84 protein-coding genes and 4 tRNA genes (1 of these 88 cut by a window edge) are annotated in these 81,747 nt (G+C 66.9%); 60 read left to right on the forward strand and 28 right to left on the reverse strand.

The window, feature by feature from the left end; all coding sequences use genetic code 11:
* The 20 genes from DVT68_RS15760 to DVT68_RS15855 all read left to right on the forward strand — a co-directional run.
* A protein-coding gene (locus tag DVT68_RS15760; RefSeq protein ID WP_147281750.1) for a flagellar hook-length control protein FliK crosses the window boundary here: on the forward strand, positions 1–277 show its end. 944 nt of this gene lie to the left of the window's left edge; the window shows 277 of its 1,221 coding nt (coding positions 945–1,221); its start codon lies beyond the left edge, outside the window; it ends in the stop codon at positions 275–277.
* Between the two features lie 450 nt (positions 278–727).
* Positions 728–1,231 (forward strand): flagellar basal body-associated FliL family protein, encoded by a 504-nt coding sequence (locus DVT68_RS15765; RefSeq protein WP_114826053.1) that lies wholly within the window; start codon positions 728–730, stop codon positions 1,229–1,231.
* 13 nt (positions 1,232–1,244) lie between these two features.
* Positions 1,245–2,261: a flagellar motor switch protein FliM gene (gene fliM / locus DVT68_RS15770; protein WP_114826054.1), complete on the forward strand. Its 1,017-nt coding sequence runs from the start codon at positions 1,245–1,247 to the stop codon at positions 2,259–2,261.
* Positions 2,258–2,596, forward strand: a complete 339-nt coding sequence (fliN, locus tag DVT68_RS15775) for a flagellar motor switch protein FliN (protein ID WP_114826055.1) — start codon at positions 2,258–2,260, stop codon at positions 2,594–2,596. Before fliM ends, fliN begins: the two co-directional genes overlap by 4 nt.
* A gap of 5 nt (positions 2,597–2,601) precedes the next feature.
* Complete coding sequence (gene fliO / locus DVT68_RS15780) at positions 2,602–2,970, forward strand: flagellar biosynthetic protein FliO (RefSeq protein WP_233523512.1); 369 nt, start codon at positions 2,602–2,604, stop codon at positions 2,968–2,970.
* On the forward strand, positions 2,967–3,752 hold the full coding sequence (gene fliP / locus DVT68_RS15785; protein ID WP_114826056.1) for a flagellar type III secretion system pore protein FliP: 786 nt from the start codon (positions 2,967–2,969) through the stop codon (positions 3,750–3,752). Before fliO ends, fliP begins: the two co-directional genes overlap by 4 nt.
* Before the next feature lie 255 nt (positions 3,753–4,007).
* Entirely contained in the window at positions 4,008–4,277 is a 270-nt protein-coding gene (fliQ, locus tag DVT68_RS15790; RefSeq protein WP_114826057.1) for a flagellar biosynthesis protein FliQ, read from the forward strand.
* Complete coding sequence (gene fliR / locus DVT68_RS15795; protein WP_114826058.1) at positions 4,274–5,044, forward strand: flagellar biosynthetic protein FliR; 771 nt, start codon at positions 4,274–4,276, stop codon at positions 5,042–5,044. Before fliQ ends, fliR begins: the two co-directional genes overlap by 4 nt.
* Before the next feature lie 12 nt (positions 5,045–5,056).
* On the forward strand, positions 5,057–6,193 hold the full coding sequence (gene flhB / locus DVT68_RS15800; protein ID WP_114826059.1) for a flagellar biosynthesis protein FlhB: 1,137 nt from the start codon (positions 5,057–5,059) through the stop codon (positions 6,191–6,193).
* Positions 6,194–6,205: 12 nt separating this feature from the next.
* Positions 6,206–8,296: a flagellar biosynthesis protein FlhA gene (gene flhA, locus DVT68_RS15805; protein WP_114826060.1), complete on the forward strand. Its 2,091-nt coding sequence runs from the start codon at positions 6,206–6,208 to the stop codon at positions 8,294–8,296.
* Between the two features lie 120 nt (positions 8,297–8,416).
* Positions 8,417–9,847, forward strand: a complete 1,431-nt coding sequence (gene flhF, locus DVT68_RS15810) for a flagellar biosynthesis GTPase FlhF (RefSeq protein ID WP_114826061.1) — start codon at positions 8,417–8,419, stop codon at positions 9,845–9,847.
* Positions 9,844–10,788 (forward strand): MinD/ParA family protein, encoded by a 945-nt coding sequence (locus DVT68_RS15815; protein ID WP_425477517.1) that lies wholly within the window; start codon positions 9,844–9,846, stop codon positions 10,786–10,788. Before flhF ends, DVT68_RS15815 begins: the two co-directional genes overlap by 4 nt.
* A gap of 1 nt (position 10,789) precedes the next feature.
* On the forward strand, positions 10,790–11,575 hold the full coding sequence (locus tag DVT68_RS15820) for an RNA polymerase sigma factor FliA (protein ID WP_114826062.1): 786 nt from the start codon (positions 10,790–10,792) through the stop codon (positions 11,573–11,575).
* A gap of 135 nt (positions 11,576–11,710) precedes the next feature.
* On the forward strand, positions 11,711–12,118 hold the full coding sequence (cheY, locus tag DVT68_RS15825; RefSeq protein WP_114826063.1) for a chemotaxis response regulator CheY: 408 nt from the start codon (positions 11,711–11,713) through the stop codon (positions 12,116–12,118).
* Positions 12,115–12,756 carry a protein phosphatase CheZ gene (locus DVT68_RS15830; RefSeq protein WP_114826064.1) on the forward strand — a complete coding sequence of 214 codons (642 nt, stop codon included), beginning with the start codon at positions 12,115–12,117 and terminating at the stop codon, positions 12,754–12,756. The genes cheY and DVT68_RS15830 overlap by 4 nt, the downstream gene beginning before the upstream one ends.
* A 13-nt stretch (positions 12,757–12,769) precedes the next feature.
* Complete coding sequence (locus DVT68_RS15835) at positions 12,770–14,719, forward strand: chemotaxis protein CheA (protein ID WP_114826065.1); 1,950 nt, start codon at positions 12,770–12,772, stop codon at positions 14,717–14,719.
* 1 nt (position 14,720) lies between these two features.
* Positions 14,721–15,461 carry a flagellar motor protein gene (locus DVT68_RS15840; protein WP_114826066.1) on the forward strand — a complete coding sequence of 247 codons (741 nt, stop codon included), beginning with the start codon at positions 14,721–14,723 and terminating at the stop codon, positions 15,459–15,461.
* Positions 15,458–16,507 carry a flagellar motor protein MotD gene (motD, locus tag DVT68_RS15845; protein WP_114826067.1) on the forward strand — a complete coding sequence of 350 codons (1,050 nt, stop codon included), beginning with the start codon at positions 15,458–15,460 and terminating at the stop codon, positions 16,505–16,507. The genes DVT68_RS15840 and motD overlap by 4 nt, the downstream gene beginning before the upstream one ends.
* A gap of 54 nt (positions 16,508–16,561) precedes the next feature.
* Positions 16,562–17,032, forward strand: coding sequence for a chemotaxis protein CheW (locus DVT68_RS15850; protein WP_114826068.1), 471 nt, complete (start codon positions 16,562–16,564; stop codon positions 17,030–17,032).
* Positions 17,033–17,325: 293 nt separating this feature from the next.
* A complete protein-coding gene (locus DVT68_RS15855) occupies positions 17,326–19,245 on the forward strand; it encodes an AI-2E family transporter (RefSeq protein WP_114826069.1) in 1,920 nt (639 codons plus the stop codon).
* Positions 19,246–19,261: 16 nt separating this feature from the next.
* Here the strand turns inward: DVT68_RS15855 and DVT68_RS15860 are convergent, their stop codons facing one another.
* Both DVT68_RS15860 and DVT68_RS15865 read right to left on the reverse strand, forming a co-directional pair.
* Positions 19,262–20,743, reverse strand: coding sequence for a DUF1254 domain-containing protein (locus DVT68_RS15860; RefSeq protein ID WP_114826070.1), 1,482 nt, complete (start codon positions 20,741–20,743; stop codon positions 19,262–19,264).
* Between the two features lie 66 nt (positions 20,744–20,809).
* Positions 20,810–21,601 (reverse strand): hypothetical protein, encoded by a 792-nt coding sequence (locus DVT68_RS15865; protein ID WP_199536083.1) that lies wholly within the window; start codon positions 21,599–21,601, stop codon positions 20,810–20,812.
* Between the two features lie 311 nt (positions 21,602–21,912).
* Between DVT68_RS15865 and DVT68_RS15870 the strand changes: the two genes are divergently transcribed.
* On the forward strand, positions 21,913–22,863 hold the full coding sequence (locus DVT68_RS15870) for a SphA family protein (RefSeq protein ID WP_114826071.1): 951 nt from the start codon (positions 21,913–21,915) through the stop codon (positions 22,861–22,863).
* A gap of 25 nt (positions 22,864–22,888) precedes the next feature.
* Here the strand turns inward: DVT68_RS15870 and DVT68_RS15875 are convergent, their stop codons facing one another.
* From DVT68_RS15875 to fliK, 3 genes are all read right to left on the reverse strand, one after another.
* The gene (locus DVT68_RS15875; RefSeq protein WP_114826072.1) at positions 22,889–23,431 is read right to left on the reverse strand and encodes a lipocalin family protein; all 543 of its coding nucleotides are present in this window, start codon (positions 23,429–23,431) and stop codon (positions 22,889–22,891) included.
* Between the two features lie 228 nt (positions 23,432–23,659).
* Positions 23,660–23,932: an EscU/YscU/HrcU family type III secretion system export apparatus switch protein gene (locus DVT68_RS15880; protein WP_114826073.1), complete on the reverse strand. Its 273-nt coding sequence runs from the start codon at positions 23,930–23,932 to the stop codon at positions 23,660–23,662.
* Positions 23,929–25,068, reverse strand: a complete 1,140-nt coding sequence (gene fliK, locus DVT68_RS15885) for a flagellar hook-length control protein FliK (RefSeq protein WP_114826148.1) — start codon at positions 25,066–25,068, stop codon at positions 23,929–23,931. The genes DVT68_RS15880 and fliK overlap by 4 nt, the downstream gene beginning before the upstream one ends.
* Before the next feature lie 193 nt (positions 25,069–25,261).
* Between fliK and DVT68_RS15890 the strand changes: the two genes are divergently transcribed.
* The 12 genes from DVT68_RS15890 (at position 25,262) to DVT68_RS20480 (ending at position 37,639) form a co-directional block, all read left to right on the forward strand.
* Positions 25,262–25,573 (forward strand): STAS domain-containing protein, encoded by a 312-nt coding sequence (locus DVT68_RS15890; protein WP_114826074.1) that lies wholly within the window; start codon positions 25,262–25,264, stop codon positions 25,571–25,573.
* A gap of 14 nt (positions 25,574–25,587) precedes the next feature.
* A complete protein-coding gene (locus DVT68_RS15895; RefSeq protein ID WP_114826075.1) occupies positions 25,588–25,950 on the forward strand; it encodes a response regulator in 363 nt (120 codons plus the stop codon).
* 189 nt (positions 25,951–26,139) lie between these two features.
* Positions 26,140–28,134, forward strand: coding sequence for a chemotaxis protein CheA (locus DVT68_RS15900; RefSeq protein ID WP_114826076.1), 1,995 nt, complete (start codon positions 26,140–26,142; stop codon positions 28,132–28,134).
* A 268-nt stretch (positions 28,135–28,402) separates the two neighbouring features.
* Entirely contained in the window at positions 28,403–30,076 is a 1,674-nt protein-coding gene (locus DVT68_RS15905; protein ID WP_114826077.1) for a methyl-accepting chemotaxis protein, read from the forward strand.
* Positions 30,077–30,193: 117 nt separating this feature from the next.
* The gene (locus DVT68_RS15910) at positions 30,194–30,700 is read left to right on the forward strand and encodes a chemotaxis protein CheW (RefSeq protein ID WP_114826078.1); all 507 of its coding nucleotides are present in this window, start codon (positions 30,194–30,196) and stop codon (positions 30,698–30,700) included.
* A gap of 26 nt (positions 30,701–30,726) precedes the next feature.
* Positions 30,727–32,439 (forward strand): methyl-accepting chemotaxis protein, encoded by a 1,713-nt coding sequence (locus DVT68_RS15915; protein WP_114826079.1) that lies wholly within the window; start codon positions 30,727–30,729, stop codon positions 32,437–32,439.
* An 8-nt stretch (positions 32,440–32,447) separates the two neighbouring features.
* Complete coding sequence (locus DVT68_RS15920) at positions 32,448–33,320, forward strand: CheR family methyltransferase (RefSeq protein WP_114826149.1); 873 nt, start codon at positions 32,448–32,450, stop codon at positions 33,318–33,320.
* On the forward strand, positions 33,317–33,976 hold the full coding sequence (gene cheD / locus DVT68_RS15925) for a chemoreceptor glutamine deamidase CheD (RefSeq protein WP_114826080.1): 660 nt from the start codon (positions 33,317–33,319) through the stop codon (positions 33,974–33,976). Before DVT68_RS15920 ends, cheD begins: the two co-directional genes overlap by 4 nt.
* Positions 33,977–34,086: 110 nt before the next feature.
* Complete coding sequence (locus DVT68_RS15930; protein WP_114826081.1) at positions 34,087–35,184, forward strand: protein-glutamate methylesterase/protein-glutamine glutaminase; 1,098 nt, start codon at positions 34,087–34,089, stop codon at positions 35,182–35,184.
* A 15-nt stretch (positions 35,185–35,199) separates the two neighbouring features.
* Complete coding sequence (locus tag DVT68_RS15935) at positions 35,200–36,384, forward strand: methyl-accepting chemotaxis protein (RefSeq protein ID WP_114826082.1); 1,185 nt, start codon at positions 35,200–35,202, stop codon at positions 36,382–36,384.
* A gap of 149 nt (positions 36,385–36,533) precedes the next feature.
* Positions 36,534–36,836: an STAS domain-containing protein gene (locus DVT68_RS15940; protein ID WP_199536084.1), complete on the forward strand. Its 303-nt coding sequence runs from the start codon at positions 36,534–36,536 to the stop codon at positions 36,834–36,836.
* A gap of 425 nt (positions 36,837–37,261) precedes the next feature.
* Complete coding sequence (locus DVT68_RS20480; RefSeq protein ID WP_158543521.1) at positions 37,262–37,639, forward strand: cupin domain-containing protein; 378 nt, start codon at positions 37,262–37,264, stop codon at positions 37,637–37,639.
* Positions 37,640–37,717: 78 nt separating this feature from the next.
* On the opposite strand, the gene DVT68_RS15950 is transcribed toward DVT68_RS20480, so the two are convergent.
* The 4 genes from DVT68_RS15950 to DVT68_RS15965 form a co-directional block, all read right to left on the reverse strand.
* Positions 37,718–38,914, reverse strand: coding sequence for a GGDEF domain-containing protein (locus tag DVT68_RS15950; RefSeq protein ID WP_158543522.1), 1,197 nt, complete (start codon positions 38,912–38,914; stop codon positions 37,718–37,720).
* Between the two features lie 222 nt (positions 38,915–39,136).
* Positions 39,137–39,496 carry a hypothetical protein gene (locus DVT68_RS15955; protein WP_114826085.1) on the reverse strand — a complete coding sequence of 120 codons (360 nt, stop codon included), beginning with the start codon at positions 39,494–39,496 and terminating at the stop codon, positions 39,137–39,139.
* A gap of 98 nt (positions 39,497–39,594) precedes the next feature.
* Positions 39,595–40,170: an NUDIX hydrolase gene (locus DVT68_RS15960; RefSeq protein WP_114826086.1), complete on the reverse strand. Its 576-nt coding sequence runs from the start codon at positions 40,168–40,170 to the stop codon at positions 39,595–39,597.
* Between the two features lie 85 nt (positions 40,171–40,255).
* Positions 40,256–41,221: a DMT family transporter gene (locus tag DVT68_RS15965; RefSeq protein ID WP_114826087.1), complete on the reverse strand. Its 966-nt coding sequence runs from the start codon at positions 41,219–41,221 to the stop codon at positions 40,256–40,258.
* Positions 41,222–41,428: 207 nt separating this feature from the next.
* Between DVT68_RS15965 and DVT68_RS15970 the strand changes: the two genes are divergently transcribed.
* The gene (locus DVT68_RS15970; RefSeq protein WP_114826151.1) at positions 41,429–42,037 is read left to right on the forward strand and encodes an OmpH family outer membrane protein; all 609 of its coding nucleotides are present in this window, start codon (positions 41,429–41,431) and stop codon (positions 42,035–42,037) included.
* Between the two features lie 59 nt (positions 42,038–42,096).
* Here the strand turns inward: DVT68_RS15970 and DVT68_RS15975 are convergent, their stop codons facing one another.
* From DVT68_RS15975 to cdd, 3 genes are all read right to left on the reverse strand, one after another.
* On the reverse strand, positions 42,097–42,993 hold the full coding sequence (locus DVT68_RS15975; protein WP_114826088.1) for a 5'-3' exonuclease: 897 nt from the start codon (positions 42,991–42,993) through the stop codon (positions 42,097–42,099).
* Positions 42,990–43,559, reverse strand: coding sequence for a nitroreductase family protein (locus DVT68_RS15980; RefSeq protein ID WP_114826089.1), 570 nt, complete (start codon positions 43,557–43,559; stop codon positions 42,990–42,992). Before DVT68_RS15980 ends, DVT68_RS15975 begins: the two co-directional genes overlap by 4 nt.
* Positions 43,560–43,640: 81 nt before the next feature.
* Positions 43,641–44,048 carry a cytidine deaminase gene (cdd, locus tag DVT68_RS15985; RefSeq protein WP_114826090.1) on the reverse strand — a complete coding sequence of 136 codons (408 nt, stop codon included), beginning with the start codon at positions 44,046–44,048 and terminating at the stop codon, positions 43,641–43,643.
* Between the two features lie 312 nt (positions 44,049–44,360).
* On the opposite strand from cdd, the gene DVT68_RS15990 reads away from it, so the two are divergent.
* Positions 44,361–45,461, forward strand: a complete 1,101-nt coding sequence (locus DVT68_RS15990; protein WP_114826091.1) for an NAD(P) transhydrogenase subunit alpha — start codon at positions 44,361–44,363, stop codon at positions 45,459–45,461.
* A gap of 201 nt (positions 45,462–45,662) precedes the next feature.
* Here DVT68_RS15990 and DVT68_RS15995 read toward each other — a convergent pair whose 3' ends face one another.
* Genes DVT68_RS15995 through DVT68_RS16005 form a run of 3 tightly spaced genes read right to left on the reverse strand, consistent with a single transcriptional unit; the run spans position 45,663 to position 47,226 of the window.
* On the reverse strand, positions 45,663–46,211 hold the full coding sequence (locus DVT68_RS15995) for a DUF3106 domain-containing protein (RefSeq protein WP_233523513.1): 549 nt from the start codon (positions 46,209–46,211) through the stop codon (positions 45,663–45,665).
* Positions 46,211–46,600, reverse strand: a complete 390-nt coding sequence (locus DVT68_RS16000) for a hypothetical protein (RefSeq protein WP_114826092.1) — start codon at positions 46,598–46,600, stop codon at positions 46,211–46,213. Before DVT68_RS16000 ends, DVT68_RS15995 begins: the two co-directional genes overlap by 1 nt.
* Positions 46,597–47,226 (reverse strand): RNA polymerase sigma factor, encoded by a 630-nt coding sequence (locus DVT68_RS16005; RefSeq protein ID WP_425477518.1) that lies wholly within the window; start codon positions 47,224–47,226, stop codon positions 46,597–46,599. Before DVT68_RS16005 ends, DVT68_RS16000 begins: the two co-directional genes overlap by 4 nt.
* Before the next feature lie 93 nt (positions 47,227–47,319).
* On the opposite strand from DVT68_RS16005, the gene DVT68_RS16010 reads away from it, so the two are divergent.
* Both DVT68_RS16010 and DVT68_RS16015 read left to right on the forward strand, forming a co-directional pair.
* The gene (locus DVT68_RS16010; RefSeq protein WP_114826093.1) at positions 47,320–47,625 is read left to right on the forward strand and encodes an NAD(P) transhydrogenase subunit alpha part 2; all 306 of its coding nucleotides are present in this window, start codon (positions 47,320–47,322) and stop codon (positions 47,623–47,625) included.
* On the forward strand, positions 47,625–49,058 hold the full coding sequence (locus DVT68_RS16015; protein ID WP_114826094.1) for an NAD(P)(+) transhydrogenase (Re/Si-specific) subunit beta: 1,434 nt from the start codon (positions 47,625–47,627) through the stop codon (positions 49,056–49,058). The genes DVT68_RS16010 and DVT68_RS16015 overlap by 1 nt, the downstream gene beginning before the upstream one ends.
* Positions 49,059–49,065: 7 nt before the next feature.
* Here DVT68_RS16015 and DVT68_RS16020 read toward each other — a convergent pair whose 3' ends face one another.
* Entirely contained in the window at positions 49,066–49,506 is a 441-nt protein-coding gene (locus DVT68_RS16020) for a hypothetical protein (protein ID WP_114826095.1), read from the reverse strand.
* A gap of 218 nt (positions 49,507–49,724) precedes the next feature.
* Between DVT68_RS16020 and sufT the strand changes: the two genes are divergently transcribed.
* The 3 genes from sufT (at position 49,725) to ppk2 (DVT68_RS16035) (ending at position 51,912) form a co-directional block, all read left to right on the forward strand.
* Positions 49,725–50,282 carry a putative Fe-S cluster assembly protein SufT gene (gene sufT, locus DVT68_RS16025; RefSeq protein ID WP_114826096.1) on the forward strand — a complete coding sequence of 186 codons (558 nt, stop codon included), beginning with the start codon at positions 49,725–49,727 and terminating at the stop codon, positions 50,280–50,282.
* A 190-nt stretch (positions 50,283–50,472) separates the two neighbouring features.
* On the forward strand, positions 50,473–50,691 hold the full coding sequence (locus DVT68_RS16030; protein WP_114826097.1) for an HP1242/YdcH family protein: 219 nt from the start codon (positions 50,473–50,475) through the stop codon (positions 50,689–50,691).
* Between the two features lie 81 nt (positions 50,692–50,772).
* A complete protein-coding gene (gene ppk2, locus DVT68_RS16035; protein WP_199536086.1) occupies positions 50,773–51,912 on the forward strand; it encodes a polyphosphate kinase 2 in 1,140 nt (379 codons plus the stop codon).
* Positions 51,913–52,019: 107 nt separating this feature from the next.
* On the opposite strand, the gene DVT68_RS16040 is transcribed toward ppk2 (DVT68_RS16035), so the two are convergent.
* The 4 genes from DVT68_RS16040 to DVT68_RS16055 form a co-directional block, all read right to left on the reverse strand.
* Positions 52,020–52,511 carry an asparaginase domain-containing protein gene (locus DVT68_RS16040; protein WP_114826098.1) on the reverse strand — a complete coding sequence of 164 codons (492 nt, stop codon included), beginning with the start codon at positions 52,509–52,511 and terminating at the stop codon, positions 52,020–52,022.
* Positions 52,512–52,568: 57 nt separating this feature from the next.
* Complete coding sequence (locus DVT68_RS16045; protein ID WP_114826099.1) at positions 52,569–54,215, reverse strand: acyl-CoA dehydrogenase family protein; 1,647 nt, start codon at positions 54,213–54,215, stop codon at positions 52,569–52,571.
* Between the two features lie 230 nt (positions 54,216–54,445).
* The gene (locus tag DVT68_RS16050; protein ID WP_114826100.1) at positions 54,446–55,201 is read right to left on the reverse strand and encodes a class I SAM-dependent methyltransferase; all 756 of its coding nucleotides are present in this window, start codon (positions 55,199–55,201) and stop codon (positions 54,446–54,448) included.
* Positions 55,202–55,241: 40 nt separating this feature from the next.
* Positions 55,242–56,249: a transporter family protein gene (locus DVT68_RS16055; protein WP_199536087.1), complete on the reverse strand. Its 1,008-nt coding sequence runs from the start codon at positions 56,247–56,249 to the stop codon at positions 55,242–55,244.
* An 83-nt stretch (positions 56,250–56,332) separates the two neighbouring features.
* On the opposite strand from DVT68_RS16055, the gene pdxR reads away from it, so the two are divergent.
* A complete protein-coding gene (pdxR, locus tag DVT68_RS16060) occupies positions 56,333–57,808 on the forward strand; it encodes a MocR-like pyridoxine biosynthesis transcription factor PdxR (protein WP_114826101.1) in 1,476 nt (491 codons plus the stop codon).
* 60 nt (positions 57,809–57,868) lie between these two features.
* Here the strand turns inward: pdxR and DVT68_RS16065 are convergent, their stop codons facing one another.
* The 3 genes from DVT68_RS16065 to wrbA all read right to left on the reverse strand — a co-directional run bounded on the left by DVT68_RS16065 (position 57,869) and on the right by wrbA (position 61,426).
* On the reverse strand, positions 57,869–60,367 hold the full coding sequence (locus DVT68_RS16065) for a S9 family peptidase (protein ID WP_114826102.1): 2,499 nt from the start codon (positions 60,365–60,367) through the stop codon (positions 57,869–57,871).
* Positions 60,368–60,479: 112 nt separating this feature from the next.
* Positions 60,480–60,827, reverse strand: a complete 348-nt coding sequence (locus DVT68_RS16070; protein ID WP_114826103.1) for a DUF2069 domain-containing protein — start codon at positions 60,825–60,827, stop codon at positions 60,480–60,482.
* The gene (gene wrbA, locus DVT68_RS16075) at positions 60,824–61,426 is read right to left on the reverse strand and encodes an NAD(P)H:quinone oxidoreductase (RefSeq protein ID WP_114826104.1); all 603 of its coding nucleotides are present in this window, start codon (positions 61,424–61,426) and stop codon (positions 60,824–60,826) included. Before wrbA ends, DVT68_RS16070 begins: the two co-directional genes overlap by 4 nt.
* A 136-nt stretch (positions 61,427–61,562) precedes the next feature.
* Here wrbA and DVT68_RS16080 point away from each other — a divergent pair, with 136 nt between their 5' ends.
* The 4 genes from DVT68_RS16080 to DVT68_RS16095 all read left to right on the forward strand — a co-directional run bounded on the left by DVT68_RS16080 (position 61,563) and on the right by DVT68_RS16095 (position 64,255).
* Positions 61,563–62,837, forward strand: a complete 1,275-nt coding sequence (locus DVT68_RS16080) for a YihY family inner membrane protein (RefSeq protein WP_114826105.1) — start codon at positions 61,563–61,565, stop codon at positions 62,835–62,837.
* Positions 62,834–63,319, forward strand: a complete 486-nt coding sequence (locus tag DVT68_RS16085; RefSeq protein WP_114826106.1) for a TlpA family protein disulfide reductase — start codon at positions 62,834–62,836, stop codon at positions 63,317–63,319. The genes DVT68_RS16080 and DVT68_RS16085 overlap by 4 nt, the downstream gene beginning before the upstream one ends.
* Complete coding sequence (locus tag DVT68_RS16090; protein ID WP_114826107.1) at positions 63,316–63,582, forward strand: acylphosphatase; 267 nt, start codon at positions 63,316–63,318, stop codon at positions 63,580–63,582. Before DVT68_RS16085 ends, DVT68_RS16090 begins: the two co-directional genes overlap by 4 nt.
* 172 nt (positions 63,583–63,754) lie before the next feature.
* Positions 63,755–64,255, forward strand: coding sequence for a VOC family protein (locus DVT68_RS16095; RefSeq protein WP_114826108.1), 501 nt, complete (start codon positions 63,755–63,757; stop codon positions 64,253–64,255).
* A gap of 46 nt (positions 64,256–64,301) precedes the next feature.
* Here DVT68_RS16095 and ppk2 (DVT68_RS16100) read toward each other — a convergent pair whose 3' ends face one another.
* From ppk2 (DVT68_RS16100) to hemA, 4 genes are all read right to left on the reverse strand, one after another.
* Positions 64,302–65,081 (reverse strand): polyphosphate kinase 2, encoded by a 780-nt coding sequence (gene ppk2 / locus DVT68_RS16100; RefSeq protein WP_114826109.1) that lies wholly within the window; start codon positions 65,079–65,081, stop codon positions 64,302–64,304.
* 104 nt (positions 65,082–65,185) lie between these two features.
* A complete protein-coding gene (locus DVT68_RS16105; protein WP_114826110.1) occupies positions 65,186–67,294 on the reverse strand; it encodes an O-linked N-acetylglucosamine transferase, SPINDLY family protein in 2,109 nt (702 codons plus the stop codon).
* Between the two features lie 139 nt (positions 67,295–67,433).
* Positions 67,434–68,513, reverse strand: coding sequence for a peptide chain release factor 1 (gene prfA / locus DVT68_RS16110; RefSeq protein ID WP_114826111.1), 1,080 nt, complete (start codon positions 68,511–68,513; stop codon positions 67,434–67,436).
* Positions 68,514–68,589: 76 nt separating this feature from the next.
* Complete coding sequence (gene hemA, locus DVT68_RS16115; RefSeq protein WP_114826112.1) at positions 68,590–69,864, reverse strand: glutamyl-tRNA reductase; 1,275 nt, start codon at positions 69,862–69,864, stop codon at positions 68,590–68,592.
* Positions 69,865–70,026: 162 nt separating this feature from the next.
* Here hemA and DVT68_RS16120 point away from each other — a divergent pair, with 162 nt between their 5' ends.
* The 8 genes from DVT68_RS16120 (at position 70,027) to ychF (ending at position 77,565) form a co-directional block, all read left to right on the forward strand.
* Positions 70,027–71,712 (forward strand): tetratricopeptide repeat protein, encoded by a 1,686-nt coding sequence (locus tag DVT68_RS16120; protein WP_425477519.1) that lies wholly within the window; start codon positions 70,027–70,029, stop codon positions 71,710–71,712.
* Complete coding sequence (gene lolB, locus DVT68_RS16125) at positions 71,709–72,338, forward strand: lipoprotein insertase outer membrane protein LolB (protein WP_114826114.1); 630 nt, start codon at positions 71,709–71,711, stop codon at positions 72,336–72,338. The genes DVT68_RS16120 and lolB overlap by 4 nt, the downstream gene beginning before the upstream one ends.
* 208 nt (positions 72,339–72,546) lie before the next feature.
* Positions 72,547–73,941 (forward strand): 4-(cytidine 5'-diphospho)-2-C-methyl-D-erythritol kinase, encoded by a 1,395-nt coding sequence (ispE, locus tag DVT68_RS16130; protein WP_114826115.1) that lies wholly within the window; start codon positions 72,547–72,549, stop codon positions 73,939–73,941.
* A gap of 17 nt (positions 73,942–73,958) precedes the next feature.
* Positions 73,959–74,035, forward strand: a tRNA-Gln gene (locus DVT68_RS16135).
* Positions 74,036–74,090: 55 nt separating this feature from the next.
* Positions 74,091–75,029, forward strand: a complete 939-nt coding sequence (locus DVT68_RS16140) for a ribose-phosphate diphosphokinase (RefSeq protein WP_114826116.1) — start codon at positions 74,091–74,093, stop codon at positions 75,027–75,029.
* A 105-nt stretch (positions 75,030–75,134) separates the two neighbouring features.
* A complete protein-coding gene (locus DVT68_RS16145; RefSeq protein WP_114826117.1) occupies positions 75,135–75,782 on the forward strand; it encodes a 50S ribosomal protein L25/general stress protein Ctc in 648 nt (215 codons plus the stop codon).
* 45 nt (positions 75,783–75,827) lie between these two features.
* A complete protein-coding gene (pth, locus tag DVT68_RS16150; RefSeq protein ID WP_114826118.1) occupies positions 75,828–76,421 on the forward strand; it encodes an aminoacyl-tRNA hydrolase in 594 nt (197 codons plus the stop codon).
* 52 nt (positions 76,422–76,473) lie between these two features.
* Positions 76,474–77,565 carry a redox-regulated ATPase YchF gene (gene ychF / locus DVT68_RS16155; protein WP_114826119.1) on the forward strand — a complete coding sequence of 364 codons (1,092 nt, stop codon included), beginning with the start codon at positions 76,474–76,476 and terminating at the stop codon, positions 77,563–77,565.
* A gap of 159 nt (positions 77,566–77,724) precedes the next feature.
* Here the strand turns inward: ychF and DVT68_RS16160 are convergent, their stop codons facing one another.
* Positions 77,725–78,171 (reverse strand): MarR family winged helix-turn-helix transcriptional regulator, encoded by a 447-nt coding sequence (locus tag DVT68_RS16160; protein ID WP_114826120.1) that lies wholly within the window; start codon positions 78,169–78,171, stop codon positions 77,725–77,727.
* Between the two features lie 137 nt (positions 78,172–78,308).
* Here DVT68_RS16160 and DVT68_RS16165 point away from each other — a divergent pair, with 137 nt between their 5' ends.
* From DVT68_RS16165 to DVT68_RS16195, 7 genes are all read left to right on the forward strand, one after another.
* A complete protein-coding gene (locus DVT68_RS16165; protein WP_114826121.1) occupies positions 78,309–79,838 on the forward strand; it encodes a DHA2 family efflux MFS transporter permease subunit in 1,530 nt (509 codons plus the stop codon).
* Positions 79,839–79,888: 50 nt separating this feature from the next.
* Positions 79,889–80,368, forward strand: coding sequence for a GNAT family N-acetyltransferase (locus DVT68_RS16170; protein ID WP_114826122.1), 480 nt, complete (start codon positions 79,889–79,891; stop codon positions 80,366–80,368).
* A gap of 73 nt (positions 80,369–80,441) precedes the next feature.
* The gene (locus DVT68_RS16175) at positions 80,442–80,930 is read left to right on the forward strand and encodes an acyl-CoA thioesterase (RefSeq protein ID WP_114826123.1); all 489 of its coding nucleotides are present in this window, start codon (positions 80,442–80,444) and stop codon (positions 80,928–80,930) included.
* A gap of 104 nt (positions 80,931–81,034) precedes the next feature.
* A tRNA-Tyr gene (locus DVT68_RS16180) sits at positions 81,035–81,120 on the forward strand.
* Positions 81,121–81,150: 30 nt separating this feature from the next.
* Positions 81,151–81,224, forward strand: a tRNA-Gly gene (locus DVT68_RS16185).
* Positions 81,225–81,249: 25 nt separating this feature from the next.
* Positions 81,250–81,325: transfer RNA gene (locus DVT68_RS16190), tRNA-Thr, on the forward strand.
* Positions 81,326–81,391: 66 nt separating this feature from the next.
* Positions 81,392–81,747 (forward strand): GTP-binding protein (locus DVT68_RS16195; protein ID WP_199536089.1); only part of this gene is annotated, 356 nt, incomplete at its 3' end.

The raw sequence follows: 81,747 nt of genomic DNA on the forward strand, positions 1-81,747 counted from the left end.
GCACGGCAGCGTGGACGTGAGCTTTGTTGCCCAGCATCCGCAGGCGGTGCACGCGGTGCAACAGACGCTGGGCCAGCTCGACAGCATGCTTGCCCACCACGGTCTTACGCTCGGTCAGGCGCAGGTCGGGCAGGGCGGGCGCGGCGGCGAGCAGGGTCAGGGCACGAATGCGAGCGGCGCCGCCGGGGCTGACACTGGCAATGGTGAAGGCAGTGAGCTGGCTGCGATCGCAGCTCCCGTCGTGAAAGCGGTGGGGTTGCTCGACATGTTTGCCTGAGGTCGTCTCAGTCCGCGCACTGCGCTCGCGGCGCGTCGAAAGACCGTCCGCTTTGCCCGTCATTCCCGCGCAGGCGGGAATCCAGTGACTTTCACGGCGCGCTTTAAAGCAAAGATGCGGGATTACTCGCTGCGCTCTCTCCTTCGAAGGGCGCCCCAAGGGACTTCTTCGCGCCTCGCGCCTCGCGCCTGTGCCGCATTCGTGGGGATGAGAAGTCGCGGGTCGCGCCTTCCTTCGTGGCGAGCACGTTTGCCGACGACCTTTCGACTGCCGCCATCGCAGCGTCGCGACTGATCCCTGTCGCGCGTCAAGAAAGCGGCGCCGCATCCTGCGATTTCCCGCAAATCAAGCTGCCATAACGGTTTTCAGCGCTGGCATGGCACTTGCTATCGATGGCCATGGGCGATCCGTGTCGGATCGCCGCGGCATACGTGAGAGATAGGGATCGGCATGGCTCAGAACGAGCAGACGGCGGAAGGCGCCGGCGCTGGCGGCAACAAGGGTTCTTCCAAGGCAGTGATGATGATGGCGGTGGCCATGCTGGCCATGGCTGGCGTCAGCACCTATGTGCTGCTTGGCGCGCGCAACGCTCATCAGGACGGCGCCCAGGAAGAGGCCAAGGTGGCGCTGTCCAAGCAGGAGCAGTACCTGGCCATGGATCCGCCGTTCGTGGTGAATTTCAAGGATGACCAGTCCATGCGATTCCTGCAGGTCGGCGTCAGCCTGATGTCGCACGACGGCGCCGCGTTGGCCGCCGCCAAGGATGCCGAACCGGTCATCCGCAATGCGTTGGTGATGCTGTTCAGCAGCCAGGACTACGGCATCCTCAGCGACGCCGCCGGCAAGCAGAAGCTGCAGGCGCAGGCGCTGGAGGCGGTTCGCAAGATCGTCGAGAAGCGTCTGGGCCGGCCCGGCGTTGAAGCTCTGTACTTCACCAGCTTTGTGATGCAGTGACGGAGCCGGGTCGATGAGCGATCTGCTTTCCCAGGAAGAGATCGACGCCCTCCTCGACGGCGTGGAGGGTGGTGCGGTCGAGACCGGCAACGACGAGCCGCTGCCGCGTGACGCGGTCATCGCCTACGACTTCACCCAGCAGGACCGCATCGTGCGCGGCCGCCTGCCCACGCTGGAGATGGTGAACGACCGCTTCGCCCGCTTCTTCCGCAGCGCCGTGTTCGGTGTGCTGCGCAAGGCCTGCGAGGTGTCGGTGCTCGGCGTGAAGATGATCAAGTTCGCCGAGTACGTGCATGCGCTGGCCGTGCCGAGCAACCTCAACCTGGTGCGCATCAAGCCGCTGCGCGGCACCGCGCTGGTGGTGATGGAGCCGCGCCTGGTGTTCACCGTGATCGACAATTTCTTTGGCGGCGACGGGCGCTTCCATGCGCGCATCGAGGGTCGTGATTTCACGCCCACCGAGAATCGCGTCATCCAGATCATGCTCACCGAACTGTTCGCCTCGATGACCGAGGCATGGGCGCCGGTGATGCCGCTGAACTTCGAGTACCTCAACTCGGAGATCAACCCGCAGTTCGCCAACATCGTCAGCCCTACTGAAACGGTGGTGGTCTCGAAATTCCACGTTGAACTCGATGGCGGCGGCGGCGAAGTGCACCTCACCCTGCCGTACGCGATGATCGAGCCGATCCGCACCTTGCTCGACGCGGGCGTGCAGAGCGATCGCGTCGATCGCGACGATCGCTGGGCCGAGACGCTGCAAGACGAGGTGCTCGACGCCGAGGTGGAGCTCAGCGCGCTCCTGCTGGAGATGCGCGTGAGCATCGGCGAGTTCCTGCGCCTGCGCCCGGGTGATGTTCTTCCCATCCAGTTGCCAGAGCTGTGCACCGTCTTCGCCGAGGACGTGCCGGTATTTCGTGGTCGCTATGGCCAGTCCAGCGGCCGCACCGCCATTCGCTTCAACACGCCGACGGGTCGCCGCGAAATGCGCCTGTCGACGGAACCAGTCACGGAGAAGAGCCTCGCATGACCCCGACCAACGACGCAGCCGGCGCCCATCGCGTCGAATTCGACCCGCTCACTTCGCCGCCGGCCGAGGGCGCCGACGTCAATCTGGACATGATCCTGGATGTGCCGGTGACGCTGGCCATGGAAGTGGGCCGTACCCGCATCAGCATCCGCAATTTGCTGCAGCTCAATCAGGGCTCGGTGGTGGAGCTTGACCGTTCGGCCGGTGAGCCGCTGGACGTGTTCGTCAACGGCACCCTGGTGGCGCACGGCGAAGTGGTGGTGATCAACGAGCGCTTCGGTATCCGTCTGACCGACGTGATCAGCCCCGCTGAACGCGTGCGCAAGCTGCGGTGAACTGCATGATGCTTGCCCTGGCCCTGCCGGTTGCGGCCGCTCCCGACATCAACGTGGGTGGCGAACTGGTGCGCGTATTGTTGAGCCTGTTCGGGATCGTTGCGCTGATCTTCGCCGCTGGTTGGTTGAGTCGCCGGTTGCAGGCGCGCACCATGCCCGGCGGACGCCGCCTGCGCTGCGTCGAGACCATGGCCGTGGGCGCGCGCGATCGCCTGCTGCTGATCGACGCCGACGGCAAGCGCCTGTTGGTGGGCGTGGGGCAGGGTGGCATGCGTACGCTGCACGTGTACGACGGCGCAGCGCCCGAGCCGGGCCCGATGCCACCCGTGCAAGGGTTCGGTGACGTGCTGGCTCGCTGGAAGCGCACGCCATGAAGAAATACCGTCGCTGGATCCTTCTGCTGACCCTGCTGATGGTTCCGCTGTTCGCTTGGGCGGCGCCCGCGATGCCGACGATGCCGACGATGCCGGCGTCGCCCGCAGGGATCCCCGTATTGACCGTGCAGAATGCGCCGGGCGGCGCGCAGAACTGGACGCTGTCGCTGCAGGTGTTGGCGCTGATGACGGTGCTCACGCTGCTGCCGGCCGTGCTGCTGATGATGACCTCGTTCACGCGCATCATCATCGTGCTGGGCTTCTTGCGTCAGGCGCTGGGCACGCAGTCCACCCCGTCCAACCAGATCCTTCTTGGCCTGTCGCTGTTCCTCACCCTGTTCGTGATGTCGCCGGTGCTCAACCGCGCCTACACCGACGGCGTGAAGCCATACATGGACGGCCAGATCGGCGCCGAGCAGGCCGTGCCCGCGGCCGCGGCGCCGTTCAAGCGCTTCATGCTCGACCAGACGCGCGAGGCCGACCTGCAGCTGTTCACCCGCCTGGCCAATGAGCAGCCCTATGCCAGCAAGGACGACGTACCGTTCCGCGTGGCGATGCCGGCCTTCGTCACCAGCGAGCTCAAGACGGCGTTCCAGATGGGCTTCCTGCTGTTCATCCCGTTCCTGATCATCGATCTGGTGGTGGCCAGCGTGCTGATGTCGATGGGCATGATGATGGTGTCGCCGACGATCATCTCGTTGCCCTTCAAGATCATGCTGTTCGTGCTGGTCGATGGATGGACGCTGCTGCTGGGGACGCTGGCGGGGAGTTTTTACACGTGATCCGTGCGCCGCGTATTTCTCCCTCTCCCCTCCGGGGAGAGGGTTGGGGTGAGGGGTGGGTGCTTGCGGAAGCGCACAGTCTCCTCACCGTCATTCCGGCGCAGGCCGGAATCCAGGGGCGATCACGCGGCACCGAGCCTCACGGCTGCTGGATCCCGGCCTACGCCGGGATGACGAGAATGAAGGGTTTTCGCGAGCACCCACCCCTCACCCCAACCCTCTCCCCAGAGGGGAGAGGGAGCAAGGCGGTGCGCCATGACGCCTGAGTCCGTCATCGAGTTCGGCCAGCACGCCCTCTACGTGGCGATGATGGTCGCCGCGCCGCTGCTGCTCACCGCGCTGCTGGTGGGCCTGGTGATCGGCGTGGTGCAGGCGGCCACGCAGATCAACGAAATGACCCTTAGTTTCATCCCCAAGGTGATCGCCATGGCCACGGTCGGGCTGATCGCCGGGCCGTGGATGTTGCGAACGCTGGTCCAGTTCACCCGCCAACTGATCGAGAGTCTGCCGGGGGCGGTGAAATGACCAGCGTCGACCTGGCCGACATCCAGCGCCTGCTTGGTTCGCTGCTGTGGGCCATGGGGCGGGTCGGTGGGTTATGTCTGATCGCGCCGGTGTTCGGTGACTCGGTGTTGCCCCAGCGCATCCGCCTGGGGCTGATGCTGGTGCTCGCCTTCGTGCTGGCGCCGCTGGCGCCGACCAGCATCGACCTGATGTCAGCCGATGGCGTCGCCACCATGGTGAGCCAGGTGCTGATCGGCGCTGCGGTCGGCTTCGTGCTGAAGCTGGCGTTCGAGGCGGTCTCGCTCGGCGGGCAGCTGGTGGGGCAGAGCATGAGCCTGGGTTTTGCCGAAACGGTGGACCCGCGTGGTGGCGGCAGTTCGCCGGTGCTCAGCCAGTTCTACCTGCTGATGGTGACGCTGTTGTTCCTCGCGATGGACGGCCATCTGCGCCTGATCGCGTTGCTGGCGGACAGTTTCCGCAGCCTGCCGCCCGGCCAGTCGGCCATCGATGGCAACGGCTTGCATGCGGTGGTGGCGTTCGCCGCGCACCTGTTCGGTGGCGCGGTGCGCGTGGCCTTGCCGGCGATGACCTCGCTGCTCATGGTCAATATCGGCTTTGCCGCGATCAGCCGTGCGGCGCCGTCGATGAACCTTTTCGCGGTGGGTTTTCCGATCACCGTGACCCTGGGTTTCGTGGCGCTGTGGCTGTCGATGCGCAGTGTGCCCGGCGCATTCGAGTCGCTGCAGACGAACGCCTGGGCGCTGATGCACGAACTGGTGGGCGGTTGAGGAGGCCACGCCATGTCGGAGCATGACGATCAGGAACGCACCGAACAACCTTCAGAAAAGCGGCTGCGCGAAGCGCGGGAGAAGGGCGATGTCCCCCGCTCGCGCGACCTTTCCGGCGCCGTGGTGGTGCTGGCGGGCGTGGCCGCGCTGATCAGTGGTGGCGAGCGCTCGATGGATCACGTGCGGCGCATCTACGGCCTCGGCCTGAGCTACGGCCGCGACGCCCTGTTCAGCGACGCGCTGCCCGGCCGCGTGTTCGTCCAGGCCATGCACGAGGCGATGGCGCTGTTCGCGCCGGTGGCGCTGGCCACGGTGCTGGCCGCGCTGGCCGCGCCGGTGTTGCTGGGCGGTCTCAATTTCAGCGCCGAGGCGCTGCAGCCGAAGTTCGAGCGGCTCAACCCGGTCGAGGGGCTGGGGCGGATTTTTGCGCTGCGTGGGCTGGTGGAACTGGCCAAGTCGCTGCTCAAGCTGCTGCTGATCGGCGCCGTGTTGCTGATGGTGTTGCGCAACTGGCAGGCCGACCTGATGGCGACCGGGCAGGGCGAGGTAGGCGCCGGCACGCTCCGGGCGATGGGCTTGTTGGGTCACGGCGCGCTGCTGTTCGGTTCGGTGCTGGCCCTGATTGGCGGCGCCGATGCGCTGTACCAGAAGTTCGACCACACCAAGCGCCTGCGCATGACGCGCCAGGAGCTGAAGGACGAGGCGAAGGAAAGCGACGGTAACCCCGAGCTTAAGGGTCGCATCCGCCAGATGCAGTTCCAGATGGCGCGCAAGCGCATGATGCAGGAGCTGCCCAAGGCCGACGTGGTGATCACCAACCCCACGCATTTCGCAGTGGCGCTGCGCTACGACGAAGGGCGCATGGGCGCGCCTCGTGTGATCGCCAAGGGCCTCGATGAACTGGCCCTGCAGATCCGCATGGTGGCTGGCAGCCACCGCATTCCCACGGTGGAAGCGCCACCGCTGGCGCGCGCGCTGTATGCCACCACCCAGCTCGATCGCGAGATTCCCGCGTCGCTCTACGTGGCTGTCGCCCAGGTGCTCGCCTATGTGTTCCAGCTCAAGCAGGCGGTGGCGCGCGGCGACGATCCGCCGAAGGCGCCCAAGCCCGATGTCGACCCGGACCTGATGGGTCCTTACCAGTTCTGACGGAAATAGCGCATGGCCTCTGCTACCGCCATCGATAGCCTCAAGTCACTTGGTCGCCGCGGCGTCGGCGCGCCGGTGATCATGCTCGCCATGCTGGCGATGATGATGTTGCCGCTGCCGCCGTTTGTGCTGGACATGCTGTTCAGTTTCAACATCGCGCTGTCGCTGGTGATCCTGCTGGCGGTGATCTACGTAATGCGGCCGCTGGAGTTCGCCGCGTTCCCCACGGTGGTGCTGATGGCGACCCTGCTGCGCCTGGCGCTCAACATTGCCTCCACCCGCGTGGTGCTGCTGCACGGCCATAACGGTCCTGGAGCGGCCGGAAAAGTGATCGAGGCTTTCGGCGAATTCGTCATCGGCGGCAACTTCGCGGTGGGCCTGGTGGTGTTCGCCATCCTCACCATCATCAACTTCGTGGTGGTGACCAAGGGCGCCACGCGCGTGTCCGAAGTGACCGCGCGCTTCACCCTGGATGCGATGCCCGGCAAGCAGATGGCGATCGACGCTGACCTCAACGCCGGCCTGCTCAACCAGGAACAGGCGCGCGAGCGTCGCCAGGAAGTTCGCGAGGAAGCCGACTTCTACGGTTCGATGGACGGCGCCTCGAAGTTCGTACGCGGCGACGCCACCGCCGGCATCCTGATCCTGGTCATCAACATCGTCGGCGGCTTCTTCGTCGGCGTGATGCAGCACGGCCTGTCCGCGGCCGAGGCCGCCAAGACCTACACCTTGCTCACTATCGGCGATGGCCTGGTGGCGCAGGTGCCCGCGCTGATGCTGTCCATCGCCACCGCAGTGATCGTCACGCGCGTGTCGAAGGCGCAGGACATGGGCAAGCAGGTGATCGGCCAGTTGTTCGGCCAGCCTCGTGCGCTGGCGGTGGCCGGCACGGTGCTGGGCGTGATGGGACTCATCCCGGGCATGCCCAACATCGCGTTCCTGCTGTTGGGTGGTACCTGCGGCGGCGCAGCGTGGCTGATGGTCAAGCGCGAACGCGAGGCCAAGGAGCGCGTGGCCAGACTGGCTGCAGAAACGCCGCCCCCCGCCGCAGCGCCGGAGCGCATCGAACTGGGTTGGGAAGACGTGGCCAGCGTGGATCCGCTTGGCCTGGAAGTGGGTTATCGCCTGATTCCGCTGGTGGACACACACCAGGGCGGCGAGCTGATGGGGCGCATCAAGTCGGTGCGACGCAAGCTGTCGCAGGAGCAGGGCTTCCTGGTGCCGCCGGTGCATATCCGCGACAACCTCGACCTCGGCCCCAACACCTATCGCATCACCCTGATGGGCGTGCCGATGGGCGAGGCCGAGGTGCACAACGACCGCCTGCTGGCGATCAACCCCGGCCGTGTGCAGGAAGGCCTGCACGGCATTCCTACGCGCGACCCGGCATTCGGCCTGGAGGCGATGTGGATCGAGCCTGGCCACCGCGAGCTGGCTCAGAGCCTTGGCTATACCGTGGTCGATCCGGCGACGGTGATCGCCACGCATCTCTCGCACATCCTGCAGGGCCACGCGCACGAACTGCTCGGCCACCAGGACGTGCAGCAGCTGCTCGACCGCCTCGCGCAGACCGCGCCGAAGCTGGTGGAGGACCTGGTGCCCAAGCGCCTGTCGCTGGGCGTGGTGGTGAAGGTGATGCAAAACCTGCTGGCCGAACGGGTGCCGATCCGCAACATGCGCTCGATCGTCGAATCCTTGGCGGAGCACGCAGGCCAGAGTCAGGATCCCGGCGCGCTCACCGCCGCGGTGCGTGTCGCGCTCGGTCGGCAGATCGTGCAGGAGATCACCGGGCTCGGCACCGAGATCCCGGTCATCACGCTGGCGCCGGAGCTGGAGCAGATCCTGCTCGGATCGCTTGCAAACGGCGGCGTGGCGGGCGCTGCGGTGGAACCGGGCCTCGCCGATCGCTTGCAACAGGGTGTCGCCGAGGCTGCGCGCAAGCAGGAAATGAGCGGCGAGCCGGCCGTGCTGCTGGTCGCGCCGCAGCTGCGTCCGTGGCTCGCACGCTTCACTCGCCACGTGGCACAGAACCTGCACGTACTGGCCTACAACGAAGTGCCGGACAACCGCAGGGTGCGGTTGGTGCAGGCACTGGGACGCTAAGACGCGGGAGAGGGGAATGGAACGTCGGGCAGGGCAGATCGCAACGCCACGTAGAGCCGCATGGCGGCCATGCCGACATGCCACGTCTCCGCGGCGCGCGTTCCGTCAGTGGAGCAAGGCATGAAGATCAAGCGTTTCGTGGCCGCCGACATGCGGCAGGCCATGCGTGAGGTGCGTGAGGATCAGGGTCCTGATGCAGTGATCCTTTCCACGCGTCGCCTGGAGGAAGGCATCGAGATCATCGCCGCCGTGGATTTCGATGAGGCTCTGGTACGCGAGGCGGCCCGTCACGGGGCGCCGTTGCCGGTCGAATCGCGCACGGCGCCGCCGACTGCAGAGGATGCTCCCACGCCGATTCGTCGCGCCGACGCGCTGCCGCCACCGTTGCCGCCTGGCCATCGTCACGAGGACGACGGAGTTACCGTCACCCTGTCGCGCCGGGCGCCGTTGCCGCCGCGCATCGAGGTCACGCCCGCTGCGGCGGCGCGTGCAGAGTCTCCGCAGCCGCCGACGGCCAATCGGTTCGAGGCGACGCAGCCCGTTGCGGCCGCCGCGACAGGGCCCACGCCTGCGGCTCCTGCGGCGGACGTCGAAGCGCCGATCCATCCGCTACTCGAGCGCGCCTTGCAGGACACCGCGCGCGTGCGCGCCGAACTTGGCAGCTTGCGCGACCTGCTGGAGACCCAGCTCTCCAGCCTGATCTGGAACGACATGGAGCGCCGCCACCCAATGCGTGCACGCGTGCTGCGCGAGATGACCCGGCTGGGCATCGAGCCTGATGTGGCGCGACGCCTGGCGGACGAATTGCCACCCAACATCAACGCCGAGCAGGCACGTTACCTGCCGCTGGGCATGCTCAGCCGCAGTCTTTCCATCGGCCGACGCGAAGAGTCCGATCGCCAGGGCGTGGTCGCGCTGGTCGGTCCCACCGGCGTAGGCAAGACCACCACGCTCGCCAAGCTCGCCGCGCGCGCGGTGATGCGCCATGGCGCCTCCCAGGTTGCGCTGGTCAGCACGGATCACTACCGCATCGGCGCCGCCGCGCAGCTGGAACACTACGGCCGCCTGCTTGGCGTGCGCGTGTATCCAGCCTACGACGCCGACAGCCTGCGCCAGGTGCTCACGCTGCTGCGCGGTTGCCACACCGTGCTGGTGGATACCGCCGGCCTCGCCGGCAACGATCCGCGCCTCGCCGAGCAACTGAAGGTGCTCGGCGACGGTGGCGACCTGCGCGCCTGCCTGGTGCTGGCGGCCAACGCCCATGCCTCGTCGCTGGACGAAGCCGTGCGCGCCTACCTGCCGGTGCGGCCGCACGCCTGCATCCTCACCAAGCTCGACGAGGCGCCCAACCTCGGCGGTGCGCTATCCGTGCTGATCCGCCACCGCCTTGCGCTCGACTACATCACCGACGGCCAGCGCGTGCCCGAGGACATCGCCACTGCGGACGCGCGCGTGCTGGTGTGCCGTGCCGCACAGGTGCTCAAGGGCAACCATCCCGCGGATGACGATGCGATGGCGGAACGGTTCGGACTGGCGGTGGCGAACGCATGAGCGGGGTTTTCGCGATGAATCAGGCCATGGGTCTGGAAAGCATGTTGCGCGCGTTGGCCGATCGGCATGGCGCCACGACGAAACCGGCGCATGACCAGGCCTTCGGGCTGGCCAGCCCGGCGCCGCAGAAGCGTTGCCGCGCCATTGCGGTGGCGGGTGGCAAGGGCGGGGTGGGCAAGACCACGGTATCGGTGAACCTCGGCATGTCACTCGCCATGGCGGGGCACGAGGTGATCCTGCTCGATGCCGACATGGGCCTGGCCAACATCGATGTGCTGCTGGGCCTGACGCCCACGCGGCACATCGGCCATCTGCTCGACGGCAGCTGCGGCATCGAGGATCTGCTGCTCACCGGTCCCCACGGACTGAAGGTGGTGCCGGCTGGCTCGGGCACGCGCCGCCTGGCCCAATTGGGCAACGGCGAGCACGCCGCGGTGATCCGCGCCTTCGACGACCTGATGATGCCGCCGGACTACCTGCTGGTGGATACCGCCGCGGGCGTGTCCGACAACGTGGCGATGTTCGCGGCTGCGGCCGATGACGTGGTGCTCGTGGTGTGCGACGAGCCGGCCTCGCTCACCGACGCCTACGCCTTGCTCAAGGTGCTAAGCCGCGACTTCGGCGTCCGTCGCTTTCGCATGGTGGCCAACATGGTGCGCAACATCGGCGAGGCCCGCGTGCTGCACCAGAAGCTGGCGCGGGTATGCGACCGCTTTCTCGACGTGGCGCTGGAATTCATGGGCCACGTGCCCCAGGACGAGCGCCTGCGCCAGGCCATTCGCCGGCAGAGCGCGGTGGTCGATCTGTGGCCATCGAGCCGCTCGGGACAGGCATTCAAGCAATTGGCGGGTGCGGTCGATACATGGGGTGAACCCGAGCGACTGGGGCTGGACCGCATTGCGTTCTTCAGCAGGCACGCCGCAGCGGCGACGGGGTGGTGAGATGAGCGTGGCTTCCGAATACCTGCAACTGCAACGGCAGAGCGCCGATGAACTGGTTCGCCAGCACGCGCCGCTGGTGCGACGGATCGCCTATCACCTGATGGGCCGACTGCCGCCGAGCGTGGACGTGAGCGACCTGATCCAGGCGGGCATGATCGGGTTGCTGGAAGCGGCGCGCAATTTCACCACCGGCCGCAACGCGAGCTTCGAGACGTTTGCAGGCATCCGCATCCGCGGCGCCATGCTCGACGAATTGAGGCGCACCGACTGGACCCCCCGATCGGTGCACCGCAAGGTCCGCGAGATGGCTGAAGTGGTGCGCCAGATCGAGATCGAGACCGGCGCCGATGCCGAGGACGCCGAAGTGATGCGGCGACTCGGCATGGGGGCGGAGGAGTACCACGCGGCGCTGGCCGATGCGGCGAGCGCGCGCTTGCTCAGCCTGTCGGCGCCTGACGACGCCGAGGGTGGCGCAGCGTTCGACGTGGCCGACGGCGAGAGCCTGGGGCCGCAGGACAGCGTGGAGCACGAAGGCATGCGCCGGGCGCTCGTCGACGCCATTGGCAGCCTGCCCGAGCGCGAGCAGTTGGTGATGTCGCTGTATTACGAAGAGGAGTTGAACCTCAAGGAGATCGGCGCGGTGCTTGGCGTCACCGAATCGCGGGTCTGCCAGATCCACGGCCAGGCGATCGTGCGCTTGCGGGCGCGCATGACGGGCTGGACCGAGCAGGTGGAAGCAGGAAATCGGGCGAGGGCAACAGGGAAGAGCAGGGCGCGCGGATCGTAGGACGGTTACCGATTCCACCCTCCCGAATCGCAGGGAAGCCTGGAACACACCGCCATCCCGGCGGCGCCCCTTTGGGGTTCACCGGGACGGCGAGCAAAGAACAAGAGCATCCCCGAAAAGAACGCGGAGAGTCGTTTGGACAAGAACATGAAAATCCTCGTGGTGGACGACTTCTCCACCATGCGGCGCATCGTACGCAACCTGCTGGTGGAGCTGGGTTTCAGCAACCCGCTGATCCAGGAGGCCGACGACGGCGAGAGCGCGTTGGCGATGCTGCGAACCAACGCCTTCGACATGGTCGTCACCGACTGGAACATGCCCAACATGACGGGCATCGACCTGCTGCGTGCGATTCGAGCCGAGCCGGCCCTCAAGGGCCTGCCGGTGCTGATGGTCACCGCCGAGAACAACCGCGACCAGATCATCGCCGCCGCCCAGGCCGGCGTGAACGGCTACATCGTCAAGCCGTTCACCGCAGCCACCCTGCAGGAAAAACTCACCAAGATCTTCGAGCGCCTCGCCGCCAGTGGAGCCACTGCATGAACGCCCAGGTATCCCTGATGGCCGGCGAGTCGATGCCGCAGGAACTGCATGACCTGCTCAACAGCGCTGATGGCGTCGCCTTCGAGCAGGCGCTCGACGTGTTGGTGCGCCAGCGTGAGCAGCGCATGTTCCGTGCCTTGGGCCTGCTGGCCCGCGACCTGCACGACGCCGTGCGTCGCCTTGGCGGCGACCTCGCGCAGGAAGGCGTGCCGGGCAGCGTGGCCGACGCGCGCCAGCACCTGCAGGACGTGCTGGAGATGAGCTCGCAGGCGGCCCACCGCACGCTGGATTTCGCCGAGCGCATGCGCCCGCAGGCCGAGGCGCTGTCCGAGAACGCCGTCGCCGTGATCGACGGCACGCCCGAGGGCGACGTGGCCCATGTGCTGGCCAGGCAGGCGCAGTCGTTCGCCAACGAGTGCCGCGACGGGCTCGCCGACTTCGTGGTCGCGCAGTCCTGGCAGGACCTCTCCGGCCAGCGCATCAAGAAGGTGGTCAATTTCATCGGCAGCGTGGAGAACTCGCTGCTGGAGCTGGTCAGCCTCACCGGCGCGCTGGCCAACGGCGAGGCCGCGGCCGCGCAGGTCAAGGTCACCAGCCAGGACGAGGCCGATCGCCTGCTGAGCGAATTCGGTTTCTGAGGACGGACTCCTGATGGACCCCATGTTCGACAGCGAGCTGCGCGATGCCTTCCTGGCGGAAGCCGGGGACCTCGTGCAGCGCCTGGGCGACCAGCTCATCGGGCTGGAAGCGTCGCCGCGCGACAGCGAACTGCTGAACGCGGTGTTCCGCGCGTTCCACACGGTGAAGGGCGGCGCCGGATTCCTCGCGGTCGAACCGATGGTGCAGCTGTGCCACCACGCCGAGGATCTGCTGAATGTGGCGCGCATCGGCCAGCTGCTGATCGACGCCGAGCGCATGGATGCATTGCTGGAAGCTTTGGACCTGCTGAACGACATGCTGGCGGCGCTGGCCGGTGGCCAGTCGATGGCGATGCCTCCGCAAGGCCTGCTTGACCGGCTGTCGCCTGCCGGGCGCGGCGGGCAGGCGCCGAAGCCGATCGCCATGCCCGTGATGCCGCCGCCCGGTGACGGCCCGATCGACGACGCCGAATTCGAGGCCTTGCTGGACAGCCTGTACGGCGGCGGAGCGCCGGGCGCCCCGGCAGCCTCGCCGGCGCCAGGTGGCAGCATCAGCGACGATGAATTCGAGTCGTTGCTGGACAACCTCCACGGCAAGGGCAGCGCGCCGGGCGCCTCCGAACCGCCGAAGTCGCCTTCCTCGCCGCACGCGATCAGCGATGACGAATTCGAGGCGCTGCTGGACAACCTGCATGGCAAGGGCGCGGCGCCGGGCGCGGTGCATGCCGCGCCCTCACCAACATCATCTCCAGCGCCGGCGGCGCCTGCATCGCGCCAGGCTGCCCCGCCGGAGAACACCGTACGCGTGGATACCGCGCGTCTCGATGCACTGGTGCATCGCGCCGGCGAACTGGTGCTGGTGCGCAATCGCCTGATCAGCCTGGCGGCGCGACATGGCGACGAGACGCTGGCGCTGGCCGCCGCCGAACTCGACCGCGTCGCAGATGCGCTGCAGACCGCCGTACTCGGCATGCGCATGCAACCTGTCGGGCGTCTGTTCCAACGCTTCCCGCGCATCGTGCGCGACCTCTCGCGCCAGCTCGGCAAGGAAGTGGAACTGGTGCAGGAAGGCGAGGGCACCGACCTCGACCGCAGCCTGGTCGAGGCGCTGGCCGACCCGATGGTGCACCTGATCCGCAACGCGCTCGACCACGGCCTGGAAATGCCGGAGGAACGCGAGCGCGCGGGCAAGTCGCGCAAGGGCAAGGTAACGCTCTCGGCTAGCCAGCGCGGCGAACGCATCGTGATCACCGTGGCCGACGACGGTCGCGGCATGAACCCCGAGGTCCTGCGCCGCAAGGCGGTGGAGAAGGGCGTGATCGACGACGCGCAGGCCGCGCGCCTCAACGAAAACGAATGTTATGAACTGATCTTCCGTCCCGGCTTCAGCACGGCCGCCACCGTCTCGGACATCTCCGGCCGCGGTGTCGGCATGGACGTGGTGAAGACGCGCGTGGCCGAACTCGGCGGCACGTTGCAGGTGCGCTCGCAGCTGGGGCGGGGCAGCACGCTGGAGCTGGCGGTGCCGCTCACCATGGCGATCCAGCGCGTGCTGATGGTGCGCGTGGGCGCCCGCTTGCTGGCGCTGCCGCTCAGCAACGTCGAGGAAGTGTTCGAACTGGCGCCTGGCCAGCGCCAATGGCTGGATGGCCGCGTGGTGGCGGCGCATCGCGGCCGTGCGCTCGCCCTGGCCGATCTTGGTGGCTGGGTTGGCGTCGATGGCGCGCCCGGCAGCCACGTGGTCGTGCTGCATATCGGCCACCTGCGACTGGGCTGCCTGGTGCACGCCGTGCTCGGTCGCGAGGACGTGATGGTCAAGCCTTTGGGCCCGCTGTTCGAGGGCGTCCCTGCCGTGGCCGGCGCCACGGTCACCGGCGATGGCCGCCTGGCATTGGTGATGGACCTGGCGGGACTCTCGGCCAGCGATGGCCAACTCCTTCCCTCTTTGCGGATTAGCGCCTGACATGGATCTGGTAAGTCTCATCGGTACGATCCTGGCCTTCGTGGTCGTGATCGTCGGCACCATCCTCAAGGGATCCAGCGTGGAAGCGCTGTGGAATCCCGCCGCCTTCGTGATCGTGTTCCTCGGCACGATTGCCGCGCTGCTGGTGCAGAACCCCGGCAAGGTGCTGAAGAACGCATTGGCGATGTTCCCGCTGGTGTACAAGCCGCCGAGGCACCAGCCTTCGGACCTCATCAGCCGCATCGTGGGCTGGAGCGAGATCTCGCGCCGCCAGGGCCTGCTCGGGCTGGAGCCGCAGATCGAATCGGAGAGCGACACCTTTGTGCGCAAGGGCCTGCAACTGCTGGTCGATGGCAGCGAGCCCGAGGCCATCCGCGGCGTGCTGGAAGTGGAGGTGGGCGCGCGCGAGCACACCGACCTCGCCGCCGCCAAGGTGTTCGAGAACGCCGGCATTTTCTCGCCCACCATGGGCATCATCGGCGCGGTGATGGGCCTGATGGCGGTGATGCAGAATCTGGCCGATCCGAGCAAGCTCGGCCACGGCATCGCGGCGGCGTTCGTGGCCACCATCTACGGCGTGGCGCTGGCCAACCTGCTGATGCTGCCCATGTCCGCTCGCCTGAAGGGGATCGTCCACAAGCAGACCCAGATGCGCGAGATCCTGGTCGAGGGCCTGGTGGCGATCGCCGAAGGTTCCAATCCGCGACAGATCGAATCCAAGCTGCAGGGCTACCTGCCGTGAGGAGGAAGAAACACCACGAGGACCACGTCAATCACGAGGCATGGGCGATTCCCTATGCCGACCTGATGACGCTGCTGCTCGCGTTCTTCGTGGTGATGTACGCGGTCTCGGTGGTCAACGAGGGCAAATACCGAGTGATGTCCGAGTCGATCATCGAGGCATTCAACGGCTCCAGCCACGTGATTGCGCCGATGCCGCAGACGCGCGTGCAGCCGCACAACGTCGATCCTGCCGTGGCCACCCCGGCCGGCCAGCCGGGTGGCGCCACCACGCCGGTGAGCGTGCCGATCCCGCAGCGTCCGCAGCCGGTGCGCGCGGCGGACATGCGCCTGCTTGAGCAGCGCGCCGAGCAGCGCAATCTTGAATTGATCCGCGACCAGGTGCAGCGCGCGCTGCAGCCGCTGATCGACAAGAAGATGGTGGTGGTGCGCAAGACCACCAGCTGGCTGGAGGTCGAGTTGCGCACCGACATCCTGTTCGCCAGCGGCGTCGCCAAGCTCTCGCCGCAGGCTGGCGGTGTGCTCGATGACATGGCGGCGATCCTCAAGCCATTCCCCAATCCGGTGCGCGTCGAAGGCTATACCGACGACCGCCCGATCAATACCTCGCTGTATCCCTCCAACTGGGAGCTGTCCGCCGCTCGCGCCGCCAGCGTGGCTCGCCTGTTCTCCGAGCAGGGCATTGCCCCGGAGCGCCTGGGCATCGTGGGCTGGAGCGAGTATCGGCCCGCCGCCGACAACGGCACCGAGGACGGCCGCAACCACAATCGTCGCGTGCTGATCGTGGTGCTGAGCAATGAGGACGCGCCCAAGCGCCTGTTCAACGACGCCAACAAGGGCATCGAGGTGGCCGACAACGCCGATGCGCCGGCGACGTCTTCGTCTGTCGCCGCCACGCTGCCCGTTGTGCCGCGTTTGGTGTCGATGCCGTCGGCCGGCCGGGGCGCGCCAGCGCCGCAGCCGGGGGCGCCGACCATGCCGAACGCGGACGCGAGCAACCTGACTGTCACGGCGCCGCGCATCGCGCCACCGGAGCATGGCCCATGACGCAGCACACCATGTTGGCCGGCGCAGCCGAACACCGCCCGGGAAGCCCCCTTCGTGATTGACACCCAGACCGCAGGCAGCGACCAGCGCTGGCTTTCGTTCCGCGTCGGCGCACAGCTGTACGCTGCGCCGCTCGGCGAGATCAGTGAAGTGATCCGCGACGGCGAAATCACTCCCGTTCCCGGGGCCGCTGGCGACCTGCTGGGTATCCGCCACCTGCGGGGGCGCATCGTGCCCGTTCTCGATGGCCGCCGTCGTCTTGGCCTTGACGAGGGTCAGGACCTGGATGTCGGTCAGATACGCCTGATCATGCTCTCGCACGGAGCCCACTTGGTGGGTCTGCGCGTGGACGCGATCGGCGACCTGGTGTCGCCGGGCCACAGCGGGATCGCGCCGCCGCCGCCCGGCGCGGCGGCGCGCGTGGATGATCCGGTCTACGGGGTCATTCCATGGCAGGGCAGCTTCGTAGCCCTGCTCGACGTGGGACGCCTGTGCCGCCTGCCTGCCGAAAGCGAAGTGGCCTGATCTGCTTCGATCAATGCAGTATCGCACTCTGTGCACGACAGAGACGCGGCAGCTTCACCCTGACATCGCGTTGCTGCAGAAGAAACGCATTGCGAGAAACGACAGACCGGATCGGTCCGCTGGAGAGCATGGCTGTCGCCGATCTGTAGAGCCCCACGCAACCGACTCGCGGGCTTCCACTGCCAACGCAATCACACCGCCACGACAGACCGGGCGCCTGGCGACCCGTTATGCTTCCGATCGCGGGAGCGTCACCGACGCCCTGCGATACCCCGAGGTCGAGGAGATTGCCGATGTCATCGCCCGCCAGTGACGTGCCGGCCACCTCAGCGGGTCAACGCGCCGTCGTCATCGTGGCCGCCGGCACCGTGCTGGCGTTGCTCTATGTCGGGCGCGAAGTGCTGGTGCCGGTGGTGCTGGCCTTCTTCCTGAGCCTGTTGCTGGCGCCCTGGGTGCGCCTGTACCGACGCCTCGGACTCGGTCATGGCCTCTCCGTGCTGGTCGCGGTGATCGCCTTCGTGGTGATCGGTACCGGTCTGGCCAGCATGATGGGCTCGCAGGTGGTCCACATGGCGCGCGGCCTTCCGCAGTACGAGGCGACCATTCGCGGCAAGGTGACGACGCTGCGCGAGATGACGCTCGGCCGTTTCGAGATCATGCAGGGCGAGGTCGGCAAGGTGATCAACCAGGCCGAGGGAACGTTGCCAGCGGCGCCATCGGCGCCTGAGCATCCGTCGGCATCGCCGGAGTCACCGGCCTCGGAGGCAGGTTCGGTCCATCGACCCACCACGCCGATGGAGGTGATGACGCGCGTGCTCTCCACTGCCTGGATTCCTTTGCAGACCGCCGGCATCGTGCTGGTGGTGCTGGTGTTCGTGTTGCTGGAGCAGGAGTCGCTGCGCGACCGTTTCATCCGCCTCGCCGGCGGTTCGGACTTGCGCGCCACGACGGCGGCGATCAACGACGCGGGCGCCCGCCTGTCGCGCTTCTTCCTGTCGACGTTTTCAGTGAATTTCGGGGTGGGCGTGGCGATCTGGCTCGGCCTGACCGTCATCGGCGTGCCCAACGCGCCGCTGTGGGGCTGCCTCACGGCCGTATTGCGCTTCGTCCCCTACGTCGGTGTGTGGATGGTGGCTGCGCTGGTGGCGTTGTTCGCGGCGGCGGTGACGCCGGGATGGTCGCTGCTGGTGATGACGCTGGTGCTGTACTTCGTGGTCGAACTGGTGGTGTCGCAGCTGGTCGAGCCGTTCCTCTACGGACATACCACCGGCCTGTCGCCCCTGGCGGTGGTGGTCTCGGCGATCTTCTGGAGCTGGCTGTGGGGACCCGTGGGACTGGTGATGTCCACGCCGTTGACGCTGTGCCTGGTGGTGGCGGGGCGTCACGTGGAGGGGCTGAACCTGCTCAACGTGCTGCTGGGTGACGCGCCAGCGCTGACCATGCCGCAACGCTTCTACCAGCGCGCGCTGTCCGGTGATGCCCACGAAATTCTTGCCGAGGCGCGCAGCTTCCTCAAACGCAAGACCTTCGCAGCCTACGGCGACTCGGTCCTGCTGCCGGCGATGCAACTGGGTCGTATCGACCTGATGCGCGGCGCCATCAGCCGCGAGCAACAGAACGTGCTGCGCGACGCCGTGGTGAAAGTGGTCGAAACGCTGGGCCACGACCGCAGTCGATGGTCGTTGCGTCGCATGCGTCCCACCGTGCTCGACGACGCCAGCATCGGGCGTCGCCTGCGCCAGATGCGCGTCGACGTAGCGGGGCGCTGGCAAGGCTCGCTCGCCGTGGCGCCGGGTACTTTGGTGCTCTGCGTGGGGCTGGGCTCGGTGGTCGACGACCTCGCCACCGAAATGCTGACCCGCGTGCTGCGTGACCTTCACATCGACGCCCGCCATCTTGCGCCCGATGATTTCGCCGCCTTCGATGCCGAGCCGCATCCAGAAGCCACGCCTGACGCGGTCTCGCTGGCCTACGTCGTGAGCGCCGATGCCACCGCGGAACGTGCCGATTGCGAGGCCATGAGCGCCACGTTGCGGCAGCGCATGCCGGGCGTCCGCATCGTCGCGTTGCTGCTGCCGGAGCCGCTGGTGACGACGGACGCCGTCGTACCCCTGGGAGCCGACTTCGACGCGGTCACACGATCGTTGGAAGAAGCAGCGCAGCAGGCCATCGCCCTGTTCCCGGCGGATGGGGCGGGCCTGACGCCCCACTGACGGCGACGTGTCGCGATCAGCCCTGCGGCTCGAAGTCGCCGGGGACCCAGCTCTTGTCGAAAAACGTCTTGGTGGGGCCGTACAACCTCAGCAGCACGAAGTAACCCTTGCCCGGCACGGTGCGTATCCAGTTGGTCGCGCCCTTGGGCCGGGTGGGACCGAACCAGATCTCCGTCGTGCCGTCAGCATCGGCGGCGGGTTTGTCCATCTGGTTGAGCGAAGGGAACGGTTGGCCGTTGTCCAGGCCGGACGCCGTGACCGAGTCGTACGCCGTCACCGACCAGAACAGCGCGGCGGGTATGCCCTTGGGCAGGCGCAGCCGATAGGTCTTGCTGCCGCTGAGCGGCTGGTTGTTCACGTCCCAGGCGGTGAAGGGGTACTTGGCGCCCACGTTCTCCATGTTGATCGCCATGCCGGGGCTGGTGGAGTAGGCAAGGGCGAAGAACTTGGTTCGCGCGTCGACTTCGTTATAGGTCGGGGTGGTGAAGTCGGCATTGTCCGGGAACGGATTCATCCAGTGACGATCGGGATAGTAGCGTTGCGCAGGGGCGTCATCGGGGCGCTGGAAGCCCAGCGCTCGCGTCATCTGATAGGCGGTGCGCGCCCCGCGGTCGAGTATCTGTTTGGTATGGGCGTCCGGCTTGAACGGCTGGCCCTTGACGATGCCCAGCGTGGCGAGCACGCCGCGCATCTCCATGTCCTGCGGATCGACGTACTCGTGGTCGACGTAGCGCGCGAGCATGTCGAAGGCGGAACCATCGGTGGGATAAAGCATGTTGGCCGGCTTGCTGGATGCATCGGGGAACACCATCGGCTTGGCGGTCGATTCCTTGCCCAGCGGGTAGATGCGGGTCTGCTCCATCACCTTCACCGGCGGCTCGAGATCCTTGGGGTCCTTGAAGAAGCCGCGCCAGAACACGAACAGGCCGTAGGTGCGCGAGCGGTAGGTGTAATAGCCCTGGTCGGGCACGCTGCCGGTGTAGTCGGGCGGAAGCACCAAGTACTTGCCGCCCTTGCCCTTGTCCGGTCCCGGAAGGCCGACATCGCCGCAGGCGCGCTTGCCGTCGAGCGGCTTCTCCATGCATACCGGGCGCTGGTAGAAATCGTCGAGGATGCCCTGCAGGCCCGGCGGCACTTCGATCACGAGTGGGCCCGTTTCGGCCAGGTCCACGTAGCCCATCGCGTAGATCACATCGGAGTTGGGCGTGGTGACCAGGGTCTTGGCGTTGAGTCGCTCCTTGAAGATCGGCAGCACGTTGTAGCCCTTGCCGAAGACGCGCTCGGAGCCCTCTTTCATCGCCACCATGTTGAGCGCCGGCAGCGCCCACAGGTAAGCCTGCACGGCGCGCTGGTACAACAGCTCATCCTGCAGCTGGGCGGCCTTCTGCGGCGTGGCGTAGCCCTGGATGAAACCATTGTCCTTCGCCTGTGCGTGGACGAGCGAGGCCATGGCGAGGCCAGTGCAGGCGAGCATGGCCAGGGTCAACGAACGATGCATAGATCCTCCCGGGGACGTGGGTATCCGTGGCGGCGCAGCCGTTGGATTGTTGCGCCGGCCGCGTTACTACAGCGGGAACTGCAGGTTGAGGCCAAAGAACAGCTGGAACTGCGGGACGCCGTCGCCTTCGCGGGCCGCGGTGAACTGCGGCTCGGCAAACAGGTTGTAGGTGACGCCGCTGCGGTCCTTCCAGATCTTTCCCATGCCCACGCCCACCGGAAGGTAATGCGTGCCCGCGTGCAGGTCCCAGGTCCAGGTCGCCGTGCTGCGGAAATACCAGGCGCGCGGCAGGTTGTAGATGAAGAAGGGCTGCACCTGCAGGTTGTTCTGGGTCGAGCGGTTGCCCGAACCGGCGAACGAATGCTGCCAGGTCACCAGCCCGCCGATGAGTCCCCAGGCTTTGGGCGCGATGGCCAACGCGGCCAGGCCCGCCTGCCACTTGCCGGTCCCCGTCCGCGAATCGCCCGCGGTGGGCGCGGTCAGTTGCGGTCCAATGCCCATTTCGAACGGCCCGGCCTTGAACAGCGCCACGTCGAATACGTTGAAGTCGCCCATGCGGGTAGTTCTTCCATCCGGCGCCAGGTTGGGCGTGGTCACCAACGGCAACGTCGTGCGCATCAGTTGCGGCAGGCCAAACAGCTTGTGAGGGATGGCGCCACGCAGCAGGAATGCGTTGGCGTCGGCATCGTCGAGGTTGTAATAACTGCCCGTGTAAGCGTCCTGAAGATTCAATCCAAGGCTGGGTTGCAACGGATTGTTCGCAGCGTTCATTTCCGCGTTGGATTGCGCGTGCAACAGCCCCGTTGAGGCCATCCAGACGCCGACCAGCATCCATGCCTTGCGCCACGCCTTCCTCATGATCAACTGCTCCCTGTCATCGACAGGGGGATGATCGGGGTGGCGCGTGGATCGTGCATCGGTAGTTCTACTGTCCGACGGCAGGCAACCACCCGCGTGCGACCGACATCGGTACGGCCAGCGTGATGGCGCCTGCGCTGCCCTGGTGGCGAGCTCACCACCACCGTATTTCTACCTAACTTCGCTAGGTGGATTTTCGCTTGTTGGCCACGAGCCAGATCGCCACGCTGCAACCACAAGCCCATGCCACGGGCGCGAGCCTCCCCCTCGCAGCGTGCCCTTGGCCAATCAACACGTGGTCCAGGGACGATATGAAACGACTTGCGCTGCTTCCCCTCGTCATCGCCTCCGCCATCGCCATCGCCATTCCGGCGCACGCCACCGAAGGTGGCCTGGGGCGCCCGATCACCGGCTTGCAGGCAACCTCGTATTCGGGGCTGATTCCGCCCACGCCCGGCTGGACCTTCGCTGTGTCCTACGCCTATTACGACGGAACCATCAGCGGCACGCGCGAAGTGCCCCTCACCGGCGGCGGCACGTCGCTGGGTCTGGAAGGGCGCTTCGACCTGTTGTCACTCACCGGTGTGTATATCTGGAACACCAAGTCGCCTTCGTGGAACTTCGCCTCGATGGTGACCGTGCCGTTCGCCTATGTCGATGTCACCGCCAATCTGCGCCTTGGCCCGCTGAGCGGAAGCAAGAGCGACAGCGACACTGGCCTTTACGACATGACGTTTGCGCCGGTGATAGCCAGCCATCATTTCAGCCAGACCCAACATCTTTCGCTGTCGCTGTACATCTATGCGCCCACCGGCGATTACAAGACTGGCCAATTGGCGAACCCTAGCCTCAACAACTGGACGTTCTCGCCGACGGTGGGCTACACCCAGCTGTTCCAGGAAGGTTCGCTCGAATGGAGCACCACCACGGCGGTGGATTTCTACACGAAGAACAACGCCACCGATTACCAGAACGGCGCCGTGTTCCGCATCGACTCGCTGCTGATGAAGCGCTTCCCCACTGGCTGGGGCGTGGGCGCGGTCGGCGGCTGGATCTATCAGCTCGAAAAGGACAGCGGGCCGACCGCCGATCTGCTCAATGGATTCAAGGGCCGCTCGCTGGCGCTGGGCCCGATGGTGAACTACATGAAGAAGTGGCAGGGCGGGCAGGTCGAGTTCTCGCTGCGCTGGCTGCACGAGTTCGACGTAAAGAATCGCCTTAAGGGCAACCCGGCGCTGTTGTCCGCCACCATCGCGTTGTGACGCATCAGCACGACGCGCAGGGCGCTCAGTCGAGGCCGCCGGCAATGACCAGCTTGTCCACCGGGTAGCCGCGCAGTCCCGAGCGCAGGCGCAAGCGGTCGAACAGTTCCGGACTCATCGAGGGCGTGCGCGAGAGCACCCACATCGACTTCTTGCTGGGACTGCCGACCACCGCCCACTGATATTCGCTGTCGAGCTCGATGATCCAGTAGTCGGCCCAGACGAACGGCAGCCACGCCAGCCATGCCGGCGCATAGCGCACGCGCAGGGCCCCTGGCTTGTCAGCCAGCCGACGCGCCACGCCGCGGGCATGACCCTTGCCCCCGTCGCAGGTGTGACAGGCATTGCTCATGGCCAGCGTGCCGTCGGTTCGCTCGGTGTAGGTCGCGGTGATGCGGTCGGCGCAGTGGTGCTGGAAGTGCTGAGGCAGGTGGGCGATCTCATGCCACTCGCCGCTGTAGCGGGCGAGATCCACCTGATCGACGGGTTCATTGGGCAGCGACAGCGCGCTGCATGCCAGCGTCGGCAGCGGCACGAATGGCAGGGGGAAGAGTGGACGTTGACCCATGGCGCAATGTCCTCAGCCCGGCCCGGTGGAAGCACGGGGCGCCGTGACCGGGCCGCCGGCCTGCACAAGGCCAGGTTCGTCGGGGACTCGCTGCCGGCGCCTGGGCGCGGCGGGCGTGGATGGGGCAGGCATGGTGGATCCTGGGTGGGGTAGGTCCACTGTTGCCGACGGCAGATGAAAATCGCGTCATGCCGCGCGGGTAGTCGTGGTCGCCAGGCCCGCGGAGATTCAGCCGTGCTCTTCGGCTGCGTCGTAGACGCAGGACAGCACCGCGGCGGCGGCGGCATACAGCGTGCCCGGCACGTCCTGGCGCAGGCGCAACGAGGCGAGCAGGGCGGCCATCTGCGGATCGTGGTGTAGCGGAATGCCGAGTGCGCGGGCGCGCGCCAGCAGAGTCTCCAGCGCTTCGGGCCGCAGCTTGGCGGCGGGCGCCGCGCCGGATGCGCTGCTGGAAAGCTTCAGCGTCACGCGACGCTGGGGATTGGGTAGCGAAGTGCTCATGCCATCGTCTTCAGCAGGATCGCGCTGTGAGGGCTGCTCGCGTGCGGAAGGCCGCGCTGGCAGCTCAGCTGGTCGAGGATCAGGCCATGTGAGGCCAGTTGCTGGCGCAATGCGCCGAACTGCTGTTCGAGCCGATGCACGGTGTCACCTCGCTCCGCCCACAGGCGTACCGAGAGACGCAGATCGCGCAGTTGCAGCTCGCCCTGGACTGGGCCGAGCGACGGCAGGTCCAGCGCAAAGCCCAGCGTCCAGGCGGCGACGGCCTCGGCATCGAGACCGTGCTGCAACTGGAGCTGCAGGATGTCGCGTCCACCCTCACCCTGCAGCGGGATTTCGATCATCCACGCCGATGCGGTGGTGGCCTCAAGCTGCGCCACTTCGACGCGCGCGAGGGCGGCGTGCACCTCGCCGTGGAGGCGACCGAGCAGGGCTCCGATATCGTCGCCGAGCTCTTCCAGCGGCAGCGTCACGCGGGGCTGCGCCTGCACGCCGCGCTGCTGAAGTGGCGGTGGCGTCTCGTTACCACCCGAGGGAGGACGGGGCGCGGGCAGTTCGTCGTCGAGCAAGCTGGCCAGTCGCAGCAAGGCGCCTTTCCAGTCCTCCTGGCTCAGTCCCGCCATGTCGACATGGGGCTGCGCCAGTTCCGCCTCGAGGAACAGGCCGCTGCGCTTGATCGCTTCGGCCAGTCCCTCACCGCGAGTGATCTCGGCGGGCGTGCGCACGCCGTGTTCGAGCAAGGCCAGCGCCGGGCGCAGATAGGCCGGCAACTGGCGCAGGGCCGGGCGTTGCGACAGCGCGTCGAGCGTGGCCAACAGCGGCGCATAGCCGTTCTGCTGCGGCAGGCGCTCGCGCAGGGCAAGCTGGCTGGCCGGCTCGGGCGTATTCGGCGCGATTACTTCCAATTGAGGCTGTGCCCCGAGGCTGAGCACGCGCACCTGGAATTGCGATGGCAGCTGGCCGCGCGGCGCTTCGGTTTCGACGGCCAGCGCGCCGATCTGCAGCACCAGCATGCCCTGTGGGTTGACCCCCAGCGGCCGCGCAGCCAGCACCGTGCCGATGCGCCAACTTTCGGCAGCGCTGCCGGAGGCGGCGCCGGCCCAGGCGAGGGCGGCGAAGCTGGTGGGTTGAATGACCAAGCTGGGCTCCTTGCGGCGGAGCGTCGTGCGCGCGCCCATCCGTGCCCTGTAAGTCGGCGCCTGTCGTGAAAACTTGAGTGGCTTTTTGTCGTGTCCGTCACGGCTCGCGCCCCTGTCGCGGCTAAAGCCATGCGCGCCCCGGCCGATAAGCCTCAGCGAAGACGCCCGCGGGGCGCGGCACGGAGACGATGGCATGGGCGGCAGGACGAAGGGCAAGGGCGAGGCGCGCGTGATCGCGCTGCCGGCTGATTTCCGGCTGGCCAGCACGGCCGACGTCAAGGCAAGCCTGGCCGATGCCTTGGGCGCATCCGCTGCGGAGTTGGATGGCGCCGCCGTGGAGCGCGTGGATTCGGCCGCGCTGCAGCTGCTGCTGGTGTTCCGCCGCGAGGCGGCCGCGCGAGGCCTGGCGCTCGCGTGGTCCGGTGTGAGCGTGGCGATGCGTGAGGCGGCCGACGTGCTCGGCCTGTCCCAGGTCCTGGAATTGCCGGCGTCGATGCCGGCCTGAAACTGAGGTGGAACATGGCAAAGATTCTTGCGGTTGATGATTCGGCTTCGATGCGCGGCATGGTGGCCTTCACCCTGCGCGGCGCCGGCCACGATGTGAGCGAGGCCGAGAACGGCCAGCTGGCGCTGGACGCCGCGCGCGGCGGCAGCTTCGACCTGGTGTTGGCCGACGTGAACATGCCGGTGATGGACGGCATCAGCATGGTGCGCGAGCTGCGCACGATGCCTGCCTACAAGGGCGTGCCGATCCTGATGCTGACCACCGAATCGCACACCGACAAGAAGATGGAAGGCAAGGCGGCCGGCGCCACCGGCTGGCTGGTCAAGCCGTTCGATCCGGAGCAGTTGCTGGCCACCGTCAAGCGCGTGCTGGGCTGATGGCCTTGGCCCCTCTCCTGGCGGGAGAGGGGTTGGGGGAGAGGGTACGGGTCTCGCGCGATCTTCAACGTCGCCCTTCGCCCGCACCACCGTGAAGGTGGCAATGCCCTCATCCGCCTGCCGGCGCCTTCTCCCAGAGGGAGAAGGGACTCGATTTGCATGTCACCGTTCCAACCAGAGACGCACCCCATGAGCAAGACCGGCCTGGCGCAGTTCCAACAGGTGTTCATCGAAGAGAGCCTGGAAGGGCTCGACACGATGGAATCGTCGCTACTCGCGCTGGACAACGGCGGCGACGCGGAACTGGTGCACACCATCTTCCGCGCGGCGCACTCGATCAAGGGCGGCGCGGCCACCTTCGGATTTCCGGAGATGTCGTCGTTCACCCACGAGGCCGAATCGCTGCTCGACGAGGTGCGTGGCGGCAAACGCGCGATTGACGGCGCCATCATCGAACTCTTGCTGCGTACGGTGGACTGCCTGCGCGCCATGTTCGCCCGTGCACAGGCCGGTGAGCCACTCAATGATGCGGTGGCGGAGGCGTTGCGCAACGAGCTGGCTGCGGCCATGGGGCGCGGGGCGCCGGTCGCCGGCGTGCAGGCGCGTCGCGAGGTGGATCAGGCCGATGCCTGGACGGTCCGCTTCCGTCCCCACGCGGGCATGCTGGCGGGCGGCAACGAACCGCTGCGACTGATCCGCGAGCTGGCCGGGCTCGGCGAACTCACGGTGAAGACGGAGCTGGATCGCCTGCCCGCCACCCTGGCGGCGCTCGAGCCCACCGAATGCCACCTGGGCTGGACCATCGAACTGAAGGGACCGGCCCGGCGCGCCGATATCGCGGCCGTGTTCGACTGGGTGGAAGACGAATGCGACCTCGCGATCGAGGCGAAGCACATCGTGGCCGAGGTGGCGTCGCCGGTCGCGACCCCTGCCACGCCGGCAGCGCCCGCGGCCAACGTCGCCGATGCCGGCGCGGTGCGCGCGCAGCGCGAAGCCAGCGCCGAATCCAGTTCGGTGCGCGTATCGATCGACAAGATCGACGGACTGATCAACCTGGTGGGCGAGCTGGTGATTACCCAGTCGATGCTCGATACCTTCCGCGGCGGCGAGGTCGACGCCTCGCGGCTGGCCATGCTCGAGCACGGCCTGGCGCAACTGGCGCGCCACACGCGCGAGCTGCAGGAAAGCGTGATGGGCATCCGCATGTTGCCCATCGCCTCCGTTTTCAACCGTTTTCCGCGCATGGTGCGCGACATCAGCCAGAAGCTCGGCAAGCAGGTGAAGCTGGACCTGGTCGGTGAACAGACCGAGCTGGACAAAACGGTGCTGGAGAAGATCGGTGATCCCATGGTGCACCTGGTGCGCAATGCCATCGACCACGGCCTGGAGACGCCCGAAAAGCGTCGAGCCGCGGGCAAGCAAGACACCGGCACGCTCACCCTGGCCGCATCACATCGCGGCGGCAGCATCGTGGTGGAAGTGTCCGACGACGGCGCCGGTCTCAATCGTGACGCCATCGTCAGCAAGGCGGTGCAGCGTGGCCTGATCGCCAGCGCTGAAGGCATGAGTGACGAGGCCGTGGCGGAACTGATCTTCCAGCCGGGCTTCTCGACGGCCGCCGTCACCACCGATCTGTCCGGTCGCGGCGTGGGCATGGACGTGGTCCGCCGCAACGTGTCGGACCTCGGCGGCACGGTCACCATCCGCAGCACGCAGGGCAAGGGCAGCGTGTTCACCATCACCCTGCCGCTCACCCTGGCCATCATCGACGGCCTGACCGCCGCGGTGGGCGAGGAACGCTACATCGTGCCGCTCGTCTCCATCGTCGAGTCCGTGCAGCTCAAGGCCGACGCGGTGCGCAGCGTGGCGGGCGGCGGCGAACTGTTCCGCTTCCGCGGCGAATACCTGCCGGTGATTCGCCTGCACGATGCGTTCGGCTGCGACACCGCCGTGCAGGCGATCGACGAGGGCCTGATGGTGGTGGTGGAAGGCGACGGCGCACGCATGGGCCTGTTCGTTGACGGCCTGATCGGGCAGCAGCAGGCGGTGGTGAAGTCGCTGGAGGCCAACTATCGCCGCGTGCAGGGCATCTCGGGCGCGACCATCCTTGCCGATGGTTCGGTGGCGCTCATCGTGGACATCGCAGGGCTGGTTCGGCTGCAGGGTCGGCGTAAGGCCGCCTGACAGGGCGCGCGAAGAGAAAAGGACTTTTCTCTCGTCGCTCCCGCGATCGCGGGAATCCGGCGCCTGACGGAAGCAAGTGAAACATTGCCGAATTCCGGACATTCCCTCGCTGGGGCAGCCGGAAGCCGGCAGGACGTACCAAAAAACATCGTATCCCCCAGTCGCGACAGGAAGCCGCGGCCGCTGGCCTGCGGGCTGGTGTCGAGCAGTGCAGGGAATGAATCCGGGCCATCGCATTCCGCCCATTTCATTCTGAAGGTCTCTCCCCATGAAATCCCCATTGAAGTACCTCGATCGCCTCGGCCTTGCGGCCAAGGTCTGGCTGGTCATTGCCTTCGTCGTGGCCGGCCTGGTGACGCTCACCGTCATCACCGCCATGGATAGCCGGCGGTTGCAGATGCAGGCCAGGGTGCATGCCCTGGCCGATGAGGTCGCGACCGCCACCTCGTTGCTGGAAAGCTTCCATGCCCGCGCGCAGGCCGGTGAATTCTCTGATGAGGAGGCGCGTCGGCGCGCGCTGCTCGCGCTGTCGGCGCTTCGCTGGAACGACGGCAAGGGCTACGTGTTCGTATTCGATTCCCACTACGTCATGCGCATGCATCCGATCCTGAGCAAGCGCGTGGGCTCCAGCATCGAGAACGACGCCGACATCACCGGCAAGCACTTCTACCAGGACATGCTGGCGGCGGACCGTCGCGACGGCCATGGCGCCACCGAGTACATCTGGCCCATGCCTGGCAGCCAGGAGCTTCAGCACAAAATCACATATACGGCCTGGTACCAGCCGTGGGATCTGCACGTAGGCGCCGGGGCGTACTTCGTCGACATCGATGCGGAGTTTCGCCAGACGCTGGAAGGCAGCCTGCTGCGCGCGCTGCTGCTCGGAGCCCTGGTGATCGGCGTGGTCTGGCGATCGATGAGCAGCATCCGTCAGAGCATCGGCGGCGAACCCGCGTTCGCCCTGGCGATGGCCAACCGCATCGCCGATGGCGACCTGGCTGGCGGCGAGGACGTTGGCGCCTTCCCTGCCGGGAGCATGCTCGACGCCTTGCAACGCATGCGCAGCAAGCTGGTGGAGATCGTGCGCGAAGTGCAGCAGGGTTCGCAGGCGGTGTCGACCGCGGCCGAACAGATCTCGCGCGGCAATGACGACTTGTCCCACCGCACCCAGGAGCAGGCCTCCAGCCTCGAGGAAACCGCCGCCTCGATGGAGGAGATGACCTCCGTGGTGCGCCAGAGCGCGGACAACGCCGGTCACGCCGACCAGCTCGCGCGCAGCGCACGCGTGCAGGCGGAGCGGGGCGGCGAAGTGGCTGAACGGACCCGCGGCGCCATGGCCGAGATCGAGACGGCCAGCCGGCAGATCACGGACATCGTCCAGCTGATCGACGAGATAGCCTTCCAGACCAACCTGCTCGCGCTCAATGCAGCAGTGGAGGCCGCGCGCGCCGGCGAACAGGGCCGCGGATTCGCGGTGGTGGCTGGCGAAGTTCGCAACCTCGCCCAGCGCAGTGCAGGCGCCGCCAAACAGATCAAGGCGCTGATCGGAGACACCGTCGACAAGGTGCGGGCAGGCTCGGTGCTGGTCGATGAATCCGGCCAGGTGCTCGCCACCATCATCGACGGCGTCAAGCGCGTCACTGACATCGTGGCCGAGATCGCGGCGGCCAGCCAGGAGCAGTCCAGCGGCATTGATCAGGTCAACCGTGCTGTCACGCAGATGGACGAGGTGACCCAGCAAAACGCCGCGCTGGTGGAGGAGGCCGCTGCGGCCGCCCGCGCCATGCAGGAACAAGCCGAGGAGCTGCAACGCCAGGTCCGCTATTTCCGACTGAAGGACGCCCCGACGGCGGCGCCAGCGCCAACGCGCAGACAGGTCGTCCCGACATCCGCGGCGCGGCGCGGCGCGTCGGTCGCCGCCGGCGCCTGGACCGAATTCTGAGGCCACGCTCCTGCGGGAAAGCTCCGCAAGGGAGCGTCGTCCCCTCAAGTTTCGACCACCACCGCCGATCCAGATCCCGAATGGGGCCTCGCACGTGGCCCCGACGACGAGGCAACCATGTCCGATAACCACCGGAGCGAGGCGCTCCAGTCGCAATACCTCACCGTCAACCTCGCCCACGAGGAATACGGCATCGACATCCTGGCGGTCCGCGAGATTCGTGGCTGGACCCCGGTGACGCGCATTCCGCAGGCCCCGCACTACGTGCTCGGCGTGCTCAACCTGCGCGGCGCCATCGTGCCGGTGATCGACATGCGCCTGCGTTTCGGACTGGAGCGAGAGTCGTACAGCGCCACCACCGTCACCGTGATCATCACCGTGGCCGGCCGCAACTTCGGCGTGGTGGTGGACGCGGTGTCGGACGTGCTCGACGTTGCCGACGATGCGATCCGCCCGGTGCCGGACATGGGCGTCACCGTCGATACCGAATACCTGAAGGGCCTGACCTCAGCCGGCGAGCGCATGGTGCTGCTGCTGGATGTGGACAAGCTGTTGCAGCCCCAGGATGCCCAGATGCTGGAGGCGGCGCTGCCCGCCGCCTCCGATGTGAAAGCCGTGGCCTGAACGATCAAGCAGGAAGTCGAACCATCATGAAGAAGTTCACCTTGAAAGCCCCGGAGCTGACCGTCCGCAACCGCATGCGCCTGGTATTCGGCCTGCTTGGCCTGATGCTGATCGGCGGCGCGATCATCGGCCTGGGTTCGCTGCAACTGCAGAATGACGGCATGGGCAAGATCTACGACGAGGAGATCGTGCCCACGCAGATCGTCTCGCAGCTCACCGCACACCAGTTGATGTCCTTCATCCTCTTGGGTGAATCGGGTTCGCTGGTGGGCAAGCCTGACCAGGTCAAGGCCAAGCTGGCCGAATACAACAAGCTTCAGGCCGACATGGAGCCGCTCAAGAAGCAGCTGGCGGCGATCCCGATGAGCGCCGGGGTCAAGAAGTACTACGACGAGTGGCGTGCGACCGATGCCGACTACACCGATGCCAAGAGCTCGATGGTCGACGCACTCAACCAGGGCGATACGGGCGCCATGGAACTCCTGGAAATGCAAGTGCGACCGCTGCTGATACAGCGCCAGGAATCCCTGGGCAAGATGGTCGACGCCCAGCGTGCCGACGCCAAGGACATCTACGATGGCCAGGTGGCGCGCTACCACTTCGTGCGCGCGATCAGCATGGTGTCGCTGCTCGCAGGCCTGCTCATTGCCGGCGCGATGGCGATCCTGTTGATGCGTTCGATCCTGCGCACGCTCGGCGTGGCGGTGAAGGTCGCCAACGCGATCGCGACGGGCCACCTCGGCCATCACATCGATGCCCGCCGCAAGGACGAGCTCGGCGAACTGCTGGATGCGCTGCGCACCATGGACGCGCGCCTGGGCGCCATCGTGGGCGAAGTCCGCCACGGCGCAGGTTCGGTCAGCTCGGCCGCGCAGCAGATCGCCCGCGGCAACGATGACCTCAGTCAGCGCACTCAGGAACAGGCCTCCAGCCTGGAGGAAACCGCCTCGTCGATGGAGGAGATGACCTCCACCGTCAAGCAGAATGCGGAGAACGCCAGCCACGCCAATCAGCTCGCCAGCGCGACGCGTCGCCAGGCCGAGCACGGTGGCGAAGTGGCCGCGCAGGCCAGCGCGGCCATGCGCGAGATCAACGATTCCAGCCGCAAGATTTCCGACATCGTCAGCCTGATCGACGAGATCGCCTTCCAGACCAACCTGCTGGCGCTCAATGCGGCTGTGGAAGCGGCGCGCGCTGGCGAGCAGGGCCGCGGCTTTGCAGTGGTGGCCACCGAGGTGCGCAACCTGGCGCAGCGCAGCGCCGGCGCCGCCAAGGAGATCAAGGGCCTGATCAACGACAGCGCCGAGAAGGTTCGCGTGGGTTCGTCGCTGGTGGACCAGTCGGGCAAGGCGCTGGCCGAGATCGTGGACAGCGTGAAGAAGGTCACCGACATCGTGGCCGAGATCGCCGCCGCCAGCCAGGAGCAGTCGGCCGGCATCGACCAGGTCAACCACGCCGTGCTGCAGATGGACGAGATGACCCAGCAGAACGCCGCGCTGGTGGAAGAGGCCGCGGCCGCCGCCCGCGCCATGCACGAGCAGGCCGGTGAACTGGCTCGCCAGGTGAGCTTCTTCCAGATGGGCGAGGGCGCCGCCGAGGCGGCCAGCGAGAAGGCACGCAGCCAGTCGGTGATGGCCGAGGCGGAGGCAGTGTTCGCCGCAGTGCGCAACACCGCCGCCGCGCCGGCTCGTCCGTCGCGGGCGGAAGCCGCCGACGCGGGCGCCTGGAAGGAGTTCTGAGCGTGAACATGGCCGCCACGATGGACAACAACACCGCCGTGGCGGGCATGGGCGGCCCGTTGCTGGGCAACGCCGAGTTCGAATTCCTGCGCACCTTCGTGTACGAGCATTGCGGCATCTCGCTCGGCGAGCACAAGCGCCAGCTGGTGCAGGGTCGGCTGCTGCGGCGCCTGCGCGCGCTGCAGCTGCGAGACTTCGCTGCCTACTGCGATGTGCTGCGCCGTGACCCGCACGGCGAACTGGGCGAGCTGGCCAGTGCGATCAGCACCAACGTCACCGCGTTCTTCCGCGAGTCACACCATTTCGACCTGCTGACCAACGAACTGTTGCCGCGCTGGATCTCCGAGAAGAAGAGCGGCGGCCGACTGCGCCTGTGGTCAGCAGGCTGCGCCACGGGCGAGGAGCCCTACACGCTGGCCATGGTGCTCGCCGAGGCGCTGGAAAAGCACGGCGGCAACGTCGACGCGAAGATCCTCGCCACCGACTTGTCGCCGCAGGCGCTGGAGACCGCGCGCAAGGGCATCTATCCGATCGAGCGGCTGGAAGGCGTCAGCGCCGAACGTCGCCGTCGCTGGTTCCTTCGCGGCGAGGGTGAGTACGAGCAGTTCGCCTGCGTGCACCCGCGCCTGCGCGAGCTGGTCAGCATTCTGCCGCTGAACCTGCTGCACGAATGGCCGATGCAGGGACCGTTCGACGCGATCTTCTGCCGCAACGTCGTCATCTATTTCGACAAACCCACCAAGCAGCGGCTGTTCCAGCGCTATGCGGGACTGCTGCCGGAAGGTGGTTACCTGTTCCTTGGTCATTCCGAGTCCATGTACGGGCTCAACGACAGCTTCGACCTGATAGGACGCACGGTCTACCGGAAAGGCAGTGCATGAGCGTCCCTGCAGTCAATGTCCCTTCGGGCGCTGGCTATGACCCGGCCCGCGTGTTGCCAGGCTTCGAGCACTTGCGCCGTTTCTGGGACCCGGCCCAGGCCTGCGTCACGGTGAAGGTGCTTCCCGGCGAGTACTACGTGAGCCAGCAGGACGAGATGATCTCCACGGTGCTGGGTTCGTGCGTGTCGGCCTGCATCTACGACCGTGTGCGCGGCATCGGTGGCATGAACCACTTCATGCTGCCCGAGCCCCTGGGCGGGGAGCGCTGCGGCTGGGCCGACACCGTGGGGCGCGCGGCGCGATACGGCAACGACGCCATGGAGCAGCTGATCAACGCCATCCTCAAGGCGGGCGGGCAGCGCGCGAACCTGGAGGTCAAGGTGTTTGGCGGCGGCCGCGTGCTGGCCACCATGACCGACATCGGCCAGCGCAACATCGAATTCGTGCGGCGGTATCTGACGGCAGAGCGGCTGGACGTGCGCGCCGAGGATCTTGGCGACGTCCACCCCCGGCACGTGCAGTTCTTCCCGTGCACCGGCAAGGCGCGCGTGCGCCTGCTGCGGGGCCGCACCGACGCGGTGGTGGCGGACGGCGAGCGCCAGTACCTCAAGCGTTTGGCAAACGATCCGATAAAGGGAGAGGTGGAACTGTTCTGACGCGCCACGCGCGGCGGACAACCCACCCTGGCAAGCATCCGGCGCCGGCAAGGGCCAGCAAGTGCGGGCGGCGCGGCCGCCATGCACGACGAAGGCGAGACGATTAGGCGATGGAAAGAGTACGTGTCCTGGTGGTCGATGATTCCGCGCTGGTGCGGAAACTGTTGTCGACCATGCTCTCGTGCGATCCGGGCATCGAAGTGGTGGGCACGGCGGCCGACCCGCTGATCGCCCGCGACAAGATCAAGCAGCTCAACCCCGACGTGCTCACGCTGGACGTGGAGATGCCCCGGATGGACGGCATCACCTTCCTCGAGAACCTGATGCGGCTGCGGCCGATGCCGGTGGTGATGGTGTCCTCGCTGACCCAGGAGGGCGCCGAGGTCACGTTGCGCGCGCTGGAGCTGGGCGCGGTGGACTTCTTCACCAAGCCCGGCAACGACCTGGCCAGCACCTTTGCCGAGGGGGCGCAGGAGATCTGCGCCAAGGTCAAGCTGGCCGCGCTGGCCAGGCCTCGCCCGCGCACCGCGGTGCGCAAGCTCGATGTGCCGCCGCGCCTGTCCGCCGACGCGGTGTTGCCGCGCGCGCAGACCGCTGGCACCCGCGGCGGCAGCCCCATCATCGCCATTGGCGCGTCCACTGGCGGCACCGAGGCGATCCGCGTCGTGCTGGAAGCGATGCCGCCTGACGCGCCGCCGATCGTGATCACCCAGCACATCCCCGCCGCCTTCAGCGGCCCGTTCGCGGCGCGTATGGACGGCTGCTCGGCGATGCGCGTATGCGAGGCGCGCGATGGCCAGCCGATCCAGCCGGGGCACGCCTATATCGCGCCCGGCAGCCAGCACCTGCTGGTGATGTGGGACGGCGCCAGGTACGTGTGTCGCCTGCACAACGGGCCGCCGGTGAACCGCCACAAGCCCAGCGTGGACGTGCTGTTCCGCTCGATGGCCGCCAGCGTCGGTCGCGCCGGCATCGCCGCGCTGCTGACCGGGATGGGCGACGACGGCGCGCGCGGTTTGCTGGAGCTGCAGCAGACGGGCGCCCGCACGCTGGTGCAGGACGAGGAGTCCTCGGTGGTTTGGGGCATGCCGGGCGCCGCGTGGAAGCTGGGCGCGGCCAACGAGAAGCTTCCGCTCGACCAGATTGCTGCACGCCTGCTGTCGCTGGCCCATCAACCCCTTCCCCGTGCCGCTGCGGCGGCCCACTGATCGTCGGATATCTCCATGGATGCGATTTTCTCCCTCCTGCGCGTGCGCCCGGTCGTCGGCCTGGCCGCCAGCGCCGCGGCGCTGCTGCTGGCGCTGGTGTGGCATTCGGCCTGGCTGGCGCCGGTGCTGATCGTGTTGCTCACCGCGGCGTGGATTGTCGAGCTGCGGCGTGCTCCGCCGGTCGAGGAGCCCGTGCTGGAGGCCTCGCTGGCGCACCATGCGCCGGTGCGCGAGGCGCTGGAGGAAGTGCGCAGCTCGCTGGTCGATGAGTTGGGCCACGCCACGCGCGAACTGCACCAGGCACTGGACCTGCTGCGCGACGCCGTGTCCGAACTGGGCGGTGGGTTCGATGGGTTGTCGCGCAAGACCGGCATGCAGCAGTCGCTGCTGCGCCAGATCATCGACGCCCAGAACGAGGGCGTATCCGTGCAGGCTTTCGCCGCGCGCACCGGCGACCTGCTGGAACATTTCGTCGACATGGTGGTGCAGATGTCGCGCGAGAGCCTGCGCATCGTCTACCGCATCGACGGCATGGCCAAGGAAATGGACGCGGTGTTTGGCCTGCTGAAGAACGTCAACACCATCGCCGAGGAGACCAACCTGCTGGCCCTCAACGCGGCGATCGAGGCGGCGCGTGCGGGCGAGTCCGGCCGCGGCTTCGCGGTGGTGGCCGGCGAGATTCGCAACCTGGCCAGCCACTCCAACCAGTTCAACGAGCAGATCGGTTCCCACGTCGAGCGCGCCCGCACCGCGATGGAGCAGCTGCGCGGCCTGGTCGGCACGATGGCCTCGCAGGATCTCAACGTCGCGCTTTCGGCCAAGGGCGGCATCGACGCCATGATGGCCCATGTCACCGAGAGCGACGCGCGCACCAGCAAGGTCGCCGACCAGGCGGTGGAGATCAACCGCGGCCTCGGTACCGACGTCGCCACCACCGTGCGCTCGCTGCAGTTCGAGGACATCCTCAGCCAGCTGATCAACCAGACCCGCCAACGCCTGGTGGAGCTGCAGGAGATCACCACCGAATGCACGCGCGACATCGAGGAGCTGGCCTGCAACCCGATCGATGCGGAACTGCTGGCGCAGCGCGCCGAGCGCGTGCGCAACCGCCTGGCCATCCAGCGCGAGAAGGCGCGGCTGCGCTCGCGCGGACCTGCGCTGCAGAACTCGATGGATGCCGGCGAGATCGAACTGTTCTGATCTTGAAGGCCGGGAAAGTGCTCCTGCACGTTCCCGGCTCGCTCAAGTCCGGTGCATGCCCGGACTTGGCTCCGCCTAATCAGACACAGAGTGTTTGATTAGCGAGCGATCCATCCATGGATCGCCGTTCTTACACAGGAAACGCCTCCATGAGCCTGACCGTCCACCACGATTCCGAGCAAGACTGCCTGACCCTGCAGTTGGGTGAGCGCTTCGACTTCAGCGTACATCGCGACTTCCACGACGCCTGCCTTGGTGGCCGCGCGGCGCGCAGCTATGTGATCGACCTGGGCGCCGTCTCCAGCATGGACAGCTCCGCGCTGGGCATGCTGATGCTGCTGCGCGAACACGCCGGCGCCGGTCGCGCCGAGATCCGCATCGTCAACGCCGACAGCGGCCTGCGCGGCACCTTGCGCGTGGCTGGCTTCGACAAACTGTTCGTCCTGCACTAGACGCCGCGTCCTCCAACGGGGCGCATCCAGCACGCGACCCCATGCCGGGCATTCGCCCAGCGTGGCCGGAGGAATTCCCGATAGCCTTCCAAACGCGGGTCGCTCTGCCTTCAGCCCGATTGACGCCACCCATGGCCGGGGGTAGGTTCCGCCCGGCCCGGTCCGAGATCGGGCGTGTCGCGTGTCTGCTGCAAACGCACGTGTCGTCGCCATCCGCCCCCGACCTGCGTTGGCGCATGTCTCATGCGCCAGGGCCGCTGTCTGCCGTTAGCCGGCATGCAGCGGCGTTCCTGATCCATGCGGGGGCATGGCGCGGACTCTCATGGGCCCGCCGGGCATGGGACGCCCTTCCAGCCGGCTCCCGTGCGACCACTTTGCGCAGGGGAGCCATTGACGACCTTCATCCCGTTGCAGGAGGACGTGTCATGGCGAACTCGGTCAAAGGCGGTCTGGTGTTTGCGCTGGTTGCAGTGGCCCTGGCGTGCGCGGCTGGCGTGCGGGCGCAGGACATGGCCAAGGTGGCTCCCAAGAACACCAAGGTGCTCGTCGACAACGAGCAGGTCCGCGTGCTCGAGGTATGGCTCAAGCCCGGTGAATCGCTGCCCATGCATTCGCACCCTGGGAACGTGGTGTATTTCGTCACCGCGGGCAAGACCAAGACCACCACAGGTGACGGCAAGGTCACCGAAACCGAACACAAGGCGGGGGATGCCATCTGGAGTGATGCCATCACGCACAGCAACGAGAACATCGGCACGGCGCCGACCAAGGCCCTCGTCGTCGAGGTCAAGAACGCCAAATAAGCGTTGCCCTCGGGTGGTAATCCGGGCAATGGCAGGCAGGCATGGATTGCCTGCCTGCTTTTGGCTGCGCGTGCGACGTCAGCAACGCGAGTCGCCGGCAGTCGCATGGCGCAGGCTGAGTTCCTCGGCCAGGCTCACGCCGTTGCGACCATCGAACTTGGTCCGGTACATCGCCTCGTCGGCCCGGCGCACCAGCTGTTCGAAGCGCAGGCCGGGCTGGGCGGTGGACACGCCGATGCTGGCGGTGACGGGAATGCTCTGCTGGTCGATTCGCGCATGCGAATGCGCCAGCGTGTGCCGCAGCCGTTCGGCGATCTCCAGTCCCTGCGCCAGGTCGGCGCCGGGCAGGCCAAGCACGAATTCTTCGCCGCCGTAGCGTCCGGCGAAATGGTCCGGCCAGCGTGTGACTTCGCGGAGGATGGCCGTCACGTGCTGCAGCACGGCGTCACCGGCGTCGTGGCCCCAGCGGTCGTTGATGCGCTTGAAGTGGTCCAGGTCGAACACCAGCAGGGCGAACGGCAGCCCGCGTTGCTGGCAGCGCGCGAGGCTGGCGCGTCCCTCGGCGACGATGGCGCTGCGGTTGAGCAGGCCGGTGAGGCCGTCGGTGCGCGCGGCGTGGCGCAGGTCGACCATCAGGCGCTCGGTGATCAGCTGCAGCAGGGCGAAGTAGGACGCCAGCCCGGCCAGGATGCCGATGACGTAGGTCGCCGCCACCGGCGTGCCGGCCAGCATGATGTTCTGGCCGCTGCCGGGGTCGACCGGGATGAACGCGCGCGCGAGGTAGAACAGGCCATTGCAGAGCATCACGATGCCGGCAATGCGGCAGCTGGTGCGGATGTCCGGCCCGCCGTGGCGCAGCAGCAGGTAGGCGTAGGTGAGATAGAACGCCATCGCCTGCAGGCTGCCCATCAGCAGCCGTATCGCCAGGTTCGGCGTGACATAGACGTACCAGGCAAAGGCCGCCGCGTAGGCCAGCACAAATGTGCTCGGCCAGCGCCAGCGCAGGGGCAGCTCGAGATGCGCGGCGACACCCTTGAGCGTCAGCATGTTGGCGACCACCAGCAGGCTGTTGCCGAGGACGATCGAGAGCCCGTCGGGAATGCGATTGCGCAGCCCGATCAGGATGATGGCCACGGTGCTGATCCAGATGCTGGTCACCCATATGCGCAGCACCCGTTGGGTGTGCAGGACCGTCATCAGCGAGGTGAATCCGATCGATGCGCTGATCCCCATCAGCAGGCTGACCAGGGTCAGGGTCGGAATATCCAGATGCATGGCGCTCCCTTGGGCCGGGCGGTCCCCTGGCCGTCGGGGACGTTCCTGGCCTTGGCCGTGGCTGGTGGCTCGACGTCTCGTCCGTCGATCCCCAAGCATATCGGATGAACTTCCGAAAACTTGAACCAGGTCACATTTGGGCGGATCGCAAGCCGGGCAATCCGAACAAAAAGAAGGCCCCTTGGAGGGGCCTCAAGCAAAACAAGGGTATGAAAAGGGGATTTACCAGGTGCGCACGTCGGCCACGCCGACGGTGTAGGACTGCATGTCCGGGTCGAAGCGGAACAGGCGGCCCAGGTCGAAATCGACCGACTGCCCCGGCGCGATGTTGGTGGTGCCGGCCGGCCAGCCCTTCTTGGATTGCAGGACCTTGCCGGAAACGTCCTTGGCGTCGATGCTGATCTGGGCGGCGGCGGCCTGTGCGCAGTGGTTCACCAACTGGCCGCTGAGGCTCAGGTGGGCGCCCATGCCGCTGCCCACGACCTTCATCTTGAAGTCCTGCACGACGAAGTCGGTGGACGCGCAGGCGTGGGCGGCGAGCGGGGCGAACAGGAGCAGGGCGGAAGCAAGCAGGGTCTTCATGAGCGATGTCCGTCGAGGTAGGTCAAGTCGAAAAGAGGAACGACAAGACAAACATCGGCGGAACCGCCCGATTCTTTAGCGTGGGTCTGGGCTTGCGTTCAGCGCTGCGCCTTCAGGCCGGTGTGCTCGATGAACCACAGGCCTGCGAACAGCTTCGGGTCGATGGAGTAGCCCTCGGCGGCGCGGGCGAACAGCCACGGGCCGGCCTCACTCCGCGGCACTTCGTGCACCACGATGTTTTCGCTTTCATCGCCGCCGCCCGGGCCGACTCTCTCAAGGTCCCACGCGCGCACGAACGCGATCATCTCGGTGCTCATGCCCGAGGAGGATGGCCCCTCGTGCACGAACTCGAGCCGCTGGCAGCGGTAGCCGGTTTCTTCCTCCAGCTCGCGGCCGGCGGCGAGCAGCACGTCCTCGTCGCCATGCTCATGGAGGTCGCCGACCAGCCCGGCCGGCATCTCGATGGTGTTCTTGAGGATAGCCACGCGGTACTGCTCGACGAACAGCACCTTGTCCTCCGGCGTCACCGCCAGAATGATCACGGCGCCGCCGGGGTTGTTGCGCTCGGCATACTCCCAGCGCCCACGCTTGCGCAGGCTCAGCCACTTGCCGACATAGAGGGTCTCCTCCGGTGCATGGGCATCGGGCGGAACATTGCGGTCAGGGTGATTCATCGGCGTCGTCGGCGGAAAGTCGGGAGACCCGCATGGTGCCGCGCCACTATGGCAGCTACAACCTTGAGGGGTGATCAATGCGCCCTCAGTCGCCCGCCGTCAGCTCGACCGGTCGCGGCCGGATGCGCACGGCCCAGACCACGCCAGCCACCAGCAAAGCGATGCCCAGCAGGGTGAGCTGGCCCGGTGCATGGCCGCGCAAGGCATAGGCATAGCCGAGCGCCGCCAGCGTTTCGAACACGATCAGTTGCCCGACGAGTGCGGTTGGCAGGCGTTGGCTCGCCGCGTTCCAGCACGACGTGCCCAGCCATGACGCAAACAGGCCGATCGCCGCCATCAGGCCGACGAAGCGCAGCGGCTGCGGGCCCAGTGGCATGGGAAAGGATTGCCCGCTGGCCCACAGATAGCCCCACAGCAGCAGATAGCCGATCAGCGCCAACGGCAGTGTCGCCACGCCCTGCGCCGTGGCCCAGGTGCGTGCACTGCGGTCGGGATGTTGGCGCAGCCAGTCGGCATTGCGTAGCGGGTACCAGGTCCAGCAGGCCACTGCGCCGACGGCGAGCAGGGCGCCGCGCGCGTGGCGCCACAGCTCCTCAGGCGCGTGCGAGCCCAGGGCGCCCAGTTCATCGCGATTGACGCAGGCGATGCCCAGGCCGATCAGCACCAGCGAGGGCGCCAGCCAGCGCCAGGGCAGGCGCCCGTCGCGCTTGGCGTCGCGCAGGTTGGCGCTGATGGCGATCACCACCGGCAAGGTACCGATGATCACCGTAGGCAGCGGCGCGCCGGCCAACTGAATGGCGCTGGCCAGGCACAGGTAGTACAGCAGGTTGCCCACCGCAGCCAGCTTCAGCGCCTCCAGCCAGTCGCCCCGGGAAAGCTGGCGCAAGGCGCGGCGATCCATCCAGGCCAAAGGCATGGCGATCAGGCCGAAGGCGAGGTAACGCCCGACCGATTGCAGCGCGGCGGGATAGTCCGGCAGCAGCAGGGGACTGATGAACACCAGCCCCCACATCAGGCCGGCAGCGAGTGCAAAGAGGATGCCTGTCCACATGACGAGGAGGAGCCTGGATCTCGGGGCGGTGTCTTATACCAGAGGACCGTATGGAACATCGTTGGACGGCTGGGTAACCGAGGGCGCCGGGACGCGTCGCTCATGCCTGGCCGTGCAGGCTTGCTCGCTGCCGATTGTCGATTTCGCATGAAAACGACGTTCTGGTGAGCACTATCGTCAGCTGGCCAAGGAAACAGGATGAATCCCATGACTACGCATCGCCCATGGTTCACTGCCGCGCTGGTTGTCGCGGCCGGTCTCTCCGTCGCGCCCATGTCTTCCACGCGTGCCGACGAAGCGCTTGGCGGGAACGCCCTGCCGGGCCTGTGCATGCTTTCGCGCGAGGCGGTCTTCGTGCAGTCCAAGGTCGGCCAGGCGGCGAGCCAGCACCTGAATCAGCTCGCTGCACAGGCCCGCACGCAGCTGGAAAGCCAGGGCAAGCCGCTGCAGGCGGAGGTGCAGAGTTTCCAGCAGAAGGCGCCGAGCCTGACCGACGCGCAGCGCAAGGAGCAGGGGGAAGCGTTGCAGGCGAAGGTGCAAGCTTTTCAACAGCAGCAAGCCCAGCTCGGCGACCGTGTCCAGCTAACTGCGGCCAAGGCCCGCCAGACCATCGCCCAGAGCGCGGAGCCGATCGTCGCCGACGTTTACAAGAGCCACAAATGCGGGCTGCTGTTGAATCGCGACGCGGTGCTTGGCGGCAACATGACCCATGACCTGACCGCCGAAGTGGTCGAGGGGCTGGATCGCAAGATCACCACGATCAACTTCTCGCTGGAGCCGCTGCCGCAGTCGCAGCCGCACAGCTCAGGCAAATGAAGATGGCCTGGGGTGACACTTGAAAAGTGTCGCCCCGGCGCGCGCATTGGCGCCTGGCTTCAGCTCCCCGGCGCCAGGGCCTTCAGCCGCGTACGCGTCAGTGGCCCGAAGCGCAACCGCTCGCATAGCGCGTCGATCGCCGCGGCCTCGCCGTGCTGGCGACGGAGCTCATCCGCCTGCGCCGCCACCGGCGCATCGAGGGCGATACGCGTGAGGCGGCGATACAGTCGCGCCGCCTCAGCGTGCTCGCGCAGCCTGGTGGCGCAACTGGCCGCGCCTCGCAGGCGCAGGAACGGAACCTCATCGACGCGTTCGAGCAGCGCATCCAGGTTGCCGAAATGGGCCAGCAGGGCAGCCGCGGTCTTGGCGCCGATACCGGGCACGCCCGGGATGTTGTCCACCGCATCACCGCACAGCGCCAGATAGTCGGCCACCTGGTAAGGATGCACGCCCAGTCGTTCAAGCACGCCGGCCGGTCCCCAGCGCAGGTTGCGCGCGTAGTCCCACTGTTCGTCGTCCTCGCCCAGCAACTGGCCGAAGTCTTTGTCCGCCGACACGATCACGCTGCGGAAACCGTGTCCGCGCAGGCTCCAGAGCGCACTGCCGATCAGGTCGTCGGCCTCGTAGGTGTGGTCGATCAGCACCGGCACACCCAGCGCCTGCGTCACTTCGCGGCACAACACGAACTGGCGCTCCAGGTCGGGCGGCGGCAATTCGCGATTGGCCTTGTACGCCGGGTAGATCGCGTTGCGGAACGAGGTGGTCAGCGATGCGTCGAACGCCACCGCGAGGTGCTCAGGCTTTACGCGTTCGAGCAGTTCGCACAGAAAGCGGGTGAAGCCGTGCACGGCGTTGACCGGATGGCCATCGGCATCGTGGAACTCGTCCGGCATCGAGTGCCAGGCGCGGAACACATACAGGCTTCCATCGACCAGATGGACGGCTGGACGGCTCATGGCGTCCACGTGCGCAGCACGTCGGCGAGGGCGGGGCGGTCGCGGTCCGGCACGTCGAGCTGGGGTGTGCCGATGTGCACGAAGCCAATCACCTGCTCATTGTCGGCCAGGCCAAGGACGCCGGCAGCGTCGCGGTCGTACGCGGCCCAGCCGGTCAGCCACTGCGCGCCATAGCCCAGCGCCTGGGCGCCGAGCAGCAGGTTGTAGGCCACGCAGCCGGCGCTGAGCTTCTGCTCGATCACCGGCACCTTGCTGTCCGGATCGAGATGGGCCACCACCGCCACCACCAGCGGGGCGAACTCGTATCGCGTGCGGTCCTTTTCGCGCTTGGATTCGGGCAGGTCCGGATTCACCCGCAGCGACAGCGCCGCCAGCCGCTCGCCGAAGATCCGCTTCGATTCACCCTGCAGCAGGATCAGGCGGTAAGGCACGAGCTTGCCGTGGTCGGGCACGCGGATCGCGGCGCCCAGCAGCGCGAGCAGCTCGTCGCCGGCGGGGCCGGGCTCACCCAACTGGCGCGAGGGTGCGGAATGGCGCTGCTCAAGCAGGGAAAGGGGATGGCGCATGGGAAAATCCGGGGAATGCAAAGCAGCCATGCTACCCCTTGCGCCAGAATCGCGTGAAGAGAAGCCGGCGACCGCCCCGCGTCAGCCCGCCAGCCGGAACGACCCCGGCAGCAGCGCCTGCACGGTGGCCTGCTGCACCGCGCCGGCCAGGTTGGCCATCCACACCGGCATGTCCTCCCCACACAGCTCGCTCATCACCTGGCGACAGGCGCCGCAGGGACTGATGGGCTCAGGGGTGTCTCCGATCACCGCCAGCGCCGCGAAGTCCCCGGGGCGGCAGCCGGCGGCGACCGCTGAAAACAGCGCCGTACGCTCGGCGCAGTTGCACAGGCCATACGAGGCGTTTTCCACGTTGCAGCCGGTGAACTGCCGGCCATCGCGGGTGATCACCGCTGCGCCGACCAGGAATCGGGAATAGGGCGCATACGCCATCTCGCGCGCCTGGCGCGCCAGGTCCAGCAGGACATCGGGAACAACGACAGTAGTCATCGGGATCTCCACGGCAGGATCCCCATCGACACGATCGCCTGAGGCGGCAGCGTGGCCGGCGGCGGGCCAGTTAATCGCGTCGCGGCGGCGCCTGCAAGGGATCCCGGGTTCGTCCCGGCAGGTGCGCACGATGCAGTCACCACGGAAACCGTTTGGGTGGACAGGGAGGCGGCCGGTGGGGCGTCACCCGGCGCCTGGCCGGCTTTTCCGCGCGATGTCGCCAGCACGGAACGCACCGAAGCATCCCGGGCCGGTGGTTCGGGGCTCGGAGGTTCGGCTAGGATGCATGGACCTTTCCGCAGGGGATGCACGATGTCGATCACCGTGGCTGCATTGCGCGAAACCGCCGCCGGCGAACGCCGGGTGGCGATCACGCCCGAAGTGGCGAAGAAACTTCGCGGCAAGGGCCTGCGCGTGTTGTTGGAGCGCAACGCCGGCGCCGAGGCGGGGTTTCCGGATGCCAGCTATGCGGACGTCGAATTCGCCGATGCCGCTGCGGTGTTGGCCCAGGCCGATGTGTTGGCCTGCGTGCTGCCGCCCCATGACGAGGTCTGGGCGCAATTGCGCGAAGGCGCCACCGTGGTGGGCCAGCTGCGTCCCTACGGCGCCGCGGCGCGCATCGTGGCGATGGGCAAGCAAAAGCTCACCGCCTTCGCGCTGGAGCTGCTGCCGCGCACGACGCGTGCGCAGGCGATGGACGTGCTCAGCTCGCAGGCCGCCGTCGCCGGTTATCGCGCCATGCTGATCGCGGCCGAGGCGGCGCCGAAATTTTTCCCGATGCTCACCACCGCTGCCGGCACCATCCGCCCGTCACGCGTGCTGGTGATCGGCGCCGGCGTGGCCGGCCTGCAGGCCATCGCTACCGCGCGGCGGTTGGGAGCGCAGACCGAGGGCTACGACGTGCGTCCGGAGACGCGCGAGCAGGTGGAATCGCTGGGCGCCAAGTTCCTCGAGCTTGGCGTCAGCGCCGCGGGTAGCGGCGGTTACGCGCGCGAATTGTCGGCCGAGGAGCGGGCGGCCCAGCAACAGGCGTTGGCCGATCACCTGAAGGCGGTCGATGTGATCGTCACCACGGCCGCAGTGCCAGGCCGTCCGTCGCCGAAAATCCTGACCACCGCGATGGTGGAGGGCATGAAGCCGGCCGCGCTGATCGTCGACCTGGCCGCCGAAGGCGGCGGCAACTGCGAGCTGACCCAGCCAGGCGAGCGCGTGGACCACGGTGGCGTGACCATCCTCGGTCCGCTCAACCTGCCCGCCGGCGCGCCGCTGCATGCATCGGAGATGTTCGCGCGCAATGTGTACAACTTCGTCGAACTGCTGGTGCAGGGCGACGCGCTGGCGCCGGATTTCAACGACGAACTGGTCGCCAAGAGCTGCGTGACGCACAACGGCGAACCGCACTTCCACAACTGAGCATTCGCGCCCGATCCATATGAAAAACCCCGCTTGCGCGGGGTTTTTCTTAAGCGGGCTCCGAAAGTCATCTCCCTGCGTGTCACCCCAGGCTCGATGTGGGAGCGCACCCTGTGCGCGACCACCGCATCACCTCTGAGGCAGGCTTTTCGCACTCAAGGTGCGCTCCTGCAGGGATCTTCCCGCGGCTCCAACTTCGCTTCAGTGCCGCGGCGGCCCGCCGGGCGGCCCGTGAGGGCGCGGCGGCGCATCCTGCATTTCCTCGTGCCACTGGCGCATCAATTCCTTGCGCTGGTCGGGCGGCAGCTGCTGGAAATGCTGGAACGCCGCGTGCAGCCGTTCGCGTTCGGCCGGGGGAAGTTGCTGGAATCGACGGCTGTTCTCGCGGGCCTGCTCGCGCTGCTCCGGCGTCATCTTCTGCCACTGGTCGATGCGTTGGCGGATCTCCGCGCGCTGGTCAGGCGGCAACGTCTGCCACTGCTGTGCGCGCTCGAGCATGCGCGCCTGCCGCTCAGGTGGGAACGAATCCCATTTATTGGCCAGCGGCGACAGGATGTCCCGCTCGGCCGGGCTCAGGCTCTGCCACGGGCGCGGCGCCGGCGGCGGGCCGGGTGGGCCGGGCGGTGGACCGAATGGTGCGCCCGGGGGCGGCGGAGGCGGCGGAACGTTCTGTGCGAAAGCAGTCGAGGCAACGCATCCCAGCAGGGTGAGCAGCAACAGCAGTGCAACAAGTCGACTTCGATGCATCATCACCGGCTCGCCTGGCTGTCGCCGTTCTTGGCCAGCCAGCCATAGAAATCCATGTTCTGGTACAGCGTGGGGTCGGCCGCGGCGGCATCGGGCGGCAGCTCGCCGTCCGCATCCGTCGCCGTGGCGGACACACCGCCACGGGCCGCGCCACCGGCGGGGCCTTCCACCGGGGACGACAGCATCAGCGCCGCGAACGCGATCGCCGCAAACGCGCCGGCCGGCAGCAGCAGCTGCAGCAGGCGGTGGGCGAACGTCGATCCGCCGGCCCCTTCCAGCGCCGCGCGTCGCGCCGCACGCAGGCGGGCGGCCGTGGCCGGGTCGAGCTGGCGCGCTGCCTCGCGATACAGTTCGCGGGCGCGGCGTTCCAGATGGTTGTCAGGCGCATTCATCGCCAGTCCTCCAGTTGGTCGCGCAGGCGTTGCAGCGCGCGCGACAGGTGTGTTTTCACGCTCCCTTCCGAACAACCCATGGCCTGTGCGGTTTCCGCCACGTCCAGGCCTTCCAGTATGCGCAGCATGAACGCTTCACGCTGGCGCTGGGGCAGCAGCTTCACCGCGGCCGCCATGTCCGCAAACGACTGGGCATCGTGCAACCGCTCCAGCGGCCCCGGCGCCGTGTCCGCCGGCTCCCACATGGGGAGGTCGTCGCCGTCATCATCCTTGCCGCCCAGCCAGCCCACCATGATCGAGCGCACTTTCCGGCGGCGCTGCAGGTCCACGATGCGGCGGCGCAGGATGCCCCAGAACAGCGGGGTCCATTCCTGGGCCGGCTTGTCGCTGTAGTGCTTGACCAGCCGCAGCATGGCGTCCTGCACGGCATCGAGCGCATCCTCCCGATGGCCCAGGTTCAGCTCGGCCATGCGGAACGCGCGACGCTCCACCTGCGCCAGAAAGGCATCCATCGAGGCGGGAACCGCCCGGATCTCTTCGGCCAGCAGGTCGGCATCGAGGGCGGAAATGACGCTGCTCATGGCGTCGTCGTCCACTTCGCCGGATCGCGCATCCTGGGACTCCATCGGTATGTCCTTGTGCATCAACGCCCGAGGCTCGCGCGGGTTGACCCGCGCCCGTATGATGCGGGAACACCGATGTCCTGGCAGGGAGGGGTCATGATCGACGGGTTCCTGGCGCTTTACATCTTTATGCTGGCTGCTTTTACGGGGTACGAAATCATCGCGCGCGTGCCGGTGATTCTCCACACGCCGTTGATGTCCGGTTCGAACTTCATTCACGGCATTGTGCTGGTAGGCGCCATGATCGCGCTAGGGCACGCACAGACCACCTTCGAGATGGTCATTGGATTCATAGGTGTGCTGCTGGGCGCCGGAAATGCCGCCGGTGGCTACGTGGTCACCGAGCGCATGCTGGAGATGTTCAAGTCCAGCAAGCCCGCCGTAAGCAAGGAGGCCAAGTGATGGGCTGGCTGCTGGTCGTGATCAAGGCTTGTTACTTCCTCGCCGCCCTCCTGTTCATCCTCGGTCTCAAGCGCATGAGCTCGCCCCGTACGGCGCGTGGCGGCATCGTGTGGGCTGGCGTGGGCATGCTGGTGGCGGTGCTCGCCACCTTCGCCCTGCCGGACATGCAGCACCGGGGGGTGATCCTGGCCGCCGTGCTGATCGGCGTGGCCGCGGCATGGTGGTCCGGGCGGCGCGTGGCGATGACCGCCATGCCGCAGATGGTGGCCCTGTACAACGGCATGGGCGGCGGCGCGGCGGCGGCGATTGGCGCTACCGAACTGTTCAGCTATGCCGGCAAGGCCGTCACCCTGCTGGACGGCGACCAGTTCACCGCCAGCGGCGCAAGCACGCCTGGCCTGTCTCAGGTGACGCTGGCGGTGCTTGGCGCCCTGATCGGTTCGATCAGCTTCTCCGGTTCGCTGATCGCCTTCGCCAAGCTGCAGGGCTGGCTGGACAAGCGCTTCGTGTTCCCCGGCCAGCGGGTGGTGAACATGCTGGTGCTGGCAGGCGCGGCGGTGCTGGGGGCGATGATCGTCGGCGGCCAGCTCAGCGTGCCGCTGATCGTGGTGTTCTTCGCGCTGGCCCTGGCGTTCGGCCTGATGATGACCTTGCCGATCGGCGGCGCCGACATGCCGGTGGTGATCTCGCTGTACAACGCGTTCACCGGCCTGGCGGTGGCGTTCGAGGGCTTCGTGCTGCAGAACGAGGCGATGATCATCGCCGGCACCGTGGTCGGCGCGGCCGGTACCCTGCTGACCCAGCTGATGGCCAAGGCGATGAATCGCTCGATCGGCAACGTGCTGTTTGGCAGCTTTGGCGCTGCGGCCGGCGCCGAGGCCCAGGCCATCGGCGGTAGCCAGAAGCCGATCGAGGCCAGCGATGCGGCGGTGATGATGGCTTACGCCGAGCGCGTGGTGATCGTGCCGGGCTATGGCATGGCCGTGGCACAGGCCCAGCACAAGGTGTGGGAATTCGCCAAGCTGCTGATCGATCGCGGGGTGAAGGTGAAGTTCGCGATCCACCCTGTTGCCGGCCGCATGCCCGGCCACATGAACGTGCTGCTGGCCGAGGCGGGCGTGCCTTACGACCTCATCGCGGACATGGACGACATCAATCCGGAGTTCCCCAACACCGACGTGGCCCTGGTGATCGGCGCCAACGACGTGGTGAACCCTCTGGCCAAGACCGATCCGGCCTCGCCGATTTACGGCATGCCCATCCTCGACGTGGCGGCGGCCAAGCAGGTGATCGTGGTCAAGCGAGGCAAGGGCACCGGCTTCGCCGGCATCGAAAACGCGCTGTTCTACGCCGACAACGCGCGCATGCTGTATGGCGACGGCCAGGCGGCCGCGGGCCAGCTGGTGACCGAGCTGAAGTCGCTGGAGACCTGAGGGGCGCTCAGGCGCCCGTCTGGCGCGGCCGCGCGATGCGGCCGGCGGCCAGTGCGGCCAGACCCATGCCGACGGCGTACCAGACGTCGTCGGTCGGGGCGCGGCCGAGTCCGGCCAGCTGCAGCAGCAGGCCCAGGCCGGCCGTGCGCATCGCATCGATCAGCCCCAGGCCCATCAGTCCGGCAATGCGGGCGGCGGCGGTCAGCACGTTCACATAGACCGCTGCGGTGAGCATGGCCAACGCGCCGAGCACGGCCGCGTAGCGGCCCGGCTGCCGCACCCAGTGGCGCACGCCCTTGCCGAGCAGCCAGCCCAGCAGCACCGCCAGCCAGGGCAGGGGACGCTGCAGATAAAGCGTGGGCACCATCCAGACGGCGCCGGCGGCCAGGCCCAGCATCACGGCGCTGAGCAGCGCGAAAATCCAGGAGAAGACGACCCGTGCGTTCATGAATGCGCGGACAAGGACAGGACGGCGGGCACAGGATCTTCTCAGGCGTAAAACCACCATCATAGCGCGGCGTGCAAGCCCGGCGCCCGCGCCCGAGCCGCCCGATCCCTTGAGTTCGAGCCGGATCGACCTGATTTCAGGCAAAGGGCCTGGCCCTGTGGTGGCTATAATAGAGAGCTTGGCGCGGTGTCTTTGCGCGTCCTTTGATGAGATGAGGCATGAGCGGTTTCAGTCTTAGCAGCGAGCCCTTCACCCTGGAGCGCGACTGCCAGGCGGTCATGGTGCCGCAGGGCGAAGTGGTGAGCCTGCCGGCCGGCCAGATCGGCTATATCACCCAGGCCCTCGGCGGCAGCTTCACGGTCTACGTGGAAGGCAACCTGTTCCGTATCGCCGGCAACGACGCCGACGCGCTGGGCAAGGAACCGCCGCCGCCGATCGAGCTGGCCTCGGACGCCACCGACGCCGACGTGGAGGTGCTGGTGTGGCAGCAGCTGCGGACGGTGTTCGACCCGGAAATCCCCATCAACGTGGTGGAGCTGGGCCTGGTCTACGACGTCAGCATCGAACAATCGGAGCCGGAGCAGCGCAAGGTCTACGTGAAGATGACCCTGACCGCGCCGGGCTGCGGCATGGGCGACATCCTGGTCGATGACGTGCGCACCAAACTCGAACTCATCCCGACCGTGGGCGAAGCGGACGTGGATCTGGTGTTCGATCCGCCGTGGAATCACTCGATGATGTCCGACGCCGCCAAGCTCGAAACGGGGATGCTGTAAGCGCTGCGCCAGCAGGAACACACCCGCTGAGTGAATGGTCAGCGCAGCGATGAGGCCGCAACGGCACGCTTGCGAATCGTTTGCGCTCTTACGGTGAAGGCAGCCGCAGCCGCCTGACACATATCAGCAACTCTCACTCCATCTGACGACAGACTGCGTTACGCAGTCTGACCCACGTCATGGAGTTTGTATGTTTCCTGAGTTTCGCGATCTCATCTCCGAGCTGAAACGCCGAGACCCACATTTCTCTCGGTTGTTCCATCGCCACAATGAGTTGGACCAGGAAATCAGGAACATGGAAGCCGGCATATCGCCTGCCGATTCCATGGCCATCGAGCAGCTCAAGAAAGAAAAGTTGCTGCTGAAGGACCAGCTCTACGTGGTCCTGCGCCGCGCCGCGGCTTCATGAGCGTCGACCCATAACGCGCCGTGCGCCGCACGTCCGATGCGGCGTCTTCCTCCAACCGTTCTCCTATCCTGGGGTGACTGCATGTCATCGACCATTCTTCCGCATGTGTCCGAAACGGAAACGGGCAGCGATGCCAATGTGTCCGTTGAAGCGCGCGAACCGGCCTCCGACGGCATGGCCGTGTTGCCATCGCGTGATGCATGGGCCATGGAGCAACGCAGCGTCGGCGACGCTATCGCTTCGGCACAGTCCAAGATGGCTGATAGCACACAGGAAGTGCTCGTGCAGTCCGCCGCGCAGGGTACGGACACCTTGTTCGACAGCGTGAAGACCATCCTCGGCGGCTTGTCGCCCGACGATGCCGCCCGTTTCCGCAGCCTGGTGCTGGAAGGCGACCCGAGCTTGCGGAATGGCGGCAGTCAACGCCATCCAGACGAGGAGCTTGCGCCGGGCTGGCGCAAGGGCGAGTACCCCTATCGGCAGAAGATGTCACGCCGCAATTACGAGAGGCAGAAGTATCGCCTGCAGGTCGAGTTGCTGAAGCTGCAAGCGTGGGTGCGCGAGACCGGCCAACGCGTGGTCATCCTGTTCGAGGGGCGAGATGCGGCGGGCAAGGGCGGCGCCATCAAGCGCTTCATGGAACACCTCAATCCCCGCGGCGCCCGCGTGGTGGCGCTGGAGAAACCTACCGAGGCCGAGCGCGGGCAGTGGTATTTCCAGCGCTACATTCAGCATCTGCCCACGTCGGGCGAGATCGTGCTGTTCGATCGCAGCTGGTACAACCGCGCCGGCGTCGAGCACGTGATGGGCTTCTGCACCCAGAAGGAGTATGAGGATTTCATGCGCCAGGTGCCGGAGTTCGAGCGACACCTGGCGAACAGCGGCATTCACTTGTTCAAGTTCTGGTTCTCAGTGAGCCAGGCAGAGCAGCGGCGACGCTTCAGCGAACGAAAGCTCCATCCGCTCAAGCAATGGAAGCTGAGCCCGGTGGATCTTGCCTCGCTCGACAAGTGGGATGCCTATACACGCGCCAAGGAGGCCATGTTCGCGCATACCGATACGGCAGATTCGCCATGGATCGTGATCCGCTCCGACTGCAAAAAGCGGGCTCGCCTCAACGCCATGCGTTACGTTTTGAACCGCTTGTCGTACGCCAACCGTGACGCCCAGTCGGTAGGTCTCGCCGATCCATTGATCGTGGGGCGCGCGCTCTTCGGCTGATCGGGTCATTCACCCAGGAAGAACGACAGGGTTCGGCGGAACCACACGCCAAAAAGAAAGCCCGGCGATCGCTGGCCGGGCTCTTCGCGTCAAGCGGAGCTGTCGGCTCAGCCGGCCGATTCCTCGAAGCGATTCGCCTCGCGATTCTTGCGCACCTTGCTCGGATCCCACACGCGGCCGTTCATCGTGATGTAGACGCCGTCGGGCAGGGTCTGCACCGCTGCCACCGCGCAGCCGATGTTGAACACCGCGTCCGAGCCCTGGAAGCGCGCCGGATTCAGCGCACCGGTCAGCACGATCACCTTGCCCTTGATGTGGGCCAGTTCACGCGCGGTTTCGACCATGGTGTCGGTGCCGTGGGTGACCAGCACGTGGCGGTGCGGCTGCGCCTCGATGGCGGAGCGCACCAGCGCGCGATCTTCATCGGTGATGTGCAGGCTGTCCTTGCGCAGGATCGGGATCACGTCGAACTGGAAGGCCACGCCGAGCTGGCCGAGGATCTCGCCGATCTGCGGCGCGCCGATCTTGTAGTCCGACTTGTCGTCGAAGTAGATCTTGTCGATGGTGCCGCCGGTGGTGACGATGGTCAGATGCTGCATGGTCGGTGATCGCAAGGTGGGGAGACGCGCATTTTAGCCGCTCGCGCCGCGGGCTGCTCAGTGCGGGCCGAGCAGCAGGGCGGTGTCGTTGGCGTCGGTGACCGAAAGGCGGGACAGCCCGTGGCTCACAAAGCGCCGCAGGGCCGCGCCCGAACGGGCGCCGCCGCGAGGGGCCAGCCAGCTGTCGTGGCGCGCCAGCAGGGCGGCTGCCGCGCAGCGGGCCAGCGTGATGGCGAGCCCCCTGGCGCCGGCCTCCAGCACTTCGCGCTGGGCGCCGTTCGCCTGCAGGAAGGCGCCGGCGGCATCCATGGCCGCATGGATCTGCTGGCGCGCATGTGCGTCGATGCTGTCGGCCAGCCAGCCGTCGATGGCGCGCCGCAACGTGCCGAGTTGCTCGCCCGCCAGTGCGCGCAGGCTGTCCAGCGAGAGCACGTTGGTGGTGCCTTCCCAGATCGCGTAGACCTGCGCATCGCGCAGCAACTGGGGCAGGCCGGTGTCCTCGATATAACCGGCGCCACCGAAGCATTCCAGCGCCTCCGAGCACATCCGAACCGCCATCTTGCCGGTCCACAACTTGGCCAGCGGGGTGAGCAGGCGCAGCAGGCTGGCCTCATGCGGTTGGGGCGCGCCGTGCTCCACGCGGCCGAGCAGGTGCGCCACCTCGAAGGTGAGCGCGAAGGCGCCTTCGAACTCCGCCTGCATGTCGGCCAGCGTCTGCGCGTGCAGCGGCTGGTCGAGCAGCGGCTTGCCGAAGGCGTGGCGGCGCGTGGCGTAGTCGCGGGCCAGTGCGATCGCGCGGGCCATGCTGGCGGTGGCGCACACGGCATTCCAGGTGCGCGTGATGTTGAGCATCGGCGCTACCTGCCGCACGCCGTTGGCAAGCTCGCCCAGGGGCCATGCGGGGAGGCCTTCCAGATGGATCTCGGCGGTGGGCAGCTCGTGCGTGCCCAGCTTGTCCTTCAGGCGGTCGATCACCAGTTCCGGCCGGCGGCGCGCGCCCTCCATGGTTTCCACGTAGAACAGCGCCAGTGCGCCGGCGCCAGCGCCTGCACCCTCGGGGCGGGCGAGCGCGAGCGCGACCTCGCCGACCACCGCCGAGCTGAACCACTTGCGCCCGTACAGCCGCCACTGGCCGCTGGCGTCCTGGCGCGCGATGGTTTCGGTGTTGCCCACGTCCGAGCCGCCGGCGTTCTCGGTCATCCATTGCCCGCTCAGCCAGAAGCTGGTGGCGTCGCGGCTCAACAGATGGGGCAGGGCGCGATCCAGCAGCGCCTGGTTGCCGGAGGCCTTCAGCGCCGTAGCGGCGCCGTCGGTCATCGCCAGCGGACAGGTGTAGAACTCGCTGGCCAGGTGATAGAGGTAGACGCGTGCGAACTCCTCCAGCCGCGCATGTTCATTCGCCTCATGGCCGGCGGCGAGCACTGCGTGGCGGGTGGTGATGTGCGGACCTTCCTGCCAGGCCTCGGTCAGTTCGATGCGGTCGACGCGGTTGCCCCAGGCATCCCAGGCGGTCAGCACGGGCTTGCGACGGCTGCTCTGGCCGGCACGCCGCCAGGCCATCAGTGCGTAGTCGCCTAGCGCCTGCAGGTCGGTGTCGAGCGCCGCGCGGCGCGTGGGAGGCAGCGCTCGATCGAGCATGGCGCGCAGCAGGCGGTCTTCGCGATACGGATGGGCGAGCTGGGGCGGGTCTTGCAGGAATCCCATGGTCGGCTCCCGGCAGGTCGATAGCGGCGAGTATAGGTGCGGTGCGCCGCGATCATTCCGTCAGGATGGCGTCCAACTCGAAAAGACGTTTCTGCGAGCCGTTGCAGATCAGGCGCAGCCCGCGACGCGGCTCATCACAGACATTGCCTCGATGCCGGCGGCCTGGTCACGTGCTGTCTCCGCATGGCAGGAGCGCGTTTACGCATCCTGCCGCGCTGGCGTCGCGAGGCTCAGGGCTTGCGGAAGCGAAGGATGAAGCGGTCGGTGTGGCCGCGCACGGAGGGGTCGTAGATGCCCGCCGTGTGCGGGTCGGACGGATTGCGCAGCGCATCGCTCTCGCCATCCGGCTGGAAGCCCGCGGCAGTCAGCTCGCGCTGCACCGCGGCGGGATCGATGCGATGCAGGTCATCGGTGCGACTCACGCCGCTGCCAGGAGCAGCCGCATGGTCGAGCACCAGCAGATGGCCGCCAGGTTTGAGTGCATCAAACATCCAGCGATCCAGCCGGGCGATGTCCGGCGAGCCCATGAAGGGGTCGTGCAGGTCGTGATAGTTCTGCGAGGTCCAGATCAGGTCGGCCGGCTCGGGCAGCGACATGGCCGACACCGGCTGCAAAAGCACGATGACATTGGCGTAGGGCGGCTTGCCGGCGAAACCGCGCAGGCTCTGCAGGCCCTTGGGCGCCGCCTTGTCCATCTCCTGCGGCTGCAGCGCGTAGACCTTGCCGCCGGGTCCGACAATCCGGCTCAGCAAGCGCGTGTAGTAGCCCGAGCCGGGCATCAGGTCGACCACGACATCGCCCGGTTTGATTCCCGCGAAGGCCAGCACCTGATCTGGTTTGCGCTGGGTGTCCAGGTCGCGGTCCGCGGCCGGACGATCCGGCGTGGCGATGGCGGCTGCGACATAAGCCGGCACGGCGCCGCCCGCGAGCAATGACACGGGAGCAGCCAGCACGGCGAACAGAGCGAACAGACGGGTCAGCTTCATGGCGAGGCTCCGTGGGCGATTCGGGTGGCGCCGATCTCGCTCAATGCACCACGTTGAGCGCGATGGCCGGGGTGATCGACGACGGCGTGCGGTGGGTGGCCGGGATTATCCGCACGCCCAGCAATAGACCGATATCCGGTGACCAGCTGTACTCGATGGCGGGCGCGATGCCGAACGCGCTGCTGGACCCTGAACCGAGGTGCATGTCCGGCGGAAAGGGGTCGCCATAAGGGGCGACCTCCTGTCCACTGACCTGGGTGCTGCGGTTATGGCTGTAGATGAGGTCCGTGGCCAGCACCCAGCGGCGGGTGAGGCTGTATTCCAGCGAGGCATTCACGAACTGGTTGTCGCCGGGGCGCGCGTGGCCGCGAAAGTTGGCATCGGTGCCGTAGACGCTGACGCCTTCCACCTCGGCGCGGCTGGAGAAGGAGGCGGAGACATTGAAGCGCACGCGCAGGATGCGGCCGTTCGGCATCCACAGGTACGTCTGCGTGTTGATGCCGATGGTTGTCGTGTAGGCGCCGCTGCCCAGGCCATTGGCCGGTCGGTTGCCGAGGCGGTCGTACTTGCCGGTGGGAAAGGTTTCCTGCAACTGGAGCGCCACGGTCGGAAGCCAGCTGCCTTCGTGGAACTGGGTCAGGCGGTACTGCGCCTGCAGCGTCCAGTCGCCCAGCTGCACGCCGTCGGAGTTGGGGCCGCCGCTGACGCGGTTGTAGCCGAACACGGGGATCACGCCCACGGTGAAGCGGTTGGCCAGTCCGTAGTTGAAGTAGGTGCGCGAGCCGTAGCTGTTCGCGCCGCTGGTGCGGATGTCGTAGAGATACGGTTCGAACAGCAGGTGGCCGGGCGGCAAGGTCTCGGCCGAGTTGGCCAGCATCGGGCCGGTCCACCACGCGTCGTCGCGACTTTGCATCACCACTTGAGGCTGCTCCTGGGAGCAGGCCGGAATCGGCGCCAGCAGGGTGAACAGCAGGCCGAACACGCCGATGCCGGCGAGTCTGCGGGTAAGCGGCAGGGGCGGGGTGGGGACTTGTGCCGGACGCTTCATGGGGCGCAAGCTAGGCCCAAAAGTGGTTGCCTGAAATAGCCACTTTTGTGATTTTTGATATCACCACTTGGGAGCCTGCCGCGATGACCCGCATGCGCGCCAGCTTCGTGCCGCCGGTGGCCGTGGACCCGGCCAGCGCCTCACCGATCTACCTGCAGCTGTCGGACTGGTTTCGCCAGGCCATTCTCAGTGGCCAGTTGCACCCCGGTCAGCGTGTGCCCTCGACGCGGCGGCTCGCCAACGAGCTGAAGATCTCGCGCATCCCCGTGTTGGGCGCCTACGAGCAATTGCAGGCGGAGGGCTATCTGGAAACCTTCCAGGGCGCCGGCACCTGCGTGGCGCGGGCGATTCCCTCCGATCTGGCCGGGCCGATGCGAGCCAAGCCTCCGTTGCCGTCCGAGGGTAGCGAGCCGGCGGCGCGTCGCATCTCGCGTCGCGCCGCGTTGATGCGCACGCCGCCGCAGACCTGGCTGAGCAATCTCGGCGCCTTCCGCGTCGGCATGCCGGCGCTTGATCACTTCCCCGCGGGGCAGTGGTCGAAGCTGGTGAGCCGGCACGCGCGTAGCCTCTCCGTCGACGGGATGATCTACGGCGACCCGATGGGTTACCTGCCATTGCGCGAAGCCATCGCTGACTACCTCGGCGCCATGCGTGGCGTGCGCTGCGAGGCCGCGCAGGTGCTGATCACCACCGGTTCGCAGCAGGGTCTGCAGATCTGCGCGCACGTATTGTTCGATCACGGCGATCGCGTGTGGATGGAGGAGCCTGGCTACCCCGGCGCGCATCAGGCGCTGCGCACGGCTGGCGCTCAGCTCGTTCCGGTGCCGGTGGATGAGGATGGCATCGACGTGGCCCAGGGCGCGCGGCTCGGCCCCGATGCACGCGCGGTCTACATCACGCCTTCGCACCAATTTCCGCTGGGAACCACCATGAGCGCGGCGCGGCGCATGCAACTGCTCGACTGGGCGGCGCGGCAGCAGGCGTGGATCATCGAGGACGACTACGACAGCGAATACCGTTTCGGCGGCCGTCCGCTGGCGTCGCTGCAAGGCGCCGACCGTCATGGGCGGGTGGTCTACCTGGGCACCTTCAGCAAGGTGATGTTTCCCGCGTTGCGCTTGGGCTACCTGGTGGCGCCCAGGGATCTCGTCGAGGATTTCTGCGCGGGCCGCGACGCTATCGACACCTTCACCTCCACGCTGTACCAGCGCGCGATGACCGACTTCATCCGCGAAGGACATTTCGCACGGCACATCCGCAGCATGCGCATGCTTTACCAGGAGCGTCGCCAGGCCGTGCTGGCGGGTCTGCGCGAACATCTGGGTGATCGCCTCAAGGTGATCGGCGCCGATGCCGGCATGCAACTGGCCGGCTACCTGTCGCCAGAAGTCGATGACGTGGCGCTGTCACGCACGGCGGCAGGGCAGGGCGTATCGGTGCGGCCGCTGTCGCTGTGCTATCTCGAGCCGCCCGGGCGCAGTGGCCTGATCCTGGGCTATGGCGGCGCCTCGCTGGAAGAGATCGGCGAGGGGACGCGCAAGTTGGGCCAGTGTTTCTGAGCTGGCCTGATGTTGGGTGACGAGAGAGGGCGGTAGCACCGCCCTCTCTCAGCGAACCGATTACGGCGCAGCCTTGGCGGACTTGGCCGGCTTGGCTTGTTCCGGTGCGTTCTTCACGTAACGGTCGAACCAGGTCAGCATCTCGTACACCTCCTGCTCGTTCGACTCCATCGCGGTGTACCAGTGCGGCTCGTGCGGCAGCATCACCAGGCGCGTGACGCCGCCCAGACCACGGATGGCCTGGAACAGCTTCTGCGACTGGATCGGCTCGGTACCCGGATTGGCGTCGTCCATGCCGTGCATGATCAGCAGCGGCGCCTTGATCTGGTCGGCGTGGAAGAAGGTCGACACCTGCGCGTAAACCGTCGGCGCCTGCCACAGCGAGCGGCGTTCGTTCTGGAAGCCGAACGGCGTGAGCGTCTTGTTGTACGCGCCGCTGGTGGCCACGCCGGCACGGAACAGGTTGGTGTGCGCGAGCAGGTTGGCGGTCATCAGTGCGCCATGGCTATGGCCGGTGACGCCGATGCGGTCGCGGTCGACCACGCCCAGCTCCACGGCCTTGTCCACCGCAGCCTGCGCATCCATCACCAGCTGGTCGGTGTAGGTGTCATAGGCAGTGCGCGGATCGCCCACGATCGGGAACGAGGCATTGTCGATGATCGCGTAACCCGCCAGCAGCAACAGCCGGTAGCTGCGCAACACGTCGAACTTCTGCTGCGAACCGCTGATCTGGCCGGCCTGGCTGGGATCGGCGAAGTCCTGCGGGTAGGCGTACAGGATCGCCGGCACGCGCGTGCCTTCCTTGTAGCCCGGCGGCGTGTACAGGGTGAAGGAAAGCTCCACGCCGTCCGTGCGCTTGTAAGTCACCAGCCGCTTGCCGATGCCACGCACCTGCGGCGTGGGATCCGGAATGTTCGTGATCGGCGCAGCACTGGAAGCGAACGCCGCTTCGCCGGCGGGCGCGCCGTCGACCGGCTGGCCCAGCGTGTAAAGGAACAGGTTGGGTGGCTCGACCGGCGACTGGTGCACGGTGATGAAGCGCTCGCCGCCGGTCAGCACCGCCAGCGGACGCTCATAGCTATCAGCGCTGCTGCGGAACAGACGTTCGGTGCGGCCGCTGCCGAGGCTGTAGCGATCGAGGAACGGGCGGTCGCCCTTCGGCGTGCCGCCCGGGCCGACCAGATAGACGCTGTCGCCTTCCTGGCGCACGACGGTGGCGCCGTTGGGCAGGGTCTGGGTGAGCAGCGAGCCGGGATGCTTGTAGACCTCGTTGGACGAGTAGTCCCAGATCGTGCGCGCCGGCTTCGACGGATGAGCGACGTCAATGCGGCTGACGTGGATCCACTGACGGTTGGCGTCGAACTCGTACACGAACGGCTCATCGCCTTCGGCCAGCCAGCGCATGCCGCTGAAGCGCTGCGCGGTGCGGGCGATCTCCTTGGGCTTGCCACTGAACGGCGCGTTCCACAGCATCACCTTGTCGCGCTGCGGTACGTTGACCTTCCAGTCGCCCTGGTCGAGCGCCTCGGGCCAGATCAGCGTGGCCGGCGCATTGGCGCGCCATTCGAATTCGCGCGGCCCGATCGGCACGCCGCGCACAGGCACGCGGTCGGCTACCGGCAACGAGGTGATCGGCGTGGATTGCCCGGTGCGCGCGTCCAGCACGCTCACGTCGCGCGCAAAGCGCTCATAGGTGGTGACGTAGGAGTAGGGCTTCTTCAGCGTTTCAACCAGCACATGCTCGCCATCCGGTGCGGCGGCGACACCGTCGATGACGCCGGGCTTGCCGATCACGCGGGTCTGCCCGCTGGCCGCATCAACCACGGCGAGCTGTGCGGCGCCGTAGTAGTCGAACAGGGCTTCGTCCTCGGGGCTGGCGAGGGTGTCGCGCGCCTCGTAGGAGCTGCTCTCGCCCTTGCCCTGGATCGACTCCTTGATCTCCGGTCCGCCCGTGGCCAAGCCCTTGGGCGCCGGGCCGAGATTGGCAGGCACCAGCTTGACCACGAGGGAGTCGCTGTCGTGCAGCCACTGCACGCTGTCGCCCATCATCGGATTGAGCGCGATCCCTTCGACGCGACGGACCGCGCCGGTGAGGGCGTCGCCCAGCCACAATTCGGTGCGCTCGTCGGTGGTGTTGGTGAACGCGAAGCGACGGCCATCCGGCGACCACAGCGGCGCACTGGGGCAGGCGTCCGCCGGCAGCATGACAGGCGTGAGCCGGTGGCTGGCGACGTCCTCGAGCGTGAAGCTCTTCAGGCAGGCGCGGATGCCGTAGCCGCTGGAGGCGTCGTGGCGACTATGGTTGCGCGGCTCGATGCGTAGGCCGGCCAGTTTCACATAGGGCTCGGCGACGCGTTCGATCGACGGATACTGGGATTGCTCGACCAGCAACATGCGCTGGCGCGTCGGATCGAGCATCGGTATTGCAGGCAGCGGCGCGTGCATCACGCCCAGCAGCGGTTCGGGTGGCTGGTTGTAGCCGGCCTGGAGGGCAGCCGGCAGCAGGCTCAGCAGGCCGACGAACAACAGCGCTCGCCGACGATCGGGGGCAAGGGACATCGTGGATTCTCCCTGTTGGAATCACCCCGACCTTACACAGCCTGACCGCTGCCGCTCCCTGCCGAAAGTCACGTGTCGCCCACGCGAGCGACAAACCCCGACGCGTTGTTTCTCAGGCCGGCGACCGGTGGCGTGCGCCCCAGCCGAGGGTTCCGATCAGCACCAGGGTCAGCGCGATCTCGACCAGCGCCAGCGCCCGTTGGCCCGGCGCACTCCACGCCTCGCTGATGCCATGGCAGAAATAGAACAGGCTGAGGATGCCGACCCACAACAGCGCGCGCCGCACATTGCGGATCGCCAGGAGCGGCAGCACCAGCGGCACGACAGTGATGGCGAGCACCAGCGCAGGCGGCAGGCTTTCGGCAGGAAACAACCAGCCGTGCCAGACCACTTGCAGGATGGCGAGCGCGGCCCACGCAAACAGGCCGACGCGATACGGCAACGCCAGCGGGGCCGTCATGCCGACGCGCCCAGGCGACGCGCCACGTCGGCCAGGCGCCGACCCAGCGCGCGCGCCAGTTCGCGCTCATGCTCGGTGATGGCGTTGTCGCCCTTGGCGCCGGCCACGTGGCTGGCGCCGTACGGCGTGCCGCCACTCTGAGTCGCGGTGAGCGCCGGTTCGGTATAGGGCAGGCCGACGATCAGCATGCCGTGATGAAGCAGCGGCAGGGCCATGGTGAGCAGGGTCGATTCCTGGCCGCCGTGCATGGTGCTGGTGGACGTGAACAACGCGGCCGGCTTGCCGGCCAGGGCGCCGCTGGCCCATTCGGCGCCGGTGGAGTCGAGAAAGTATTTGAGCGGCGCCGCCATGTTGCCGAAGCGGGTCGGGCTGCCCATGGCCAGGCCCACGCATTCGAGCAAGTCTTCGCGGGTGACATACGGCGCGCCGTCCTCCGGCTCGGGCGGCCGCGCCACTTCGGTGACCGGCGCCACCGGTGGGACCTGGCGCAGACGGGCGCGCATGCCGTTCACTTCCTCCACGCCGCGCGCCACCAGGCGGGCGAGCTGGGCAGTGTGGCCGGAACGGCTGTAGTAGAGGACCAGGATGTCTTGGCTCATGGAGTGGGCGCTGGCGGATCGATGGGGTAGTGTACTGGTCGATCAAGCCCGTGCAGCCGGCCTGTTCACGTCGCGCCCATGTGGTGTGGTGCATGCAGGGTGGGCGTCAGGGTCCGGCGTCAACGAAGGAATCCCCATGGCCTTGCGTTTTGACCGCGATCGCCTCGACAGCTTCAGTCGTTTCGTCTGGCAACGCTTTATCGATGACAAGTGCTTCGAGACGGCTGGCGCGCTGTCGTACACCACCCTCGTGTCCCTGGTGCCGCTGATCGTCGCCTCGCTGGCGATCTTCGCCGCGTTCCCCGCGTTCGCCGACGCTCGCGCCACCCTGATCGAGTTCGTGTTCAGCAATTTCGTGCCTGCAGCCGGCGAGCGTGTGCAGGAGTACCTCAACGGCTTTGCCGACAACGCGAGCAAGCTCACCGGCATCAGCGTGCTGGTGATGTTCTTCAGCGCGCTGTCGATGATGGTGAGCATCGAGGATCGCCTCAACCGCATTTGGCGCGTGCAGCGCCAGCGTGGCTGGGTGTCGCGTCTGCTGCTGTATTGGGCGGCGCTCACGCTGGGGCCGGTGCTGGTGGTGGGTGGCCTGGCGCTCGCCTCGTATGCCACCGCGTTGCCTATCCTCAACGAAGCGGCCGGCACGCTTGGCCTGCGCCAGCGCGTGGTGGCGACGCTGCCGTTCATCGTCACCTTGCTCAGCCTGATGCTGATCTACATGGCGGTGCCCAACCGGCGCGTGCGCTGGCAGGACGCCGCCATCGGCGCCTTCATGGGCGCGTTGCTGTTCGAGGCCGCCCGCTGGGGTTTCGCCCGCTTCATCCATCATGCGCACACCTACCAGCAGGTCTATGGCGCGGCGCTGGCCGCGATCCCGATCTTCCTGCTGTGGATCTACCTGTCGTGGGTGATCGTGATCCTGTGCGCTTCGGTGGCCGCGTCGCTGTCCGCCTTCGATTACCAGCGGCCTTCCGAGTGCCTGTCTGACGATGCGGCGTTCCTTGGCCTGCTGCTGGTGTTGCGACATGTCATCGATGCCCATCGCGAAGGCCGGTCGGTGGACATGGAAACGCTGCGTGCTAGCGAGCCCAGCCTGCACCGTTCGGCGATCGCGCGTTATCTCGAAGACCTGCAGCGCGCCCAGCTGATCCGTCTGGGCGAGGGCGGATGGCTGCTCAGCCGCAGCCTCGACAGCGCCGACCTGCGGCGCGTGTATGCTCACAGCCATTACCGCCTGCCGCTGCGTCCTTCGGAAGAAGTGGGCGCCAGCGGCATCGATTTGCCGCAGGCACTGATCGAATTGCTCGAGACCGCCGCGCAGTCACTCGATGCCACGTTGGCCACGCGGCTCGATCACGCCTATCCGCCGGTATCCCCGGCGACCCATGCATCCGAGGAAACCCATTCATGAGTCTGTTGAAGTCGCTTGCCGCCCTGGCGCTGGCCGTATCGCTGGCCGGCACGGCGCAGGCCGCCATGCCCGAGCATCCCTCGCTGAAGGTCACCACGCTCGATGGCAAGGCTTTTGACCTGGCGGCGCAGCGCGGCAAGTGGGTGATCGTCAATTACTGGGCCACCTGGTGCGTGCCCTGCGTGAAGGAGATGCCGGACATATCGCGCTTCGTCACCACGCATGCCGGCAAGGTCACCGCCATCGGACTGGCTTACGAGGACAGCGACAAGGCCGACATCCTGGCGTTCCTGGCCAAGCATCCGGTGAGCTATCCGATCGCCCAGGTCACGCTGGACCAGCCGCTGAAGGATTTCGACGAACCGCGCGGCCTGCCCACCACCTGGCTGATTGGCCCGGATGGCAAGGTGGCCGAGCGCTTCATCGGGCCGGTGGACGACGCGAAACTCGGCCGCGCGATCGGGTTGGGCAAATCGCCATGAGCGCGGCGCGGTTCCTGGTCAGTGGTCGGGTGCAGGGCGTGTTCTATCGCGCCAGCACGCGCGAGCAGGCGGTGATGCTCCATCTGTCCGGCTACGCGAGGAACCTGCCGGATGGTCGCGTGGAAGTGGTCGCCGGCGGTGACGCTTCGGCGCTGGATGCACTCGAGCGCTGGCTCTGGCAAGGACCGCCGGCCGCGCAGGTGGATGCGGTGACACGCGAGCCGTGCGCGGCGCCCGAGGGGAACGGCTTCCATACCGCCTGAGCCGCCGCTGGCGGCGAGAACGTGGTGGCTCGCGCGTGAGCCGGCCACCAGCGGGATTCACGGCGTCTCCACGCCGTCATGGGCAAGAGCACGTCTCGTGTCGAACGCAGGGGGCGACGTTCGTCGCAACGATGGGGCGCCACGCCGGCGCGCCGCCACGAGAGAGGTTGCCATGACGTCCCGCTTTCAGCGCATCACCCCGTTCCTCTGGTTCGACCATCAGGCCGAGGAGGCTGCGACCTTCTACGTCTCGGTGTTCGACAACTCGCGCATTCGCGCCACCACGCGCTACACCGCGGAAAGCGCCGCGGCGTCTGGTTGCCCCGAAGGCTCGGTGATGACGGTCGACTTCGAACTGGATGGCCAGTCCGTCACCGCGCTCAACGGCGGTCCGGTGTTCCGCTTTAACGAAGCCGTGTCTCTGGTTGTCCACTGCCATTCGCAGCAGGAGGTGGACTACTACTGGGACCGGCTGCTTGAAGGCGCCGCCGAGAAGACCGGGCAATGCGGCTGGTTGAAGGATCGATTCGGCCTGTCCTGGCAAGTGGTGCCCGACGAAATGATCCGCCTGCTGACCGACCCCGACCCGGGCAAGGTGGCGCGCGTCACGGCCGCCATCATGCAGATGAAGAAGCTGGACCTGTCGGAGTTGCTTCGCGCCGCTGCCGGCTAGGGTCGCGCCTGCGCCCCACCCAACGCGCATGGCCGACCCGCGAAAGTCACTTGCCGCAGGTGTCGGGGACCCACAGCGCCTTGCCGGTGACCTGCTCGGTCTTCGGCTTGCCCTTGAGCCTGGGCAGCTTGGGCTCCGGGATGGTCTCGTCGTGGCGCGGCACCTGTTCGAGCAGATGTCGGATCAGGTTGATGCGACCGCGCTTCTGGTCGTTGAAGTCCACCACGAACCAGGGGGCGCGGGGGCGGTGGGTGCGCTCGATCATGAGGTCGCGCAGGTGGCCAATCTCGACGTATTTCTCGCGCGAGGCGAGGTCGTTCGGCGACAGTTTCCAGCGCTTGAGCGGATCCTTGGCGCGCTCGGCGAAGCGCTCTTCCTGCGCCTCCTGATCCACGGCCAGCCAGTACTTGAGGAGGATGACCCCGTCGTCGGTGAGCAGCTTTTCGAAGGCGGGGACAGCGGCCAGAAAGGCCCGGTACTGCAACTTGGTGCAGAAGCCCATGGCCGGTTCCACCACGGCGCGGTTGTACCAGCTGCGGTCGAACAGCACGATCTCGCCGGCACTGGGCAGGTGCTGCACGTAACGCTGGAAGTACCACTGGGTGGCTTCGATCTCGTCGGGTTTGGGCAGCGAAGCGATGCGGTAGCCACGCGTGTCCATCGACTCGGTGATCGCCTTGATGGTGCCGCCCTTGCCGGCGGCGTCGCGGCCCTCGAACACCACCACCAGCCGCTGCCCGCTGCGGCGGAGCCAGCGATGCAGCTCGGCCAGCTCGATCTGCAGTTCGGCCATCTGGCGACGGTAGCTCTTTTGCTTCTTGGCCATGACCGAGCCTCTCTGTCGGGACGATTACTGCATTGTGCGCAGCAAACGGTCACGCGTGAAGCCGGGGGCCGCCACGGCGGGCCCCCGGCTTCCCAGGCCTCGGGTCAGTGCGCGAGGTCCACGTCGACCGGCTTGCGTCCGATGCGGTAGCGCGCGCTCATGCCCTGGATGGCCCGGCGGAAATCGGCCGCGTAGCCGCGCATGTCGAACAACGGGCTCTTCGTGCGCTGCTGCGCGAGGTGCTGGCGCAGGGTGGTGAGGGCGTCGCGATCGTTGCCCAGCTGGGTGGCCATGGCGATGAAGGTTTCCTCTTCCTCGCAGACCAGCTCCGGCAGGCCCAGATGCTGCAGCAGGCTGGTGGCCACGCGGCCAGCGAAGGTGTCACCGGTCAGCGTCAGCACCGGGCAGCCCGCCCACAAGGCGTCGGAGGCGGTGGTGTGGGCGTTGTACGGTAGCGTATCGAGGAACAGGTCGGCGTGGACGTAGCGCGCCAGGTAGTCGGCGTGCGGCAGACGGCTCTGGAACACCAGACGGCTGGGTTCGATGCCCGCGGCGGTGGCCGCGGCGCGCAGGCGTTCATCGGCCCCGTCAGGGCCACTCAGCAGCCACAGCACGCTGTCGGGTGTCTGCTGCAGGATGAGCATGAAGCGCGCGAACGACGCGGGGTTGAGCTTGTAGCTGTTGTTGAAGCAGGCGAACACCGTGCCTTCCGCAGGCAGGCCGCATTCGGCGCGCGACGGCGGCTCGAACACCACGCGGGTGTTGTCGTTGGGCTGGTAACAGCGCGGCAGGCGGATCAGCTTCTCGCTTACGAAGGTGCGCTGGCTGTCCGGTAATACCGTGGCGTCGGCCAGCAGGTAGTCCATCCAGGGCGCGCCAGAGGTGCCGGGATAGGCGAGCCAGTTCACCTGTACCGGCGCCGGGCGCAGCGCGAACAACACACCGTTGTCCTTGCCGGAGTAGCCGTTGAGGTCCAGCAGCACTTCGATGCCCGTGTCGTGGATGAGCTGCGCCAGTTGCGCCGCGCCGAGCGCAGCTGCGTCGTGCAGCGTGCTGGCCGCGGCGAGGCGACGCCGGATCGAGCCGCCATCGTCGGCGGTGGTGGCGAACAGGTGCAGCTCCAGGCCGGAGCCGGTCAGCGCTTCCAGCATGGCCACCACCAGCAGCCCGGTGGCGTGATCGTTGAAGCCGTCGGCGACGAGACCCACGCGGATCGGAGCGTCCGCCGCCAGCTTGGCGTGCGTGAAGGCGAGCTGCCTGCGCAGCGGCTCCACCTGCTTCTCGATCGACGCGGCAAAGGCAGTGGCGCAGCGTCGCTGCATCCCGGCGTCGACGTCTTCGGCGAGCATCACGAACGGGCTGACCGGGCGCTGTCCATCGGCGGCGGCGCGGTGCAGGCGTTCACTCAGCTGGTCGAGGTCGCGCCAGTCGCACAATTTGCGCCGCACGAACATCAGCTGGGCCAGGGTGGGGCCGTCATCCGGCGCCAGTTGCAGCGCGCGGGCGTAGGCGTCGGCCGCGGCGGACAGCTGGCCGGCTTCTTCCAGCGCCTGGCCGGTGGCAAACGGGTATTGCGGGTTGCCAGGCGACAGGCGCTCGGCTTGCTGCCACGCGTCGGCTGCTTCGAGCGGGCGCTGCTGGGCCAGTCGCAACCGGCCGCGCAGCGCATGGGCGGCATCGAAGCGCGGTTGGAGGTCCAGGGCTTCGCCGATGTGCAGGTCGGTCTGCTCGAGGTGGCCCAGCTCCAGCTCCGCCGCGGCGAGGTTGAGTCGCAAGCTCGGGTGAGTGGGGGCGCCGTGCGTGGCCATCGCGTAGGACTCGCGGGCGTGCTGGTAACGGGCGGCCGCCATCAACGCATTGCCGAGGGTGAGCAGGATGGCCGGGTGTCCCGGCGCCATGCGCAGGGCGGCGCGCAGGCGCTCGATGGCGCCATCGGCATCCCCGCGGCTCAGCTGCGCACTGCCGAGATTGCACTGCACCTCGACGCTGTTGGGCGCCAGTTGGGCGGCATGCTCCAGCACCTGGCAGGCCTCGTCGGCACGCTGCAATTGCAGCAGCGAGATGCCGTGCAGGCGGGCCAGTTCGGCGTCGTCGGGATAATGCTGTCGCGCCTGCATCGCGGCCTGCTCGGCGTCGCCGTACGCGCCTTGCTGCAATCGCTCGACGATCTGCTGCGTCAGAGCCTGGGAACTAGGGGAAAAGAGGTCGGTCATCGAACCAAACTAGCGCAGGGAGCCGTGGCTGCCAATCATGGCGGGGCGCCGGCATGAAATTACGCCCGTGCCTGGAGCCGGTTGCCCGCATCGACCGGGCCTGAGTGGGGTGAATGCGGAGGGGTAGCGGAGACGGCGCTCAGCCGGCGGTCAGCGCCTTCAGTTCGTCGGCCTGATTTTCCCGCGTGAGCGTATCCACCAATTCATCCAGATCGCCCTGCAACACCTCGGGCAGGCGGTACAGGGTGAGATTGACGCGATGGTCGGTAATGCGTCCCTGCGGGAAGTTGTAGGTGCGGATGCGCTGGCTGCGATCGCCGGAGCCGACCTGAAGGCGGCGCGATTCGGCCTGGGCGGCCGCTTGCTTGCTGCGCTCGTCGTCGAGGAGGCGGGCCTTGAGCAGGCTGAGCGCGCGGGCGCGGTTCTTGTGTTGGCTGCGCTCGTCCTGGCATTCGACCACGATGCCGGTGGGCAGGTGGGTGATGCGAATGGCCGAGTCGGTCTTGTTGACGTGCTGACCGCCGGCGCCCGACGCGCGGAACGTGTCGGTTTTCAGGTCGGCTGGATTGATCTCGATGTCGCCGATCTCGTCCATCTCGGGAAGGATCGCCACCGTGGCCGCCGACGTATGGATGCGGCCCTGCGACTCGGTTTCCGGCACGCGCTGCACGCGGTGCGTGCCCGACTCGAACTTCAGCCGCGAATAGGCGCCCTTGCCCTCGACGCGCGCCACGACCTCCTTGTAGCCGCCATGTTCGCCCGGGTTTTCGCTGAGCACTTCCACGTGCCAGCGGCGACGCTCGGCGTAGCGGGCGTACATGCGGAACAGGTCGCCGGCGAAGATGGCGGCCTCGTCGCCGCCGGTGCCGGCGCGCACTTCGAGGAACAGGTTGGCCTCGTCGCGCGGGTCCTTGGGCAGCAGCAGGATTTGCAGCTCTTCGTCCAGGTCGGTCAGGCGCTGCTCGAGCCTCGCGACATCGTCCTGCGCCATGTCGCGCAGCTCAGGGTCATCCAGCATCGCGCGGGTTTCGCCCAGCTCCTGCTCGGCGTGGTCGCGCTCGCGCAGCGAAACCGCCAGCGGCTCCAGTTGTGCGTACTCGCGCGAGAGCTCGCGAAAGCGTGTGTTGTCGGCCAGTACGTCGGGCTGGGCGAGCAGCAGCCCGATCTCCTCATGGCGTTCGGCGAGGGATTCGAGCTTGCGGCGGATCGATGGAGTCATGGCGGAGAAGTGAGTGAAGAGGAGTGAGAAGTGAGAAAGAACACGCGGCCTTGCGAGGCCCTCTCTGCTTTCCTCACTACTCTTCACTCACTTCTGGTTTTTCCGCGATGCCATAGAGGCGGCCGGCTGCATGCAGCAGGTCCATGTCGCCGCTCAGCGCGGCTTCGCGCAGGCGTGCGCTGGGGTGATGCAGCAGCTTGTTGGTAAGGGTGTTGGCGAGGAAGGCCAACGCCTCGTCGGGCGACTTGCCACGGGCAATCATGGCGCGCGCCTTCTCCAGCACTTCGTTGCGATAGGCCTCGGCGTGCAGGCGCAGGTCCACGGCGGGATTGCGCAAGGTGAGCGCGCGGCGCCACGCCATGTAGCGTTCCACCTGGAGGTCGATGATCGCTGTCGCCTCGCTGGCGGCGGCCTCACGCGAACGGCGGTTGTCGTCGATCACCTGGCGCAGGTCGTCGATGCCGTAGAGGAACACGTCGTCCAGTTCGCCCACCGAGGATTCGATGTCGCGCGGCACGGCGATGTCGACCATGAACATCGGTTTGCGGCGGCGCGCCGCGATGGCCTTCTCGACCATATCGTGGGTCACCACCGGCAGTCGCGAAGCGGTGGAGCTGATCACCACGTCGGCATCGGCAAGATGCTGCGGCAGGTCGTTGAGCGAAATCGCATAGCCGCCATGGCGGCTGGCCAGCTCCTGGGCGTTCTCGAGCGTGCGGTTGGCCACGATGAGGCGACGGACCTGCTTGTCCACCAGATGGCGGGCGGCCAGTTCGATGGTGTCGCCGGCTCCGATCAGCAGCACGCTGGCGTCGCGCAGGTCGGCGAAGACCTGCTCGGCAAGCCGCACGGCGGTAAACGCCACCGACACGGTGTGGGCGCCGATGCGGGTGTCCGTGCGCACGCGCTTGGCCACGGCAAAGGTGTGCTGCATCAGCCTTTCCATCGGCGCGCGGAGGGCCTGCGCATCGCGCGCCAGCTGATACGCGTCCTTCACCTGGCCAAGAATTTGCGGCTCACCCAGCACCATGGAGTCGAGCCCGGTGGCGACGCGGAACATGTGACGCACGGCGGCATCTTCGTCATGCCGATACAGGAACTCCTCGAGCCTGCCCGGAGTCAGGTGATGGTGGCGGCTGAGCCACGCCTGCGGAACGCCCTCGGCCCCTGTCGCAACGCTCACATACAGTTCGGTACGGTTGCAGGTGGACAGGATCATCGCCTCTTCCACGCCCGGCTCTCCACGCAGCGAGAGCAGGGCCGCGCTGGACGACTCCGTATCGAAGGCCACCTGCTCGCGCAGGCTGACCGGCGCGGTGAGGTGGTTGAGCCCTAGGGCGATGAGCGTCATGGTGCGTGGCGACTCGAGGCGGGGAGCATGCGGCGGCGTAAACTAGGCTTTAGCACCGGCCGTTCTACAGTGACAGCGGCCAACACAGACGGATGAGCGGAGAATAGTGTGCTGAGCAGGTGGTCCAAGTTCAAGCAACTGCGGCATTTTGGGGTTGGGGGCGTGGTGGTTTTGGCATTGGCCGCTTGCGCCTCGGTCCCGGGGAAGCAAACGGGTCAGGCCACTCTCGCCAAGCAGCCGTTGGGAAGCCTGGTGGTGGCCACGCCCGACCAGAACCATGACCTGCTGGCGCAGCTCATGGCTGGTGAGATGGCGCTGACCCACACGGATCTCAAGGCGGCTTCGGCGTCCTACAGCCAGGCCATGATGCTCTCCAACGACCCCAAGGTGGCCGAGCAGGCGGCTGCCCTGGCTATCGCCGTGCGCGACACCGACGGGGCCCAGGCCGCCATTGCGCGCTGGCAGGCGCTGGGCGCCAAGCCGGCGGAACTGGCCCAGGCCCGCGCGCAGCTCGCGCTCAGCCAGGGCAACACCGACGAAGCGCAGCGCCAGCTTGAGCTACTGGTGGCCACCAACGATCCCGACGCCTGGCGTCAATTCGGCCGGGTGCTGATCGGCAGCCGCGATGCCGCGCAGGCCTCGCAACTGCTGGAGGCCGTGGCCACGCCGCAACGGTTGCCCAGCGATCCGCAGGCCTGGCTGGCGATGAGCGAGTTGGGCGACAAGCTGGGCCGGCATGCCTACGCGATGCAGGTTGCCGAAGCCGCCGTGAAGCGCTTCAACTCCGCCGAAACCTACGCCTGGCTGGGGCAGATGAAGTACCGCGACGGCGACAAGGCCGGCGCCAAGCTGTTGTTTGACAAGGCCTTGGCCAAGGACCCGAAGGACGCCCACCTGCGTCTGGCCTACGCCACCCTGCTGAGCCAGGGCGGTGACTACGCCGGCGCCTCCCGCCTGCTGGACAACGGCCCGCAGGATGCCGACACCTATTCGATGCGCGCCGCGCTGGCCGCCAAGGCCAATGACACCAAGACCATCACTCGCCTGTACAGCCAGGTGCAGCACTCGCCGGACGATGTGCGGCAGGGCAGCGCCTACCTGCTTGGGCAGATGGCCGAGATGCTGGACAAGAAGGAAGAGGCGCTGAAGTGGTACGACCAGGTGCCCGATGACGACGACCACGCCTTCGATGCCGACCTGCGCAGCGCCGTGTTGCTGCAGGACCTGGGGCGAAGCCCGGAAGCGCACGAGCAACTGGCGCAGATGCAGACCGACTACCTCGACCAGCCGGCCCTGCTGCGCCGCGCCTACGAGGTGGATGCGGAGCTGTACATGGACGACCAGCAATACGCCCAGGCCGAACATGCCTTCAGCCGGGCCCTGCAGGTGACCCCGGACGATCCCGCACTGCTGTACGGGCGCGGCCTGGCCTTTGCGGAGGAGGGCGACACGGACAAGGCAGTGAGCGATTTCCGGCACCTGCTGGAACTCAAGCCGGACGATACCGACGCCACCAATGCGCTCGGCTATACGCTGGCCGACGCCAACCGGGACCTGCCTGAGGCCGAACGCCTGATCGAGGCGGCCCGCGCCGCGCGCCCGAATGATCCGGCCATCCAGGATTCCTGGGGCTGGTTGCAGTACCGCCTGGGGCATCTGGACGTGGCGGAGAAAACCCTGCGTGGGGCCTGGACGGCGCACAAGGATGCCGACGTCGGCGTGCATCTGGGCGAAGTGCTGTGGAAACAGGGCCGGCAGGAAGACGCGAGGCGCGTGTTTGACGAAGTGCGTAAGATCGACCCGCAAAGCACCAATCTCCACAACACCCTCAAGCGCCTCAATCCATGAAGCTTCCGATTCGACTCCTCGCGGCAGCCTTGCCGCTGCTGCTAGCCGCCTGCGCCCATAAGGAAGCGGTGCGGCCCGTGCCCAAGGCCGATTACGCGACCCTGCTCAACCAGCAGCGCGCCCGCGAGCACCAGATGGCCAAGACCGATCACTGGGTGCTGCAGGGCAAGATCGGCGTCTCCGGCCAGGTCAACGGCAAGAGCGATGGCGGCAGCGGCACGCTGACCTGGACCCAGAATGGCGACAGCTACGAGTTCGTGGTGCGCGGCCCGGTAGGCAGCAAGAGCTTCCGGCTCAGCGTGAACCCCGACGGCGCGGTGCTTGAAGGCCTGGAGGGTGGTCCGCTGCGCAGTCCGGATGCGGAGTCGCTGGTGCAGAAGGCGCTGGGCTGGAACGTCCCACTGCATGATCTGCGCGCCTGGGTGCTGGGCCTGCGCGCCGACAGTGGTCCGGCTGAACTGACCTTCGGTGATGATGGCCTGCCGACCCTGCTGACCCAGGACGGCTGGAAGGTGAGCTACCCGACCTGGGACACCACTCGCGACCCCGCGGTGCCGAACAAGGTGTTCGCCGAGAATCCGCCGTACAAGGTGAAACTGTCGGTGGAGTCCTGGAGCTTCCAGTAACCCACGCGCCTTTCCCCTCTCACCTATGGGGAGAGGGCAGGGCATTGCCACCTTTACGGTGGTGAGGGGCGAATCTTGCGACTGCGCTGATTAGTGAGCACGCCTCGTTGGCGCGCTGCCGCGAGCACCCGCCCCTCACCACCGTAAAGGTGGCAATGCCTCGATCCTCTCCCCAAGGGGAGAGGAAGAAGAACAAGAGCGGAGTCCCATGACCTTCCACATCGAACGCGCCCGCCCCGATCAGGTCGACGCCCTCTGCGCCATCGAGCGCGTGGCGGTGGAGCTGTTCCGCGGACATCGCGCCTGGCGCTCCTATCGGGACGTGTCGGTGCCGCCCGAAGTGCTGCGCGAGGCGATCGCCCGCGGCCTGGTCTGGGTGGCGGTCATCGGTTCCGGTGAGCCTGTCGGCTTCATCTGGCTGGACGCGGAAGAGGGTGGCGAGGCGATCGGCGTGGCCGAAATGGACGTGTTGCCCTCGCATGGCCGGCGCGGCATCGGCGCGGCCCTGCTGGAGCACGCCTGCGGCTGGGCCCGCATGGCTGGCTATCACCGGGTGGACCTGGGCACCCTTGCCGACGTGCCGTGGAACGCGCCGTTCTACGCCAAGCATGGCTTTGCGGTGATGGACAAGAACCGCCCCGAGTTCGCCTTCTATCGGGAGCGCGACCGGGAGAACGGCTTCCCCGACGACCTGCGGGTCTTCATGAGCCGCCCCCTGGCGCCGCCCGATCCCGGCGACTGGACCGCCTGGCCGGCGCCGGCCAAGCTCAACCTGTTCCTGCGTATCACGGGCCGCCGCGCTGATGGCTACCACGATCTGCAGACGGTGTTCCGCCTGCTCGACTGGGGCGACGAGATCCGCCTGCGCCCGCGCCAAGACGGCCAGGTCCACCGTCTCACCGACGTGCCCGGCGTCCCCGCCGACAGTGACCTGGTGGTGCGCGCAGCCCGCCTGCTTCAGCCCCACGCCCCGGCGGGCGCGGGGGCCGATATCGAGGTGGAGAAGCGCATCCCCATGGGGGGCGGACTGGGCGGCGGCAGTTCCGACGCCGCCACCGTGCTGGTAGCCCTCAACCGGCTTTGGGGCGCCGGCTTGGATGAGGACGCCCTGGCCGAGCTGGGGCGCCAGCTTGGCGCCGATGTGCCGGTTTTCGTCCGCGGCCGTTCAGCCTGGGCCGAGGGAGTGGGTGAAAAGCTGAACCCGATGGGCCTCCCACAACGCTGGTACGTGGTGCTGGACCCCCGTGAGCACGTGCCCACCGCGGCGCTTTTTCAAGCGCCTGAATTGACACGAAATGCTCCGCCCGCCACAATTTCATCCTTTGCTTCGGGCGAAACGGTCGAGAACGCGTTCGCGCCCGTGGTCCGCGCGCGACATCCGCGCGTGGCTGCGGCGATGGACTGGCTCGACGGCTTCGGCCGTGCAAGGCTTTCCGGCAGCGGTGCGTGTGTGTTCCTGGAGACGGATTCTCCGGAACGTGCCGAGGCCATTGCGGAGCGCTGTCCCGCCCGGTTCACGGCCCACGTGGCCAGGGGTGAGGATGTCTCTCCGCTGCTTGTCGCCCTGGCGCGCCATCGCGGCGTCGACGGAGCGGCACGGTAGGAAAATCCAGTTGATACTGGGGCGTCGCCAAGCTGGTTAAGGCACGGGATTTTGATTCCCGCATGCGCAGGTTCGAATCCTGCCGCCCCAGCCATTCCACACATGGCTGATCAGGTTCTTAAAACATGACACTCGACACGTCCGGACCGATGCTCTTCACCGGCAATGCGCACCGCGCGCTGGCCGAGGATGTCGCCCAGCGTCTGGGCGTGCCCCTGGGCAAGGCGCTCGTGGGTCGCTTCAGCGACGGCGAGGCCCAGATCGAGATCGAGGAGAACGTCCGCCGGCAGGAAGTGTTCGTGCTGCAGCCGACCGGCGCGCCGAGCGCGGAGAACCTGTTCGAGATGCTGGTGCTGGTTGACGCGCTCAAGCGCGCCTCGGCCGCCAGCGTCACCGCGGTGATTCCGTACTTCGGCTATGCCCGCCAGGATCGTCGCCCGCGCTCGGCGCGCGTGCCGATCACGGCAAAGATGGTCGCCAAGATGATCAGCACCGCGGGTGTGGATCGCGTGCTCACGGTGGACCTGCACGCGGACCAGATCCAGGGCTTCTTCGACATCCCGGTGGACAACGTCTATGCCTCGCCGGTGCTGCTGGCGGACATCTGGCGCAACCACAGCATGGACGACCTGATCGTGGTCAGCCCGGATGTCGGCGGCGTGGTGCGCGCCCGCGCGATGGCCAAGCGCCTCGATGACGCGGACCTCGCGATCATCGACAAGCGCCGCCCGAAGGCGAACGTCGCCACGGTGATGAACATCATCGGTGAAGTCGACGGCAAGACCTGCGTGCTGGTCGACGACATCGTCGACACCGCCGGCACCCTGTGTGCGGCAGCTGCGGCGCTCAAGGAGCGTGGCGCCCGCAAGGTGGTGGCGTACTGCGTGCACCCGGTGCTGTCGGGCGCGGCGCTGAAGAACATCGAAGGCTCCCAGCTCGACCAGCTGGTGGTCACCAACACCTTGCCGCTGCGGCCGGATATCGCCGCGTGCAGCAAGATCCGTCAGCTCTCGGTCGCCGAGCTGCTGGCGGAGACGATCCGCCGCATCGCCTTTGGCGAGTCGGTGAGCTCGTTGTACATCGACTGAGTTTCCGCGGCGGGCCCCGGCCTGCCGCTGCTTCACGGCTCCTCTGGTCGCGGGGGAGTCGCATGACCGCCGCGAGGCGGTTCACTACTGATAGGCAATACCAACATGGCTACGACTCATGAAATCAAGGCTACGGCCCGTAATGACGAGGGGAAAGGTGCGAGCCGCCGCCTGCGTCATGCCGGCTTCGTGCCTGCCGTTGTCTACGGCGCCGGCCAGGCCCCGCAGAGCATCCAGATCGAGCACAACACCATCCTTCTGTCCGCCAAGCACGAGTGGTTCTTCTCCTCGGTTCTGGACCTGAACGTCGACGGCGCGGTGCAGAAGGTGCTGGTGCGTGACTGGCAGAAGCACCCGTACAAGCTGCAGATGCTGCACATGGACTTTCAGCGCATCGACGAGAACAAGGCGATCCACATCAACGTGCCGGTGCACTTCCTGAACCAGGAAAAGTCCGCCGCCGCCAAGACCTCGGGCGTGGTGATCTCGCACAACCTGACGGAAGTGGAAGTCTCCTGCCTGCCGAAGGATCTGCCGGAGTTCATCGAACTCGACCTGACCGACCTGAAGCCGGGCGACATCGTCCACCTCTCGCAGCTGAAGCTGCCGAAGGGCGTGGAAATCGTCGCGCTGCACCTGGGCGCTGACCACGACATCGCCGTCGTCACCGCCAACGCGGTGAAGGAAGAGGTCGAGGAAGCCCCGGCTGCCGAGGGCGAAGCCGCTCCGGCTGCTGAAGCCCCCAAGAAGTAAGTCGCAGCGACCCGCACGCTTCGCGCGTGCGGGTCGCTCGATCCCATGACGGGTCTGCGACTCATCGTCGGGCTGGGTAACCCCGGCGCCGAATATCTCCGAACCCGGCACAACGCCGGGTTCTGGTTTGTTGACGCACTGGCGTCAGGGCAGGGCGAGCGCTTCGGATTCGACGGCAAGCTGCATGGCGAGACCTGCAAGGTCCGCATCGGCGGCCAGTCGGTGTGGCTGCTCAAGCCCGCCACCTTCATGAACAAGAGCGGCATAGCCGTCGCTTCGGCGCTGCGCTATTACAAGATCGAGCCGGACGAGTGCCTCGTCGCGCACGATGAGCTGGATCTGGATCCGGGCACGGTGCGGATGAAATTCGACGGCGGCCACGGCGGCCAGAACGGTCTGCGCGACATCATTGCGCACCTCGGCCATGCCAAGTTCCACCGCATGCGCGTGGGCATTGGTCATCCCGGCCACAAGGACAAGGTCACGCCGTGGGTGCTCGGTCGCCCCTCGGCCAAGGATGAGGACGCCATCGTCGACGGCATTGCGCGCGCGCTCGACGTGCTGCCGCTGGCGGTCGATGGCCAGTTCGACAAGGCCATGCAACAACTACACACACCGGCAGCGGGTACGAAGGCCTAAAGCACACGCTTGCGCCATCGTCCGTTGCCTGACACAGCTTCGCGGAGTTTCCATGGGCATCAAATGCGGCATCGTCGGCCTGCCTAACGTCGGCAAGTCCACCCTGTTCAACGCACTGACCAAGGCCGGCATCGCCGCCGCCAACTTCCCGTTCTGCACCATCGAGCCGAACGTGGGCGTAGTGCCGGTGCCCGATCCGCGCCTGAACGCGTTGTCGGATATCGTCAAGCCGCAGAAGGTGATCCCGACCGCCGTCGAGTTCGTCGACATCGCGGGCCTGGTGGCCGGCGCGTCGAAGGGCGAAGGCCTCGGCAACAAGTTCCTCGCCCACATCCGCGAAGTGGACGCCATCACGCACGTAGTGCGCTGCTTCGAGCACACCGACATCATCCACGTGGCCGGTAAGGTCGACCCGATCGCCGATATCGAAACCATCGATACCGAGCTGGCGCTGGCTGATCTGGATTCCGTCGAGAAGGCGCTGAACCGCGCCGAGCGTGCAGCCAAGGCCAACGACAAGGAAGCGCTGGCCAAGAAGCCGGTGCTGCAGAAGCTGGCTGCCGGCCTCAACGAGGGCAAGTCTGCTCGCAGTCTGGGCCTGGACGACGAGGAAAAGGCGCTGGTGCGCGACCTGTTCCTGCTGACGCTCAAGCCGCTGATGTACATCGCCAACGTGCGCGAGGACGGCTTCGAGAACAACCCGCACCTGGACGCCGTGCGCGCACGCGCAGTGACCGAGGGCGCCGAGGTGGTGCCGGTGTGCGCCGCCATCGAGGAAGAACTCTCGCAGCTCGACGACGCCGACCGCGACGAGTTCCTCAAGGACCTTGGCCTGGAAGAGCCGGGCCTCAACCGCGTGATCCGCGCCGGCTACAAGCTGCTCAACCTGCAGACCTACTTCACCGCCGGCGTGAAGGAAGTGCGCGCCTGGACCATCAAGCGCGGCTTCACCGCGCCGCAGGCGGCCGGAGTGATCCACACCGATTTCGAGCGTGGCTTCATCCGCGCCGAGACGATGAGCTACGACGACTTCATCCAGTACAAGGGCGAGGCCGGCGCCGCCGCGGCGGGCCGCCTGCGCAAGGAAGGCAAGGATTACGTCGTGAAGGACGGCGACGTGCTGCACTTCCTGTTCAACGTCTGAGTCGGCGTTGATCCCACGAAAAAAGCCGCACAAAGTGCGGCTTTTTTTGTGTCTGTGCGTTCCTGTGGGGTGGCTGTTATGCGCATGATCGCGTCGCCGTGGCCCATGTCTTGCCGGGTGCTCTCATGTGGCGCGCCTTCAGCGATGCGCTCAGGGCTGTCACTCGCCTTCGGCAAGCCGCCGCGCACGCTCCTCCAGTGTCTGCAGCACGCGCACCGCGGTCTCCAGGTCCTCTGGCGGCACGTCACCCAGCAACTCCGTACGCAGCGCGCGCAGGGATCGCTCCATCTCAGCGGCCACCCGCTGACCCTCCGGTAGCAGGTAGATCGCCCGCTGCCGCCGGTTGCCTGGCGCCACCCGACGTTCCAGCAACTGGGCCTGCTCGGCCTGGTCGAGCGTGCGCACCAGGGCGGCGGGATGCACGCCGATCTTTTCCGCCAGCGCCTGCTGGGAAATGCCATCTCCCATGCGGGAGACGAGCAAGACGGGCGTGGCCAGCGTCACCGACAGGCCGGTGCCGGCCAGCGCGGCGCCGGCGGCCTGCTGCCAGGCCTGGCGGGTGGGTTGGAGGGCGACGGTGAGGGCGTAGGGGAGGTCTTGGGTCATGGACCGGGCTCAGGGTGGCGGCCTGCCGTTGGCATTTCAATCGTTTAAATACATATAGTTTATTTGACAATAATTGTCATGGAATAAATAATTCCCGACCATGGGCCCGCCCGTGGGTCTGTCGGCATCGCGCTTCCATGGCCACCCCGTTTCGCCCACCGAACATGGTCCTCGCGACCATCGGTCTTTCGCTCGCCACCTTCATGCAGGTGCTGGACACGACGATCGCCAACGTGTCCCTGCCAACGATCGCCGGCAACCTGGGTGTCAGCAGCGACCAGAGCACCTGGGTCATCACCTCGTTCGCGGTCAGTCAGGCGATTTCGCTGCCGCTGACCGGCTTCCTGAGCCGGCGCTTCGGCGAGGTGAGGTTGTTCGTGTCGTGCACGCTGCTGTTCGTGATCGCCTCGTTCCTGTGTGGCGTGTCGCAGAGCATGGGCATGCTGATCGCCTTCCGCGCCCTGCAAGGCGCGGTGGCGGGGCCGATGTACCCGATCACGCAGAGCCTGATGATCGGCATCTACCCGGCCAACAAGCGCGGCATGGCGCTGTCGCTGCTGTCGATGGTGGCCGTGGTGGCGCCGATCACCGGCCCGATCCTTGGTGGCTGGATTACCGACAACTATTCCTGGCCGTGGATTTTCTTCATCAACGTGCCGGTGGGCATCTTCGCCAGCATGGTGGTGGCCAACCAGATGAAGGGGCGGCCGGAGACCATCGAGCGGCCACGCTTCGACTACGTGGGCCTGATCACGCTGGTCATCGGCGTCGGCGCGCTGCAGATCATGCTGGACAAGGGCAATGACGAGGACTGGTTCCACTCCAGCTTCATCGTCATCACCACCATCATCTCGGTGATCAGCCTGGCGGTGTTCCTGATCTGGGAGCTCACCGACAAGCATCCAATCGTTGACCTGCGCCTGCTGCGTCACCGCAACTTCAAGTTCGGCACGCTGGCGTTGGTGTTGTCGTACTCGGCCTATTTCGCGATCAATCTGCTGCTGCCGCAGTGGTTGCAACGCAACCTCGGCTACACCGCCACGTGGGCCGGCTTCGCGGCGGCCCCCATCGGCATTTTTCCAGTGCTGCTGAGCTTCGTGGTGGGGCGCTACGCGATGCGCTTCGACCTGCGCGTGCTGGCCTCGTTTGCCTTCGTGGTCATGGCCACCACGTGCTTCCTGCGCTCCAACTTCTACCTGGATATCGACTTCAAGCATGTGGCGTCGATGCAGGCGCTGATGGGCCTGGGCGTGGCGCTGTTCTTCATGCCGGTGACGGTGATGCTGCTATCGGACCTGGACCGCCACGAGATCGCCGCCGGCTCCGGCCTAGCGACCTTCCTGCGCACGTTGGGCGGCAGCTTCTCCGCTTCGCTAACCACGTTTCTGTGGGATCGCCGTGCGGTCATGCACCACGCGCAGCTGGCTGAGCACATCACGGTCTACAACCAGGATGCGATGACGACGGTAAGCCAGTTTGGTGGCGGCAACGCGCAACTGGGGGCCGGTGTCGTCAACAACATGATCACCCAGCAGGCCTACCAGATCGCCTTCAACGAGCTGTTTCATGCGCTCGGCTGGATTTTCCTCGGCTTGATCGTCTTCGTCTGGCTGACCCGTCCACCGTTCGCCGCCAAATCCTCCGACGCGGGCGCCGGAGCGCACTGAGCGAGAGCCGGCGCCTTGCTGCCGCCGGAACCCCGTGTTGTCATGCCCGCATGAGCGATCTGCGCATGCGCCTGGCCCGCATCGAGGACGCGCCGGCGATCACTCGGCTGGCCCGGCGCGTGGTGCGTCGATGGATCCTACCGCACCAGCCGCGCGCCGCCGTGCTGGCGCTGGAGCAGAGCCTCTCGACCCAGACGATCCGCGGGAAGATCCGGTCCGGCCAACGCTTCCACCTGGCCTTCGTCGATGGTGTGCTGGCCGGCATCGCCGCGGTGCGCGACGACCGCCACGTGTTTCAGCTGTTCGTGGGGACCCGCCATCAGGGCCGCGGCATCGCGCGCAAGCTGTGGGAGCGCCTGCGCCGGGACTGCATGCGCCGCTCCGGCACCCGCGAATTCACCCTCAATGCGTCCCTCGGGGCCATTCCGGTGTACCTGCGACTGGGCTTCGTGCGCGACGCCCGGCCGGTAGAGCGGCCGGGCAGGGTGCTCAGCATGCCGATGGTCTACCGGGTGGACGACCATCCCTGAGCGGCCGGTGTATGTGCGTCGATCTGTCGCGGCGCATAATGCGCCCCTCACCGATCCCTGGAGTCCCCGTTCCATGCCCGGCAAGCAGCATGAAGTGAACTTCCGTTTCCTGGCGCAGCCCACGGACGTCAATTTTGGCGGCAAGGTGCATGGCGGCATGGTGATGAAGTGGATCGACCAGGCCGGCTATGCCGCGGCGGTGGCCTGGAGTGGGGCGTATTGCGTGACGGCGTCGGTCAGCGGCATCCAGTTCGTCGCGCCGATCCTGATCGGTGATCTGGTCACCGTGCGCGCCCGCCTGATCCATACCGGACGCTCCAGCATGCACATGGCGGTGGATGTGTTGGCGCGCGACCTGAGGAAGGACGAGCATCATCTGGCGACCAGTTGCGTGATGGTGTTCGTGGCGCTGGACGCTCCCGACGGACGGCCAACGCCGGTGCCTGCCTGGCAGCCGCGCGATGAGCAGGAGCGCCTGCTGCAGCAGCAGGCCATGAAGTTGATGGAGCTGTCCAAGGAGATGGAGCGGCTGGTCGACACGCACGGTGCCGAAGGCGTCTGAGGCGAGTTCGCTGTGCGGTGAAAAAAATCGCGGAAAAACGTCATTTTTCCCGTGACAGGTGTTGACAGCCACCGGGCTGATCCACACAATAGCCGTTCTTTGTTGGAGGGATACCCAAGCGGCCAACGGGGGCAGACTGTAAATCTGCTGGCTTACGCCTTCGGTGGTTCGAATCCACCTCCCTCCACCAGACGATTTCCGCAAAGGCTGATTCAACCAGGCGGGAGTAGTTCAATGGTAGAACCTCAGCCTTCCAAGCTGATGGTGCGGGTTCGATTCCCGTCTCCCGCTCCATTGAAGTCGTCTTAAGTGTTTTTGTGCTCATGTAGCTCAGTCGGTAGAGCACTTCCTTGGTAAGGAAGAGGTCGCTGGTTCGATTCCAGTCATGAGCACCATCTCACCGCGGTCCGCGGGTATCATTTCCACTTTTCATCATTCGACTCCATCGGGGTTTTAGGCGTATGGCAAAGGGTAAATTCGAACGCACCAAGCCGCACGTCAACGTCGGCACGATTGGTCACGTGGACCACGGCAAGACGACGCTGACGGCCGCACTGACCAAGGTCGGCGCAGAGCGCTTCGGTGGCGAATTCAAGGCGTATGACGCGATCGACGCGGCGCCGGAAGAAAAGGCTCGTGGCATCACGATCTCGACCGCCCACGTCGAATACGAATCGCCGAACCGCCATTACGCCCACGTGGACTGCCCGGGCCACGCCGACTACGTGAAGAACATGATCACGGGCGCCGCGCAGATGGACGGCGCGATCCTGGTGTGCTCGGCCGCTGACGGCCCGATGCCGCAGACCCGCGAACA

Source organism: Dyella solisilvae (assembly GCF_003351225.1).
Classification (GTDB): Bacteria; Pseudomonadota; Gammaproteobacteria; order Xanthomonadales; family Rhodanobacteraceae; genus Dyella; species Dyella solisilvae.

Coding starts and splice junctions, on each gene's coding strand:
- DVT68_RS15765 (WP_114826053.1), top strand. CDS start 728: ATGGCTCAGAACGAGCAGACGGCGGAAGGCGCCGGCGCTGGCGGCAAC.
- fliM (WP_114826054.1), top strand. CDS start 1,245: ATGAGCGATCTGCTTTCCCAGGAAGAGATCGACGCCCTCCTCGACGGC.
- fliN (WP_114826055.1), top strand. CDS start 2,258: ATGACCCCGACCAACGACGCAGCCGGCGCCCATCGCGTCGAATTCGAC.
- fliO (WP_233523512.1), top strand. CDS start 2,602: ATGATGCTTGCCCTGGCCCTGCCGGTTGCGGCCGCTCCCGACATCAAC.
- fliP (WP_114826056.1), top strand. CDS start 2,967: ATGAAGAAATACCGTCGCTGGATCCTTCTGCTGACCCTGCTGATGGTT.
- fliQ (WP_114826057.1), top strand. CDS start 4,008: ATGACGCCTGAGTCCGTCATCGAGTTCGGCCAGCACGCCCTCTACGTG.
- fliR (WP_114826058.1), top strand. CDS start 4,274: ATGACCAGCGTCGACCTGGCCGACATCCAGCGCCTGCTTGGTTCGCTG.
- flhB (WP_114826059.1), top strand. CDS start 5,057: ATGTCGGAGCATGACGATCAGGAACGCACCGAACAACCTTCAGAAAAG.
- flhA (WP_114826060.1), top strand. CDS start 6,206: ATGGCCTCTGCTACCGCCATCGATAGCCTCAAGTCACTTGGTCGCCGC.
- flhF (WP_114826061.1), top strand. CDS start 8,417: ATGAAGATCAAGCGTTTCGTGGCCGCCGACATGCGGCAGGCCATGCGT.
- DVT68_RS15815 (WP_425477517.1), top strand. CDS start 9,844: ATGAGCGGGGTTTTCGCGATGAATCAGGCCATGGGTCTGGAAAGCATG.
- DVT68_RS15820 (WP_114826062.1), top strand. CDS start 10,790: ATGAGCGTGGCTTCCGAATACCTGCAACTGCAACGGCAGAGCGCCGAT.
- DVT68_RS15830 (WP_114826064.1), top strand. CDS start 12,115: ATGAACGCCCAGGTATCCCTGATGGCCGGCGAGTCGATGCCGCAGGAA.
- DVT68_RS15835 (WP_114826065.1), top strand. CDS start 12,770: ATGGACCCCATGTTCGACAGCGAGCTGCGCGATGCCTTCCTGGCGGAA.
- DVT68_RS15840 (WP_114826066.1), top strand. CDS start 14,721: ATGGATCTGGTAAGTCTCATCGGTACGATCCTGGCCTTCGTGGTCGTG.
- DVT68_RS15855 (WP_114826069.1), top strand. CDS start 17,326: ATGTCATCGCCCGCCAGTGACGTGCCGGCCACCTCAGCGGGTCAACGC.
- DVT68_RS15860 (WP_114826070.1), bottom strand. CDS start 20,743: ATGCATCGTTCGTTGACCCTGGCCATGCTCGCCTGCACTGGCCTCGCC.
- DVT68_RS15865 (WP_199536083.1), bottom strand. CDS start 21,601: ATGAGGAAGGCGTGGCGCAAGGCATGGATGCTGGTCGGCGTCTGGATG.
- DVT68_RS15870 (WP_114826071.1), top strand. CDS start 21,913: ATGAAACGACTTGCGCTGCTTCCCCTCGTCATCGCCTCCGCCATCGCC.
- DVT68_RS15875 (WP_114826072.1), bottom strand. CDS start 23,431: ATGGGTCAACGTCCACTCTTCCCCCTGCCATTCGTGCCGCTGCCGACG.
- DVT68_RS15880 (WP_114826073.1), bottom strand. CDS start 23,932: ATGAGCACTTCGCTACCCAATCCCCAGCGTCGCGTGACGCTGAAGCTT.
- DVT68_RS15890 (WP_114826074.1), top strand. CDS start 25,262: ATGGGCGGCAGGACGAAGGGCAAGGGCGAGGCGCGCGTGATCGCGCTG.
- DVT68_RS15895 (WP_114826075.1), top strand. CDS start 25,588: ATGGCAAAGATTCTTGCGGTTGATGATTCGGCTTCGATGCGCGGCATG.
- DVT68_RS15900 (WP_114826076.1), top strand. CDS start 26,140: ATGAGCAAGACCGGCCTGGCGCAGTTCCAACAGGTGTTCATCGAAGAG.
- DVT68_RS15905 (WP_114826077.1), top strand. CDS start 28,403: ATGAAATCCCCATTGAAGTACCTCGATCGCCTCGGCCTTGCGGCCAAG.
- DVT68_RS15910 (WP_114826078.1), top strand. CDS start 30,194: ATGTCCGATAACCACCGGAGCGAGGCGCTCCAGTCGCAATACCTCACC.
- DVT68_RS15915 (WP_114826079.1), top strand. CDS start 30,727: ATGAAGAAGTTCACCTTGAAAGCCCCGGAGCTGACCGTCCGCAACCGC.
- DVT68_RS15920 (WP_114826149.1), top strand. CDS start 32,448: ATGGCCGCCACGATGGACAACAACACCGCCGTGGCGGGCATGGGCGGC.
- cheD (WP_114826080.1), top strand. CDS start 33,317: ATGAGCGTCCCTGCAGTCAATGTCCCTTCGGGCGCTGGCTATGACCCG.
- DVT68_RS15930 (WP_114826081.1), top strand. CDS start 34,087: ATGGAAAGAGTACGTGTCCTGGTGGTCGATGATTCCGCGCTGGTGCGG.
- DVT68_RS15935 (WP_114826082.1), top strand. CDS start 35,200: ATGGATGCGATTTTCTCCCTCCTGCGCGTGCGCCCGGTCGTCGGCCTG.
- DVT68_RS15940 (WP_199536084.1), top strand. CDS start 36,534: ATGAGCCTGACCGTCCACCACGATTCCGAGCAAGACTGCCTGACCCTG.
- DVT68_RS20480 (WP_158543521.1), top strand. CDS start 37,262: ATGGCGAACTCGGTCAAAGGCGGTCTGGTGTTTGCGCTGGTTGCAGTG.
- DVT68_RS15950 (WP_158543522.1), bottom strand. CDS start 38,914: ATGCATCTGGATATTCCGACCCTGACCCTGGTCAGCCTGCTGATGGGG.
- DVT68_RS15955 (WP_114826085.1), bottom strand. CDS start 39,496: ATGAAGACCCTGCTTGCTTCCGCCCTGCTCCTGTTCGCCCCGCTCGCC.
- DVT68_RS15960 (WP_114826086.1), bottom strand. CDS start 40,170: ATGAATCACCCTGACCGCAATGTTCCGCCCGATGCCCATGCACCGGAG.
- DVT68_RS15965 (WP_114826087.1), bottom strand. CDS start 41,221: ATGTGGACAGGCATCCTCTTTGCACTCGCTGCCGGCCTGATGTGGGGG.
- DVT68_RS15970 (WP_114826151.1), top strand. CDS start 41,429: ATGACTACGCATCGCCCATGGTTCACTGCCGCGCTGGTTGTCGCGGCC.
- DVT68_RS15975 (WP_114826088.1), bottom strand. CDS start 42,993: ATGAGCCGTCCAGCCGTCCATCTGGTCGATGGAAGCCTGTATGTGTTC.
- DVT68_RS15980 (WP_114826089.1), bottom strand. CDS start 43,559: ATGCGCCATCCCCTTTCCCTGCTTGAGCAGCGCCATTCCGCACCCTCG.
- cdd (WP_114826090.1), bottom strand. CDS start 44,048: ATGACTACTGTCGTTGTTCCCGATGTCCTGCTGGACCTGGCGCGCCAG.
- DVT68_RS15990 (WP_114826091.1), top strand. CDS start 44,361: ATGTCGATCACCGTGGCTGCATTGCGCGAAACCGCCGCCGGCGAACGC.
- DVT68_RS15995 (WP_233523513.1), bottom strand. CDS start 46,211: ATGATGCATCGAAGTCGACTTGTTGCACTGCTGTTGCTGCTCACCCTG.
- DVT68_RS16000 (WP_114826092.1), bottom strand. CDS start 46,600: ATGAATGCGCCTGACAACCATCTGGAACGCCGCGCCCGCGAACTGTAT.
- DVT68_RS16005 (WP_425477518.1), bottom strand. CDS start 47,226: ATGGAGTCCCAGGATGCGCGATCCGGCGAAGTGGACGACGACGCCATG.
- DVT68_RS16010 (WP_114826093.1), top strand. CDS start 47,320: ATGATCGACGGGTTCCTGGCGCTTTACATCTTTATGCTGGCTGCTTTT.
- DVT68_RS16015 (WP_114826094.1), top strand. CDS start 47,625: ATGGGCTGGCTGCTGGTCGTGATCAAGGCTTGTTACTTCCTCGCCGCC.
- DVT68_RS16020 (WP_114826095.1), bottom strand. CDS start 49,506: ATGAACGCACGGGTCGTCTTCTCCTGGATTTTCGCGCTGCTCAGCGCC.
- sufT (WP_114826096.1), top strand. CDS start 49,725: ATGAGCGGTTTCAGTCTTAGCAGCGAGCCCTTCACCCTGGAGCGCGAC.
- DVT68_RS16030 (WP_114826097.1), top strand. CDS start 50,473: ATGTTTCCTGAGTTTCGCGATCTCATCTCCGAGCTGAAACGCCGAGAC.
- ppk2 (WP_199536086.1), top strand. CDS start 50,773: ATGTCATCGACCATTCTTCCGCATGTGTCCGAAACGGAAACGGGCAGC.
- DVT68_RS16040 (WP_114826098.1), bottom strand. CDS start 52,511: ATGCAGCATCTGACCATCGTCACCACCGGCGGCACCATCGACAAGATC.
- DVT68_RS16045 (WP_114826099.1), bottom strand. CDS start 54,215: ATGGGATTCCTGCAAGACCCGCCCCAGCTCGCCCATCCGTATCGCGAA.
- DVT68_RS16050 (WP_114826100.1), bottom strand. CDS start 55,201: ATGAAGCTGACCCGTCTGTTCGCTCTGTTCGCCGTGCTGGCTGCTCCC.
- DVT68_RS16055 (WP_199536087.1), bottom strand. CDS start 56,249: ATGAAGCGTCCGGCACAAGTCCCCACCCCGCCCCTGCCGCTTACCCGC.
- pdxR (WP_114826101.1), top strand. CDS start 56,333: ATGACCCGCATGCGCGCCAGCTTCGTGCCGCCGGTGGCCGTGGACCCG.
- DVT68_RS16065 (WP_114826102.1), bottom strand. CDS start 60,367: ATGTCCCTTGCCCCCGATCGTCGGCGAGCGCTGTTGTTCGTCGGCCTG.
- DVT68_RS16070 (WP_114826103.1), bottom strand. CDS start 60,827: ATGACGGCCCCGCTGGCGTTGCCGTATCGCGTCGGCCTGTTTGCGTGG.
- wrbA (WP_114826104.1), bottom strand. CDS start 61,426: ATGAGCCAAGACATCCTGGTCCTCTACTACAGCCGTTCCGGCCACACT.
- DVT68_RS16080 (WP_114826105.1), top strand. CDS start 61,563: ATGGCCTTGCGTTTTGACCGCGATCGCCTCGACAGCTTCAGTCGTTTC.
- DVT68_RS16085 (WP_114826106.1), top strand. CDS start 62,834: ATGAGTCTGTTGAAGTCGCTTGCCGCCCTGGCGCTGGCCGTATCGCTG.
- DVT68_RS16090 (WP_114826107.1), top strand. CDS start 63,316: ATGAGCGCGGCGCGGTTCCTGGTCAGTGGTCGGGTGCAGGGCGTGTTC.
- DVT68_RS16095 (WP_114826108.1), top strand. CDS start 63,755: ATGACGTCCCGCTTTCAGCGCATCACCCCGTTCCTCTGGTTCGACCAT.
- ppk2 (WP_114826109.1), bottom strand. CDS start 65,081: ATGGCCAAGAAGCAAAAGAGCTACCGTCGCCAGATGGCCGAACTGCAG.
- DVT68_RS16105 (WP_114826110.1), bottom strand. CDS start 67,294: ATGACCGACCTCTTTTCCCCTAGTTCCCAGGCTCTGACGCAGCAGATC.
- prfA (WP_114826111.1), bottom strand. CDS start 68,513: ATGACTCCATCGATCCGCCGCAAGCTCGAATCCCTCGCCGAACGCCAT.
- hemA (WP_114826112.1), bottom strand. CDS start 69,864: ATGACGCTCATCGCCCTAGGGCTCAACCACCTCACCGCGCCGGTCAGC.
- lolB (WP_114826114.1), top strand. CDS start 71,709: ATGAAGCTTCCGATTCGACTCCTCGCGGCAGCCTTGCCGCTGCTGCTA.
- ispE (WP_114826115.1), top strand. CDS start 72,547: ATGACCTTCCACATCGAACGCGCCCGCCCCGATCAGGTCGACGCCCTC.
- DVT68_RS16140 (WP_114826116.1), top strand. CDS start 74,091: ATGCTCTTCACCGGCAATGCGCACCGCGCGCTGGCCGAGGATGTCGCC.
- DVT68_RS16145 (WP_114826117.1), top strand. CDS start 75,135: ATGGCTACGACTCATGAAATCAAGGCTACGGCCCGTAATGACGAGGGG.
- pth (WP_114826118.1), top strand. CDS start 75,828: ATGACGGGTCTGCGACTCATCGTCGGGCTGGGTAACCCCGGCGCCGAA.
- ychF (WP_114826119.1), top strand. CDS start 76,474: ATGGGCATCAAATGCGGCATCGTCGGCCTGCCTAACGTCGGCAAGTCC.
- DVT68_RS16160 (WP_114826120.1), bottom strand. CDS start 78,171: ATGACCCAAGACCTCCCCTACGCCCTCACCGTCGCCCTCCAACCCACC.
- DVT68_RS16165 (WP_114826121.1), top strand. CDS start 78,309: ATGGCCACCCCGTTTCGCCCACCGAACATGGTCCTCGCGACCATCGGT.
- DVT68_RS16170 (WP_114826122.1), top strand. CDS start 79,889: ATGAGCGATCTGCGCATGCGCCTGGCCCGCATCGAGGACGCGCCGGCG.
- DVT68_RS16175 (WP_114826123.1), top strand. CDS start 80,442: ATGCCCGGCAAGCAGCATGAAGTGAACTTCCGTTTCCTGGCGCAGCCC.